Consider the following 109,608-nt stretch of genomic DNA (forward strand, 5'->3'; position numbering starts at 1 on the left):
CGACGAGGAGCCCGTAGAGGAGCAGGATCGCGGTGAGGCCGACGAGGCCGAGCTCCTCGCCGGCGGTGGCGAGGATGAAGTCCGACTTGGCGGCGAAGCCGATGAGGAAGGACTGGCCGTGGCCGAGCCCGGCGCCGAGGAGGCCGCCCGCGCCGAAGGCGAAGAGGGACTGGGCGAGCTGGCCGGGGCCTTCGCCGCGCTCGATGGAGGCAAAAGGATTCAGCCAGTCGTCCACGCGGCTGTGCACGTGCGGCTCGAAGGTCCCGACGGCGTACGCGCCGAGGGCGGCGAGCAGCAGACCGATGGCGATCCAGCCGATCCGGCCGGTGGCGGTGAACAGCATGATCACGAACAACCCGAAGAACAGCAGCGAGGTCCCCAGATCCCGCTCCAGGACCAGCACGCCCACGCTGAGCAGCCAGATCGCGAGGATCGGGCCGAGGACGCGGCCGGGAAGGAGCCGGAGCTTCCAGAAGAGCCGGCGGCCGGTGAGGGCGAGCGCGGTGCGGTTCGCGGCGAGGTACGCGGCGAAGAAGACCGCGAGCAGGATCTTGGCGAACTCCCCCGGCTGGAAGGAGAGCCCGGCGAACCGGATCCAGATGTGCGCGCCGTTGACCGCCGGGAAGAAGACGGGGATCAGCATCAGCGCGAGGGCCGCCGCGACGGACAGGTACGCGTAGCGCTGGAGCACCCGGTGGTCGCGCAGCAGCGCGACGACGAGGACGAAGAGGGCCACGCCCAGCGCGGACCACAGGAGTTGGTCCTCGGCGGTGAGGTGCCCCGGGGTGGTCACGTCGAGGCGCTGGATGAGGACGAGGCCGAGGCCGTTGAGCAGGACGGCGATCGGGAGCAGGAGGGGGTCCGCGTACGGCGCCCGGAGCCGGACGGCGAGGTGGGCGAGGAGGGCGGCCACGCACAGTCCGGCGGCGTAGCGGGCGGCGGGGCCGGGGATGCGGCCGGTGGTCGCGAGGCCGACGTAGAGGTGACCGAGGACGGAGATCAGGACGGCTCCGGCGAGGAGCGTCAGCTCTACGCCGCGCCGCTTGGGGGCGCCGGCGCCCGGGGGCGGGGGCGGGGCGGGCTCCGTCACCTTTGCCGTCAGAGCGGTCATAGAGGGAAACGTAGCAAGCAGGCGGATGATATGTCCGCTTATGTCATAGTGTGCCGAAGAGTCGTCAAAAACGGTCGGAAGTGAGGAGCCGAGGCGCATGGGACCTGTGGAATTCATCGTCCTCGCCTTCCCGGAGGAGCAGCTGCGGGCCCCGGCGGTCGAGGCCGTGATGGGGCTGCGCAAGACGGGGGTGGTCCGGCTGATCGACGGGCTCGTGGCGACGAGGACGGCCTCGGGGGACGTACTGGCGGCCGAGTTCGACGAGTTCGTGGAGCTGCACGGCCTGCTCACGGGCCGGGACGTGGCGCGGCTGATCGGGCCGGAGGACGTGGAGGAGGCGGCGGGACTGCTGGAGCGCGGGAGCTGCGCGCTGCTGCTGGTGGTCGAACACCTGTGGGCCGAGGACGCGGCGATCGCCGTACGGGCGGCGGGCGGCCGGATCGTGGGCTCGGTCCGCATCCCGCCGGACCGGGTTGCGTCGGACCCGCGGGCGGGGGTGGCCTGATGTTCATCCGCCCGATGGGAGTAACGGTCCACGCGGCGAACCGCCCGGCGGGGCACCCGCTGCTGCGGGGCCTGCTGGCGCGGGCCTCGGGTACGACGGCGCACACGGCGGGCGCGGTGGAGCCGGACGCACCGCCGGCCGCGGCGCGTCCGCGGGCCCCGGGCCCGGCCGAGCCGGAGCGGCCGGAGCCGGTGGCGGCGATCCCCGCGATCCCCGCGGGCGCCCGGGCGGAGGACGTACGGGCGGAGGACGTACGGGCGGCCGGACCGGGCCCCTCGGCCGGACTCGTGGTGGAGCTCACCCAACTGGCCGGCCTGGCCCGCGAGGGCCTGCTGACCCCCCAGGAGTTCACGACGGCCAAGGCCCGCCTGCTGCGCGGCTGACGACGGCCGGCCGGGGGCGGCCCCGGGGCGCGGCGGTATCCCGGAAGAGCCGGCCGCCGGGCAGCTCCCCCAGAGGGAAGCCACGGCGAAGACCGGCAGGCCGGGCGGGCACCGGCCCAGGCGGAAGGGACGGCCAGGGGGTGTCTCGCCGATCGGGCCGGATCGGGGAGCGGTGCCTGGTGCGTGCGGCCGCAAGGCCGAGGAGGGAGCCGGCGCGGAGCGTCGGCGACCGACGAGAACGCGGCGAGGGCGGGCACCGCGAGCCCGGCCTGATCGGCAAGACAGATGGCCGGGTCGACGTCTGGGACCGCGTGTCCAACACCACCGCGTGGCAGGCGCTGCTCGGCCCCCGGTTCGGCGCCGCGGACCTGTCGCCCCACGCGGCGCCCGCCCGCGCCACGGATCCGTCGAGGCTGCCCCCGGCCTGCATCGACGTCGGGTCGCCGGAGACCTTCCGGGACGAGGACGTGGGGCGAGCCCCCAGCCGGGTGACCCCGCCCGACCCGCCGACTCTGTTGGGGGATTTGTCATACCGGGCGTGGCAGCATCGGGCGCCTCGGAGGTGATCCCATGTCATATCGGCTGTCCCCTCGGCCGCTTCGCGCCGCCTGCATCGCCGCAGTGCTCCTCGTCGCCGGGCCGGTCCCCGCGGCCGGGGCCGAGCCGGGGCTTCCCGAAGGGGAGTCCGTCGGGGTGTTGCTCAGCCGCCTGCAGGGCCTGTACCAGCGGGCCGAGGAGGCCACCGAGGCGTACAACGCCACCGAGGTGGCACTCAGGGCCGGCCGGGCGGAGGAACGGCTTCGGACCGCGGACCTCGGCAAGGCCCGTACGGCCCTCGACTCCGAGAAGGCCCTCGCCGGGCGGCTGGCCCGGGAGCAGTACCAGGCCGGCCAGGGCCTGTCCCCCTACGCCCGGATGCTGCTCGCCGGGAACCCCCAGGCCGCCCTGGACCAGCGTCGGCTCGCCGCCCGCGAGGGTGCCCGGCGGGCTGCCGTACTGGTCCGGCTCGCCCGGGGCGAGAAGGAGGCCGACGCGCTCGCCCTCCGGGCCCGCAAGGCCCTGGACGCCCGGCAGACCCTGGCCGCGCAGCAGAAGCTCCACCAGGACGAGGTCGCGGCGCAGCTCAAGGAGGTCGAGCGGGTACTCGCCGCCCTGACCCCGGATCAGCTCACCCGGCTCGGCGCGAAGGAGGCCGAGAACACCGCCGCCGCGCAGCGGGACCTCGTCGATTCGGGCCGGCTCCCCGCCCGTACGGGCACCCCCACGGCGGCCGGTGGCGCGGCGCTCACCTACGCGGCGGCCCAGATCGGCAAGCCGTACCTCTGGGGCGCCGAGGGGCCGGGGTCCTTCGACTGCTCCGGGCTGACCTCACAGGCCTGGGCGCACGCCGGCCGCGCCATCCCGCGGACCAGCCAGGAACAGTGGGCCACGCTGCCGAAGGTGCCGCTGGACCAGCTGCGGCCCGGGGACCTGGTGGTCTACTTCCCCAAGGCCACCCACGTGGGCCTGTACGTCGGCGACGGCAAGGTGATCCAGGCGCCGCGGCCCGGGGCCCGGGTCAAGGTCTCGCCGGTCGCCGCGAACCCGCTGCTGGGGGCCGTACGGCCGGACCCGGACGGAACCCCGCTGGCGGATTTCACCCCGCCGGCGCTGCCCGAGGCCCCCGCAGCAGGAGCGGACGACGACGACACCGGCTACTCCGCCGAGGACGCTCCGGCGGCCGAGGCGACCTCCGACAGGTAGTCGGCCGTGTCCTCGGGGTCGTAGAAGTACGCGTCGAAGTCGGCCGGGTTGTCGAAGCCGTTGGCGAACCGATTCGCCACCGGCTGGAGCTGCCCGGCCGCGCCGATGAGGTTCAGTACGTGCTCCGGCGGGACGCCCAGCATCGCGTTCGTCCACTGGGTCACCGGCTTGCCCGTGGTGAACCAGTACTTGTCGAAGGTGGCCTTCATCCACGCTTCGTCGAACGGCTTGTCCCCGTGCATCAGGATCGACGACAGGTACGAGGCCGCGCACTTCGCGGCGGAGTTCGAGCCCTGCCCGGTGATCGGGTCGTTCGCGACGACCACGTCCGCGACGCCCAGCACCAGGCCGCCGCCCGGGAGGCGCCCGATCGGGTTGCGGACGACCGGCGCGTAGCGTCCGGCGAGCGTGGCGCCCGCGTCCGTCAGCTCCACCTCCGTCGCCCGGGCGTACTCCCAGGGCGTGAACTTCTCCATCAGGTCCAGGGTGAGCGCCAGGTGGTCCGACGGGTCCTTGACGCCGTTGAAGGCGTCGACGGGTCCGCCCGGGACGCCCTCCCAGAACAGGATGTCGGCCCGGCCCGAGGTGGTCAGGGTCGGCATGACGAACAGCTCGCCGACGCCCGGGACCAGGTTGCAGCGCACCGCCTCGGTCTCCGGGTGCTCCGGGCGCGGGCCGAGGCCGTGCACGTAGGAGACGGCGAGCGCACGCTGCGGGGCGTCGTAGGGCGAACGCGCCGCGTTCCGCCCGAACATCGAGACCAGCTCGCCCTTGCCGGCGGCGACCAGCACCAGGTCGTACGTACGGGAGAAGAAGTCGAGGTCCGCGACGGAGGCACCGTGGATGACGAGCTGCCCGCCGCGCTGGACGAAGGTGTCGAGCCAGCCGGCCATCTTCACGCGCTGGTCGACGGACTGCGCGTACCCCTTGAGCCGGCCGAGCCAGTCGATGGGGCGGGTGGCGTCGGGGGCGGCGACGGAGACTCCGACGCCCTCGATCTTCGGGGCCTGCTGCTCCCAGAAATTGATCCGGAGGTCGCGCTCGTGCTGCAGCGCCGTGTCGAACATGCACTGCGTGGACATGACCCGCCCGGTGCGGATCTCGTCCGCCGTCCGGTTGGACATGAGGGTGACCTCGTACCCCTTCGACTGGAGTCCGAGGGCGAGCTGGAGCCCGGACTGGCCGGCTCCCACGACAAGTATCTTGCGCATCTCTCACGTTCTCTGTTCGGGGGGCACTATTCGGGCGTGGTGTCGAGGGCGTGGCCCACCAGGGCGAGCAGGGACTCGACCACCGTGTCGCGGCGCCGCGCGTCCATGATCACGACGGGTACGTGGGGCGGGACGCTCAGGGCCTCGCGCACGTCCTCGGGCTCGTACGACTGCGAGCCGTCGAAGTGGTTGACGGCGACGGCGTACGGGAGCCCGCAGGTCTCGAAGTAGTCGAGGGCCGGGAAGCAGTCGCGCAGGCGGCGGGTGTCGGCCAGGACGAGGCCGCCGATGGCGCCGCGCACCAGGTCGTCCCACATGAACCAGAACCGCTCCTGGCCGGGGGTCCCGTACACGTAGAGGACGAGGTCGTCGTCGAGGGTGACACGGCCGAAGTCCATGGCGACGGTGGTGGTGCTCTTGTCCGGGGTGCCGGACAGGTCGTCGGTCGGGGCGCCGGCCTGGGTCATCACCGCCTCGGTGCGCAGCGGGGTGATCTCGGAGACGGAGGAGACGAAGGTGGTCTTGCCGACGCCGAAGCCGCCCGCGACCAGCACCTTGACGGCGACGGGTGCGCGGGAGCGGTCGTACTGCCAGGGCTGGACCGGCTCGTCGTCGTCCGACTGGGGCAGGGGCACCGGGTTGTCAGAGACGGCGAAGACCACTGAGCACCCTTTCCAGCAGCGCGCGCTCGGGACGGCCGGTGCCGTGGCCCGTTCCGTAGACGCGGATCCTGCCCTGGTCCGCGAGGTCGCTGACCAGGACGCGGACCACGCCCAGCGGGAGCTTCAGCAGCGCGGCTATCTCGGCGATCGTGCGCATGCGGCGGCAGACCTCGACGATGGCGGGCAGCTCGGGCATGCGGTCGGGCTTCTGCGGCTCCGACACCTTCGTGTCCAGGGCGGCGACGAACGTCTCGACGAGCAGGACGTGCGCGAAGCGGGTGCGGCCGCCCGTGAGGGAGTACGGGCGGACGCGGGCGGGGCGGCGGTCGGCGCCGCGTATCGGCAGCCGGTCGGAGGCCGTACTCCTCACGGGGTGTTCTCCATCGACTGGCGCAGCTCGCTGCGGACTTCGGGGGTCAGTACGTGGCCGGCGCGGCCGACGAACAGAGCCATGTGGTAGGCGACGACGCTCATGTCGCAGTCGGGGGTGGCGTGCACGCCCAGCAGTGAGCCGTCGCTGATGGCCATGACGAAGACGGAGCCGTGCTCCATCGCCACCATGGTCTGCTTGACCGAGCCGGTTTCCATGAGGGCGGCGGCGCCGGTGGTGAGGCTGCCGAGGCCGCAGACGATGGTGGCGAGGTCGGCGGACGCACCGCGCGGGCCCTTGGCCCGGGGCGTGGTCGCCGGCTCGCCCGTGCCCGCTGCCGGGTCGGAGGACAGGAGCAGCAGCCCGTCCGAGGAGACGACGGCGACGGAGTTGACGCCGGGTACCTCCTCGACCAGGTCGGTCAGCAGCCACTGCAGGTTGCGGGCCTGGGTGCTCAGTCCGTACGTACTGGGCGCGGTCATGTGCGTGCCTCCTGTGCGGTGTCCCCCCGGTCGGTCGTGCTCTGGTCCTGCCTCTGCGTCTGGCCCTGGTCGTGGGCCTGGTCGAGCCCCTGCTCCTGCGCGAGTTCGGCGGCGACCACGCGCCGTCCGTCCTGGGCTCCCTGGTAGAAGCCTCCGAGCCGGCGCCGCAGCTCCTCGGCGTCGACCCGGCGCGGCGGCTCGGGTCGTACGTCGTCCACGCGCTTGGCGGCGACGGTGCGCGGGGTCCGCTTCGGCAGGCCCTTGCCGGTGACGGCTCCTTCGCCCTCGGCCTGGTCGGCAGGGTGGCTGCCCTGTCGGGGGAGCCAGTTGCCCTCGGCCGGGGTGTGGGTGTGGGTCTGCGGGTCGGGCTCCGGCTCGGCGTCCGGTACGACCCGCGCGAGCAGCTGCTCCTCGGGGCTCGGCCCGTCCCCTGCCGGGGGCGCGGCGGTGAACACCTGGTCGGCGGGCGGGAGTCCGGTCGTGGCGGGCGGGTCGACGATCGGCTCCGCCTCGGCGGGCGCCGGGTCCGGGTCCGGGTCCGCCGGGGCCTCGGCCGCCACGGCGGGGGCCGCCAGGGCCTCGGCCAGGGTGATCGGGACCGCCGCGGCAGCGGGCTCCGGGGCCGGCTCCGGCTCCGGGTCCGGCTCCGGGGCGGTGACGACCGGTTCCTCGGCAGCCTCGACGGCGGCCTCGGCAACCGCGTCCGCGTCCGCCTCCGCATCCGCGTCCGCCTCCGGAGCGGCATGCGCACCCCGCCGACGCGCGGGCAGCGTGTTCTCGTTCGCCTCCGCTATCACGCCCGGCAGCCGCAGCGCGGGTCCGCCCGGCGTGGCCAGTGCGTGCACCGGGGAGACCACCGGGGTGGCGGGCAGCAGCGCGGCCGGGACGACCACCAGGGCCTCGGTCCCGCCGTGCCGCGGGGTGCGCAGCTCCGCGGTGACTCCGTGCCGGGCCGCGAGCCGCCCGGCCACGTAGAGGCCGAGGCCGAGGCCGTGTTCCGACTCGGGTTCCTCGTCGTAGGCCTCGGGCGTGGACAGCCGGGTGTTGAGCGCCTCGAGGCGGTCCTCGGTGACTCCGATGCCCTCGTCCACGACGGACAGCACCACGTCACCGGAGTCCTGCAGCCAGCCGGACACCTTCACCTTGACCTCCGGCGGCGAGAACGTGGTCGCGTTCTCCAGCAGCTCGGCCAGCACGTGCGAGATGTCGTCGGCCGCGTGCCCCGCGACCTGGGTGTACGAGGGCAGCGCCGCGAGGTCGACGCGCTCGTAGCGCTCGATCTCGCTGACGGCGGCCCGCATGACGTCGATCAACGGCACCGGCAGGCCCTGCCCGTGACCGTGTTCCTGTCCGGCGAGGACCAGCAGGTTCTCGTTGTGGCGGCGCATGACCGTCGCCAGGTGGTCCAGCTTGAAGAGCGTCGCCAGCCGGTCCGGGTCCTGTTCCCTGGACTCCAGCTCCTCGATGACCGCGAGCTGACGCTCCACCAGGCCGAGGGTCCGCAGCGACAGCGAGACGGAGGTCGTCGACATGATGCGGCGGTGCTCCTCCAGCCCCGCCCGCAGCTTGGTCAGTTCCTCCTCCAGCACGTCCCGGCCGGCGGCCAGCGCCTCGTTGCGGCCGATGATCCGGCGCCGGTCGGCGTCGAGCCCGGCGATCCGGGTGTGCAGGGAGACCGTCTGGTCGCGCACCGCGTTCAGGTGGCGCACGACCTCGGCGAACTCGTCGTTGCGGCCCGTGAACCGAACCGGTTCCACCGAGCCCTCGGGCGTCGCCAGCCGCTGTGCGCCGCGGCGCAGCACCGACAGCGGCCGGGTCAGCGACCGCGCCACGGCGGTCGAGACGCCGACGGCGATCAGGAAGAGCAGGCCCAGCAGCGCGATCACGACCTCGAGCCGGGTCACGTCGTCGTCGCGCAGGGTCGCCAGGGCGGAGGCCCGTTCACCCGCGAGGGTGGCCTCCACGGTCCGCATGCGGTCGATGCGGGCGGTCAGCGCGGTGCCGACGGCGGCGCCGTCGGTCTTGCGGTCGGGCGTGGTCAGGGTGGGCCGGTCGGTGAGCCGCTTGAGGAAGTCGTCGGCGGTCTTGACCTCGGGGCCGGTGACGGTGGCGGCCAGGGTCTGGCGTACGTCGGGCCGCGCGGCCCGCGCGAAGTCGTCGAGGGCGGCCTGTTCCCGTACGCGCGCACGCTGGGCGGCGGTGGTGAGTTCGTCGACCACGGCCGCGTTGGGGGGCTGCTCGCCGCGGGGGACGGCCAGCCCGGCGAGCAGCAGTCCGCGGGTGGCGGAGGCCTGTTCCACGGCCTGGCCGAGCGGGGCGAGCGGACGGGTGGTGGTGAGGGCGGCCCCGGCGCGCGGCGGGGTCAGCTCGGCGAGCAGCTCGCCGGGGGCGCGGAGTTCCGCGATGACTCCGGCGTAGGCCTGGTGGGCGGCGAGGGCGCTGCCCTTGCCGTCGACGGCCTCGCCGCGCACGGTCCGTACCCGGGCGAGGGCGCGGGCGGTCGCCTCGTCGGCCTCGGCCTGGACCTCGGCGAGCTGCCGGTCGGTCCGGGCCACGCGCTCCTGGACGGCCCCCTTGGCCGCGGCGGGGCGGCCCTTGGCGGCGTACTCGACGACGGCGTCGCGCTCGTCGCCGAGGAGGTGCGTGAGGGTGAGGGTCTGCCGGGTCTGTTCCGCGAGGGTGACCAGGCGCTGGGAGTCGTTCAGTTCCGTCGAGGCGGAGACGACGGCGGGCGCGCCTGCCGCGAGGACGGTGAGGCCCGCGACGGCCACGCCTATGACCAGCCTGCGGCGCACGCGGACCTGGCGTCCTGCGGGGGCCGGGCCGTCGTCGGCGGTGCCGTTCTTCCGAGACCGCTTGTTCTGCACCGGTGCTCGCAATCCTGTACGTGTGCTCTTGCTCGTCTACTCGTGTGGCCGAGGTAACGGCCGGTCAACAAGTAAACGCCCCCTGCCCCCTCGTACCGCCTCAGACCTTTGCAGCGTGTTGGGAAGAGAGCCGCACATCGCCCACCCGGCCACTCGAACGAGTGAACATCACGGATGAGTTGCCGACCAACTCGGGCACCCGGTGTCAGAGCTCCTCCGTGGACAGGTGGTTGAAAGATCGATAGGGCCTTTGGCAGGATGCCCGCCCACATCACCCGCCGGCCGCCCCGGCCCTCGCGGCCCGCTCCCGGGCGGTCCGCGTGCGGACTCGCCGACCCTGCCCGATTTGGTACGGACCTACCCGCGCTCCCCGCCCGCCGCACGGCAGAATGCCGGTATGCGCATCGACCTCGCCTCGGCCCCCGGCCACCAGGAACGCCCCAATGAGGACTGGGTGTCGGCCGCGATCCCCGCTTCGGGCGGCGGCGTGCTGGTGGTCCTGGACGGGGTCACCCCGCCGGCCGGCGATGACGGGTGCGTGCACGGAGTGCCCTGGTTCGCGGCACGGCTCGGCGGCCGGTTGACCGAACTGTCCGGATCGCGGCGGGACATGCCGCTCGATCAGGTTCTGGCCGAATCCGTCCGCGCCACGGCCGACGCGCACCGCGACACCTGTGACCTTTCTCACGTCCGGACCCCACAGGCCACGGTCGTCGTGGTCCGCTGGGACGCGCAGTACGTGGAGCACCTCGTGCTCTCGGACTCCGTACTGCTCCTGCAGGCGGCCGGGGGCGAGGTGACGGCGGTGCTCGACGACCGGCTGGACCGGGTCCCGCGGGAGGTCCTGAGCTCGGTGGCCGCGACGGACGCCCTGCGGAACAGGGAGGGCGGCTTCTTCACCGCGGCCGCGGACCCGGCTGTGGCGGCCCGGGCGGTGACGGGGCGCACCCCGCGCGAGCGGGTGCGGGCGGTGGCCGCGCTCACGGACGGGGCGAGCCGGTGGACGGACACGTTCGGGGAGGGCGACTGGGCCGAGTGCCTGGCGGTGCTGCGGAAGGAAGGGGCGCAGGGCCTGATCGACCGGGTGCGCGCGGTCGAGTCCGACCCGGGCCGTCCGCCGGCCCGGTACAAGCGGCACGACGACGCCTCGGCGGTCTACGCGGAGCTCTGAGCGGCTCCTGCCGCCGACTCCACGCGGAGGGGAGGCGGCTACTCCGCGCCCGCGTTCAACTGGTTCAGCAGCCGGGCCAGTTCCGCCACCTCGCCGCGGTCCCAGTCGGCGAGCTTGCGCATGTACTGCTCGCGCCGTGCCCCCCGTACCCGCAGGAACCGCTCCCGGCCCTCCTCCGTGAGGCCGACCAGGGAGGCCCGGCCGTCGGCGGGGTCCGGCTCGCGGGCGACCAGGCCCAGGACCTCCAGGGCGCGCAGCTGCCGGCTCATGGTGGCCTTGCCGACCCCGAAGTAGGCGGCGAGCTCGGTGGCCCGCTGCCGGCCGGCCGCCTCCAGGCGTACGAGGAGCCCGTACGCGGCCGGCTCCAGCTCGGGGTGGAGCTCACGGGCCATCTCGCCCGAGGAGGCGCGGGCCCTCCGGAGGAAGACGGACAGCTCCCGCTCCAGGGCAAGGAACTCCTGGTCTTCACTCCCGTGCACGTCCCGCTCCTTCGATGGTGTGTGGCACCTCGGTGGGTGAGGGGCCAGTATTTCGCAGCGGGTGTGCCGGCGGCCCGGTACCCCGCCGGAGCGGAACACCGGGCCGTGTGCAGTCGTCAGGCTGCGGCGGTGACCGGAACCTGCGCCCGGGCCAGGGCGAGCTCCAGCACCTGGCGGACATCCGTGACCGGGTGCACTTCCAGTCCCTCCAGCACCTCGGCCGGGACGTCGTCCAGGTCGGCCTCGTTGCGCTTCGGGATGATGACTGTGGTCAGCCCGGCCCGGTGAGCGGCCAGCAGCTTCTGCTTCACCCCGCCGATCGGCAGGACGCGCCCGGTCAGCGAGACCTCGCCGGTCATGGCCACGTCCGTGCGCACCTGCCGCCCGGAGAGCAGCGAGGCGAGGGCGGTGGTCATGGTGATGCCCGCGCTCGGTCCGTCCTTGGGCACGGCGCCCGCCGGGAAGTGGATGTGAACGCCCCGGTCCTTCAGGTCGGCGACCGGGAGCTCCAGTTCCGCGCCGTGCGAGCGCAGGAAGCTCAGTGCGATCTGCGCCGACTCCTTCATGACGTCGCCGAGCTGGCCGGTCAGGGTCAGGCCGGCGGCGCCCGTCTCGGGGTCGGCCAGTGAGGCCTCGACGAACAGCACGTCGCCGCCCGCGCCGGTCACGGCGAGGCCGGTGGCCACGCCCGGGACGGCGGTGCGCCGCTCGGCCGGGTCCTGGGCGGACTCCGGCACGTGGTGCGGGCGTCCGATCAGCCCGCGCAGGTCGTCCGGGCCGATGCTGAAGGGCAGCTCCCGCTCCCCCAGCTCGTGCTGCGAGGCCACCTTGCGCAGCAGGCGGGCGAGGGACCGCTCCAGGGTGCGCACGCCGGCCTCGCGGGTGTACTCGCCGGCCAGCCTGCGCAGGGCGTCCTCTTCCAGGACCACCTCGTCGGCGGCGAGCCCGGCGCGCTCCAGCTGGCGCGGCAGGAGGTGGTCGCGGGCGATGACGACCTTCTCGTCCTCGGTGTACCCGTCGAGGCGGACGAGCTCCATCCGGTCGGCCAGGGCCTCGGGGATGGACTCCAGGACGTTGGCGGTGGCCAGGAAGACGACATCGCTGAGGTCGAGCTCCACCTCCAGGTAGTGGTCGCGGAAGGTGTGGTTCTGCGCCGGGTCCAGGACCTCCAGCAGGGCGGCCGCCGGGTCGCCCCGGAAGTCGGAGCCGACCTTGTCGATCTCGTCGAGGAGGACCACCGGGTTCATCGAACCGGCCTCCTTGATGGCGCGGACGATCCGGCCGGGCAGGGCGCCGACGTAGGTCCGGCGGTGGCCGCGGACCTCGGCCTCGTCCCGTACGCCGCCGAGGGCGACACGGACGAACTTGCGGCCCATGGCGTGGGCCACGCTCTCGCCCAGGGAGGTCTTTCCGACCCCCGGAGGCCCGACGAGCGCGAGCACGGCCCCGCCGCGCCGCCCGCCGATGACGCCCATGCCGCGCTCGCCGCGCCGCTTGCGGACGGCGAGGTACTCGGTGATGCGGTCCTTGACGTCGCTGAGGCCCGCGTGCTCGGCGTCGAGCACCGCCCGGGCCCCGCGGATGTCGTACTCGTCCTCGGTGCGCTCGTTCCAGGGCAGTTCCAGCACGGTGTCCAGCCAGGTCCGGATCCAGGACCCCTCCGGGCTCTGGTCGCTGGACCGCTCCAGCTTCTCGACCTCCTTGAGGGCGGCCTCCCGTACCTTCTCGGGGAGGTCGGCGGCCTCGACGCGGGCGCGGTAGTCGTCGGACTCCTCGCCCTCCTTCTCGCCGTTCAGCTCGCGCAGTTCCTTGCGTACGGCCTCCAGCTGGCGGCGGAGCAGGAACTCGCGCTGCTGCTTGTCGACGCCGTCCTGGACGTCCTTGGCGATGGACTCGGCCACGTCCTGCTCGGCGAGGTGGTCGCTGAGTGCCTTGACGGCGAGCTTGAGGCGGGCGACCGGGTCGGCGGTCTCCAGCAGTTCGACCTTCTGCTCGACCGTCAGGAAGGGCGAGTAGCCGGAGTTGTCCGCGAGGGCGGACACCCCTTCGATCTGCTGGACGCGGTCCACGACCTGCCAGGCCCCGCGCTTCTTGAGCCAGCTGGTGGCGAGCGCCTTGTACTCCTTGACGAGCTCGGCGACCGCCCCGGGCAGCGGATCGGGGACCGCCTCGTCCACGGTCTCGCCCTCGACCCAGAGCGCGGCCCCGGGGCCGGTGGTCCCGGCCCCGATACGGACCCGGCCGAGGCCGCGGATGAGCGCTCCGGGGTCCCCGCCGGAGAGCCGGCCGACCTGCTCGACGGTTCCGAGCACACCGGTACCGGCGTACTTGCCGTCGATGCGCGGCACGAGCAGCACCCGGGGCTTGCCGCTGCCGCTCTTTCCGGCGGCGGCCTGCGCCGCCTCGACGGCGGCACGGACCTCGGCGTCGGAGAGGTCCAGCGGAACGACCATTGCGGGCAGCACGACCTCTTCGTCGAGCGGCAGCACGGGCAGGGTGAGTGTGACGGACGTCGAAGCCATGATCTTCCCTCCGGCAGTGAAGTTGAGCTGTGCCGACTCAATGCATGTGCGCCTCCCGATGTTCCCCGGGACCCGTTCGCCCGGGGCGAACGCGTCAGACGGCAGAGATGTGGACGTCGCCCGAAGTGGTCTTCGCCGAGAGGCGGGAGGGCGCCGAGGCCTCGTCGGGGAGGGTGACGTGGCGGCCGCCGGAGGTGGTGGAGACCGCCAGCCGGTAGGAAGCCCGGGGGACCTTCAGGGAGACGTCGCCCGAGGTGGTCTCGGCGGTCACCTCGGACGGGGCCTTCGCGAAGTCCAGGCGGGCGTCGCCGGAGTCCGAGTGGACGTCGGCGCGCGGGCCGGACAGGCCGGTGGCCTCGATGTCGCCGGAGGAGGTACGGATCCTCAGCGGGCCGCCGATCCGGTCGGCCGAGACCGAGCCGGAGTCGGCCTCCAGGTCGGCCCCCGCGACGCCCGTCACCGTGATGCGGCCGCTGCTGTTCTCCAGCTTCACCGTGGCCGTGGCCGGGACCTCCAGGCGGTAGTCGACGTAACAGCTCGCGGAGCAGCCGTCGGTGAAGGTCAGTACGCCGCCGGTCACCTTCTGGCCGGGCGTCGGAGCGGCGCCGTCGCGATAGTGGACGGTCCGGCGGATCGTGACGCCGGGGCCGGTCCCGGGGGTGACCTCGATCGAGCCGGCCCGGGCGCCGGTCACCTCCACCGCCGTGACCGCCTCGGTGACCGTGGCGTCGGCGGTCGCCGTCTTGCGCGCGCCGTCCGAGAAGGCGCCGTCGGGGAGGGAGCAGCCGGCCAGGAGCAGGCCGGTCCCCAGGGCGGCGAGCGTGGTGCGGGCGATCCGGGCCGAGGCCGTGCGAGCCAAGGCGGTGTGAGAGGTCATGGCCCGATTCTCGGGCGGGAGGGGGCCCCGGGCCGATGGTGCCGGTACCCGGGCCCCGGTGGGGTTAACCCCCCTTCGGTCAAGGGCTCTTGGGGACCACCGGCAGCTCCGAGGGCAGGCCCCACTCGCTCCAGGAGCCGTCGTACACCGCGATCTCCCGGTACCCGGCGAGCTCGGCGCCGAGGGCCAGTACGCAGGCGGTCACCCCGGAGCCGCAGCTGAAGTAGAGCCGCTCCCGCTCCCCGGCCAGCGCCCGGAAGGCCGCGCGCAGTTCCCCGGCCGGGCGCATCAGCCCGCCCCGGTCCTGGAGTTCGGCGAACGGCAGGTTGACCGCGCCCGGCATGTGGCCGCCGCGCAGGCCCGGCCGGGGCTCGGGGGCGGTGCCGGCGAAGCGTTCCCGGGTGCGGGCGTCGAGGACGGCCGCGGCCGGGTCGGCCAGGGCCCGTGCGACGGTGGCGCTGTCGACCAGCAGGCCGGGCCGGGGCCGGGCGGTGAAGGAGCCGCGCGGCCCCTCGTACGCCGGGCCGGTGGCCTCGACGGGCAGGCCGGCGGCCGTCCAGGCGGGCAGGCCCCCGTCGAGGACGGCCGCCCGGTCGAAGCCCATGGCGCGCAGCATCCACCAGGCGCGGGCGCTGGAGTAGATGCCGGCGCCGTCGTAGACGACGACGGTGTCCGCGTCGTGGAGGCCGAGGGCCCGCACCGTCTCGGTGAACTCCGGGGCCCCGGGCATGGTGTGCGGGGCGGGCGCGGTGTGATCGGACAGGGCCCCGTCGAGGTCGAAGGGCCGCGCGCCGGGGATCCGGTGGCCGGCGGCACGGTGGGCGCCGACGGAGGCGTCGAAGAGGACCAGTCCGGGCGTGCCCAGCCGCCCGGCGAGCCAGTCGATCCCGACGAGCGGCCCGGGAAGGGGGCCGGGAGCGGGAAGGGGGCCGGGAAGGGGGCCGGGAGGGCCTTCGGGGATCGCGTTTCGGGACGGGGTCATGCGGCACCTCCGGCTGGACGACACGGGTCGGCCCATCTTGCGACGCGGCCCGGTCCGGCCCCGGCGGCGGGGTCGTCAACCACAGGTCCCCGGGCGGGCGTAGACCGCGACGCGGGCGCCGCGCACCTCGGTCATCGAGCACAGGTCGAAGCGCGCGGCCAGCTCCTCGCGCTTGACCACCTCCCGCGGGTACGGGTCCAGCGGCTGGCCGGCCGGGTCCAGCAGGGCGATCACCCGGGGCGAGGCGAGCAGCGCCGCGCGGATCCGGTCCGGGGGCACCTCGGTGCCCTGGAGGCTGCGCGAGGCCGCCGGGCCACGGTCCAGGGCCACGTCGCGCAGCTCCCCGTAGATCCCCGGCGAGGACAGCAGCCACTCGCGCCGGCGCGAGGGCATGAAGACCACCACGTCCCCCGGCCGCGCCCGCTCCCGGACCGCGGCGGCCACCGCGAGCGCGTCGTCCTTGCGGCTCTCCGGCGTCCGCAGCCACACCGACCAGACGCCGAACGCCACCAGGAGCGCGCCCGCCAGCAGCCACGGCCACACCCCGCGGGCCCGCGCGAGCCGGGCCCCCGCCAGCAGGGCGAGCCCGGCCAGCGCGTAGAGCACGTACCGGTCGACGTACCAGGGGTTGAGCAGCGAGATCGCCATCAGCACTCCGGGCGGCAGCAGGACCAGCGGCAGCGCCACCCGTACGAGGTCCCGCGGAGCCCCCCGCGCGAGCAGCAGGGCGGCGGCGCCCACCACCCCGTACGCCGCCCAGTCCTGCCAGCTCGGCCGTCCGAGCCAGCCGAGCTGCTGCTCGGCCTGCAGGGCGCTCACCACGGCCAGCGGCAGCAGCAGGACGGCCACGGTCGCGGCACTCCACCGCCAGCCGCGCGAGCCGCGGGCGGTGAAGGCGTGGGCGAGCAGGGCCAGCGCGGCGAACTCGTGCAGCCAGCAGCCGGCCAGCAGCACCACCGTGTAGGCCGCCCACCGCTCGCGCAGCATCAGGTACGTCGCCCACACCACGGCGGCCGCGACCAGGGCGTACGCGCGCCCCTCCTGGGCGTACATCTGCACGGGCGGGAGTACGGCGTACACGCAGCCCGCGAGCAGGGCGGCCCGCTCCCCCACGAGCCGGTGGGCGACCGCGGCCACCCCGGCGGCCGCGAGGGCGGTGGCGGCGACCGAGGGCAGCCGCAGCGCCCACAGGCCGCCGTCCCAGGCCTGGAACAGCCCGTGCATCAGCAGGTAGTACAGGCCGTGGACGGCGTCGACCCGGCCGAGCAGCTCCACGATCCCGCCGAGCGGCCGGTGGGCCACCTGCCAGGTGACGGACTCGTCGCGCCACATGCTGCCGCCGCGCTCCAGGCCCCACAGGCCGAGGGCGACGGCGAGCAGCGGCGGGAGCAGGCGCCAGGGGGCGATCCGGCTGATGGCGGCCTCCGTGCTGTCGGAACGGGAGTGCGGACTCCATACTCGGGGTTGGACCCGAGTCCCTGCGGAGGTGGGTGTGCGAGCGTTCCGAGCGGTGGCGGCTGCGCTGGTGAGTGCGGTGGTCCTGGCGGGCTGCGGGCCGTCCGGTACCGGGGGCGGCGACGACACGCCCCCGAAGGGCTCCCCGGAGCCGTCCGCGAGCGCAACAGCCGACCCGGGTGCGAGCCCGAGCCCGAGCGGGTCCTCGTCCGCGAGCCCCACGGCCGGCCGGCTCCCGGCCCCCGGCGAGACCCTGGTCCGGGTCACCCGGACCGGCGGCTTCGCCGGGCAGACCCACACCCTGATCGTCAAGGGCGACGGCTCGTGGACCCGGATGGACGTCAAGGCGAAGCCGACGGGCACCGGGAAGCTGTCGGAGGCGCAGCTCAGCGGCCTGCGCACGGCCCTGCGGGAGGCGGACTTCGCCCGGCTGCCCCGGATCGTGACGGGCGGCCCCACGATCTACGACGGCTTCTCCTACGCCTTCGTCCACGACGGCCACGAGGTCGCGGGCGACCAGGGGTCCCTGCCGGAGTCCCTGACCAAGGTGCTGGACGCCCTGCCCCGGTTCACCGGTGACAAGGACACCCCTTAGGGCAGGCCCGTCCCGGTGGCCGAGATCTCCCGCAGCAGCCGGTCCAGGAACCCGCGCAGCCGGGCCGGCATGTCCACGCTTTCGGGTGCCAGTACCCACTGGATCTGGAGGCCGTCCATGACGGCGAGGGTCTCCCGGCCGACGGCCTCGCAGTCGGTGTCCGGGCGCAGTTCCCCGCGGGCGACTCCGGCTTCCAGCAGGGCGACGGTGTAACCGAGCACCCGGGCGTAGCGCTGCGTGAAGTACGCGTGCGCGGGGTGCTCCGGGTTGCCGGACTCGCCGACCAGGGTGTTGAACATCCGGACGAGGCCGGGCCTGCGCGCATTGTCGGCGGCGAGGTCCACGACGGTGGCGAAGTGGGCGGCGACCGACGCCGCGGGTTCGCTGAACAGCCGCTCCACGTCGTGCTGCTCGCTCTGCGCGAGGACCGACAGCAGCAGGTCCTCCTTGCCCCGGAAGTGGTGCAGCAGCCCGCCCTGGGTGATCCCGCAGTCGGCCGCGATACGGGCCAGCGAGGACGCGTTGAAGCCCCACTGGGCGAAGTGCTCGACGGCGGTGTCGAGGATCTTCTGCCGCCGGGCGTCGCCCACCGCGTAGGTCCCCCGGGCCGAGCCCTTCGAGGCCGCCCGCCCCTTGTCCTGTGCCATGCGGACACCCTAAGCCGCAGCCGTTCCCGGCCCCCCGCCCGCAGTGACCCAGGTCACTTTTCAAAAACCTAGCAGGTACATGGTTTTCGGCTCTACCGTGACCGTGCCGATCCGCCCGGTCCGCCGGTCACGCGCCAGGAGCCCGCCATGAACGCAACGCCCGATTACCAGGACGCCTCCCTCCCCGTCGGCCGCCGCGTGGAGGACCTCCTCTCCCGGATGACCCTGGAGGAGAAGGCCGGCCAGCTCTTCCACTCGATGCTGATGATGAACGCGGACGGCACCCCGGTCACCGAGACCGACGGCTCGATGCTCCCCTTCACCACGCCCGAGCTGATCGAGGACCGCTTCCTCACCCACTTCAACCTGCTCGGCACCTACGGGCCCCGCGAGATGGCCCGGTGGCAGAACACCGTCCAGGAGATGGCCGCGGCCACCCGTCTCGGCATCCCGGTCACCCTCTCCACCGACCCGCGCCACACCTTCACCGACAACATCGGCGCATCCTTCAACTCCGGTGCCTTCTCCGCCTGGCCGGAGGCCCTGGGCCTGGCCGCCATCGGCGACCCCGAGCTCGTCCACCGGTTCGCCGACACCGTCCGCCGCGAGTACCTCGCCGTCGGCTTCCGCGTCGCCCTGCACCCGCAGATCGACCTGGCCAGCGAACCCCGCTGGGCCCGCCAGTCCGGCACCTTCGGCTCCGACGCGCAGCTCACGGGCGAGCTCGTGGCGGCGTACGTACGCGGCCTGCAGGGCCCGGCCCTCGGCCCCGGGTCGGTGTCCGCGATGGTCAAGCACTTCCCCGGCGGCGGGCCCCAGAAGGACGGCGAGGACCCGCACTTCGCCCACGGCAAGGAGCAGGTCTATCCGGGCGGGATGCGCGAGCACCACCTGGAGCCGTTCCGGGCGGCGATCGCCGCCGGGTGCGCGCAGATGATGCCGTACTACGGCCAGCCCATGGGGACGGACTGGGAGGAGGTCGGCTTCGGCTTCAACAAGGGCGTGGTCACCGGCCTGCTCCGCGAGGAGCTCGGCTTCGACGGCATCGTCTGCAGCGACTGGGGGCTGCTCAACGACGCCACGATCTTCGGGCAGGTGCACCCGGCGCGCGCCTGGGGCCTGGAGCACCTGAGCGTGGCCGAGCGGACGCTCCGCGCCCTGGAGGCCGGCTGCGACCAGTTCGGCGGCGAGCAGTGCCCGGAGGTCGTCGTGGAGCTGGTCCGCTCGGGCCGCGTCGCGGAGTCCCGGATCGACGAGTCGGTACGCCGCCTGCTGCGGGAAAAGTTCACCCTCGGCCTCTTCGAGGACCCGTACGTGGACCCGGACGCGGCCGCCGAGACGGTGGGCCGGGCCGATTTCACGGCCCTGGGGGCCGCGGCCCAGCGCCGCTCGCTCACCGTCCTCACCAACCCCGACGGCCTGCTCCCCCTCGCCACGCGGCCGAAGCTGTACGTGCGGAACGTGGACGAGGCCGTCGCCGCCGAGTACGGCGAGGTCGTCGCCGACCCGGCCGACGCGGACCTGGCCGTGCTGCGGCTGCGCACCCCGTACGAGCCGCGGGAGAACGTCTTCGAGTCCTTCTTCCACTCGGGTTCGCTGTCCTTCCCCGAGCCCGAACTGGCCGGGATCCTGGACCTCCTGGACCGGGTGCCGACCCTGGTCTGCATCAACCTGGAGCGGGCCGCCGTCATACCGGAGATCGCCGAACGCGCGGCGGCCCTGATCGCCGACTACGGCGCGGCCGACTCCGCCCTGCTGGACGTGGCGTTCGGCCGCGCCGCCCCCGGGGGCCGCCTCCCCTTCGAACTCCCGCGCTCGATGAAGGCCGTCGAGGCCTCCCGCCCCGATGTGCCGAACGACACTCACGACCCGGTCTTCCCGCACGGCCACGGGCTGACCCTCTAGGGGGCACGGACGGCGAGGCACCTGACCGGCCTCGCCCGCCGGGTGCCGGTCCTGCGGGGGGCCGGCACCCGGTACGTTAGATTCCGCTTAGTGAGGTCCAGCACATATGCCATGTCCGAACCCCACGTAGCCGCAGGCCGACGCCTCCTCTACGCTGCACCCCATTCACGCGGGATCTTCAGGGGCGGACATGGAACAGACACACACCACGCATCAGGGCGCCGCGGCGACACCCGGCGCCCAGCGGCGTGTGCTGGTCGTCGAGGACGACCACACCATCGCCGAGGCCATCGCGGCCCGCCTGCGCGCCGAGGGCTTCCAGGTGCAGACCGCGGGGGACGGCCCCTCCGCCGTCGCCGCGGCCGAGAGCTGGCTGCCCGAGCTACTGGTCCTCGACATCATGCTGCCCGGCTTCGACGGTCTGGAGGTCTGCCGCCGGGTCCAGGCCCAGCGGCCCGTACCGGTCCTCATGCTCACCGCGCGTGACGACGAGACCGACCTGCTGGTCGGGCTCGGGGTCGGCGCGGACGACTACATGACCAAACCGTTCTCGATGCGCGAGCTGGCCGCCCGGGTCCACGTACTGCTGCGGCGCGTGGAGCGGGCCACCCTCGCCGCGCACACCCCGCGCGGGGCCACCCTGCGCCTGGGTGATCTGGAGATCGACCACGCGCAGCGCCGGGTGCGGGTGCAGACCGAGGACGTGCACCTGACGCCGACCGAGTTCGACCTGCTGGTGTGCCTGGCCGGGACCCCGCGGGCGGTGCTCTCCCGGGAGCAGCTGCTGGCCGAGGTGTGGGACTGGGCCGACGCGTCCGGGACCCGTACGGTCGACAGCCACATCAAGGCCCTGCGTCGCAAGATCGGCGCGGAGCGGATCCGTACGGTCCACGGCGTCGGGTACGCCCTGGAGACCCCGGCCCAGGCGTGAACGGCCCGGCGGTGAGGCAACGGCAGCGGCAGCGCCCCGCGGGCGGGCTGCGGCCCTTCTCGCCGTTCTCGATCAAAACCAAGCTGGGCACGCTCGTGGTGGTCTCGGTCTTCATCACGACGGGCCTGCTGCTGGTGGCCCTGCGCACCGACACCGAGCTGCGCTTCATCACGGTCTTCTCGGTGATCGCCTCGATGCTGATCACCCAGTTCGTGGCGCACAGCCTGACGGCGCCCCTGGACGACATGACGACCGTGGCCCGGGCGATATCCCACGGCGACTTCACCCGCCGGGTGCGCGGGGCGGGGCGCCGCGACGAGCTGGGCGACCTGGCCTCCACGATCAATCTGATGGCGGACGACCTGGAGGCCGTGGACCGGCACCGCAAGGAGCTCGTCGCCAATGTCTCGCACGAGCTGCGCACGCCGATCGCGGCCCTGCGGGCGGTGCTGGAGAACGTGGTGGACGGGGTCTCGGCCGCCGATCCCGAGACCATGCGCACGATGCTGAAGCAGACCGAGCGGCTCGGCGGGCTCGTGGAGACCCTGCTGGACCTGTCCCGGGTGGACAACGGGGTGGTCCCGCTGCGCGCCCGCCGCTTCGAGGTGTGGCCGTACCTGTCGGGCGTGCTGAAGGAGTCGCGGCTGGCGGCCGCCGGCCGGCCGGGGCTGCTCTCCGGCTCGGGCGGGCACACGCGCAACGACGTGCACCTGCACCTGGACGTCTTCCCGCCCGAGCTGTGGGCGCACGCGGACGCCGAGCGGCTGCACCAGGTGGTGGCAAATCTGATCGACAACGCGGTCAAGCACAGCCCCCCGCACGGCCGGGTCACGGTCCGCGCCCGGGCCGGCGACGCGCCCGGAAGCCTGGCCCTGGAGGTACGGGACGAGGGCCCCGGCATCCCGGAGGCGGAGCGCCACCGGGTCTTCGAGCGGTTCAACCGGGGCAGCGCGCGGGGCGGCGACGGAGGCACCGGACTGGGCCTCGCGATCGCCCGCTGGGCCGTGGAGCTGCACGGAGGGCGGATCGGAGTGGCCGAATCGTCACGCGGCTGCCGCATCCTCGTCACGCTTCCGGGCAGCTCATAGGCGCCGGGTTGACGTAGGGTTCGAGTGGGAAGGACATGATCTCGGCCACACGTGCCCGGGGTCCGTCAGGGGTGCGAAGCCAAGGGGGCCGCAACCTCGGTGCCGCCTACCCGAACCAGGCTGGTTTCCCGCCATTCCACGTCATGAAACCCGCCGTTCGATGTGACCTGCACGACGTAAGTCCCGCCCGGCCTGCATGCAGCGGCCGAGGAGGCGTAGCCTTTATTCCCGCTGTCCATACCTTGTGAAGCGGAAGAGGGCGGTTGCCGCCGTGTCGCCACAGTCCCCCAGTAACTCGAGCACCACGACCGAAGCAGCAGAGGGCGGGAAGAACCCTGCCTCAGGCTTCGGCGCCAATGAGTGGCTCGTCGACGAGATCTATCAGCAGTACCTCCAGGACCCGAATTCGGTCGACCGGGCCTGGTGGGACTTCTTCGCCGACTACAAGCCGGGTGGCGCTGTCGCTCCGGTGAAGTCGGACGGTCCCCAGAAGCCCGCGACGACGGACGGCGCCTCCGCACAGGCCGCCCCCACCGTCGCCGCGGCGCCGCAGGTCACCGACGCCGCCGCCACGGGGGCGGCGCGCGCCGCAGCCCCTGCCCCGACTGCCGCGCCCACGCCTGTGTCAGCCCCTGCCCCTGCTCCTGCCACCCCCTCTGGTGCCCCTGCTGTGACTGTCACCTCCCAGGCCCCGGCCGCCGCACCGGCCGCGCCCGCCCCCTCCTCCGTAGCCCCGCAGAAGGCCGCGCCCGCCACCGAGGCCCCCGCGGGCCCCGAGCTGGTGACGCTCCGCGGCCCGGCGGCTGCCGTCGCGAAGAACATGAACGCCTCCCTCGACGTGCCGACGGCCACCTCCGTCCGCGCCGTCCCGGTGAAGCTGCTGTTCGACAACCGCATCGTCATCAACAACCACCTCAAGCGCGCCCGGGGCGGGAAGATCTCCTTCACGCACCTGATCGGCTACGCGATGGTGCAGGCGATCAAGGCCATGCCGGCCATGAACTACTCCTTCGCGGAGAAGGACGGCAAGCCGACCCTGGTCAAGCCGGAGCACATCAACTTCGGTCTCGCGATCGACCTGGTGAAGCCCAACGGTGACCGCCAGCTCGTCGTCGCCGGCATCAAGAAGGCCGAGACCCTCAACTTCTTCGAGTTCTGGCAGGCCTACGAGGACATCGTCCGCCGCGCCCGTGTCGGCAAGCTGACGATGGACGACTTCACCGGCGTCACCGTCTCGCTGACCAACCCCGGCGGCCTGGGCACCGTGCACTCCGTGCCCCGCCTGATGCCCGGACAGTCGGTCATCATGGGCGTCGGCTCCATGGACTACCCCGCCGAGTTCCAGGGCACCTCCCAGGACACCCTGAACAAGCTGGGCATCTCCAAGGTCATGACCCTGACCTCGACCTACGACCACCGGGTCATCCAGGGCGCGGCCTCCGGCGAGTTCCTGCGCATCGTCGCGAACCTGCTGCTCGGCGAGGACGGCTTCTACGACGCCGTCTTCGAGTCGCTGCGCATCCCGTACGAGCCCGTCCGCTGGAACCGGGACATCGACGCCTCGCACGACGACGACGTCACGAAGGCCGCCCGCGTCTTCGAGCTGATCCACTCCTACCGGGTCCGCGGCCACGTCATGGCCGACACCGACCCGCTGGAGTACAAGCAGCGCAAGCACCCCGACCTCGACATCACCGAGCACGGCCTCACCCTGTGGGACCTTGAGCGCGAGTTCGCGGTCGGCGGGTTCTCCGGCAAGTCGATGATGAAGCTCCGCGACATCCTCGGCGTGCTGCGCGACTCGTACTGCCGCACCACCGGCGTCGAGTTCATGCACATCCAGGACCCGAAGCAGCGCCGCTGGATCCAGGACCGCATCGAGCGCCCGCACACCAAGCCGGAGCGCGAGGAGCAGCTGCGCATCCTGCGCCGGCTGAACGCGGCGGAGGCCTTCGAGACCTTCCTGCAGACGAAGTACGTCGGCCAGAAGCGCTTCTCCCTGGAGGGCGGCGAGTCCGTCATCCCGTTGCTCGACGCCGTCATCGACTCGGCCGCCGAGGCCCGCCTCGAAGAGGTCGTCATCGGCATGGCCCACCGCGGCCGCCTGAACGTCCTGGCGAACATCGTCGGCAAGTCGTACGCGCAGATCTTCCGCGAGTTCGAGGGCAACCTCGACCCGAAGTCCATGCACGGCTCCGGCGACGTCAAGTACCACCTGGGCGCCGAGGGCACCTTCACCGGCCTGGACGGCGAGCAGATCAAGGTCTCGCTCGTCGCGAACCCCTCGCACCTGGAGGCGGTGGACCCGGTCCTGGAGGGTGTCGCCCGCGCCAAGCAGGACGTCATCAACAAGGGCGGTACGGACTTCACCGTCCTGCCGCTGGCCCTGCACGGCGACGCGGCCTTCGCGGGCCAGGGTGTGGTCGCCGAGACGCTGAACATGTCGCAGCTGCGCGGCTACCGCACCGGCGGCACCGTGCACGTGGTCATCAACAACCAGGTCGGCTTCACCGCCGCCCCGGAGTCCTCGCGTTCCTCGATGTACGCGACCGACGTGGCCCGCATGATCGAGGCGCCGATCTTCCACGTGAACGGCGACGACCCGGAGGCCGTGGTCCGCGTCGCGCGCCTCGCCTTCGAGTTCCGCCAGGCGTTCAACAAGGACGTGGTCATCGACCTCATCTGCTACCGCCGCCGCGGCCACAACGAGTCCGACAACCCGGCCTTCACGCAGCCGCTGATGTACGACCTGATCGACAAGAAGCGCTCGGTGCGCAAGCTGTACACCGAGTCCCTCATCGGTCGCGGCGACATCACGCTGGAAGAGGCGGAGCAGGCGCTCCAGGACTTCCAGGGCCAGCTGGAGAAGGTCTTCGCGGAGGTCCGCGAGGCCGCCACGCAGCCCGCCGCCGCCGCGCCCGTGCCGGCCCCGCAGGCCGACTTCCCGGTCGCGATGAACACCGCGATCTCGCAGGACGTCGTCAAGCGGATCGCCGAGTCCCAGGTCACCATCCCCGAGGGCGTCACCGTCCACCCGCGTCTGCTGCCGCAGCTGCAGCGCCGCGCGGCGATGATCGACGAGGGCACCATCGACTGGGGCATGGGCGAGACCCTCGCCTTCGGCTCCCTGCTGATGGAGGGCACCCCGGTCCGGCTGTCCGGCCAGGACTCCCGCCGCGGCACCTTCGGCCAGCGCCACGCGGTCCTCATCGACCGGGAGACGGGCGAGGACTACACGCCCCTCCTCTACCTGTCGGACGACCAGGCCCGCTACAACGTCTACGACTCGCTGCTCTCCGAGTACGCGGCCATGGGCTTCGAGTACGGCTACTCGCTGGCCCGTCCGGACGCGCTGGTCCTCTGGGAGGCCCAGTTCGGTGACTTCGTCAACGGCGCGCAGACCGTCGTCGACGAGTTCATCTCCTCGGCCGAGCAGAAGTGGGGCCAGACCTCCGGCGTCACGCTGCTCCTCCCGCACGGCTACGAGGGCCAGGGCCCGGACCACTCGTCCGCGCGTCCCGAGCGCTTCCTCCAGATGTGCGCGCAGGACAACATGACGGTGGCCATGCCCACCCTCCCCTCCAACTACTTCCACCTCCTGCGGTGGCAGGTCCACAACCCGCACCACAAGCCGCTCATCGTCTTCACCCCGAAGTCGATGCTGCGTCTGAAGGCGGCGGCGTCGAAGGCGGAGGAGTTCACCACCGGTTCGTTCCGTCCGGTCATCGGTGACAGCACGGTGGACGCGAACGCGGTCCGCAAGGTCGTCTTCTGCGCCGGCAAGGTCTACTACGACCTGGAGGCCGAGCGCGAGAAGCGCGGCGTCACGGACACCGCGATCATCCGCATCGAGCGGCTGTACCCGCTGGCGGGCGCGGAAATCCAGGCGGAGATCGCCAAGTTCCCGAACGCGGCGAAGTACATCTGGGCGCAGGAGGAACCGGCGAACCAGGGTGCGTGGCCGTTCATCGCGCTGAACCTGATCGACCACCTCGACCTGGCGGTCGGCGCGGACGTCCCGGCGGGCGAGCGCCTGCGGCGCATCTCGCGCCCGCACGGCTCGTCCCCGGCGGTCGGCTCCGCGAAGCGCCACCAGGCGGAGCAGCAGCTCCTGCTGAACGAGGTCTTCGAGGCCTGATCGCTGCGCTGAGCTCAGCACCACGGAAGGCCCGGCTCCCCCAAGGGGGCCGGGCCTTCCGGCCGTTCGGGGCGGCCGGCCGACTCGGCGAGCTCAGGGGGAAAGCCGTCCGACACCTGCACCCGCGTCGGTACGCTGGCCCTCACCCGGGACGATCGCTACTGGGCCGCATGGGCGGATTGGCTCGACGTTTCCCGGCACACCCTTTCCGCGCTGGTGGGTGCCGTGGTCGTGGACGGCCGGGACAACGCGGACGCGATCCGCCTCCTGCGCCCGGGTATCGACATCTCCGCCGAATACACCGCCCGCGACGCTGCGGGCCGTGGCGAACGGCTCGACGAGAGCGACCTCTACGAGGACGTCCGCCCGGCCCTGACAGCGCTCCGAGCCACCGGCGTACGGGTCATCGTCGCGGGCAACCAGAGCCCCCGGGCCGGTGACCTGCTGCGTGCGCTGGACCTGCCCGCGGACCTCGTCGTCACGTCGGGCGAGTGGGGCCTGTCCAAGCCGGCGCGCGCCTTCTTCGACCAGGTGCTGGCGGTGTCCGGCAGCGCGGCCGCAGAGACCCTGTACGTGGGGGACCACCCGGCCAACGACATCCACCCGGCGCGCGCCGCAGGCCTGCGCACCGCCCACATCCGGCGTGGCCCCTGGGGTCACTGGTGGGCAGACGCCCCCGCGGTCCGGGCCGCCGCGTACTGGTCGATCGACTCCCTCACCGAACTGCCGGACATCGTCCGCCAGTAGGAACAGGTACCGCGGGACGCCCACCCCGGCCGGAGTCAGGAGCCGATGACTCGGCTGGTGAACCCGTCGCGCTTCTCCCGGTGTGAGTTTCCAAGACAGGCACGGCTTACGTTGACGGCCCGGTGGCCGACCTCAGGTTGGCTTGCGCCACACGGAGATGTGCTTCGCGGAGTCCTGGGTGAACGGCGTCCCGTCCCAGTCCGCGACGCGACGTTCCCTTTCGAGCCCAGCGATCCGTGCCATCAGGTCGAGCTCTGCCGGCCAGGCGTAGCGGTGCCGGGAGTTGCCGCGGCGGTAGCGGCCGTCGTCGCCGTCTCGGGTGAAGTGGTGCGAGACGAGAATCTGCTCGACGAGGTCGAAGGTGTCGAAGCCCAGATGCCGCTCAGAGACGTCGAACGGCACCGCGACCTGGCCGGGCGGCAGGAACCGCAGCGGCGGCACGCCCAGCTCGATGACGAATCGGCCGCCGGGCTCCAGATGACGTGCGGCGTTGCGGAAGCACTCGACCTGCTCGTCCTGCTTGAGCAGGTTCGTGATGGTGTTGTAGACGAGATAGACCAGGGTGAACTCGCCGGGGACGACGGTGGTGGCCATGTCCCCGATGACCACCGGGAGCGTGCCCTCGTCGATCTTGCGCCGCAGCACCGCTGCCATGTGCTCGGACAGTTCGATGCCCACGACCGGCACGCCGCGTTCCCGGAGCGGGACGCCCACGCGTCCGGTCCCGATGGCGAACTCCAGTGCCCGGCCGTCTCCGGCGAGCTCGGCGAGGAAGGCGAGGGTCGGTCCCAGAACGGAGGCCGAGGACGCCTCGGTCTCCTCGGCGTCGTAGCGTTCGGCGGTCGCACGGGTCCACAGCTCACTGCTCGTCACGGGCGGCCACTCTGCCGGGTACCGAGGGGCGCTGTCGACGCATTTACCGAGCGATCCAGCACCCCCGGAGTGATCCAACCACCTTGAAAATCATTTCGTTCAGAGTTCTCAGCCCACTGCGAGGAGCCGGCGCCCGTCATGGCTTCGTACGTGGGGCCCGGAACCGTCGAGGGCATCCAGCAGTCGGATCGCGTAGACCTCGGACATCCGCTCAGACACTTCCTCGGGCGTGAGCCACTGAACTGCCGTGGTCTCGTCAGAGACGCGTTCCGCGCCCCCGAGAGCTTGCAACGGAACACCAAGGCCACTACGCCCGCAGCAGTGTTCTTGTACACACCGGTGAGGCCGCCCACCTCGACGTGTATGCCGGTTTCCTCCAGGACCGCACGCCGTCCTCCGGGACCTCCGTCAGCTCCAGCACCCCGCCCGGCAGCTCCCACGTCCCGTTGTCCGCACGCCGGATCGCCAACATCCGGCCGTCATCCCGCACCACCACACCAGCCACCGATACGGAGTGGCGCGGCGTTGACCGGGTCGACGGGACGCTGTTACTCATGCACATGAGCATAGGAGGATGACGGCCGTTCCCCGCTGTCATCGAGGAGCGCCTAGCGAGCTGCCGCGTCCGGGCCGCCAGATCCATCTGACCGCCGCGTGATGGAGCTTCGGCCGCCCCAGACCCGGGATCCGATGCAGATGGGCCCCGCCTCTCGGTCGCGCTCTACGCCCGACCGGGCCGGGGCATCTCCGACCACCCCGTCCCTGACATCGTCCGCCGGTAGGAACAGGTACCGCGGGACGCCCGCCACGGTCGAAGTCAGGAGCCGATCACTCGGCTGGTGAACCCGTCGCGCATGAGGGACTCGTACGCGTCGTACACATCCTGCGGAACGTCCTGGGCGATGGCGTACCCGAGCTTCGGGTACTCGATCACCCGCTGGAGGTCTCCCACGAGCATGTCCAGGACGAGCTTCTCGTCACCGATGCTCTTGAGATAGTCGTCCAACTCAAGTGGCTCCGAAGCACAGAGGACGTCTACCTCGGGCCAGAGCTTGCGCGCGGTGGCGAAAGACCGCCTCTCCATATAGGGCTTGGAGACCAGTAGCACGGTCTTCGGCCTGATGCCCTGCGTGGCCAGGAGGTCGCGAGTGAGGGTGATGTTCTGACCGGTGTTGGCGGCGTTCGGCTCGACGAAGATCGCAGAATCGGGAACCCCGAGTTCGAGCGCGTGCTCGCGAAAGTGGACAGCCTCCCCCCGGGGAAAACGAGCCCGAGTAGTGGGGCTGTTGCCTCCCGTGAACACGAGTACCGGGAACAGGCCGGCCCGGTAGAGATCGACAGAGGCCGCGGCGACCCCGAGGTCGTGACTGCCCAGTCCGATCGCGACATCCACAGGCACCAGGTCATGGCCCATCTGGTGGTAGTCCCAGATCAGTTTGGCCCGCCGCCACTGGTCCTCGGTGATCCTCTGATGGATGTCCATCACGCGATCTTCTCCCTCATGGCCCTGATGCCCTCGATGCTGGCCAGCTGATGACTCAGCCCGAACTGTCCGGCCAGGCCGGCGGCCTTGTCGAGTATGGCCAGCCCATCATCGCGGGTGGCTCGATCGGACAGCAGGATGTGGCCGTGGGCGGTTTCCAGACGGACCCGTTGCATCGGCGAGTCGGTTGTGGCTGCCCTACGAGCAATACCGATGAAGTGCAGGGCGTTGGCGAGATCTCCGGCCCCACGGTGAGCCAGTGCCAGTTTCTGGTGGGCGACCGACCAATCCTCGGGCTCACCAAGGTCCTCGAACTCCCGGGTCGCGGCGAGCATGACGCGGGTGGCATAGGTGTGGCTTCCGTCCTTGCTCAAGGTCGTCCCCACCCACAGCCGGGCCCGGGCTTGGTCGCGGCGAGACAATCTGTCGTCGACGGCTAACGATTCGTACTGCCGGGCTGCGACCTCCAAGCTGCCCGACATCTCTGCAACCACTGCGAGCGACAGATCGATCTGGGCTACGCGGCGAGGGATGTCCAGCTGTCCGAACAGGGACCTCGCCGAGGCATAGGCTCGCTGGGCCGACAGCGGTCCGAGTACAGCGCCCTGGTCCCGCCGCAGATCCCCGAGCAGGGCCGTTGAACGCGCGAAGAGGTACAGGCCCCTGTCATCCAGAGCGGTCGGCTTGAAACGTCCGAGCCATCGGTCGATCAGGCTGTCTGCGAACGTGAAGTCCTGCCGGGAGAGGGCTACCACAGCGCGGTCGAGATCGTCTGCCCACGACTCGTATTCCCAGGCAAGCGGCCCACGGGAAGCAACCCGACGGACGCTGACAGCGGACGGAGCCCGGTCGGCTTCGGACAGAAACGTCTCGAAGCGGAGATGAGCGGCCGCGTTCGCCCGGGCCAGCGCCGTGTCCAAGATCGACTGGGTGTCCTGGCGGGGCTCGGTCGTGGCGAGGAGCTTTTCCCACTTGGAGATGGTGCGGATGCCGACACCAAGATGACACGCAAACGATCGAACACTCATCCGCAACGCAAGCCGCAGGGCGCGGGCCTCCAGCCCGGTCCAACGTTGCACTGTCGCCACGCGTCGCTCCTTTCCTGCCGCCATCGAAGCACGGCCCGGATGCGCACGGGGGCACAAGTGCAACGCGAGTGCAACGGGCGGACATTTCCGCATCCGTGGAGCACGTCCAGGCTGAACGGTGACCAGCCAACGGACCCTCTGGAAGGACACGGACATGGAGGCTATGAGGCCATGTCGAAGCGACACATCGACTCTCGACGCCCATGAAGCCTCGGCTGGCCCACGGCCGAGTCAGGCGCCCGAGCTCAGCCAAGAACTCCGCGACCGCGCTCGCGTCGGCTGGGAGCGGTTCGTCACCTCCCTCCAGGAGCCGTCCGATGACTGAACGGTACGAATACGTCCCCCATCGCCTGCTGCGCCGCCGTGTACGAGATGTCGCGTCCGGCACCGAAGGAGTGCTGATGGCCGTGGTCAACGAGGACGTGTCGGACTCCGTCCACCCGCACTGGATGGAGCTGGCCTACATCCGAGCCGCGTCCGGCCGCGAGTTCACCACCGCAGTCGGCAACGTCGAGTCGACCGAATGATCCACGCCGTCCGACGGCCCGGGCCGCCCAGCCACAGACGGTCGTTCGCCGCCGCGATTGAGGAGCACGCGGCGGTCTGTGCGGCCTGTTCCCAGCCCGAGACGGGGGCCGGACGCCGAGACGTGCGGAGCGCGTAGCGATGTGGCGCGCCTCACCGACCCGGGCTCCGGGCTGGATGGTCCCCGCCTCTCGGTCGTGCCCTACGCCCGACCGGGCCTCGGCATCTCCGACCACCCCGTCCCTGAAAGCTTGGACCGGCTCGTTCTTTTGGGGGCTTCCCGACAGTCTTCGACTTTCCGGGGCGGGACGGTCGGTCAAGGGTGGCCGAAGGCCATCGCGAAGCGACGCGACGAAGGAGCGCCCTTGAGGGACCGACCCGAACCGGAGAGACGATGAGACTGACGGGAAACCCCCATACCCATCCCTGATGCCGCCCGAGCGGCTCCCGCACACCGGACCCGGCCCGACACAGCTCGCCTACGCCCTACCCCGCCCGGCAGGCCATCGGCCCCGCCCCACCCCCGAGGGGGCGGGTGGGCAGCCGCCGACCGCGAGTGGTGGGGCCGAGGGGGTGAAGGCCCCGCCCGCCTAGGCCCCGTACCACCCCCGCCCACCCCTACGGCTGGGGCTCGAAGTCCCAGTACGGTCTGGTCTGTTGCTTCGCCGAGATCGTGTGGACGTGCTGCGCGCCCAGGGTGCGGGTGAGGCCCCTGATGCCCGCCTCCTCGTGCTTCGCCGCCTCCTCGTACTCCCGCACCGACCGGAGGTCCGCCGCCAGGGCGATCTGCGCGCTCAGGGTCATCGGATGGTCCGGGCCCAGCACCTGCTCGGCGGTGCGCAGCGTCGTCCGGCTCAGGTCCAGCGCGTCCTCCAGCCGCCCCGTGATGTTGCGGTGGCCGGTGGCGTTCAGGGCGCAGCCCAGCGTCCAGGGGTGCCGGTCGCCGACTGCGCCCCACATGCCGACCAGCGCCTGCTCCGCGAGGGAGAGGGCTTCCGCGCGCTCGCCCTGGGCCCGCAGGACGAGGCCGAGGTTGCCGACCGTGCCGATGCTGTAGGGGTGGGCGAGGCCGAGCTGGGACTGGTAGCCGCGGACCACGTCCTCGGAGATCCGGCGGGCCTCGCCGATGTCCCCGTACTCCCTGAGGTAGGTGGCGTAGTCGGAGGCGACCATCAGGGTCCACGGGTAGTCCGCCCCGAAGACCCTGGTCGCCCGCTCCCACACGGTCCGCAGCCGCAGGCCCGCGCCGGGGATGTCCCCGGAACGGCGCAGGCACATCCCGAGGTTGTGCTCGGCGCGCAGGGTCTGCGGGTGTTCCAGGCCCAGCACCTGGGTGTTGATCTTCACGCCCTGTTCCTGCCGGGTCTGGGCCTCGTGGTAGCGGCCCATCAGCCGCAGCCCCATGGCGCAGGCGATCCCGGAGGACAGGGTGGAGATGTGATGGGTCCGCAGGACCCGTTCGCGGCGGCGCAGGGTGTCCAGGTCGAGGTCGTAGGCGTCCTGGTAGCGGCCGAGGAGGCGGTAGGTGGCGGCCAGGTTGTTCTGGGCGGCGAGGGTGGTGGAGTCGTCCTCGCCGAGGAGTTCGCGGTAGGCGGCCAGGCAGTGTTCGAAGATCTCGCGGGCCGGTTCGAAGCGGGCGATGCACAGCAGGACCCCGCCGTACGAGCTGGTCGCGCGCAGGGTTTCCAGGTCGCGGTCGCCCCGCTCCCCGGTGAGCCGGTCGGCGCGGGCGCGGGTGAGGGCCTCGGCGCGCCGGAACAGGCCGAGGTTGCGCAGGGCTTCGCCGTACTGGTAGCTGAGTTCGCGGACCTTGGGGTGGTCCTCGCCGAGCAGGGCCCGCCAGATCAGGTCGGTCTGCTCGGAGAGGCGCAGGCAGGTGCGGTACTCCCCGGCGAGGATCAGGTAGCGCAGGCAGTGCAGCAGGAAGTTCTGGATGCGCGGGTTGCTGCTGGTGAGGACGCCGGAGGGGGCCAGGTGCGGGACGAGTTCGGCGTACCGCGGCCACAGCCGGGCGTCGGAGGGCCGGCCGGGGTCGGCGGCGGCGAGGACCTGGCGTACGGCGCGGGCCAGCGGTTCGGCCTCGGCCTCGGAGAGGTTCTCGCGGACGATGCCGTGGACCATGCGGTGCAGCTGTACGGTCTCCAGCCCGCCGCCGCCCTCCTCCACGGCGAGGTCCGAGTACTCCAGGCGCACCACGGAGAACTGGACGAGTTTGTTGAGGGCGGCGTTCCACCGGATCTGGTCGTTGATCAGCCCGGCGAGCTGTTCGGGCACGTCGTCCGCGGGGAATTCGCGCAGCAGGCGCAGGGGCACCGGGCCGGGCGCGAAGAAGACGAACAGCCGCAGGAGGGCGAGGGCGTCGGGGAAGTTCTCGCGGACGTTGTTGAGGAGTATGGCGAGGGCGGTGGGGAAGGGCAGCGGGTAGTCCTCGGAGATCGCCACGGCCTCGCGGGAGTCCATCCGGTGCTGGAGCAGGACGAGGTAGTCGCCCACCGGCAGCGGGGAGTCGGCGAGCCAGCCGGCGGTCTGGTCGAGGGCGAGCGGGTAGTCCTCGAGGGCCTCGGCGAGCTGGTCGGCCTCGTCGGCGGTGAGGCGCAGGGCCCGGCGGCGGATGAAGGTGATGGACTCGGGGCGGGCGTAGAGCGGGACCTCGACCAGGCTGGTGTGCCGGGCGGCCCATTCGCGGTTGCGCGAGGTGATGATCACGTCGCCGCCGCCGGAGGGCAGCAGGTCGATCAGGTCGTCCGGGTTGTCGCAGCCGTCGAAGACCACCAGCCAGCGGCCGTACGGGTGCCCGCGCCGCAGCGCTTCGAGGACGGCCCGGATCTGCTCGCCGTAACTGCCCGCCCCGCGGGGCAGCCCGAGCGCCGGGGCGAGGTCGGCAAGGCGTTCGCGCAGGGTGGGCCGGTCCTCGGCGGGGACCCACCACACCACGTCGTACTCGGAGGCGAAGCGGTAGGCGTACTCGGTGGCGACCTGGGTCTTGCCGACGCCGGACAGCCCGAGCAGGGTGACGGTGGACGCGCCGGGCGGGGCCTCGGTCAGCGCCGCGCGCAGGGTGCCGATGACGTCGTTGCGGCCGGTGAAGCGCGGGTTGCGGCGCGGGACGCGGCCCCAGATTTCCGGCGGGTCGTTGGGGAAGCGCGGGCCCCGGCGGCCGGTCTCGGTGCCGATCCGGTCCGTGGGCAGCTCCAGCCGTCGCAGCACCCGGTATTCGGCCTCGTACGCGTCCAGGCCCCACAGGTCGGTCTTCTCCAGCACGGCGACGGCGCTGGGCAGCGGGGCGTCGGTGAGGCAGACCGCGGCGAACCGGTCGGGGTGGTGGTCGGTGACCGTGCGCAGGGCGGTGTTCCACTCCTCCTCGGTGTGGGTGCCGGCGGAGAAGTAGCGCTCGCTGAGGACGAGGAGGACCCGGCTGCCGGAGCGGGCCAGGTCGTCGAGGGCCTGGCCGACACCGGGGCTGTTCTGCGGATCCCAGCGCTGGAGGGCGACGCGGTGCCCGTGCTCCTCCAGGCGGTGCGCGATCCACACGGCCCAGGGGCGGTTGAACCCCGCGAAGCTGATGACGAATCGCTGCGGCTGCGTCGCAGCTCCCTGGTCCTGCCGAGTACCGGTGGTCATGCGGCCGTCTCCCTGGAATCCGGGCGGTGGACGGGCTTGAAAGGTACCGCAGCGGACGGTCCGTCAGCCTGGTGCGAACGGGGCGAGTTCGGGGTGGGCCTCGCACCAGGCGCGGCGTTCGCGGTCGACGGCACGGCGGGCCGCGGTGTGCTGGTCGCCGGGCGGTGGGAGGTCGTCCATGGCGCGCTCGGCGGCATCCATCGCGTCGGTGAACTCCTTTCCCGCGGTGGTCAGTCGCTCGTGCGCCCGCAGGGTGGGCAGGACCGCCGCGACCTGGGCGCGGATCCGGGCGTGCTGGGCCCAGGCGCCGCGGGCGCCGTAGAGGGCCGCGCGCTGCCAGTATCCGGCGAGGGCCAGGTGGGCGTAGGCGCCGTGCAGCAGGCCCTCCAGCGGGCGGGGGTCGCTGCGCCAGGGGGCCCAGTGGCGGGGCGTGCGATCGGCGGTGTGCAGGGTCAGGACGTCGGCGAGGGCGGTCAGTTTGCCGTGCTGGACCTCGTGGACGAGGGTCGCGGCGAGCGCGGGCGGGGCCTGCGCGCGGGCCAGTACGGAGCCTGCGGCCGCGGGCAGGGTGGCACCGCTGGAGCGGGAGCCGCCGGCCAGCGGTACGACGGAGCGCAGCAGTTGGACGGTTTCCTCCGCGCGGATGGTGTCGTAGCGCTGGAGCAGGGTGAGCGCGCCGGACCACTGGGTGTCCCACCGCTTGTGGCCCTTGGGGGTGAGTCGGCGGGCGGGGCGGACGGGGGCCGGCTGCGCGGGGCCGGGCACCCGGTAGGGGTCGAGGTCGTCGAGGGCGGTCCTGCCGCCGGGCAGCGCGTGCAGGGGCACGGTGGCGGGGTCGTCGGGGTCCCAGGAGCGTTCGGTGAGGGCGAGCGGGCCGGGGCGGTCCGGGCGCAGCAGTCCGAGGGTGGGCAGGACGAGCCGGCCGTGCAGGGGCCGCAGGGTGTGGGTGAAGGCGATCCCGGCGCGCAGGGCGGCGGCGACGGCGAGGGCGCCGAGGTGTCCGAGGTCGGGCGGGGCGCCGTACGGGGCGTGCAGCCGGCGCAGGGTCTCCTCGGCCCACACGCCGGTGGCCGGGTAGTGCAGTACGTCGCGCACGGCGCCCGCGTCGCGGCGTTCGGCCTCCTCCAGCAGGGCCCAGTGGTCGGCGGCCTCCCCGGACCGGCCGCCGGGCGCGGCGTCGAGGACCGCGCGCAGCAGGAGCAGGCGCTTGGAGCGGCGTACGTCGCGGACCAGGCGGGTGCCCTCCATGGAGGGCTCGGTGGAGGCGAGGGCGCGCAGGGTGGGGGTGGAGACGGTGAAGGCGGCGAGGGCGGCGGTCATGAGGCGACCGCCGGGGGGTGCGCGGCGGCGGTGGCCGGGACGCCGGTGGCCAGGACGCCGGTGGCGGTGGCGGTGGCGGGGGCGGTGGCGGTCTGCGCGGCCCGTTGGACGGCGGCGGCGATGTGCCGGATCAGCGCCTGGAGGTCGGCACAGTACACGGACGGCTGGCGGAACCCCTCGCCGGCGCGGTAGCGGTGCGGGTAGTGCCCGCCGCCGCACACCTCGACCAGTTCGCAGCTGCGGCACCGGGCGGCGAGCGCGTCCCGCCCGAGCTGGCGGGCGGCGAGCCCGGGGTGGTCGAGGAGCTGGTCGAAGCTGTGGGTGTCGAGGGTCATCCCGGTCGCGGCGGCGCCCTCGTACGCGGATTTCAGTGAGTCGGCCTGTTCGATGGAGCCGTCGGTCTCGATCACGGCGGTGGCGGCGGGCGTGAGCCCGAGGGTCTCGGTGGCGGCGGGCAGGCCGAGCAACAGGGCGATGATCTCCTCGAAGAGCCGGATCCGGGTGCGCCGTACGCCGTCGTGCCACCAGCGCTCGAAGACGGCGAGGAGCCAGTCGGCGTACGGGGTCCGGCCCGGGTGGTGGCCGGGGGGCGGGGCGCTCCAGTTCGCGAGCGGCAGGAGCAGCCCGATGCTGGGCGGGGCGAAGGCGAGCAGGGACTCGTACGTCTCCACCGGGTCCTGGTCGAGGTCGACGACGCAGAGCACCCCGGCGTAGCTCTGCGGGTGCCGGGCCAGCAGCCGCAGGCCGCGGGCGGCGGCGCCGAAGCCGGGCCGTCCGGCGTGGTCCACGCGCCGGGTGTTGTGCGCGGGCAGTCCTCCGTCGAGGCTGACGCCGACGCGGATCCCGGCGGCGGCCAGGGCGGCGAGGCGGCCGCGGGTGAGCAGGGTGCCGTTGGTCTGGACGGTGGCGGTGACCCGGGTGCGCGGGGCGGCGCCGGCCAGGGCGGCCCGTACGGCGTCGACGGGCGCGGCGAGGGCGGCGGGGGCGGTGAGCAGCGGTTCGCCGCCGTGCAGGACGAGGTCGACCCGGGGCAGGTCGTGGGTGGCGGCGTGCTCGGCGATCCGCTGCGCGGCGCGGGCGGCGGTGGCGGGCGTCATGGCGGGCGGCTGGTCGCGCCAGCCCTGGTCGGCCATCTCGTAGACGTAGCAGTAGGTGCAGGCGAGGTTGCAGCGGCTGCGGGTCTTGAGGACGAACTGCCTGATGGGGTGCGGTCGGTGGCCGGCGGCGCGGGCGGCGGCGACGTCGAGCCGGGTGTAGGGCCAGGGCGCGTGCCGGGCGTGCCGCAGCCGCTGCGCGGCGGCGGGGCCGGGGGGCGCGGTCGCCGGGTCGCGGTGCGCGGGCGGACCGGGGCGCGGGGCCGGGGCCTGGTGGGCGGCCGGGGCCGGGGCCTGGTGCTGGGGCGGGGCCGGGGCCTGGGGCGGGGCCGGGGCCTGGTGGGCGGCCGGGGCCGGCTCCTGGTGCGGGGGCGGGTCCTGGTGGGCGGCCGGGGCCTGGGGCGGGGCCGGGTTCCGGGGTGCGGGCGGGTCGTCGCCGCCGGGTGCGGGCAGCGGGGAGTCGTTGGTGACCGCTCGCCCCATCGCCGCACCTCCCTCCCCCGGCCACCCGCCGGGGACACCCCGGCGGACGGTCCATCCCTGCCCTGGGGACGGTCCCGGCTAACGGCGGAAAGTGGTCAACTCGCTTTCAAGTCGGGGCGGATCAGGCACGGCACGATCAGGCCACGCTGGAATCGAAGGCGTTGAGGATCTCCGCGGGATGGGTCACCCGCTCGACCATGCCCTCGATCACGCGGGCCAGCACGGGATGGTCGATCCCGCGCAGCGCCGCCAGGTCCAGCCCGGAGAGATCCGGCAGCCGCCCCGGACATCCCGGGGTCGCTGCCGCCACTTCCTGCTGCTTCGTCACCATGTGCCGCCGGTCCCCCTGTCGCGTCGCACACCGGATGGTCCACTTCCTTTTCCCGCCGGCCGGACCGTGGAAACGGTGGTCCCCGGTCACGGGCGCGCCCGCGGCGCGGGCGTCAGAGCCCCGCCTCCAGGGCCCGTATCCGCGCGCGGACCGCCTCCGAGCGCCCCGCGGCGCCCTCGTGGATCCGCGTCCACAGCTCCAGCGCCGAGCGGTAGGCGTCCAGGGCCGCACGGGGCCGGGCCAGGCGTTCCAGCACTTCCGCGCGCAACTCCTGTACGCGGGCGGCGAGCTGGACGGCGGTGTCCGCGCGGTCCTCCACGTCGGCCTCCAGGGCGGCCCGCCAGGCCCGCCGGTAGGAGTCCGCCGCCCGGTCGAGGCGGTCCGGCGCACGGGTGTGGGCGTGGATCTCCTGCTGTACGTCGCCGTGCTCCCGCCAGGCGCGGGCCTGTTCCAGTGGGCTGCGGCTGTGCCGGACGGCCAGCTCCAGCAGGTACTCGGCCTCCCGCAGGTCCACGGGGTCGCCCTCGTAGGTGTGCCGCAGCCGGAGCCCGGTGGCCAGCCGCAGCAGCCGGTGCGCCGACCCGGGGTCGGACTGCGGGACCGCGGCCCTGCTCTCGCGCAGGACCCGTACGGCGGCCCCGGTGAACCGGCGCCCGTCGGTGGCCCGGGCCCGGTCCAGGAGTACGTCGCCCCACTCGGGCAGCAGTTCCGCGAAGGCCTCCCCGTCGCGGGGGATCAGCCGCCGGGCCCGGCCGTACGCCTCGGCCGCGGCCTCCAGTGCCGCCGGATCGGCGTCCCGCGCGTACCGCTCGCGGTGCACCCGGGCCAGGCACACCAGGGCGGCCACCCGCAGCTCCGGGTCCACGCCCGACTCCGCCAGGGCCGCGTCCAGCTGCCCGACCGCCTCCTCCAGCCGGCCCGGGAGGTGGCGCAGGGCGTCGGCCAGCTCCACCCGCACCTGCGCGGTGCCCGCTCCGGCCCGGCCGGGGGCGGCCTGCGGGGTGGGCAGGGCCATGGCGAGGCGGGCCGCGGCCTGTTCGGCCAGGGCCGTGCGCTCGGCCGGGTCCGCGGTGCGGGGCAGCAGGGCCAGCAGCACGCGGCCCAGGGCCAGGTGCAGCTCGGCGTACGGGGCCGGGCCGGCGTACGGGGACAGGCCGGCGTCCCCGCCGCTGCCCGGGCCCCTGTCCCCGACCGGGCCGGGGGCCGGGCCCGCCAGGGGTTCGAGGGCCGCGCGGGCCTCGCGGAGCGCGCCCGCCTCGTCCCGCAGCCCGCTCAGCCTGATCAGGGTCTCGGCCCGCCGCACCGCGCAGTCCCGGCTCAGCTCGGGGTCCGCCACGGCTCCCGCCGCCGCGAACTCCATGTCCGCCGCGGCCAGCAGCTCCGCGTCCGGTCCGGCGGCCAGCGCCCGCTCGTACAGCACCCGGCCCAGCACCGCCCCCGCCCGGGGCGTCAGGAGCCCGGTCACGGCCCGCTGCGCCTCGGCGAGGAGCTCCGGGTCCCGCTGGGCCGCCCACAGCCGCAGCAGCGCCCCCGCCAGCTCGGTCTCCGCCTCCTCGGGCGGATCGCCGGGTCCCGCCGGGGCCGCCACCGCCCGGCGGAGCACCGCCACGGCCTCGTACAGCGCCCGCGCGCCGCCCTCCCCGTCGGCGTCCGCGTCCGCAAGCCGGTCCCGGGCGGCGCGCACCGCCGCGGCCCGGGTGGGCACCCGGGCCGCGGCGGGGGCCCGTACCGCCGGGCCCTGCTGCGGCATGCCGGGCAGGTAGCGCCGTACGACTTTGGCCGAAACCTGTGCGAAGGCCTGCGGGAGCCGCCCCTCGGGCATCCGCTCGGCGTCCTCGGGCCCGGGGTCCGCGACGGCCGGCGGGGTCCCGGTCAGCTGGGAGACGGCGAGCGCGGGGAAGTTCCGTACGCCCCGGCCGAAGTGCGCCAGTACGTACTCCGAGCAGTGCTTGAGGACCAGCGCGGCCTCGTCCCGCCCCAGGGGCCCCAGCAGCACGTCCTGCACCCCGGGCACGAACTCGTACCAGTGCCCCGGCCCGCTGCGCCTCAGCAGCCCGCTCAGCAGTACCTCCGCCAGGTCGGAGGGCTCGGAGTCCGGCAGCATCGTGCGCTGCACCAGCCGCATCACGGGCAGCGTCAGCGGCGCCGCCGACAGGTACACGGCGAGCTGTACGGCCCGGGGCGCGGCCGAGGACCGGAACCGCGCCACCAGCTCGCGCGGTGGCCGTACGGCCCGCGGCGGCGGCAGGGGCGCGGCCGGGTGGTCGGCCCGTACCCGGCCCACCTCGGCCGGTACCGGACCGGCGGCGAGCCCGGCCAGGAGCCGGGCCCACGCCCCGAGGGCGGTCGCGCTCGGCGGCAGCACCGGCACCGTCAGCCCGCCCGTGGGCCGCCCGGGCCGCGGAGGCCGGTCCGGCCGGAAGGCGAGCTTCTGCGCGCCGCCCTCCAGCCGGGTGAGCGTGCCCCGTTCGGTGGGCAGCCAGCTGCGCCCCCACAGCCGCTGCGGCAGCGGCTGGACGACCATGCAGGGGGTGCACTCGGCCCACCGGTACAGCAGCCGCTGCGCCGTTCCCTCGCGCCACAGGGGCCCGGCGCAGTCGGAGACGAGCATGGTCAGGGCCCGGCCGGTCGGGTCCCGCAGCTGGTCACCGGAGCGCAGGCCGGAGCCGGGTACGGGGCTGCGGCCGAGCGCCGCCGTGCCGTCGGCGAGGCGGTGCAGGTAGTGCACCTGGACATCGCGGAAGGCCCCCAACCGCTCGCACACGGACCGCAGTTCCTCGAACATGTCCTGCCAGACGGCCATCGACGGGGACGCGTCCATCACCAGTCGTACGGTCGCCTCGCGCCGGCTCTCCGGCCGGAGCACCGGGATGATCAGTCCGAGGGCGCGGGCACTGGCCTCGGCGGTGGCGGGTTCGTCGATCACCAGCCGGGTGGGCGGGCCGGGCGGGCGGTGGCGCTGGAGGGCGCGCAGGGCCCGCTGGATGTCCAGGATGCGGGGCAGCGCGGCGGCTCCGGGGACCCGTACGGGCACGCCGTGCTCCTCGGGCGACTCCCCCGGCCGTTCCCCCTCGGGGCCGTCGGTGCGGGCCGCCCCGGGCGCGTAGAGCCCGACCGGATCGTCGGGCTCCGCGTCCGTGCGTACGGGATCGGCGGGCTCCCCGGCCGGTTCCCCGGCCGCGGTGGGCGGGCCGCCCCCCGGCCCGTGGGCACCGGGGGCGGCCCGTCCCGGCCGGTGGATGTGCCCGGCCAGCCACAGGGCGTCGGCGATTTCCTCGGCGGACGGGTCGAGCCCGGCGGCGCGCAGCAGCGCGGCCAGTTCACGGACGCCGGGTGCTCCGGCGGATGCCACGGCCGATCACCTCGGGCGGTCGAGGCGCTGGATGAGCAGGTCCGCGAGGTCCTCCCGGGTGGGCGGGGCGGCGTAGTGGGTCAGGTACACGGCGTTGAGCAGCTGGTCGGCGGCGACCAGCTCGGACTGGGAGCGGCTGAGGAACTCCCGGATCAGGTCGGCCCCGAGGCGGGCGGCCTCCTCGCCGAGGTGGGCGCGGACCATGGTGGCGAGCCGCTTCTCGCCGGGCTGCCCGAGCCCCAGCTGGATGCAGCGGCGCAGCAGGGCGGCCGGGAAGTCCCGTTCCCCGTTGCTGGTCAGGATGATGAAGGGGAAGGCCCGGCAGCGGACGCGGCCGCCGCGGACGGTCACCTTCGTCCCGTCGTCGGTGAGCACCTGCACCTCGGGCTCGCTGTCGGCGACCCGTTCCAGCTCGGGGAGGGCGAACTCCCCTTCCTCCAGCACGTTCAGCAGGTCGTTCGGGAGGTCGATGTCGCTCTTGTCGAGCTCGTCGATCAACAGCACGCGGGGCCGGTCGGTGGGGAGCAGGGCGGTGCCCAGCGGGCCGAGCCGGATGTACTTGCCGATGCCGGGGGGCGCTGCGGGGCCGGTGGGACCGCCCCACCCACCGCCGCCGGCCGCGATCTGCACGTCCTGCAGCCGGGCGAGGGCGTCGTACCGGTAGAGCCCGTCCTGGAGCACGGTCCGCGACACCACCGGCCAGCGCAGCACCCGCCCCAGCTTCAGTTCGTGGGCGACGGCGTGCGCGAGGGTGGACTTCCCGGTTCCGGGGAAGCCGGTCACGAGCAGCGGCCGCCGCAGGTACAGGGCCGCGTTGATGGCCTCCAGCTCCTCGGGCTCCGGCCGGTGCAGCTCGGCGGCCTGCCGGTGCGCCCCGAGCCGCCGCGCCACGTTGCCGTCGGCGACCCGGGCCGGGCCGCCCGCCTCGACCACGGGCCCGCCGTCGAAGTCCCGCCAGGGCGGCGGGTCGGGCAGGGCGTCGATCCCGTCATGGGGCTCACCCACCCCGCGGTAAATGAGCCACTCGTCATTCATGATGCTCCCTCCCTCGCGTCCGCCACTCGCATCCGCCACTCGCATCCACGGCCGGCACCCCGCCGCTCGCATCCACGGCCGGCACCCCGCCGCTCGCACCCCGCCCCTGGCACCCCGTCGCTCGTATCCGACGCTCGCACCCCGCCGCTCGTATCCGACGCTCGCACCCCGCCCCTGCACCCGGCGCTCGCATCCGCCGGGCCGGGCCGCGTCACAGGTCTCCCTGCAGCGGCTCTTCGTCGGGCAGCGGCCGCGCCGGGTCCTCCCACACCAGCCCCGCCCCGGCCGCCCAGTAGGCGTCGGGGTCCGCCCCGTACGCCCGCCCCCGCAGCGCCTGGAAGCGCAGCGGCAGCACCTCCGCCCGCCCGGCGTCGGCCAGTTCCTCCCGCAGTCCGCGGTGGAAGGGCGCGCACGAGGCCCCCGGGTCCGGCGTGGGCCGCCGGGTCACCACCACCCCGTACCCGGCGTCCCGTACCGCGTACAGCGAGCCGAGCGTGGGCTCCTGGTCCGCCGCCCGGCAGTGCACGGGCACGGTGTTGTCGGGGAGTCCCGTCAGCCACTCGGTGGCGGGGGTGCGCGGGCGCCCGCCGACGCAGTCGGCCCGTTCGTCCGCGATCGGGCCCGCCTGCACCCGGGCCCACCGGGCGCCCGCGTCGGTGCCCTCGCGGTCGGCGGGGTGCTCCCGGGCCCCGCCCGGATCCGGCCCGGCGGGCCGAGGGGGGTTGGCTCCGGCGGGGTGGCGGAGCACCACCGGCCGCTGCACGCCCAGCGGTACGCCGCCCACGACCACCCATGCGTCCACCGCCAGCCCGAACAGCTCCGGGGCCACGGCCACTTCGAGCAGGGCCGCCGCTTCGTGGGTGTCGCAGCGCCGGAAACCCTCGGCGAGCGGGGCCCGTAACACCTCCGGCAGACGCGCCAGGGTGGCCCGTACGCCCGAGTCCACCGGCGTCACCCGCCCCGCGCGTGCGGGGCCGGCCAGCACGGAGACCCGCCAGTCGTAGACGTCCTCCCAGCCGTGCGCCCACACCTCCAGCAGCACCGAGGCCCCGGACGGCAGCCCGCCGGCCCGCCGGGCCGGGCCGTGCACCGCCCGCCCGGCCGAGGCCCGCCGGCGCTGCTCCCGCTCGGCGAGGCCCCGCTCGTGACGCTCGCCGAGCTCGCGCCGCAGCGGCCGCCACAGCCGCTCGGCCGTGGCCCGTACCCAGTGCCACAGCTCCTCGTCGGCGCCCGGCGTGGCCGGCTCCCGGTAGTCGGCCACGCTCACGTCCGTCGCGTACCGGAGCATCGCCGCGGCCTCCGCCGCCCCGCCGGGCGGGTCGTGCAGCAGGCCCAGCCCGTCGCGCCAGCTCAGCGGGGCCGGCGGGAGCGGGTCCGGCTCCTCGCCGCGCGCCGCCTCGACCAGGGCGCGTACGACCTCGGAGGAGCCGGGCGGCGGCAGTTCGGCCAGCAGCCCGTGGAGGGTGGTGCGCTCGCCGGGGGTCAGCCGCCCGCGGCCGGCGTACGGGTCCCCCTCCTCCGGCGGGAGCTCGCCGTGCACGTCCGTCCAGGTCCGGCGGTTGTCGAGGTCGCTGAGGTGCTGGTCGTAGTGGTACAGGTCATGGGCCTGCATGATCCGGCGGTAGAGCCCGACCTGGCCCCGCGCGGCCATCGGGAGGGTGCGCAGCTGCACGACGGAGACGGCGAGCCCGCCGCCGCCCGACTGCCGACGGGCCTTGAGGACGCCGACGACCTCCCCGCGGGCCAGGTCCACGACGGGCCCGCCGGACATGCCGGGCTCGATCTCGTCGTCGTCGCCGAGGCGGATGGCCGCACCGTTCCCGGCGGTGCCGCGCAGCCGGGTGGTGCGGCCGGTGATCTCGGGGGTGCCGAGGTCCTCGGTGCAGCCGAAGTAGGCGACCTCGTCGAAGCGGGGCCTGGAGCGGTCGGTCAGCCAGACGCAGGCGTGCGAGACGGGGGCCAGGACCCTGATCAGCGCCAGGTCGGGCAGGTCCCACAGCGCGTGCCGGCCCGGACGCCGCTCCTCCAGCCGCTCGGGCAGTACGCACTCCACGCGCCCGGTGACCGTCCCGGTGAGGCTCCCCGCCGAGAAGGTGATGCCGACCTCGCGCCCCGTCAGACGCACCGCAGCACCCCCTTCGCCGACCACGTGCGCACACGTCAGGACCCACCCGGGGGCGATGAAGAAGCCGCTCCCCCACGTGGGACCGGTCCGATGACTGCGGGAGTTCTCATACCCGCCCGGAGGGGCGTGAACGCGTACGGTCGCCGCCTGGACGAGGGGCTCGAGGAGCTCGAAGGCGCGCGCGGAACCGGTCGTGCGCCCGTCCGTCATCCGCACCCCCCGCTCGTTGGGCATCCAGGCTAGACCCGGGGGCGGCACGGGCGGGAGGTCTCGCCGCGAAGCGGATTATCCTGGCGGGAAACACCCCCTGCACACCCCCATCACGGCACGGAGCCCGACTTGTACTTCACCGATCGCGGCATCGAGGAGCTGGAGAAGCGGCGCGGCGAGGAGGAGGTCACCTTCGAGTGGCTCGCCGAGCAGCTGCGCACCTTCGTCGACCTGAACCCGGACTTCGAGGTCCCGGTGGAACGCCTGGCCACCTGGCTGGCCCGCCTGGACGACGAGGACGACGACTCGGACGACTGATCCGGCCGGCCCGGGCTGCGGATCAGGACCGGCGGGCTGTACGTACTGGCCGGTTCTGTCCGCCGGCGAGGTCGTCGAGCAGGGCGCGAGCCGCCATGAGGAGCGGGGTCACCTCGCGGATCCGGGCGACCAGGCTCTCCTCCGCGCTGGTGCTCCGCCAGCAGCCCACCGGGTCGTGGTGGACGCCCCACGCGTAGTGGCAGAGGCGGCAGTCGGCCATGGGGCCGCCGTACATGGTCACGATCGGTACCGGCAGCCCGCAGCCGGAGCACCGCACGCGCGCCCGCGCGCACGCGCCGTCGGCGTGGTCCGTCACGTCGCCGCCCCGGCCTCGGCCTCGGCGAGCCGTGCCGCGCCGACGCGGACGAGCAGCCGGACGGCGGCGACGCGGCAGAAGTACGCCCCCGGCCCGGGGGCCGCGGCCCAGTACAGGGACCGGTCGGAACCGGACCGGTCCCGGCCCATGTCGGGCACCCCCAGGTAGGTGCCGTGGCCCAGGCACTCGACCGCGCTCCGGGAGCGCCACCGCTCCGCGGTTCCCGGCTCGACGAGCGCGTAGTGGTTCCGCCCGCGCGCGTCGTGGATGACGGGCCCCTCCAGGGCCAGGGTGAGCGCGAGGTCCACGACACGGTCCTCGATGCTCTGGACAGCGGCGTGGGCGAGGCCGTCGGGGATGCGCACGGCTTCGAAGCGGACCCCGAGCGGCAGTACGGCCACGCCGTGCTCCTGCCACGCGGCGTGCGCCGCCCCGGGCTCACCGAGGCACCGCGCGTACCAGTCGGCCGTTTCCTTCGAGAACACGGCGGCTCCCTACCATCGTCAGCGGGTGATGGTAAGAGCGTAGGAATCGGATCGTGCGGCTCGAAGTGACTCCCGGTACCGGTACTTTGGTGATATTTGGTGGGCTGAAGGGGCGTCATGGGCGCACATGCGGACTTCACCCTGACCCCTGGTCAGGGAACCCGGCAGCGCGGTCGTGGTGGCGTCGTTTCCGGGTACGTTTTCCGGGTGATCCGAGAGCACCTGGATCACACCCAGGAGTCCTTGGCCGAGGCCTTCAGCGTCTCCGTCGACACCGTCGCGGGCTGGGAGTCGGGCCGGCGGCCACTGGGTTCGCTGGCGGTGGGGCAGATGCTCGCGCATCGCCACCGGCTCATGGGCATGGGCGCGAGCCCCGCACTGCTCCTCGCCCTCGAGAAGGCGCTGGAGGCGGACCTACTCCTGACCGGCGCGCTCACCGACGACGGGGCTACGGGTAACAGCCCCCTCGGTACGTGGGTCATGCAGCGCGATCTCGTCGAGGTACTGGTCTGGCCGCTGAACGGAGTGGTCCCCGAGCCGATGCGCGCCCACCGGACCCCGGCCAGGCCACGCCGAGGCCCCGCCCCCAACGGACCTGAACTGTCGGCGGAAGACCGGCGGCTGTTCTTCCGGTGCATGCGCCGGACTGCCGAGGAAGCCCGGAGCGGCGAGTTCCTCCTCCGCCGTCAGGCCCTCTATCTGGCCGGCTACGACGACGCTCCGGACACCTCTGTGTGGCTCGCGGAGCAGCAGCGGGGGGAGCGGTCGCAGGACTGGCTCACCCGCTGGCTGGGCGCCCGTTCCGTTGCCGCCGTCGCGGCCCGCCAGGGCGACCACGACCGCATGCTGCACTTCATCTCCACCACGCTGGACGACGACGCGGGGGAGGTGGCCAACCTGAACTACTGGGCCTACTGGCTCGGCGAGAGCCCGCACCTCCAGCTTTCGGACGACTTCATCGCCGCACCCGGCCCCGGGCCCTGGCACGGCCACAGGCTGTTCCAGCACCTCGTGAGCGGACTCGCGCCCCGTCAGGGCTTCCTGGAGCTGAACGTCCACACCCTGTGGGCTCTGCTCGCCGCGCGCCCCACTCTGCTGCGCCCGGCTTCCGCCACGGGACGCGCACTCCGGGACCGGCTGCCCGTGCTGTTGGATGGCACTGGGCTCTCATCGCGCGCACGGCGGGAGCTGGAAGGCATTCGGTACGCGATCCGCCTCGCCGAGGCATGAAGGAGAGACACAGTGGGTGACGACCTGTCCGCGGTGGCCGGCTTCCTCTACGAAGCGGGGACGCTCAAGCACACGCGCCGCACGGGCTGGTGGATGGCCGGCGTCAACGATCCGGAGAGCGTCGCCGAGCACTCCTGGCGTACGTCCCTCATCGCGTCGATCATCGCGAAACTGGAAGGTGCCGATCCCGCACGGGCGGCGTTCCTCGCCGTCTGGCACGACACCCAGGAGACCCGCACCGGGGATGTGAACCACCTCGGGAAGAAGTACGCGACCAGCGCCGACCCGGTGGCGGTGACGGCCGACCAAGTCGCCGGCATGCCGGAGCCGCTCGCCTCGGCGATTCGCGAACTCGTCGCCGAGTACGAGGCCAAGGACTCGCCGGAGGCCGTCTGCGCCCGCGACGCCGACAAGCTGGAGTGCATGCTCCAGGGCATCGAGTACAAGGCCCAGGGGCACGCCGGCGCTCAGCGGTGGATCGACAACAGCAGGGCCCGCCTCACGACGGAGACCGGACAGCGGCTGGCTGACGAGCTGCTGAGCCAGGATCCCCTCGCCTGGTTGCGGACCGTCCTCGGCGAGCAGGCCTGAGGTCCGGCAGACCCTGACGCACAACGGCCCGGCCGCTTGGAGCGGTCGGGCCGTTGTCGTGTGCGCTCTGGCCGGCAGCGCGGGAAGAGCCTCGGGCGCCCAGGGTCAGGCGGCCTTGGTCTCCCAGAAGATGCGGTCGATCTCGGCGATGAGCTCGAGAGCCTTGGCGCCGGTCGCCGGGTCGTTCGACGCCTTGGCGGCCGAGAGGGCCTTCAGGGTGTCGTTGACCAGGGTGTGGAGCTGCGGGTACTTCTCGAAGTGCGGGGGCTTGAAGTAGTCGCTCCACAGCACCGAGACGTGGTGCTTGGCGAGCTCGGCGCGCTGCTCCTTGATGGTGATGGCGCGCGCGCGGAAGTCGGCGTCTTCGTTGGCCTGGTACTTCTCCTGCACGGCCTTGACGGACTCGGCCTCGATGCGGGCCTGGGCAGGGTCGTACACGCCGCACGGAAGATCGCAGTGGGCGGAGACCTTCGCCTTGGGGGCGAAGAGGCGGGAAAGCATGGAGTTTGTCCTCCTCGTGATCGTCTTCTCAAGGGGGAGATTACTCGCTGAACAACCGGATTTCGCGGGCGCCCCCGTGGGCTTAGGACAAAAGTCCAGGGTCGCGGCCGGACCGGTGAGCGAATGTACGGGCCCGTGCGGCAGCATGCGGGGGTGACGAGGAGGACACGCATGGTGGAGAACGGGCGCCCGCGGAAGCGGTTCGAGGTGGTGGAGGTGACGGGGGCGTCGATGGTGCCGACGCTGCTGCACGGCGACCGGCTGGTGGTCCGGTACGGGGCTGCGGTCCGGCCGGGTGACGTGGTCGTGCTGCGCCATCCCTTCCAGCAGGACCTGCTGGTGGTCAAGCGCGCGGTGGAGCGGCGGCCGGGCGGCAGCTGGTGGGTGCTGGGCGACAACCCGTACAACGAGACCGGCGACAGCACCGTCTACGGGCCGGTGCCCGGGGAGCTGGTGCTGGCGACGGCGGTGCTGCGCTTCCGGCCGCGCGAGGAGGATCAGCGTTCGCTGAGGGCCCGGCTGTCCTGGGCGGCCTCGGCGCTGCGCCCGCTGCTGGCGGACGCCTCTGCCTCCAGTCGCTTGCGGGCGCGGTAGGCGGCCACGTTCGCCCGGGTGGCGCAGCGGTCGGAGCAGTAGCGCCGGGAGCGGTTGGTGGAGGTGTCGAGGTAGGCGTTGCGGCAGGGCGCGGCCTGGCACAGGCCGAGGCGGTCGGGGCCGTGCTCGGTGAGGGCGAAGGCCAGGCCCATGGCCGCCATGGCGGCGTAGCCGGCGGAGGCGTTCGAGGGGTGCTCGGCGAGGTGGATGTGCCAGTCGGGGCGGCCGTCGTCGTCGAGGGTCTCGTGGCCGGAGACCTGGGGGCTGACGGGGAACTCCATGAGCAGGGAGTTCAGCAGGTCGACCGCGAGGACGTGGTCGCCGCCGCCGGCGGCCTCGAAGACGGAGCGCAGGCGGCCGCGGACGTTGCGGAAGCGGGTGACGTCGCCGTCGGTGACGCGGCGGGCCATCTGCAGGCTGGCGCCGAACAGGGCGCGGACGGCGTCCACGGAGGTGAGCGAGTCCTTGTTGCGGGCCGGCTCCTCGGTGTTGACCAGGCGCACGGCGAAGTCCGAGTAATGGGCCAGTTCCACTTGTAGTCCTTACGGCTGCGGATTAGCGTCTCCGGTAACAGCTGAGACGTATTCGAGGGTATTACGTATTGCGTAGGGAGGGGTTCGGGATGACGGACATGACGGGCACGGCGGACACGACCGAAGCGGCGGGCACGACCGACTGGCAGGCCTGGCAGGACAGCTGGGACCGGCAGCAGGAGTGGTACATGCCCGACCGCGAGGAGCGGTTCCGCGTGATGCTGGACATGGTCGAGGCACTCGTGGGACCCGCCCCCCGGCTGCTGGACCTCGCATGCGGTACGGGAAGTATTACGGACCGCGTCCTCAAGCGGTTCCCGGAAGCCACCAGTACGGGGGGCGATCTCGACCCGGTTTTGTTGACCATCGCCGAAGGGCACTTCGCCGGGGACGAGCGGCGACGCGCGAGCGGACAGACGTGAGCCCCGCCCGGCTGCCTCGGGGGCTGACGGGCGGGGCTGCCTACAGGTCCGCGCGCGCCTAGCGAAGCGCCGCGAGTACCCGCTGCCGCAGCGTTTCGTCCGTGATCGTGTCCACGCTGCGCCACGCGTACCCGCTCACCTCTTCCGCCTGAAGCGTGACGGCATGATCACCTTCGAGCCGGAACAGATACCGGAAGTCGAAGTGCTGATGCGCGGGCTCCCCCTTGCTCTCGTTCGCCGGAATGGGGTGCACGTCGATGTGAGTCGGCACCGGGCGGAGGGGTGAGACGCTGAGGGCGAGGCCGGTTTCCTCGATCAGCTCTCGGAGCGCAGCACCCATCAGGCTTGTGTCCTCGGGCTCAAGGTGCCCGCCCTTAGGAACAGTTCAGCTGTCTCAGAGACCCTGCTGTCTCACTGGAGCGACGGGAGCCTCCCCATCCGCGTTCGGCGAATCACGCCCGTGGATGTCTCAGTTTTCAGCCCAAGCGTTATTGGTTCGTGACCATCGACATCGGGGCCGCCAGCGCTTACGCGCCCGACCTGAACCCAGTCGAAGGCGTCTGGGCGCACGTCAAGCGCAGCCTGGCCAACCTCGCCGTCATGGCCCTCGACCGACTCGAAACCCTCGTCCGCAACCGTCTTAAACGGCTTCAATACCGGCCCGACACCCTCGACGGCTTCATAGCAGGCACCGGCCTGACCCTCGACGCCCCGGCATCACCTTGACGAGTCGAAGTCAGTAGCACGGTGATCGGCATGTGGGGCGGGCACGTCATCCAACGGCGCTGGATGCCGCGCGCCGCCGCCGTGCTCGGGCCACCGTCTTCATGACCGGCAGAAGCAGGAACAACACGGCGCCCGCGCCGGTCGAGGCGGCTAGCAAGGTCGCCCCACCGCCCTCCACGTCGGCCGCGGCGGCGACCGTCTGCGGATCGTCCGCCCGGTACCGGACGGTGAGGTGCGCGCCCACGGGGTATTTGCTGCCACTACTGCCTGGGGGCAAGGCCGCCACGACGGTGCGGTCCTGCGCCTCGAAGGCGACCTTGCACTGTCCCAGCGCGCACGTGCCGCGGGTATGCATGGTGGCGTCGGCGCGCACACCGTCGCGGAGCGAGCGCTGATGCTGGGCCTGGGGAATCAGTACCAGGGCCGACAGTGCGCCCAGGAGTAGCGCGAGACCGAGCCACACGAAGACTTCCGTACGGTGCCCGGCGCCTGCACGTACCGTCTCGTCCACCATGTTCCCTACCCCCCGTATGCCCTGCTCACGTACGAGGCAACAGTATCTGGGGCTCCGCGGCGGGGTCACCGGCTGCTGGCGGCACCCATGAGCCGGTCCGGTTGCCGGACATCGGCAGGACGGGTGGCCCGAGCGACCCCGTTGCCACGGTCGTCCATACAGCCAGCACCTCAAGCCCATCAGGCACTTCGCCAAGGTTCACCCTGACAAGCCGAAGTCAGTAAGGAGGCGAACGCGCACGCGGTGAAGCTCGAAGGCGGCGAGGAGATAGTGCCGCAGGTCAAGTTGCTCACCCGGTCCGGCATCCCGGTGATGGCGCACATCGGCTTCACCCCGCAGCAGGAGCACAACCTCAGCGGCTACCGCGTGCAGGGCCGCGGCGAAGGCGCGCAGCGGGTGATCGCCGCGGCGAAGGCGCTGGAAGCCGCCGGGGCGTTCGCGCTGCTGATCGAGATGGTGCCAGGGGAGGTCGCCGCGGAGATCACGAAGACCGTGGCGATTCCCACGGTCGGCATCGGGGCCGGGAAGGACTGCGACGCGCAGGTGCTGGTCTGGCAGGACATGGCCGGGCTGCGCACCGGACGACTTCCTCGCTTCGTGAAGCAGTACTCCGACCTGCACGGAGTACTTCTCAAGACCGCCCAGGAATACGCGGCGGACGTGGCTGCGGGAACCTTCCCGGGACCGGAGCACACCTTCTAGCGGGGCGGCGCCGCTGCCGGCCACGCGCGGGGGTATGGCACCCGCAGCGCATCCGGCGCGACCGGGGTGTGGTCGGCGGCGGCGTGGAGACGTCCGTCGCGAAGCACGACGGCGCCGCTGCGGAGCATCGTGGCGGTCAGCTCGGCGGCGAGCGCCTCGGGTGTGAGCTCCAGGAGCTGTGCCGCATCCGTCAGCCACGCCCGCGCATGCAGGTAGGGCTCGACCTCGTCGGCTGGGATGCCGCCGCGGATCATCAGGGCGAAGGCGAAGATCCTTCGGGCGCCGTACCAGACGGCTCCGTCGGGGTCGTCGACGAGGCGCTGGGCGCGGCGCAGCGCGGTGCTGAACGCGGCCGTGGGGTCGGCGGGTATCGGGCCGTGGGAGGGAAGGAGCACGCGCGGGGCGAGGTCCGCCATCCGCTTGAGGGAGGCGAGCGCGGTGGTGGCCGCGTCGAGCCCGTCGAGGGCGAGGTTCACCCAGCCGACGTCGTAGTCCGACAGACCGTCCCCGACCACGAGGAGCCGCTCCTCCGGCTGCCAAAGCGCCAGATGGCCGGGGGTGTGCCCGGGCGTGCGGACGACCTCCCAGTCGGCGTCGCCGAGCCGGAGGATCTGTCCGTCGTCGAGCGCGAGGCCGACGGTGTACGGGGCGACCGGCTGGTCGAGGTACTCAGCCACGCAGCAGCCCGGGTCCCTGCGGGAGATCGCCTCGGCCTCGGGTGCTCCGGCCGCGATGGCAGCGCCGTACGCCTGGAGGAGGGCGTTGCCGCCGACGTGGTCGGAGTGCCAGTGGGTGTTCACGACCAGGTCAACGGTCCCGGCGTGCGCGCGTGCCCAGGCGGCCGTCTGTTCTGCGTGGCCGACGAACCCGCTGTCGACCAGGGCCGGTTGCCGTCCGTGCAGCAGGAGCGTGTTGGCGTCCGGGAACGGCCGCTGCCGCCAGGTCGCCCAGGACGGTAACGACGGCGCAGGCGGCTGCGGGTTCACTGCTCCGGCCGGTTCACGCGGATCAGCGTCTGCTGCCCATTGGCGACGAGCTTCCGCTCGCCCTCGCCTTGGACTCCGAACACCTCCAACTGGCACACGGTCAGGGTGCGTCCGGACTTCAGGACGGTCCCGATCGCCTCGATGTGGTCACCCGTGGCCGGCGTGAGGAGGTTGATCTTGTACTCGACGGTGAGAACCTCGGTGTTCTCCGGGAACAGCGTGTAGGCGGCGTAGCCGCCGGCGCTGTCCGCGATGGCGCTGGTGGCGCCGGCGTGGAAGTAGCCGTGCTGCTGGGTCACCTCAGGACGGACCGGGAGCACGATGTGCACGCGGCCGGGTGCGATGTGGGTTATCCGTGCACCAAGGTGCGCCATCAGGCCCTGGCGGTCGAAGCTGGCCTGGATGCGCTTCTGCACCTCGGGGCTCGCCTGTTCCTGCTGCGTCTGGTCTTCCACGTGCTCTCCTTCGACGGACATCACGCTCGGTGGCGGGTGGGGCGGTTCGTCAGCCGACCAGGCGTTCCACCAGCAGGAACCCGCCGATGACGATCATCATGGCACCGGAGGCGCGGGTGACGGCCCGGGCGGCCGAAGGCCGGGTTTTCAGCACGGTGCGGGCCAGCACGCCGACGGCGAGGTAGACGAGGGCGCAGGCGGTCATGTGGAGTGTGCCGAGAAGCCCGGTCTGCGCGGCGACGGGCCAGCCGCTCGCGGGGTCGATGAACTGCGGGAACAGCGAGAAGTACAGCAACAGCGCCTTGGGGTTCAGGCCGCTGATCCCGGCTCCCTTGAGCATGATCTGCCCGGACGAGGAAGCCATGGTCTCCGTGGACGCGCCCAGGACCGCCGGCCGGCGCAGGACGCCACAGCCCAGCCACATCAGGTAGGCGGCCCCGGCGACGGTCAGCGCGGTGAGTACGGTCGCCGAGCTTGCCACGATCACCACCAGGCCGGCCACGGCGAGCAGCGTGTATCCCGCGTATCCGGCTATCAGCCCGGCGACCGCCGGGACGACCGACCTGCCTCGCAGGCCCGCCGAGATCGCGTAGGCCCAGTCCGCGCCCGGCGTGAACACCAGCAGCAGATCCACTACCAGGAAAGCCGCCACCGTCGTCGTATCCATGGATCGATCCCTCTCATGCTTCTTTGCTCTGAGAGGGAAGATTAGGTGGAGATCGTCCGAAGGTGTTTCTGTATTTCCCTCGATTATTAGACAAGTGAGGGAGAATCTTCTCCATGGATGCCCTTGATCGGAGAATTCTTACCGAGCTGCAGCTGGACGGCCGTCTGACGGTGACCGAGCTGGCCGCCCGCGTGGGACTGAGCGTCTCGCCGTGCCACCGGCGCCTGCGCGATCTCGAGAAGACGGGCGCGATCCGCGGCTACCGCGCCGTCGTGGACGCGGCCGCCGTCGGCCTGGACTTCGAAGCCCTGGTCTTCGCCACCCTGCGCTGGGAGGACCGCGACACCGTCTCCGCCTTCGAGGAGGCCGTGGCCGCAGTCCCGCACGTGATCCAGGCCCAGCGCCTGTTCGGCGAACCCGACTACCTCCTGCGCGTCGCCACCGCCGACCTGACCGCCTTCCAGCAGCTCTACGACCAGCAGCTGGCTAGGCTGCCGGGAGTCCAGCGCCTGACCTCCACTCTCGTCATGAAGAACGTCGTCCACGACCGCCCGCTGCCCGAGTAGCCATCCCGGCGCACGGGATAGCAGGGCCAGCTATTGCGCACATTCGAGCTGGTGGCCAGGGAATTTCCCAGATCGGTCGCGGTTCGTCGTGCGGCATCGGCTCGGCGGTTCGGGAGATCACTCCATCCGGGGGCCAGCGGCTGGCAGGACAGCGACTCGGCCGTGGCGCTTGCGGTTTACCTGCTCCTTGAAACCGAGGTTCTCGTGGTAGAGGTTGGCGGTCACCGTGGCAAGCCCGTCGAGCTTGCCCTGCAGCTGCGTGGCCCGTTCGGTGATTTCCCGCCGGACGGGCTGCGGCCTTCCCGCCGAATGGGGCGAGTCCGCAGTAGAAGTCGATGCGAGTCCCGTGGACGTTCGGGCTACGTGTGGCAACGGGAGGGACACCGGCACACACTGGAAGCACTTCGGATAACCGACCCCTTCACCGGCCCCTCGTCCATGACCGCCGAGGCGTCATTACGAGGTTGATCGGTGAACTTGATGCGGAAGTTGCTCCGACTCATCACGACTGCCATCACTGAGATCGGCTGGCGTTGGGGCTCAAACGGTTGCCCAGACAACGAAATGCGCCCAGCACCTAACCCACCCAGGGAGCGCCCATGAGCGCCACAGAAGAAAACCCGCTTCACACCCCGGAAGAGAAAATTCAGTGCGAGCTGAAATCGGAGAATTTCACGGCTGTAGCAGCCTTGCGCAGCGATGGCCGGCGGAAGGTTACTGTCACGGGGCGGCTCTCCTGCCCTTCCGCGGGCTTCAAGTTGCGCCTAGAGACCGACAATCCAGGATTCAACCCGAAGCCGAACGTGCTTGTACTTAAAGTAGTCGAGGAGGAGCCGGACGGCGTGGTGGTACCGGTTGTCACCGAAACCGAAGTGTCGCAGGATTCCAGTGACTTCTTGGTTGGACCGGAGAAAGACACCATTGAAATCAGGACTTTGCGCATCTATTTCCCAATTGCGGATGGGTAGGTCAGATCAGAACTGGACGCGGACGGCCCCGAAATCCTCGCGTGGCTGCGTCAGTGACAACTGACTCCAGTGGTAGGTCAGCTCTGACTCCGCTTAGGGGTGTCAGGAGCAAGATCTGAATGTGGGAAGTGACTCCACTTTGGATCTTTGTGAGCGGCCGTTTCGACGGATCTCGGTCGGGGCGGGAAGGAACCTCGCCGTTGAGTCGCGGGGGCCAGCGACAGCATCAGGTACTGAGATCACCTTGTCCGGCGCGAGCCCGACGGACGTTGTCCAGGTGTCGCGCCTGCCGCCGTGTGAGCAACTCGTCGATCGGTTCGAGCACGCGGTCCCATGCGCGTTCAGCTTCCGCCGAGTCGAGGGGGCTTTGCGCATAGTCCTGAGCTGCGTTGATGGCCTGGTCATAGAGGGCAAGGTCTTCTGGAAGCGCGGTTGAACGCTCGCGCCGGAACCACTTGATCAGCCACGGTATGTCTCGAGACCAGTTCGGGTTCGCCAATGATCGCGCCCGCAGGTATCCCAATTGGTCCCACCATCGGCGACTGTGCCACTTCCGCGAGTTTGCTGGCGGCAGGCCGTGAGGTAGGTCCTTCATGGTGGCATCTTGCCTGGTGACGGTGTCATCGGGCGATGGGTTATCCCACGTGCTTCGGTCGCCTGCCCTCATCGATCGGACGGATGTATGCCTCGCCGGTGGCGAGGATCAAGCCGACCCTCGTGACGTGCGGCTTTGCGGCGGTTCCTGAAGTCGGGCGGGTGTCCGGGCCCGAGCTTGTCCCGACCCGACCCCAATGCTGCGTCAACTCGCCGCTGCCGCAGCTTCGGCGCGGGCCCGCGTGACGGCCAGGCGGTAGGAATCGGTTCCGGTCTCGATGATGTTGCCGCCGAACGTGAGCCGGTCCACGATGGCCGCGCAGAGCCGGGGATCGGTGAAGGTCTTGGTCCAGCCTCCAGAGGATCACCTCGACGTGATCGACCTTGGCCGCGGGGTGCAGGCGGACGAACTGGTACCCGTACCGGTTCTTCTGCTTGGGCTGTCCGGCGGAACGGGCACGCTTGGTCTCGCCCGGTTGCGCTTCCGGATGGCACGCAGCTCCATCCGGGCCCCGAAGGACTCCATGGACCAGCGCATCTCGTCGTTGGGGTCGTCCAGGTTCCACGGACCCTCGTGACCGTACGTGATCAGCAGACGGCCGGACTCGTGGACCGTGTAGGCCGTGTTCAGTACGTCCCTCTGGTTACGGCCGATCCGGTCGACGGCTGAGCCGGTGATCCCGTCGTACGGGCCCATCTCGTCCCGCAGCCAGGGGCCGAGCTGCGGCGCGCCATCGGGTCAGCGGCGCCCGAGACTTCCCGGTCGTCGGCCCACGCGATGACGCGGCCCCCCACGGCGGCAACGGCGCTGAGCACCTGGTCCAACTGCTTCTCGGGGCTGTTGGTCGAGTCCTTCAGGCGAGAGAGGCGACGTACCCCCACCAGGCACTTTCCGCATCCGTCGTACTCACTCGTGATCATGCGGTTCATCTTGCGCGATCTCGCTTCCCGCACGCATGTGCGTTGTGCGGGATCTCCCGACGGCCACCGCCCTGCACTGGCTGCCGAGCAAGGAGCAGGCGGCCGTGTACGGGTAGCTCGCCCCGCTGGTGGCCCCGGGCGGGGTGTTCATGAACGCCGACCACATGCCCGACCCGGCCACCCCGCGCATCGACGCCGCCGAGCACGCCCACCGGCACGCCGCCATGGACCGGGCCAAGGCGGCCCGGGGCGGTGGACTGGCGCGAGTGGTGGGCCCTGGCGGCGCCGATCCGGCGCTGGCCGAGCAGGTGAGGCAGCGCTTCGCGATCTACGGCGAGCACGCGGACGGCGACACCCCCTCCGCGGCCTGGCACGCCGAGACCCTGCGCGCCGCGGGCTTCGCGGAGGCCCGTACGGTCTGGCGCTCCCCCTCGGACGCGCTGGTCCTAGGGCTGAAGTAGGAAGAAGCAGAAAGCGGAAGCAAGAGGGAACGCGACGGAGGGGCGGTACGGGAATCCCGTACCGCCCCTCACCGTCCGCCGGTGCGTGGTGGAACTACAGCACCTTGGACAGGAATGCCTTGGTGCGGTCGTGCTGGGGGTTGCCCAGGACCTCGCGGGGGTGGCCCGACTCGACGACGACGCCGCCGTCCATGAAGACGAGGTTGTCGCCGACCTCGCGGGCGAAGCCCATCTCGTGGGTGACCACGATCATGGTCATGCCCGACTCGGCCAGGTCCCGCATGACGTCCAGGACGTCACCCACCAGCTCCGGGTCGAGCGCCGAGGTCGGCTCGTCGAAGAGCATCAGCTTCGGCTCCATGGCCAGCGCGCGAGCGATCGCCACGCGCTGCTGCTGCCCGCCGGAGAGCTGGGTGGGGTAGTTCCCGCCCTTGTCGCCGAGGCCGACGCGGTCCAGGAGCTTGACGGCGCGCTCGCGCGCCACCGCCTTCGACTCGCCCTTGACCATGACCGGGGCTTCCATGACGTTCTCGATGGCCGTCATGTGCGGGAAGAGGTTGAAGCGCTGGAAGACCATGCCGATGTCCCGGCGCTGGGCCGCGACCTCGCTGTCCTTCAGCTCGTAGAGCTTGTCGCCCTTCTGGCGGTAGCCGACGAGGTTCCCGTCGACGTACAGCCGTCCGGCGTTGACCTGCTCCAGGTGGTTGATGCACCGCAGGAAGGTCGACTTGCCGGAGCCGGACGGGCCGACCAGACAGAAGACCTCACGCGGGGCGACCTCCAGGTCGATGCCCTTGAGGATGTGCGCCGCACCGTAGGACTTGTGGACGCCCTCGGCCTTCACCATGGCAGTCGTCATCAGGCCACCGCCTTGCGGTTCGAGAAGCTGGACAGTTTCGCCTTGATCTTCTGCAACGGCGTGGGCGGCAGCGAGCGGAGCGCACCGCGGGCGTAGCGGCGCTCCAGGTAGTACTGGCCGACGCTGAACACGCTGGTCAGGGCGAGGTACCAGATCGACGCGACGAAGAACATCTCCATCACCGCGAACGACGTGGACGCGATGTCCTGGGCCGCGCGCAGCAGGTCGAAGTACTGCACGGCCACGACGAGCGACGAGGTCTTGAGCATGTTGATGAACTCGTTGCCCGACGGCGGCACGATCACCCGCATGGCCTGCGGCAGGACGACACGGCGCATGGTCTGCAGCCGGGTCATGCCGAGCGCGTGCGAGGCCTCGGTCTGGCCCTCGTCGACCGACTGGATGCCGGCCCGGACGATCTCCGCCATGTACGCGCCCTCGTTGAGGCCCAGACCCAGCAGGGCGGCCAGGAAGGGGGTCATGACCTGGGTCATCTCGTCCTTGTAGAACCCGAGGTTCAGGATCGGGAAGATCAGGGCGAGGTTGAACCAGATGAGGAGCTGCACGTACACCGGGGTGCCGCGGAACAGCCAGATGTAGAACCAGGCGATGGTGCTGGTCACCGGGTTCTTCGAGAGGCGCATGACGGCGAAGAGGACACCGAGCACCAGGCCCAGGGCCATCGAGGCGACGCTGATCCAGATCGTGTTGCCGACACCACGCAGGACGGTGGGGTCGAACAGCTTCTCCGGCACGGTCGCCCAGCGCACGTTGCCCTGCGAGAAGGCCATCGCGAGCGCCACGACCAGGCCGATGACGACCACGGCGCTGATCCAGCGACCGTAGTGGCGGACCGGGATGGCGCGGATCGCCTCGGGGGGTACGGCCCCGGCCGACGGGGTTTCCGCCGGGCCCGGGACCTTGTCGAGCTTGTCAGTCACAGTGACTGCCCTTCAGTGTGCTGCGGTGGTACGCGGAGGTCAGGAACCGGCGTTGATCTTGGCCTCGGTCACGGCGCCGGAGCCCGCGTTCCACTTGTCCAGGGCGGCCTTGTACGAGCCGTCCTTGATGACGGCGTCGAGGGCTTCCTTGAGCGCGTCGCGCAGCTCGGTGTTCTTCTTGTCCACCGCGATGCCGAAGAGGCCGGCGTCGGTCGGGTTGGCGATGGCCTCGAAGTCGTTGCCGCCGCCGGCGGTCTGCGCGATGTACGCGGCGACCGGGGAGTCGTTCAGGTCGGCGGCGGCACCGCCGGCCTTCACGCGGGTCTGGGCCTCGGCGTCGGTCGGGAAGGACTCGATCTTGAGCTCGCCCTTGCCGTCCGTCTTGCACTTCTCGGCCTGGGTCTTGGCGGACTCCTCGTACGTGGTGCCGCGCTGCACGGCGACCGTCTTGCCGCACAGGTCGTCGAGGGTCTTGATGCCCTGGGGGTTGCCCTTCTTGACCAGGATGCCGGTCGAGGCGGAGAAGTAGTCGACGAAGTCGACACCGGCACCGGTCTTGGCGCCCTTGTCGTCCAGGCCCTCCTGACGGGCCTTGGTGTCGGTGAGCGAGGACATGACCAGGTCGCTGCGACCCGTCTGCATGCTGCCGATCAGGGTGTCGAAGGTGCCGGACTCGAACTTGAACTGCACGCCGAGCTGCTTGCTCAGGGCCGCCGCCACGTCGGGGTCGACGCCGACGATCTTGCCACCCTCGGTGAACTCCATCGGCGCGTAGGTGGCGTCCGTGCCGACCTTGATCACACCAGCGTCCTGGATCTTCTTCGGGAGCTTGGAGAAGAGCGGCGCGCTGCTGTTGTTCGCCGCGCCCGACGGGGTGCTGGAAGCCTTGTCGGTCTGGTCACCACAGCCGGTGAGGATCAGGGCGCCGGCAACCGCGATCGCGCCGACCGCGGCGATCCGGGACCGTGCGGCGGTCGTACGACGGGTGGTGCTAGCGGTCATGGCTTGGTTCCTCCGGCGCTGGTGGAAAAGCATCGAAAAACGGTCGGGCACGCACCATCGAGTGTCGCGACCTTGTGTGATTACGGCATCTTGCCATTCGGACTGAGACATTCAGGGTGCCCGTCAGGTCAAAATCGCATAACGGGCGGTGGGGGTAGCCCAACAGGACTGCGGGGAAGGGGGTTCGAGGCCGCAGATACTGCTGTGACCTGCTGTTTTCGCCGCAGTTTCTACGGAGCGTCTCGCCTGCCGGACAGCAAGGTTTGGACTTTTCACCAAAAGCCGGGCAGGGGGCCTACAGTTGAGCGGGAATCGACTCGTCTGGGCGAGCGTTCTTCGGGTAGAACAGATCCTTACACCCCTCATCCGGGGCTCAGGGCGCGCGTGCGGCGCGCCCGCGCGTACGAACCTCCCCTTCGCGGAGACGGGCCAACCGTTGACGCGGAGTACGGACGCGGTGCCCGCCCACCCCTTAACCAGGAGTGGCCACCCTCAACGATTCAAAGGACTTAAGGGGTCACACGAAGTGGCAGCGGAAATCTTCAACCCTCGCAGTGACAGCGTCACGGACAACAACCCGGACGCGGTGTTCGCGCTGCACCGGGGCGGCAAGATGGCCATCCAGGCCACAGTGCCGGTCACCAACAAGGATGACCTCTCCCTCGCGTACACGCCCGGCGTGGCGAAGGTGTGCAGTGCCATCGCCGAGCAGCCGGAGCTGGTGAACGAGTACACCTGGAAGTCCAACGTGGTCGCCGTCGTCACCGACGGTACGGCCGTGCTCGGACTCGGTGACATCGGTCCCGAGGCCTCCCTCCCCGTCATGGAGGGCAAGGCCATTCTCTTCAAGCAGTTCGGTGGCGTGGACGCGGTTCCGATCGCGCTCGCCACCAAGGACACGGACGAGATCATCGAGACGGTCATCCGTCTCGCTCCGTCCTTCGGCGGGGTCAACCTGGAGGACATCTCCGCCCCCCGCTGCTTCGAGATCGAGCGGCGCCTCCAGGAGGCGCTGGACATCCCGATCTTCCACGACGACCAGCACGGCACGGCCATCGTGACGCTCGCCGCGCTGCGCAACGCCGCGAAGCTGACGGGTCGCACCCTCGGCGACCTGCGCGCCGTGATCTCGGGTGCGGGCGCGGCCGGTATCGCCATCGCCAAGATCCTGGTGGACGCGGGCATCGGTGACGTCTGCGTCACCGACCGCAAGGGCGTCGTGTCCGCGGACCGCTCCGACCTGACGGACGTCAAGGCGGAGATCGCGGGCCTGACGAACAAGACCGGCCAGACCGGCTCCCTGGAAACCGCGCTGAACGGCGCGGACGTCTTCATCGGCGTCTCCGGCGGTACGGTCCCGGAGGAGGCGGTGGCCTCGATGGCGAAGGACGCCTTCGTCTTCGCCATGGCCAACCCGAACCCGGAGGTCCACCCGGACGTCGCGCACAAGTACGCGGCGGTCGTGGCCACGGGCCGCTCGGACTTCCCGAACCAGATCAACAACGTGCTGGCGTTCCCGGGCATCTTCGCGGGCGCCCTCAAGGTGCGCGCCACCCGGATCACCGAGGGCATGAAGATCGCCGCCGCCGACGCCATCGCCGGTGTCGTGGGTGACGAGCTCGCCGCCGACTACGTGATCCCGTCGCCGTTCGACGAGCGCGTCGCCGAGGCCGTCGCGTCGGCCGTCGCCGCCGCGGCGAAGGCCGACGGCGTGGCCCGCCTGGTCTGACCGCTGATCTGAGCAGTACGCGAGAGGCCCGACCGGATCCACTCCGGCCGGGCCTCTGCCGTTCCCCCGCGCCGCCCGCCCGGCGCAGCCCGGTGCGGCCCGGTGCCGCCCGCCCCGCGGCCCGCTGCGGCCGGTGCGACGAAGACCTCACGGCCACGGTCGCCGGAAGGCTGGAACCCTGCCCTACCGAGCGGTAGCGTCGCGGCATGTTCGCTGCCTACGCCGCCCGAATCGACCGTGACCAGCCGCTGAACGGCCTTGAGCTGGGCGACCGCCCGGCTCCCGAGGCCCGGCCCGGCTGGGTGACCGTGAACGTCAAGGCCGCCTCCCTCAACCACCACGACCTGTGGTCGCTGCGCGGGGTGGGCCTCGGCGAGGAAAGACTCCCGATGATCCTCGGCTGCGACGCCGCCGGGATCGACCAGGACGGCAACGAGGTCGTCCTGCACTCCGTGATCGGCCAGAGCGGCCACGGGGTCGGCCCGGACGAGCCCCGCTCGATCCTGACCGAGCGCTACCAGGGGACCTTCGCCGAGCAGGTGACCGTCCCCGCCTGGAACGTGCTGCGCAAGCCCGCCGAGCTGACCTTCGAGGAGGCCGCCTGCCTGCCGACGGCCTGGCTGACGGCGTACCGGATGCTGTTCACCAACGCCGGGGTCCGCCCGGGCGACTCCGTCCTGGTGCAGGGCGCGGGCGGCGGTGTCGCGACCGCCGCGATCGCCCTCGGCAAGGCGGCCGGCCTGCGGGTCTTCGCGACGAGCCGGGACGAGGCCAAGCGCAAGCGGGCCGTGGAGCTGGGCGCGGTGGAGGCGTACGAGCCGGGCGCGCGGCTGCCCCATCGGGTGGACGCGGTGATCGAGACGGTCGGCGCCGCCACGTGGTCCCACTCGGTGAAGTCCCTGCGCCCGGGCGGCACCCTGGTGATCTCCGGCGCCACGAGCGGCGACCGCCCGGCACACGCCGAGCTGACCCGGATCTTCTTCCTGGAGCTGAAGGTGGTCGGCTCGACCATGGGCTCGAAGGACGAACTGGAGGACCTGCTGGCCTTCTGCGCGAGCACCGGGCTGCGGCCGGTCATCGACGAGGTGCTGCCGCTGGACCGGGCGCGCGAGGGGTTCGAGAAGCTCGCGTCGGGCGATCTCTTCGGCAAGATCGTCCTCACCCCCTGATGTCAACTGGGGTTGACGAACCTCCCGCGTCAACCTACATTGACATGCATGACCGAAGCCACTGATCTCGCCGAGCGGGCCGGTGACCGTGACCCGCGCGTGGGCCTGCGTGCCGTGGCCGCCCTCCGGAGGCTGCTGGAGCAGCTGGAGGCCGTACAGGTACGCAGTGCCCGCGCGCAGGGGTGGTCCTGGCAGGAGATCGCGGCCGAGCTGAGCGTCAGCCGGCAGGCCGTGCACAAGAAATACGGGAGGCTCTGATGTTCGAACGCTTCACCCGCGACGCCCGGTCGACCGTGACCGGGGCGGTGGCCGAGGCCCGGCAGGCCGGGGCCGCCACCGTCACCGAGGAACACCTGCTGCTCTCCCTGCTGGCCCTGGGCGCCCTGGACCCGCTGGGCGTGGACCGCGCGGCGGTGACCGCCGACCTCACGGCGGCCCGCCGCCGGGGTGGGATGTCCAGGGCGGACGAGGAGGCACTGGCCGGTCTGGGGATCGACCTCACCGAGATCGTCTCCCGCATCGAGGAGACCCACGGCGAAGGCGCACTCGCGGCTCCGGCACCCCGCAGGCGGACCCTGGGCGCCTCGCTCCGCTCCGCCCTCGGGCGCGAGGGCGCGGACGACCGCACCGGCAGCTCCCACGTCCCCTTCACCGAGGGTTCGAAGAAGGTGCTGGAGCAGTCCCTGCGCATCGCCCTGGGCCGCAAGGACGGACATATCAGCACCCTGCACCTGCTGCTCGCCCTGCTCTCCCGCCCCGGCACGGTCTCCGAGGTCCTGACGGACCACGGCATCACCTACAGCACGGCCGAGACGGGCCTCGCCGCCTGATCAGCCGCCGGGGTGGAGGGCGCCCCGCAGGCGCACCGCCGCCGCGGCCAGGTGGGCCCGGGCCTCCGCGAGCCGGGCCGGGGTGACCCCGTGGTCGCGCGCCGCGTCGCGCACCTCGTCGCGGAAGCGGTCGAGCAGCCGGTCCAGGTCACGTGCCGGGTCGCCGGCGGGCGTCAGGTCCGCGGCCCAGTCCGCTGCCGCCGCCGCGTCTGCCGCCGCCGTATCTGCCGCCTTGGCCGCCGAGTTGTCCGCCGCCGCACCCGTGGCCGTACGGGGCTCCGCGCCCCCCGCGGCCCCCTCCGGGGGCGTGGCCGGCGTACCGCCGCCGAGCCAGGCGCCGGCCAGGCTGCCCAGGACGCCGCCCGACTTGGCGAACTGCTCCTGCAGCTGGCCCGCGATGCGCTGGACCTCTTCGCGGGCCCGCTCCTGGGCCTCCTTGGCCTGGCGGCGGGCCTGCTGCGCCTCCTCACGGGCGCGGCGGCTCTCGTCCTTCGCCCGGCGAGCCTGTTCCTTCCACTCGGCCCGCGCCTTGCGCAGCTCCTCCTTGGCCGTGTTCCAGGACTCGTCCTCGACCCGGGTCGCCGACGCGGAGGCCGCCGCCCGCATCTCGCGCCGCAGGTCGCCGGCTGCGCCCCGGACCTCGCTGCGGATCTCCGCGGCGAGTTCGGTGACCGAGTCGCGGATCTCCAGCTCCAGGTCGGCGAGTTCACCGCCGCGGTCGGCCAACTCGGCGCGGCCCGCCTCGGTGATGGAGTACACCTTGCGCCCGCCCTCGGTGGCGTGCGTGACCAGCCCCTCGGCCTCCAGCTTCGCCAGCCGCGGGTACACGGTGCCCGCGGAGGGCGCGTAGAGGCCCTGGAAGCGCTCCTCCAGCAGGCGGATCACCTCGTACCCGTGGCGCGGGGCCTCGTCCAGCAGCTTGAGGAGGTAGAGGCGGAGACGGCCGTGGGCGAAGACGGGCGGCATGTCAGAGCACCTTCTTGTCGAGCGCGAGGGGGGCGGCGGGGGTGTCGGCGTCGGCCTGCGGGCGGCGCAGCAGTGCGATCGAGCCCGAGACGGTGGTGGCGCGCAGGGTCCCCGCGCCGGAGCCGAGGGTTCCGGTGATCCGCTTGGCGCCCAGCTGGCCGGAGACCCGCAGGTCCTCGAAGGCGTTGGAGACGCGGCCGGTGGCGGTGTTGGCCTCCACGCGGGCATCGGCGGGGTGCGGAAGGCGGATGGCGACCTGTCCGGAGACGGAGTTCAACGCGATGTCCACGGGGCGGGCGGCCTCCGGGCCGGGGTCCAGGTCGATGAGCATGTCGCCGCTGACCGAGTCGGCCCGTACGCTCACGCCCGCGCCGTCGACCACCGTCAGGCCGCCGGAGACCGAGTGGAAGCCGAGCTCGCCGGTGACGGACTGGGCCTCCACGCTGCCGGACACGGTGTTCGCCTTGACCCGGCCGGACAGGCCGACCAGCGTGGCGTCGCCGGAGACCCCGTGGACGTCGGTGGCTCCGGAGATGCCGGAGACGAAGGAGGCGGCGTCGACCGTGGCCACGTGGACTTCGGTGGCCGCGGGGACGGCGAGGGTGATCGCGGCGCGGCGCTCCCAGGCCTTGCGGCCGGAGGCCGAAGCGGACCAGGCCTTCCAGGGCTTGGACTCGAACCACCTCCTGAGGCCCTGCGAGCCGTTCCAGGGCAGGTCCTCGTAGGAGACCGTCAGCGTGCCGCCGTCCTGCACGACGTACAGCGGCGGCCCGTCGACCTCGGTGACCTCAAGGCGGGCCGGGCCCTCCTCGGCGGCGACCACGTTCACCGTGCCGCTCACGATGCGGACGCGGAGCTCGGTCACCGGCTCGTCGAAGGTGATCTTCTGCGGTTCGGCGACGTGCCGGGTCGACGGTGACGGCGACGGCGACGGCTGGGGCGACTGCTCTGCCATGGTGCTGATCCTCCTCGTGCGTTCACGGACCGGGCTCGACGCACGCAACATATCGCGTCTTCTGTTAACACGATATATCGCGGTCGGGGGAAGTCAAGCGCCCTCTCGAAACGACCGGTGGACTGCTGCTCGGCCGCGCCGAACCCCGTGCCGTCCGACCCCCGGCACACCTGTTGCGCGTACGCCTGCTGCTCGCCCCGGCGGGTGGATGGAGCGTGCGGGAGCGGTCACGTATCTCCCCAGGCTTCGGGATCTGCGCGTCACGTAATTCCCCACCCCGGCGGTCGCGAGTCCCCAAGGGGGCGGCGACCGTGGGCGCCTCCGAGCCTGCAGCCGAAATCCGGTGGACGCGGCAGGGATACTGCCGTCATGGCCGTTACTCAGCAGCTCGCCCGCATCCCCGAGGGGGTATCTCGCCGCATGCCGTCAGTCCGCCGCCGCGTCAGCGGACCGCGATCCCCAGTGGGATCCACCGGCGTATGACGTCCTGGACCTGGACTGGGCACCAGCGCTGCTGGAACGCGTCGGCGAGGTGGCCGGACTCGAAGAGGTCCATCTCGATGCTCTGCGCCGGGCCACCGGCGGCGACACTGCTCTTGACCTGGGCTTCCTCAACACTCACCCACACGCCATAGCCCCCTTCGCGGCCGCCCCCACCGGCCTGGGCGTCTCTGAAGTGGCGCGCGTCTGCGAACTGCTTGGCCAGATCGACATGCCCGTCCTTCTCGCCGCCCTGCCGGCCGACGAGCGTGACGCCGAATCCTTGATCGGCCAGATGGGCGGCCCCATCACCGGCGGTCTGCGGGCGTACCTGCTGGAGCACTTCAACGCCTTGCGCACCTTCTACCTCGACGCAGCCGAGCGCCACCTGCTCGTCGTGCTCTGGTGGGACTGACCCACGACCCACCAGGCGGCCCCACCACGACCACCTGGGGAAGTACGTGACCGTCGGGCTGGGGAATTGCGTGACCGTCCACAGCGTCGTCCCCGACCGGCTGGGGCTCGGCGATCGCGAGGGGCACCGCCCGGCCGGCCGAACCTGTGGGGGGAGGGCGGCCGGACCGGCTTCGCCCTGTCCAGCGGCTTCCGGCGCACCGCCCTGCGCGTGGAACGCGGCCGGGGGCCCGGCCGGCGAGCCCGACGCCCTGCGGGCCCTGCCGGCGCGGCTCGGCCTGGATCCCGTCCTCGACCTTGCGGACCTGGAGCGCCTCACCCACACCGATGACGACCCGCCGCCGACGGGAGGCCCGGCTGCTCTCCCTGGTCGGCCTGCCGACGCGCGCCGGACTGGCCTTCCTGCCCGCCGGGCCGGCCCCGGGCGAGTCGGCCGACCGGCTGCGGGCCGCGGCCCGGGTGGCGCCCGGCGTCGAGACGGTGGAGTGGTCCGGCTGGCGCGACGCGGTACGCGCCGAACTCGACGCGGTGGAGGCGAGCCCGCTGGACCCTCGGGCCAGGCTGCCGGGCGCGGCCCAGGTGGCGGCCGGCGCGGCCGTGCCGGCGCAGGGGGCCGTGTCGCTGGCCTACGACCGGGCCCGCGCGCGGAACTGAGCCGCCGCGGGGACGGCCTACGCCACCTCCAGCAGCGGGCTCGCGTGGTGGTGGAGCCAGGCCCGGTACGGGGGTGTGCGCAGGGCGGCTTCGCGATAGGCCGCGCGCAGGTCCTCGTACACCTCCGCGTGGGCGCCCGGCCGGGTCGCCAGCAGCAGCCGCACGGCGAGGGGGTCCCCCGACAGCGGCCGGATCGCCATGTCCTCGCGCGGCCCGGAGGTCGGCTGGCAGGGGGCGACCGCCTCGCCGGAGATGATCAGCGAGGTCGCCGTGTGGTAGTCGGCGTGCAGCACCGGCGGGTCGAGCCCGGCCCCGGCGAAGACCCTGCGCAGGCCGTCCCACTCGCCGTCGACCGAGGGGTCGACCATCCAGCGGTCGGCGGCCAGGTCCCCTAAGGAGACCACCGCCTGCCCGGCGGCCGGATGATCCCGGGACATCGACACGAACTGCGGCTCCCGCTCCATGAGCACGTGCAGCTGCAGACCGGGCGGCACCCGTAGCGGGCTGCCCTCCACCTCGTGCACGAACGCCACGTCCAGCTGTCCCGCGGCGACCATCCTGAGCAGCGCGTTGGCGGAGACGTCCACCACCAGCGAGGTCTCGGTGTCCGGGAGCCGCCGGTGGATCCGCCGCAGCCATCCCGGCAGCGCGCTGCTGGCGGTGGAGCCGATGCGCAGCCGCGAGGCGTGGGCCAGTTCGCGGGCCTCCGCCACCAGTGCGGCCATCTCGGCGAGCAGGGGGCGGGCCCGGCCCAGCACGGTCCGGCCGAAGGGGGTGGGCCGGCAGCCGGTGCGCTCGCGCAGGAACAGCTCGCCGTCGAGGGCCCGTTCGATGCGGCGCAGCTGGGTCGTCAGGGAGGGCTGGCTCACGCCGAGTTGCCGGGCGGCCTTGTGCAGGCTTCCGGCGTCGGCGATGGCGCACAGGGCGCGCAGGTGCCTGACCTCAAGCTCCATGCCCCGAGGGTAGGCCGGTCCCTACGGACCGCACCAGCCACCTATAGCCCCCCGAATCCCGCCATTCTCACGCTAGTTGGATTGTCGAAATCTTCCCGATAGGCCCGCGCTATCGGTGAGTGACATCATCCGCCGGGCACTTCCGCTCCCGCAGACTCCGGTACCGAACGACCACCCCCCACCGCACCGGACGAGTAGGAGCTCCCCCACATGCGCCACTCCCGTAAGGCCATGCTGGCCACGACCGTCGGCCTCGGCCTCGCCGCCACCCTTGGTGTCGTCCCCACCGCCACCGCCGCACCCGCCCCGGCCGCAAACGCCGCGAGCTTCGCCGCGTACGAGCGTTCGCCGGAGAACGAGGCGGCCAACCGTGCCTTCTTCGAGGCCGTGCAGCGCTCGGTCGCCGAGCAGCGCGCCGCGAACCCCGGCGTCCTGGCCGTGACCGTCACGTACAACACCCGCAGCGCCCCGAGCTTCCGCTCCCAGATAGCCCGCTCCACGCAGATCTGGAACAGCTCGGTGTCCAACGTCAAGCTGCAGGAGGTGTCCTCGGGCGGGAACTTCTCGTACCGCGAGGGCAACGACTCACGTGGCTCGTACGCGAGCACGGACGGGCACGGACGGGGCTACATCTTCCTCGACTACCGGCAGAACCAGCAGTACAACTCCACCCGGGTGACCGCGCACGAGACCGGCCACGTGCTGGGTCTGCCGGACCACTACTCGGGCCCCTGCAGCGAGCTGATGTCGGGCGGCGGCCCGGGCACCTCGTGCACGAACGCCAACCCGAACTCCGCCGAGCGGGCACGGGTGAACCAGCTCTGGGCCAACGGCTTCGCCTCGGGCCTCGGCGCGAAGGATCTCGCCGCCAAGGGCTGAGTCAGCGCCCGTCGGGCTCCTTGAAATCGTGGCAGTCGGGGTTCCGGCAGGGACCCCGGCCCCACACCGGAATGAAGATCCCGAGGGACTTGCGCCGTCTGACCACCGTGTCGACGCGGCGCCCGCACGCCGGGCACGCCTGCTGTTCGTGCCCGGCCTGCGGGGCCACCGTCTCGTGTTCGTGCTGCTGCTCACCGGCCATACCTCCACGGTAGGCCGGTTCCGTGCGTTCGGCGGGTCAGCCGTTGCGGACGGCGTACGAGCTGACGATCTGGCCGCCGCCGAAGGTCTTGACGCCGGTGAGCTCCAGGGGGCGCACCCCGAAGCCGGCCCGCGACATCGGCATGCCGGTGCCGACGGCGAGGGGGTAGGTCTTGACGATGATCTCGTCGATCTCGTCGATCAGCTGGGTGGCGAGGTCCGCTCCGCCGCAGAGCCAGATGCCGAGACCGTCCCGGGCCTTGAGCTCGCGGACCCGTGCCGCCAGGTCCCCGCTGATCAGCTGGACCTGCGGGTCCGGCGGGGTGGTGAGGGAGCGCGAGACGACGTACTGCTCGGGCAGGTGGCCGTAGGGGCTGGTCATGCCCTGCTTGAGGCCCGGCTCGTAGGTGTGGCGCCCCATGATCACCGCGTCGAAGCGCTTGGGCGCGGCGTCGGCGATCCCGAGGTGGGCGCGCCCCTGGGCCGAGATGGTCTCGGGGTATTCGGCCGCGAGGAAGCCGACGAACTCGGCGTCGAGGTGGCTGTAGAAGAACTCGCCGTCGCCGTCCGGGGCACCGATGAACCCGTCGACGGACGTGGCGATGAAGTACGTGAGCTTGCGCAAGCGATTCTCTTCCACTGGACAGTGCCACCGCACCGGGGCACGTCGCATAAAGTACTTCGACTGCAGTGGTTACGCAAGCCCGCGCGAGGATTCGTTTCGCCCCGGCCCAGGGGGTGTCTTGTCGATCGGGCCGGACCGCCGCGAGCCCGGCCCGATCGGCAAGATTCCCTAGCCGCGCGGCTTGCGCCACATCGGCCACATCAGCGGGCCCCCGGGAAGCCGTACCGCCTCCCCCGTGAACTCCCAGCCGAGCCGCTCGTACAGCCCTCGGCTGCGCTCGCTGCTCGCCTCCAGGTACGCCGGCACGCCCTCGCGGTCGCAGCGCTCCAGCACCGGCCCGATCAGCTCGCTGCCCAGCCCCTGCCCCTGCCGGCCCGGGGCCACCGCGATCATCAGCAGGTACTCGTGCTCCTCGGCCGTCGGGTGCACCGCACCGGTGAGGCGGCCGACCAGCTCGCACCGTTCGTTGTCGGGGTCCGCCACGGCCCGCATCCGCGCCGGAACCTCGTCCTCACCCTCCGGGACGCCGGCCGGGATCCGCATCCAGAGCGCGGCCGCCGAGCCGTCCACGGCGTAGTCGATCCGGCCCTCTTCCAGCGCCACGTCCACGAAGACGCCCAGGAACTTCCCGTGCACCGCGGCCCGGTGGTCCGGATCCGGGAAGACCCAGCTGCTCACCGGGTCGCTGCGGAAGGCCTCGTCGAGCAGCCGCGCCACCGCGTCCCGGTCCGACCGATCCGCCTGACGTATCTCCAGTGCCACTGGCCACACCCTTCACTCGCGCGTCAACAACCGCGAGTGATCCTAGAGTTGGCGCAGGAATGCGGTAAGGCCCGTTCCGGCACCATGCGGTACCGGAACGGGCCTCGCCGTCGCGCGGGCTCCGCGCAGCCTTCGCACGGGCTCCCCCGCACTCACTTCGTACGGCGCGTCACGAACTCCGCGAGTGCCAGCAGCCCGCCCGCCGCCGCCAGGTCCGGAACGGCCCGGGACAGCTGCTGCACGGCCCGCCCCATCCGGTCCGCGGCATGGGCCTGCGCCCAGTCGCGCCCGCCGGCCCGGTCCACCGCGTCGGCGGCCCTGCGTACGTCGTCCCCGGCCATGGGGCCCGCGTAGAGCGCGGCCAGCTCCTCCCCCGCCCCGGTGCCCGAGGTGAGGGCGGCCACGACGGGGAGGGACTTCTTGCGGGCGATCAGGTCGGCCCCGGCGGGCTTGCCGGTGTGCCCCGGATCCCCCCAGATGCCGATCAGGTCGTCGATCAGCTGGAAGGCCAGCCCGGCCTCCCGTCCGAACGCGTCCATCGCGTCGACCTCGTCCGGCCCCGCCCCCGCGTACAGGGCGCCCAGCGCGCACGCGCAGCCCAGTAGCGCCCCGGTCTTGGCCGTGGCCATGGACAGGCACTCGTCGAGCGAGACGTGCGGGCGCCGCTCGAAGGCGCAGTCCGCCTGCTGGCCCGCGCACAGCTCGATGATGCAGGCCGCGAGCCGGCCGGAGGCCGCCGCGGCGGCCGGATGCGGGTCCTCCGCGAGCAGCCGCAGCGCGAGCGCCATCATCGCGTCACCCGTGATGATGGCGTCCGGCGTCCCGAAGACGGTCCAGGCCGTGGCCCGGCCGCGCCGCCGGACGTCGTTGTCGATGATGTCGTCGTGCAGCAGCGTGAAGTTGTGCGCCAGCTCCACGGCCGCCGCCGCCCGGACCTCCTCGTCGGGCGGCCCCGCCCCGGGACCGCGCAGGGCCTGGGCCGAGGCCAGCACCAGGGCCGGCCGGATGGCCTTCCCGGCCCCGCCCGCGGCGGGTTTGCCGTCCTCGTCCTCCCAGCCGAAGTGGTACATCGCCACGCGCCGCATCGAACCCGGCAGGCTCTCGACCGCGCGGCGCAGCTGCGGGTCAACCGTTTCTCTCGTCCGTTCCAGGAGGGCCGCGGCCTCCTGGGCCTCGCCGGTCGCGATGGTGTTGACCACGGTCAGCGCCAGCGGCCGATCTCGACGTTCTCCAGCACGCCGAGCGCGTCCGGCACCAGCACCGCGGCCGAGAAGTAGGCGGTGACCAGGTACGAGATGATCGCCTGCTCGCTGATCCCCATGAAGCGGACCGACAGGCTCGGCTCGATCTCGTCCGGGATGCCCGGCTGGTGCAGGCCGATCACGCCCTGCTCGTCCTCGCCGGTGCGCATGCACAGGATGGACGTGGTGCGGGCGTCGCTGATCGGGATCTTGTTGCTCGGGAAGATCGGCACCCCGCGCCAGGCCGGCACCCGGTTGCCGCCGATCTCCACCGACTCGGGGTAGATCCCGCGCTTGTTGCACTCGCGGCCGAAGGCGGCGATCGCCTTGGGGTGCGCCAGGAACAGCTTGGAGCCGCGCCGCATGCTGAGCAGCTGGTCCATGTCGTCGGGGCCGGGTGCGCCGTCGTGCGGCTGGATGCGCTGGTCGTAGTCGGCGTTGTGGAGCAGGCCGAAGTCGCGGTTGTTGAGCATCTCGTGCTCCTGGCGCTCGCGCAGCGCCTCGACCGTGAGCCGCAACTGCTGCTCGGTCTGGTTCATCGGGTGGTTGTAGAGGTCGGCGACGCGGCTGTGCACCCGCAGGACCGTTTGTGCAATGGAGAGTTCGTACTCGCGCGGCCGGGCCTCGTAGTCCACGAAGGTGCCGGGGAGGACGGCCTCGCCCTGGTGGCCGGCGGAGAGCTCGATCGCGGCCTCGCCGTACTTGTTGGTCTGCCGGTCGGGCTGGGTCCGCAGGCTCTCCACGTGCTCGCGCAGCGACTCGACGCGGTCGGCGAGGAGCTGGAAGTCCTGCCGGGTGAGGGCGAGCACGGTGCCGGAGGTGGCGGCACGGGCGGTGTACTCCCAAATCGATTCTTCATCGACGAGGGAGTCGTCGCCGAAGTACGCGCCGTGGGCGACGGTCCGCAGGACGGCGTCCTCCCCGTAGGGGCCGGGGCCGATCTGGTCGATACGGCCGTGGGCGAGCAGGAAGACCCGGTCGGCCGGGCTGCCGAAGGAGGTCAGCTCCTGGCCGGCTTCGAAATCGATCTGCCGGCACCGCTGGGCGAGTTCGCCGAGGACGTCGAGGTCCTCGTAGTCGCGCAGCAGCGGGAGCTCACCGAGCTCGGCCGGGATCACCTGGACCTGGGTGCCGGTCTTGATGAACTCCACGACACCGTTGCCGACCGAGTAGCTGAGCCTGCGGTTGACGCGGTACGTGCCGCCCTGCACCGACACCCACGGCAGCATCTTCAGCAGCCACCGCGAGGTGATCTCCTGCATCTGCGGCGCGGACTTGGTCGTGGTTGCCAAGTTCCGTGCGGCCGTCGTCCCCAGACTGCGCTGCGGTGTCTGGGCCTCGGACTCGGAACCTGCCTGGACCGACATGTCTTTCCCCTTCGATCACTCCATGGATCTGCGGATGCAGCCTTTCAGCACGGAACGTGGTCGGACCATTACACAAAAGGGTGGGACTACTCGGTCCGGGGGTGGGGCACTCTTTGGGGTCAACCCCCGCCCCACGAGCCCCTCAAGCCCCATGGGCACCCATCGATTTCGGCCTCACATGCATCCGGGATGCACATTTCCCTACGGTGACCCCCCGAGGCTGACCCGAGTCACCGACCTGGCGCTGCGCGTCCCGATGCGCCTGACCGTCGAGGAAACGGACCTCCCCACCACCCGTGACGTGGCGGCGACCATCGAGGTCCCCTCCACGCACACGGCCAAAGTGGTCGCCAGGCTGCAGCACCTCGGCCTGGTCGAGGCGCGGCGCGGCCGCGGCGGCGGGCTCGCCCTGACCACCGCCGGGCGCGCCGCGCCGGTCGGCGCGGTGGTGCGCGAACTGGAGGGCGAGGGCGGCGTCGTGGACTGCGAGGGCACCGCCCCCTGCCCGCTGCGCGGCGCCTGCGTCCTGCGCGGCGCCTGCGCCGGGCCCAGGAGGCCTTCTTCGCCGCGCTGGACCCGCTGACGGTGAACGACCTGGTGGCGTCCCCGACCGGACCGCTCCTGCTGGGCCTTTCGAGCAGGGCCCCGACCGGGTCCACCAGCCCTTGATCCACCGGGCCGGATGGCCGATTACCGCTGTCCGCCCCACCCCCGTGACCGATCCCAGCGGGAGTTCGAACAAAAGTCCGCATCCCGGCGGTCCTCCACGGCTCGGCGGTCCGCGCGATCACCGTCAAGCGGGTGCACGGCCCGGCCGCCGACATCCCCCACGAGGTCTTCGGCCCGGCCCTGTGGCTCGCATCTGCCTGCCCTCTGGCCGGATCGGCTCGCTCGGCGTGCGAAAGCACTAGCCGCGGAAGGGTCACCTCCACTAAACCGGAGGGTGACGAGACGGACACAGAGGGTGTCCGTCGCGCACCGCAACGAAGGAGGCGGCCATGGCCGCACCCATGTCCGCGGACCGTTTCATCAACGCGCTGCGGAACGAGGGTCTGACCGTCGTCGAAGTCGGCGCCTGGCGCACCCACAACCGCAACCACAAGGGCCCCTGGGGGCCCGTGCACGGGGTGATGATCCACCACACGGTCACGCGCGGCACCGCGTCCACCGTCGAGCTCTGCCGCGAGGGTCACAGCGCCCTGCCCGGCCCCCTGTGCCACGGCGTGATCGCCAAGGACGGCCGCGTCCACCTCGTGGGCTACGGCCGCGCCAACCACGCCGGCGCCGGCGACTCCGACGTCCTGGCGGCGGTGATCGCGGAGAAGCGGCTCCCGCCGGACAACGAGACGGACACCGACGGCAACCGCCACTTCTACGGCTTCGAGTGCGAGAACCTCGGCGACGGCGAGGACCCCTGGCCGGCGGTCCAGATCGACGCCATCGCCCGCGCCGCGGCGGCCGTCTGCCGGATCCACCGCTGGACGGCCCGTTCGGTGATCGGCCACCGCGAATGGCAGCCCGGCAAGGTCGACCCCAGGGGCTTCACGATGGACTCCCTGCGCAACCGCGTCGGCGAGCGCCTGAAGTAATCGGGCCCCCACCAGGGACAATGGCTTGGTGACCCACCCCGAACTGCAGCCGCGCCCGCCGTCTCCGCTCGTCGAGACGGCGGACGAACGGTTCGCGGCTCACGGCGTACGGCTGCTGCTCAAGCGGGACGACCTCGTCCATCCGGAGCTGCCCGGCAACAAGTGGCGCAAGCTCGCGCCCAATCTCCGGGCCGCCGTGGACGCGGGGCACGACCGCCTCGTCACCTTCGGCGGGGCGTACTCCAACCACCTGCGGGCCACCGCCGCCGCCGGGCGGCTGCTCGGGCTGGGGACCGTCGGCATCGTGCGCGGGGACGAGCTGGCCGGGCGGCCGCTGAACGAGTCCCTCGCCCGGTGCGCCGCCGACGGCATGCGGCTGCACTTCGTACCCCGCTCGGAATACCGCCGCAAGGCCGAGCCGCAGCAGCTGGCACGGCTGCTGGACGTGGCGGGCGCGAGCGGCGCGTACGTGGTCCCCGAGGGCGGCAGCAACGCCCTCGCCCTGCACGGCTGCGCCGAGCTCGGCCGTGAACTGCGCGGCGCCGCCGACGTGGTGGCGGTGGCCTGCGGCACCGGCGGCACCCTGGCGGGCCTGGCGGCCGGTCTGGCCCCCGGGCAGCGGGCTCTCGGGGTTCCGGTGCTGGCGGGCGATTTCCTGGCCGCGGAGATACGTTCCCTCCAGGCGGCCGCCTTCGGGGGCCCGGCCGGCGACTGGACCCTGGCCGAGGGCTTCCACCACGGCGGCTACGCCCGGGTCCCGGACCCGCTGGAGGCCTTCGCCGCCGACTTCGGGTCCCGCCACGGCCTCCCGGTGGAGCGGATCTACGTGGCCAAGCTGCTGTGGGCCCTCGCCGAACTCACCGTGTCCGGGGCCTTCCCGCGCGGCACGACCCTCGCCGCCGTCGTCACGGGGCGGCCGTAGCACCGCGGGCGCCGTGGGCCCCGTCCGCTCAGCCCTCCTCGCGGTAGGCCGCCGCCTCCTCCAGGTCCAGCCTGCGCAGCAGTGCCCGCAGCATCTCGTCGTCGATGCGCCGCCTGTCCCGCAGCGTCACGAAGACCTCCCGCTCGGACTCGATCATCTCCCGTGCGAGCCGCCGGTAGACGTCGTCGGCCGACTCCCCCGTCACCGGGTTGATCTCGCCCAGCCGCTCCCACACCGCGTTGCGCCGGCGCTCCAGCACCGTCCGCAGCCGGTCCGCCAGCGGTGGCGGCAGCGTGCTGTTCTCCGGTTCCGCCAGCAGCTCCGCGAGCCGTTCCTCCGCCGCCCGCGAGGCCTCGCTCTGCGCCTGCGCCTCCGCCAGGGTCTCGGCCTGGACGTCCTTCGGCGGCAGCTTCAGCGCCCGGATGAGCGGCGGCAGCGTCAGTCCCTGCACCACCAGCGTCCCGATGACGGTGGTGAAGGTCAGGAAGAGGATCAGGTTCCGGTGCGGCACCGAGATCGGCACGGAGAAGGCGATGGCCAGCGAGACCACGCCCCGCATCCCGGCCCACCCCACGATCACCGGGGCCTTCCAGTCCGTCTCCGGCTCCCGCGTCCGGATCCGCCGTGACACCCAGCGCGGTACGAAGGTCGCCGGGAACACCCACAGGAACCGGGCCACCACCACCGCGAGGAACACGGCGATCGCGTACCAGGCCGCGTGCAGGCCCTGGTACTCCCCCAGCCCCTTGAGGACCACGGGCAGCTGGAGCCCGATCAGCGCGAAGACCACCGACTCCAGCACGAAGGCGACCACCTTCCACACCGCCTCCTCCTGGAGCCGGGTGGCGAAGTCGACCTGCCAGTTGCGGTGCCCGAGGTACAGGGCGACCACGACCACCGCCAGCACCCCGGAGGCGTGCACCCGTTCGGCGGCCGCGTACGCCACGAAGGGGATCAGCAGCGAGAGGGTGTTCTGGAGCAGGGGCTCCTTCAGCCGGGTGCGCAGCTGGTGGATCGGCACCATCAGCAGCAGGCCCACGCCGATCCCGCCCACCGAGGCCAGCAGGAACTCCGCGATGCCGCCCGCCCAGCCGGCGCTCACCCCGACCGCCGCCGCCAGCGCCACCTTGTAGGCGGTGATCGCGGTGGCGTCGTTGACCAGGGACTCACCCTGCAAGATGGTCGTGATCCGGTTCGGCAGCCGGAGTTTGCGGGCGATCGCGGTCGCGGCCACCGCGTCCGGCGGGGCGATCACCGCGCCCAGCACCAGGGCCACCGGTACGGAGAGCCCCGGCACCAGCAGGTACGCCGCGTACCCGACGGCGAGCGTCGCGAAGAGCACGTAGCCCACCGACAGCATCGCGATGGGCCGGATGTTGGCGCGCAGATCCAGGTACGAGCTGTCCACGGCGGCCGTGTGCAGCAGCGGCGGGAGCAGCAACGGCAGCACGATGTGCGGGTCGAGGGCGTACGCGGGCACCCCCGGGACGTACGCGGCCAGCAGCCCGGCCGCGACCAGCAGCAGCGGCGCGGGCACCGGGGTCCGGCGCGCCAGCCCCGCGACGGCCGCACTGCCGGCGACCAGCGCCACCAGCGGCAATACCTCCATCGAAGATCCACCTCAATCGTCGGCCGCCGGCCCCGAACGCGCACGCTTGACAGAGGAGATCCTCATGACCGACACGGCGGGAACGTATTCTGTACGAGATCAAGCTCCGGTCAAAGCGTGACGCAACGACACTCCGCTGCATCGCGGCTCCGGCCCGTGCGCGCAGTTCCCCCCGAGACTGAGGGCGGGGGTTCCGGTACAAGGAGAATGCGATGAGCGAGTGCACCCACGTTGCCGAACTGCCGCGTCCCGAACCGGTACCGTCCCACCAGACGTGCGACGAGTGCCTGGCACTCGGCAGCCACCCCGTGCAGCTGCGGATGTGCCTGCAGTGCGGGCACGTGGCCTGCTGCGATTCCTCGCCCCACCGGCACGCCACCGCACACCATCGGGAGACCGGCCATCCGGTGATGCGGAGCTTCGAACCGGGTGAGACCTGGCGCTGGTGTTTTGTCGACGGTTCGATCGTCTGAACCGGGGTAGTTCAACCCTCCGCCGGTTCCCCTGATTTGGGCCCCGCAGACCCCTAGCCACTGTGCGTACCCATGGGCTTACCATCAGTCACTGGCTCGCAGGCGGGGTGCTCGAAGCGGGCACCTAGAGGGGTGCCGCGACACGATCGCCCGGATCGCGATAGCGTCACCGGCGAACAGAGCTCGTACCACCTTGGAGGTGAGGGTGTCCCAGATCGCAGGCGAGCCCGGGACTCAGGACTTCGTCGAAGTCCGGCTGCCCGCTGAGGGTGCCTACCTGTCGGTGCTGCGGACGGCCACGGCCGGTCTTGCGGCACGTTTGGACTTCACCCTCGACGAGATCGAGGACCTCCGCATCGCGGTGGACGAGGCCTGCGCGATCCTGCTCCAGCAGGCCGTGCCCGGCTCCGTCCTCAGTTGTGTGTTCCGGCTGATCGACGATTCGCTGGAGGTGACCGTCTCGGCGCCGACCACCGACGGGCGCGCACCGGAGCGTGACACGTTCGCGTGGACGGTCCTGTCGGCGCTGGCCGGCAAGGTCGAGGCCACGGTCGAGGAGAACCGGACGGTGAGCATCAGCCTCTACAAACAACGCGGCGCGGGACCAGGCCCGGCGTGAGCGGCGGGGAGATCCCGGTGCGGGGCGGGGATCGGCCCCGGGTACGGCACGAGGTCGACGGCGGCATCCCGGAGCAGCAGCACGCCCGGCCGCACCCGGCTGACGCGGAAGCGGAAGACGGCTTTTTGGACTCGGCGGAGCGACGGGCGGGCCCTATGAGCGAGAACCAGCAGGAACAACCACAACCATCCCAGCCGACCGAGGCCGCTGCCACGGCCCCGGTACCGGCACCGGTGGTACCGGCAGCGCCGGTGTTCCCGGTGACCCATGCGCTGCCGGATCCGCGCGACCGCAGCGGCGCGCGGGCCCTGTTCATCGAGCTGCGGGCACTGCCCGACGGATCGGTGGAGAAGGCGGAGCTGCGCAACCGGCTGGTACGGATGCACCTGCCGCTGGTGGAACACCTGGCGCGGCGCTTCCGCAACCGCGGTGAGCCGCTGGACGACCTGACCCAGGTCGCCACGATCGGCCTCATCAAGTCGGTGGACCGGTTCGACCCGGACCGCGGGGTGGAGTTCTCCACCTACGCCACGCCCACGGTGGTCGGCGAGATCAAGCGCCACTTCCGGGACAAGGGCTGGGCGGTGCGGGTGCCGCGCCGTCTGCAGGAGCTGCGGCTCTCGCTGACGACGGCCACGGCCGAACTGTCCCAGCAGCACGGCCGCTCCCCGACGGTGCACGAACTGGCCGAGCGGCTGGGGATCTCCGAGGAGGAGGTGCTGGAGGGGCTGGAATCGGCCAATGCCTACAGCACGCTCTCCCTCGACGTCCCGGACACCGACGACGAGTCGCCGGCGGTCGCGGACACCCTGGGCTCGGAGGACGAGGCCCTGGAGGGCGTCGAGTACCGCGAGTCCCTCAAGCCGCTGCTGGAGGGACTGCCCCCGCGGGAGAAGCGGATCTTGCTGCTTCGGTTCTTCGGCAACATGACCCAGTCGCAGATCGCCCAGGAGGTCGGCATCTCCCAGATGCACGTCTCCCGGCTGCTGGCCCGTACCCTGGCCCAGCTCCGCGAGAAACTCCTCGTCGAGGAGTAGGAGTGAGCCGGTCGACCGGTTATCGGGCCTGCTCGCCGGGCCCGATACCGAGAGCCTCGGTCGCCGTCGGGTTCACCAGGAGCGCTACGACGGCCACCGCGGCCACGGCCAGCGCCCCGGCGGCGGCGATCATCGCGCCGCCGGTGCTGTAGAGGGTCCAGGCCACCGGCAGCGCCATCAGCTGGGTGATCAGTGCCGGACCACGGCTCCAGCGGCGGCCCAGGCGCAGCCCGCGGGCCGCGACCAGCGGCAGCGCGGCGAGGGCGAGCAGGGTGATCCCGCCCGTCTCGGCCTGCTGCGGGGAATCGGGGTCGCCCGCGATGCCCACGAACAGCATGGAGAGCCCGAGGCCGGCCAGCGCCACGCCCTCCAGGGCGGTGAGCGCGGCGGCCGCGGTCAGCCGGCGGGGCAGCGCGGCGGACGGGACGCCGGCGGGAGTCTCGACGGGGGCGGGGGTACGCGCAGGCTGCTTCTTACTCACTCCAGCAGGGTAGCGGCGCGCTCCGGACCCCGGAGGGGACGGGCAGTAGGGTCGGCCCGTGAAGGGGTGGGTAGTCTGGCGCTCATGCGTGCACTTCTCGTGGCCAACCCAGCAGCGACGACCACCAGTGCGCGCACGCGCGACGTCCTGACCCATGCCCTGGCCAGCGAGATGAAGCTGGAGGCGGTCACCACCGAGTACCGCGGGCACGCCCGGGACCTGGGGCGCAAGGCGGCCCACGAGGGGCTCGACCTCGTCGTCGCCCTGGGCGGCGACGGCACGGTCAACGAGGTGGTCAACGGGCTCCTGCACAACGGGCCCGATCCGGAGCGGCTGCCGCGGCTCGCGGTGGTCCCCGGCGGCTCCACCAATGTGTTCGCGCGCGCCCTGGGACTGCCCAACGATGCGGTCGAGGCGACCGGCGCCCTGCTGGACGCGTTGCGGGAGCAGCGCGAGCGGACGGTGGGTCTGGGCCTGGCGGCCGGCACCCCGGGCACGGAGGACGAATCGGTCCCGGCCCGCTGGTTCACGTTCTGCGCGGGCTTCGGCTTCGACGCGGGGGTGGTGGGCCGGGTGGAGCAGCAGCGGGAGCGCGGCAAGCGTTCGACGCACGCCCTGTATGTGCGACAGCTGATGCGCCAGTTCTGGGAGGAGCCCAACCGGCGGCACGGCACGGTCACCCTGGAGCGCCCCGGCGCGGACCCGGTGACGGATCTGGTGCTGTCCATAGTGTGCAATACGTCACCGTGGACTTATCTGGGGAATCGTCCGCTTTACGCCTCGCCCGAAGCCTCGTTCGATACTGCGCTTGACGTATTGGCACTGGACCGTTTGTCAACTCCGGCGGTCGCGCGGTACGCGACACAGCTCCTGACCTCCACTCCTGAGCGGGGTCCGCACGGCAAGCACGCGGTGTCTCTGCACGATCTGACCGACTTCACCTTGCATTCGAAGGTTCCGCTTCCCTTCCAGATGGACGGCGATCACCTCGGACTGCGGACCAGCGTTCGGTTCACAGGCGTACGCCGTGCACTGCGTGTGATTGTGTGAGCGGAAGGGCCCCGAGGCCTTTCACTCGAACGTTTACACGCCGGTCCACCCTCACGATGTAGGGCTGTGACCTAGTAGACACCGACGAATCAAAAAAAACTTTCCGGAAGGGGTTGTATCCCCGTCCGAGGTTTGCGAATCTCTTCATGGCGATCGGGACAGCCCGCAACACCGGCACCCACACAGACCGCCAGAACCCCTCCACGAATCTCTGACTGATCACCCGCGTGAAACCGGGCGGTCGACCTTCCCTCACGGGGGGATTCGTGAAAGCGTTCACATTCACAAGCAACCTGTTCGCAATACAAGGAGATGGAGCAGCCATGGACTGGCGTCACAACGCCGTTTGTCGTGAGGAAGACCCGGAACTCTTCTTCCCCATCGGCAACACCGGTCCTGCGCTGCTGCAGATCGAGGAAGCCAAGGCCGTCTGCCGCCGTTGCCCCGTCATGGAGCAGTGCCTGCAGTGGGCGCTCGAGTCCGGTCAGGACTCCGGCGTCTGGGGCGGTCTCAGCGAGGACGAGCGCCGCGCCATGAAGCGCCGCGCCGCTCGCAACCGGGCGCGCAACGCCAGCGCCTGACGACGACTTTCGAGCCTCGACGCGCAGCGCGCAGTAACCGAATAAGCGCTCAGCAACGTGCTCTTGGGCCCCGGACCGATTCCTTCGGTCCGGGGCTCAGTGCTGTTCGGGGTCGGGTGCCGGCCGTCCCGGTGAGGGCCGGGCGTCACTCTGCGTCACACCGCCGCTGCTACTTCTGCGGGCTGGACGGGATGTCGAGGACGACCTTAGTGCCGCGCGGCTCGGCCCGGACCATGTCGAACGTGCCGCCGAGCTCCCCCTCCACGAGGGTCCGTACGATCTGCAGGCCGAGATTGCCGGCCCGCTGGGGGTCGAACCCCTCGGGCAGACCGCTGCCGTCGTCGAGCACGGTGATCAGCAGCCGGCCGTCGGTGCGACCGGTTCCGGTGCGGATCGCGGCCACCTCCACCGTGCCCCGTTCCCCCTGGGTGAAGGCGTGCTCCAGGGCGTTCTGCAGGATCTCGGTCAGCACCATCGACAGCGGGGTGGCGACCTCGGCGTCCAGGATCCCGAACCTGCCGGTGCGCCGGCAGTCGACCTTGCCGGGCGAGATCTCCGAGACCATCGCGATGACGCGGTCGGCGATCTCGTCGAACTCGACCCGCTCGTCCAGGTTCTGAGAGAGCGTCTCGTGCACGATCGCGATCGATCCGACGCGGCGCACGGCCTCGTTGAGCGCCTCGCGGCCCTGCGGCGAATCCATCCGGCGGGACTGGAGCCGCAACAGTGCGGCCACGGTCTGGAGGTTGTTCTTCACCCGGTGGTGGATCTCCCGGATGGTCGCGTCCTTGGTGATCAATTCACGTTCGCGACGCCGCAGTTCCGTGACGTCGCGGCACAGGACCAGGGAGCCGATCCGGGTCCCTTTGGGCTTGAGCGGGATGGCGCGGAGCTGGATGACCCCGCTGGTTCCCTCGACCTCGGTCTCCCGGGGGGCCCATCCGCTGGCGAGCTTGACCAGGGCCTCGTCCACCGGTCCACGGGAGGGGGCCAGTTCGGCCGTGGTGTTGCCCAGGTGCTGGCCGACGAGGTCGGAGGCGAGGCCGAGCCGGTGGTAGGCGGAGAGCGCGTTCGGGGAGGCGTACGTGACCACACCGTCGGCGTCGAGCCGGATCAGGCCGTCCCCGACGCGCGGGGAGGCGTCCATGTCGACCTGCTGGCCGGGGAACGGGAAGGAGCCCGCCGCGATCATCTGGGCCAGGTCGGAGGCGGACTGGAGGTAGGTCAGCTCCAGCCGGCTCGGTGTACGCACAGTGAGCAGGTTGGTGTTGCGGGCGATCACTCCCAGTACCCGCCCCTCGCGGCGGACGGGGATCGACTCGACGCGGACCGGCACCTCCTCCCGCCACTCGGGGTCACCCTCGCGCACGATGCGGCCCTCGTCGAGCGCGGCGTCCAGCAGCGGACGGCGGCCGCGCGGCACCAGGTGGCCGACCATGTCGTCCTGGTACGAGGTGGGGCCGGTGTTCGGGCGCATCTGGGCGACCGAGACGTACCGCGTGCCGTCGAGGGTGGGCACCCAGAGCACGAGGTCGGCGAAGGACAGGTCGGAGAGCAGTTGCCACTCCGAGACCAGCAGGTGGAGCCACTCCAGGTCGGTTTCACCGAGAGCGGTGTGCTGGCGTACGAGGTCGTTCATGGAGGGCACCTTGCGAGCGTACCCCGGGTACGCACCATGACTTTGCCCACGGAGGTACTCAGGAGTATCCAAGCGGGGCGCGAGCCGCGTACTGTTGGAGGAAGTGACGGGTTTCCAGGCCCTGTCATTGGATGGACAGAACAGAATGGTCTAGTCCACAATTGATTTCAGAACCTCCGCCCTCCCCGCACAGGAGGACGGATCGAGGTAAGCCGCGCGCTCTGCCCTGACCGCGCGGGCACCTCCCACCGGCCGTCGGGAACCGCACACCTGTCGGCCGTTAGTACTCCGGGCTACGGTGCCGGGCGGGTCGAGGGTCCCGTCCTGCACCGTGGCCCAGAGGAACATGACTCGGGGAACGTGACCCGGAGGGCGATTACGCCGTCGGCCAGGCCAGCAGGGCCCGCTCCGCCACCGCTTCCAGCTCCTCCCGGCTCGCCCCGTCGCGCGACTGCTGGGACATCCCCTGAAGCACCGCTCCGGTGTACCGGGCCAGCGCCCGCGCGTCCGTTTCCGCGGGCAGCACGCCGGTGGCCATGTCGGCCCGGACCCGGCTCTCGAACATCTCCAGGTTGGCGTTGCGCCGCTCGCGCAGTGCCTGCGCCACCTCGTCCGAGGTGGTGTTGATCGCGGCGCTGATCACCATGCAGCCCGCCGGGTGGGCCGGGTCGGTGTAGACCTCGGCGGCCTCGCGCAGGATGCGCTGGACGGCCGCGCGGGCGGTGGGCTCCTCGGCGAACGCCACGTTCACGAAGTCCCCGTACCGGCCCCCGTACACCACCACGACCTCGTCGAAGAGCTTGCGCTTGTCGCCGAAGGCCGCGTAGAGGCTGGGCGCGCTGATGCCGAGCGAGGCGGTCAGGTCGGAGATGGAGGTCGCCTCGTAGCCGCGCTCCCAGAAGGCGAGCATCGCCTTGTCGAGGGCGGCGTCGCGGTCGAAGGAGCGGGGTCTGCCGCGCTGTCCGGTCACCATGCCCAGATTCTATAGCGGTCACTAGGAAATCTGGTACGTTCCTTTCTGTAGCGAACGCTAACAATTACCGGAGGGGGCGCGTCATGGGCGTGCTAGAGGGAAAGACGGCACTGGTCACCGGCGGCAGCAGGGGCATCGGACGGGCCGTGGCCGAGCGGCTGGCGCGGGACGGGGCGCTCGTCGCGGTGCACTACGGACGCGACGAGGCGGCGGCGAAGGAGACGGTCGCCGCGATCGGGGAGGCCGGCGGACGGGCCTTCGCCATCGGGGCCGAACTCGGCGTTCCGGGCGACGCGCAGGCCCTCTGGGCGGCGTACGCGGCCCATCCCGCACACACCGAGGGGGTCGACATCCTGGTCAACAACGCCGGGACGGCGGCGTTCGGGGGGATCGGGGAGACCGACGAGGAGACGTACGACCGGGCGCACGCGCTCAACGCCAGAGCGCCGTTCTTCGTGATCAAGTACGGGCTGGAGCGGCTGCGGGACGGGGGCCGGATCGTGAACGTGACCGGTACCCCGGACATCGCCCTGCCGGCCATCCTGGCCACGATCACGGCGAAGGGCGCGGTGAACGCACTGACCCGGTCGCTGGCCGCCGAGCTGGCCCCGCGCGGGATCACCGTGAACTCGGTCGGCCCCGGCATCACCGACACGGACCTGAACGCGGACCTCCTCGCGGACGGGGCGACCCGGGCCCACCTGGCCGCCCGCTCCGTCTTCGACCGGGTGGGCACGGTGCAGGAGGTCGCCGACGTGGTGGCCTTCCTGGCCTCGCCCGACTCCCGCTGGGTCACGGGCCAGCACGTGAACGCGACGGGCGGCCTCCAGCTCGCACTGGTCTGAGCGGAGCCGTTCGGGGAGCGCACAGCCATCGCCCCGGCGGGCCGGGCGGGCGGATGCGGATCAGGATGGATAGCGGTGAGACCCCCGCCGGACGCGTCGGGCTCTGCTAGATTGGTCTATACCACATCACCACTCCAGATCGGCAGGCCCCGCGTGGAAGTTGTCATCGTCCCGGACGCCAAGGCAGGCGGCGAGCTCATCGCGGAGGCCATGGCCGCCCTGGTGCGGCGCAAGCCCGACGCCCTGCTCGGCGTGGCGACAGGCTCTACCCCGCTGCCCGTCTACGAGGCCCTCGCCGCCAAGGTCCGGGCCGGGCAGGTCGACGCCTCCAGGGCCCGGATCTGCCAGCTCGACGAGTACGTCGGCCTGCCGGCCGGGCACCCCGAGTCCTACCGCGCGGTCGTGCTCCGCGAGGTCGTCGAGCCCCTGGGCCTGTCCGAGGCCTCCTTCATGGGCCCCGACGGTTCGGCCGAGGACATCGTCGGGGCCTGCGAGGCCTACGACCGGGCCCTGGCCGAGGCCGGCGGCGTGGACCTCCAGCTCCTGGGCATCGGCACGGACGGCCACATCGGCTTCAACGAGCCCTGTTCCTCCCTCGCCTCCCGCACCCGGATCAAGACGCTGACGGAGCAGACCCGCGTGGACAACGCGCGCTTCTTCGACGACGACCTGGAGCAGGTGCCGCACCACGTCATCACCCAGGGCATCGGCACCATCCTCGACGCCCGCCACCTGGTCCTCCTCGCCACCGGCGAGGGCAAGGCCGAGGCCGTCGCCCAGACCGTCGAGGGCCCGCTGTCGGCGCTGGTACCGGCCTCCGCGCTGCAGCTGCACCGGCACGCCACCGTGGTCGTGGACGAGGCCGCCGCCTCGAAGCTGAAGCTGGCCGACTACTTCCGCCACACCTACGCCGACAAGCCCTCCTGGCAAGGGCTGTAGGGCGGCAGAGCCCGCTCCCGGAACATCCGACAGCCCCTGTCCCGGACACCGTCCGGGACAGGGGCTGTCGCCCTGGTCAGGGGTTCTGGGCGGGGTCAGGCCCCCGCGATCACCTCGGCCGCGGCGCGGCCGCAGACGCGCGAGGCGCCGTGCGTGGCGATGTGCAGGGCCCCGCGCGGCTCGGCGCGCGGCAGGCCCATCTCGACCACCACCGTGTCCGGCCGCGCCGCGACCAGCGCGTCGACGGCCTCGGTCATCCAGGGGTGCCGGTGCGCGTCGCGGACCACCACGACGACGGTACGGTCCCCCGCGGCGTCCAGGACGTCCCCGGCGGAGGCGCCCTCGGGGTAGACGCCCGCGCCGGTGCCCGGGAGCAGTTCGGCGAGTTCCGCCGCCACGCCCCACGGGGTCTCGTCCCCCACCGCGATGTTCGCGACGGGCGCGAGCGTGGCGACGTAGGGGGCGGAGAGCGGCTTCGCCGAGCCGGTGACGAGCACGGCGCGGCGGGCGGCGGTCAGCCCGATGCCGGACGCGCGGCTCCCCTCCGGCTGCGCGTCCGGCCGGGCCCGGCGGGTCCATGCGGCCAGCGCGCGGACGCGGGCGGCGGCGTCGGCGAGGCGCTCCTCGGGCAGTGCCCCCTCGCGGACGGCCGCGACCAGTGCGTCGCGCAGCCGCAGGACGGTGGCTTCGTCGGCGAGTCCGCCGCCGACGCAGATGGCGTCGGCGCCGGCCGCGATGGCCAGGACCGAGCCGCGCTCGATCCCGTACGTCCCGGCGATGGCGTTCATCTCCATGCCGTCGGTGACGATGAGGCCCTCGTAGCCGAGCTCCTTGCGCAGCAGACCGGTCAGGATCTGCGGGCTGAGGGTGGCCGGGCGGGTCGGGTCGAGGGCGGGCACCAGGATGTGCGCGCTCATCACCGCCTTGGTGCCGGCCGCGATGGCCGCCTTGAAGGGGACGAGTTCGCGGGCCTGGAGGGTGTCCAAATCCGCGTCGATGCGCGGCAGGGCGTGGTGCGAGTCGACGTTGGTGTCGCCGTGGCCCGGGAAGTGCTTGGTGCACGCGGCCACGCCGGCGGCCTGGAGGCCCTCGACGTAGGCGGCGGTGTGCCGGGCGGCGAGGTGGGTGTCGGCGCCGAAGGACCGTACGCCGATCACCGGGTTGTCCGGGTTGGAGTTGACGTCCGCGGACGGCGCCCAGTTGAGGTTGACCCCGCATTCGGCGAGGCGGCGGCCCAGTTCGCGGGCGACGTCCCGGGTGAGGCCGGTGTCGTCGACGGCGCCGAGGGCCAGGTTTCCGGGGAAGGACGAGCCGCCGCGGACCTCCAGGCGGGTGACGTCGCCGCCCTCCTCGTCGATGGCGACCAGGACGTCGTCGCGCTCGGTACGCAGCTGCGCGGTCAGCGCGGCGAGCTGCTCGGGCGAGGCGATGTTGCGGCCGAACAGGCCGACGGCGGTGAGGCCTTCGCCGACCCTGCGCAGCAGCCAGGCGGGGGCGGTGGTGCCCTCGAAGCCGGGCTGGAGGACGGCGAGGGCGTCGCGGGTGACCGTATCGGTGCGGTGCGCAAGAACAGTCATGGGGCCGTCATCCCTTCACGGCGCCGGCGGTGAGGCCCGCGGCCATCTTGCGCTGGACGATGAGGAAGAGCACCACGATCGGGATGGCCATCATGGTGGAGCCGGCCATCATCGGGGCGAACTCGGTGCCGTGCTTGGTGGTGAAGTTGCCGAGCCAGACGGTGGCGGTCTGGTTCTGCTGGCTCATCAGCATCAGCGCGTACAGGTACTCGTTCCACGCCTGGATGAAGGCGTAGACGGAGGTGGCGACCATGCCCGGGGCCAGCAGCGGGAAGACGACCCGAAGGAAGGCGCCGGTCGGCGTGCAGCCGTCGACCATGGCCGCCTCTTCCAGCTCCTTGGGGATGTTGACGATGAAGCCGCGCAACGTCCACACGGTGAAGGGGAGGACGAAGGTCAGGTACGTGATGATCAGGCCGGTGAGCTTGTCGTACTGACCGAGGTCGTTCAGGAGCAGGAAGACCGGGATGATCATCGCGACGAGCGGGACCATCTGGACGGCGAGGATCCCGACGATCACGACCTTGCGGCCGCGGAAGGCGAAGCGGGAGATGGCCAGGGCGGCCAGCATGCCGACGGCGATGCCGATGACGACCACGACGAGCGAGACGATCAGGCTGCGGCCGACCGGGCCCCAGAAGTCGGCGATGTCCAGTGCGCGGGAGAAGTTGGCCAGCGTGAAGGTGTGCGGGAAGAACTGCGGATCGGGGTTGATCGCTTCCTTGGACGGCTTGAAGGCCGTGTTGAGCATCCAGTAGACCGGGAAGCCCGCGGTGGCGAAGACCAGCAGGCCGAGGAGGTTCCAGCCGAGCTTGGACTTCTTGCGCTGCTTGGGGCCTGCGACGCGCGGGGTCGCGGGGGGCGCAGTGGACGCAGTGGACGCAGTGGTCACGCTCATTCCACCTCTCCGATCTTGAGCATCTGGCGCATGTAGACGGCGACCACTCCGAGCAGCAGCAGGACGGTCACCAGGGCGATCGCGGAGCCGCCCGAGTAGTCGTTGACCACGAAGGCCTGCTGGTACGAGTAGGTGGTCAGCAGCTGGAACTCGGCCTCGGGGTTGCCGTTGCGCATCACGAAGACCTGCGGGAAGACGCCCATGTCCCAGATGACGGAGAGGGTCGTCAGCATGACGAGGATCGGCTTCAGGATGGGGAGGGTGACGTGCCGGAACACGCCGAACGCGCCTGCGCCGTCGAGCCGGGCGGCCTCCTCCAGCTCCTTGGGCACCTGCGTGAGGCCCGCGCTGAGGGTGATGACGACGAAGGGGACCGCGCCCCAGACCACCAGCAGCATGATCACCGCGAGACCCTGGGGGCCGCTGGTGAACCAGTTGTGACCGATCATGTCGACGCCGGGGAGCTTGCTCATCAGGTAGTTGAGGACGCCGTAGTCGGCGTCGAAGAGCCACTTGAAGACGGCGGTGGCGACGATGATGGGCATGCCCCAGCTGGCCACGAGGGCGATGCTGATGAGCGCCTTGACCCAGCCGGAGACCTTCTGCAGCAGCAGCGCGATGAGCATGCCGATCACCATCGTCGCGGCGACCGCGCCGACGGCGAAGATCACCGTACGCAGGACGACGGCCCAGAACTCGCCGTCGCCGAGGATCTTGGCGAAGTTGTCGAAGCCGACGAACTCGGGGTCCTTGAAGCCCCAGAGCTCGGACTTGCCGAAGCTCTGGAAGGACAGGGCCACCAGCCGGTACAGCGGGTACCCCATGACGAGGGCGATGACCAGCAGGCACGGGGCCAGCAGCAGCCAGGGAGTGGCGCCGGGGCCCTTGCGACCGGTCCGGCCCGGTGCGGCGGTGCTGCCCGGCTGCGCTCCGGTGGGAGTCTTCTGCTTCGCCGGCGGCAGGTCGGCGGTGGTTGTCTGTGCGGCACTCATCGCGCGCTCCTCGGGGGTCCCTCTCTTGACGGGCAGCAGGGCCCCGCCGGTCCGGCGGGGCCCTGCCCACTCAGGTCACTTGGTGTTGATGACCTTGTCGATCTCGGCGTCGGCGGCCTTGGCCGCGTCCTCGACCGACTTGTTGCCGGTGCCGATGTCGCGCAGCGTGGTCTGGAGGAGCTTGGCCTTCTCGATCTGGCCCCAGCCGGAGGCCGTCGGGACGAACCAGGAGGACTCGGCAGCGGTGGCCGCGACCTGCGTCTTCGGGTCGGCCTTCAGCGGGCCGAGGTCCGTCTTGTTGTTGGGCAGGTTGCCCTTGGCGATCAGGCCCTTCTGGCCCTGGGCGCCGGTGAAGACGTTGATCCACTCGGCGGCGATGTCCTTGGCCTTGGACTTGGAGGGGATGGCCAGGTCCGAACCGCCCAGGAAGACCGGGAGGTTCTTGCCGCTCGGGCCGGGCTGGACGAAGTTCTCCAGCTTGTCCGTCAGGCCGCCGACCTTGTCGTTCTCCGGGGTGGCGGCGGTGGCGCCCTCCCAGGCGGCGGCGAAGATCGCCGCGGAGTTGCCCTGGCCGAAGACGATCGGACGGTCGGACTCGTCCTTGGTCTTGTCGGCGTGCATGTACTTGTCGAGGAGCTCCTTGTACTGCCCCAGCCCCTTCAGCGACTCGGGGGAGGACAGGTTGCCCTTCCACTTGTCGCCGTCCTTCTTGGCGATGCTGCCGCCGGCCTCGTAGACGAAGGACATCGCGGCGTACCAGTCCGGGGAGGGCTGGTAGAGGGCGCTGAACTTGTCGCCCTTCGCGGCCTGGATCTTGTCGAGTGCGGCGGTGTACTCGGCCCAGGTCTTCGGCGCGGCGGTGACGCCGGCCTCGGCGGCGACGTCCTTGCGCCAGGTGCCCACGCGGCCACCGGCGTAGTAGGGGACGCCGTAGGTCTTGCCGTCGTAGGTCACGGACTCCTTGAGGGCGTCCAGCCAGGCGCCGGAGTTCTCGAACTTCGACGGGTCGACCTCGGCGAAGGCACCGGTCGACATGTAGCCGATCATCTCGGAGTTGCCCATCTCGACAACGTCCGGGGCCTTGTCCGTGGCGAGCACGGCGTCCAGCTTGGCGTTCTTGTCCGGCCAGCCGTAGTACTCGTGCTTGATGGTGAGACCCGGGTGCTTGGCAACGATCGCGTCGTCGGCCGCCTTCACGAGCTCCGGCCAGTTCTTCTGCGCGTCGACCGTCAGCCAGACGGTGAGCTCCTTGGCCTCGGAGGCCTTGTCGCCGCCCTTGCCGTCGGAATCACCGCACGCCGCGAGGCCGATAACCATGCCCGCGACTCCAACCGCCGCGATGAGCTTGCGCTTCACGCCACCCTCCTCAGGGATGCCTGCCTGCACTTCCCTTGCCCGCCGCGGTGACATACGCGAAGTACTGCCGTGGGGCCGGGATCTGATCCATATTGGTTTAGACCAGTAGCTGGAGCTTGGCCTAGACCTTTAGGGGTGTCAAGGGTCTAATGTGCGGGTGCCCGGTCCGTTATCGGACCGACACCTGGGGAGAGAGAAGGCCTGTCCCCCCTTACGTGTCACGATGTGACCCGCACATATCGGAGGAGCCGGTGACGGCAGCGAAACTGGAGTCGGGAAGGCGGGCGGCGATGGCCACCGAAGGGGCGACCACGGAGCCGGAAGGCGGGGCGGCCACTCGCACGGCGCGTGTGCCCAAGTACTACCGACTCAAGCGGCACTTGCTCGACATGACCGAGACACTGCCGCCCGGCACCCCGGTGCCGCCGGAGCGCACGCTCGCGGCCGAGTTCGACACCTCGCGGACCACCGTCCGCCAGGCCCTCCAGGAACTGGTCGTAGAGGGGCGACTGGAACGGATCCAGGGCAAAGGCACCTTCGTCGCCAAGCCCAAGGTCTCCCAGGCGCTGCAACTGACCTCGTACACGGAGGACATGCGGGCGCAGGGACTGGAACCGACCTCCCAGCTCCTCGACATCGGTTACGTGACGGCCGACGACACCCTCGCCGGACTGCTCAAGATCACCACCGGTGGACGGGTGCTGCGCATCGAGCGGCTGCGGCTGGCCAGCGGTGAGCCGATGGCCATCGAGACCACGCACCTGTCGGCCAAGCGCTTCCCCGCGCTGCGCCGCTCGCTCGCCAAGTACACCTCCCTCTACACCGCTCTCGCCGAGGTGTACGACGTGCACCTGGCCGAGGCCGAGGAGACCATCGAGACCTCCCTGGCCACCCCGCGCGAGGCCGGTCTGCTCGGCACCGACGTCGGGCTGCCCATGCTGATGCTCTCCCGGCACTCCCTGGACGCCGACGGCGAACCGGTGGAGTGGGTGCGGTCGGTGTACCGCGGCGACCGGTACAAGTTCGTCGCCAGGCTCAAGCGCCCCGCCGTCTGACCTCGTACGTCCGGCCCCGTCCGGTCCCGCCCGTACGGCCCCGTCTCCCGGATTCCTTCACATACCGGAATACGGACGGGGTCTTACGCTCACCGGGCTATCCCCCGTAGATTCCCTGCGCTTACGCAGATGATCGACGAGGGGACGAGGTCATGCCTGAACCGGAAGCAACAGGGACAGAACGGGACACGGCGAGTCCGGACACCACACCGGGCTCGCCCTCTCCCAAGTCCATCGCCGCGTGGGTGCTCGTCGGACTCGTCGGCGCCATCGGCTGGGGCGTGCTCGCGCTCTCGCGCGGCGAGGAGATCTCCGCCGCCTGGCTGCTCGCCGCCGCACTGGGCTCGTACGCGATCGCCTACCGCTTCTACTCGCGGTTTATCGCGGACCGCGTACTGAAGGTGGACGCCACCCGGGCCACCCCCGCCGAACGCCTTGACAACGGTGTCGACTTCCACCCCACCGATCGCCGGGTGCTCTTCGGCCACCACTTCGCCGCCGTCGCCGGCGCCGGCCCGCTCGTCGGACCCGTGCTCGCCGCGCAGATGGGCTACCTGCCGGGCACCATCTGGATCGTCGCGGGCGTCATCTTCGCCGGTGCCGTCCAGGACATGGTCACGCTGTTCTTCTCCACCCGCCGCGACGGGCGTTCGCTCGGCCAGATGGCCCGGGACGAGATCGGCCCGGTCGGCGGCGCCGCCGCCCTGGTCGCCGTGTTCGCCATCATGATCATCCTGCTGGCGGTCCTGGCCCTGGTCATCGTCAACGCCCTGGCGCACTCGCCCTGGGGCGTCTTCTCCATCGGCATGACCATCCCGATCGCCGTCTTCATGGGCTTCTACCTGCGCGTCCTGCGGCCGGGCCGGGTCACCGAGGTCTCCGTCATCGGCGTCGCGCTGCTGCTGCTCGCCATCGTCGCGGGCGGCTGGGTCGCCGAGTCCTCCTTCGCCGGCACCTTCACCCTGGAGAAGGAGACGCTGGTCATCTGGATGGTGGTGTACGGCTTCCTGGCCTCGGTGCTGCCGGTGTGGATGCTGCTCGCGCCCCGCGACTACCTCTCCACCTTCATGAAGGTCGGCACCATCGCGCTCCTCGCGATCGGCGTGGTCGTCGCGATGCCCACCCTGAAGATGCCCTCGGTCACCGACTTCGCGGCCCGCGGCGACGGACCGGTCTTCGCCGGGTCCATGTTCCCCTTCGTCTTCATCACCATCGCGTGCGGCGCGCTCTCCGGCTTCCACGCCCTGGTCTCCTCGGGAACCACCCCGAAGATGATCCAGAAGGAGACCCAGGTCCGCATGATCGGCTACGGCGCGATGCTGACCGAGTCGTTCGTCGCCGTCATGGCGATCATCGCGGCCTGCATCATCGAGCCCGGCCTCTTCTTCGCCGTCAACTCCCCCGGCGGGGTCATCGGCACCACGGTCGAGTCCGCCTCCCAGGCGGTGACGAACTTCGGCTTCGCCATCTCCCCCGAGGCGCTCGCCCAGGCCGCCAAGGACGTGGAGGAGGCCAGCCTGCTCTCCCGTACCGGCGGCGCACCGACCTTCGCACTCGGAATGTCGGAGATCTTCTCCGCCGTGGCCGGCGGCGCGGGCATGAAGGCGTTCTGGTACCACTTCGCCATCATGTTCGAGGCGCTCTTCATCCTGACGACGCTCGACGCGGGCACCCGCGTGGGCCGGTTCATGCTCCAGGACACCCTCGGCAACGTGCACAAGTCCTTCAAGGACGTCAGCTGGAAGCCCGGCGTGTGGTTCGCGAGCGCGATCGTCGTCGGCGGCTGGGGCTACTTCCTGTGGGTCGGCATCAAGGACCCGCTGGGCGGCATCAACCAGCTCTTCCCGCTCTTCGGCATCGCCAACCAGCTGCTCGCCGCGGTCGCGCTGGCCGTCTGCACCACGCTGCTGATCAAGTCCGGACGGCTCAAATGGGCCTGGGTGACGGGCGTTCCGCTGGTCTGGGACGCCACGGTGACCCTCACCGCGAGCTACCAGAAGATCTTCTCGGAGGACGTGAAGGTCGGCTTCTTCGCCCAGCGCGACAAGTACCAGGCCGGAATCGACGCCGACAAGGTGCTGGCGCCGGCCAAGAACATGGACGACATGCACACCGTGGTCACCAACGCCACGGTCGACGGCGTGCTGTGCGCCTTCTTCGCCGTCCTGATCATCGTGGTCCTCGCGGACGCGGCCCGGACCTGCCTCAAGGCCGTCCGCCACCCGGAGTCGGCGACCCTCTCCGAGGTCCCCTGGACCGAGTCGAAGATCGTCGCCCCCGCCGGGCTCATCGCGACCGCCGAGGAGCGGGCGGAGCTCGCCGCGGCGGGCCCGGATGCGGCCGGCGGACACGTCAAGGAGCCGGTGGCCTGATGAGCCGCCCGGCACGGCTGCGCAGCGCGCTGGCGAAGGCCCGGTTCTACGTACGGGAGTTCTCGGGGGAGGCGGCGTACGACCGGTACGTCGCCCACGCCCGCTCCCACGACCCGGACGCGGAGGTCCTCACCCGCCGCGCCTTCGAACGCGCCCGTACGGACGCCCGCGAGGCGGACCCCCGCGACGGCTTCCGCTGCTGCTGAACCGCACCCCGAAGGGCCCCGCCGAAATGCGGCGGGGCCCTTCCGCGCGGCTCCGGCACACTCGACGGCATGGACATCACGATCAGGCCGGTACAGGCCGCCGAGTACACGGATCTGGGTGAGATCACGGCCCGGGCCTACCTCGCCGACGGGCACCTGGACTTCAACGAGGACGACGCGTACCTGAACGTGCTGCGCGACGTGGCCGGCCGCGCCGCCGCAGCAGAGGTGCTCGTCGCCGTACGGGACGAACGGCTGCTGGGCGGTGTGACCTTCGCCGCCCCGGGCAGCCCGCTCGCCGACATCGCCACGCCCGGCGAGGCCGAGTTCCGGATGCTCGCGGTGGCCCACGAGGCGCGCGGCCAGGGCGCCGGCGAGGCACTGGTGCGGGCGTGCCTCGATCGGGCGCGGGCCATCGAGGGCGTGGGCGCGGTGGTGCTCTCCACCCAGAGCAGCATGGCCGGAGCCCATCGCATCTACGGGCGACTGGGCTTCGTACGGACTCCGGAGCGGGACTGGGCGCCGATCGAGGGCCTGAAACTCCTCACGTACCGGCTCAAGCTGTAGCCACGCCGACACTACATGTGGGGGCTACCGCATAGGGCCGCCCCCACATGTATGCTCATGGCTGCTGTCGCCGCAGGGGAATCCGGTGCGAATCCGGAACTGTCCCGCAACGGTATGAAGTGTCCGGCTACCGGACGCCAAGTCCGAGGACCTGCCGACAGCGCGCCCGGGTCGACCGAACCGGGTGCCGATTCGTCCGGGCCTCGCGGTTGGGCCGGTGGACGCCATGCGGGGTACGCGTTCTCGTCGCGCCCGCATGCGCCCGCCCGCGCCCCGCTCCGCCGATGACCGGGCCGAGCGAGGGAGAGCTTCCGCCGTGACCATCGCGCCTTCCGCACCGCGCGCCGAGTCCACTTCTGGCGACAACACCGAGGGCCCGGGGGCCACGCTGCTGCGTACCCTCACCGGACTGACGGCGGACCTCCCCGACACCGACCCCGGCCGGGTCGCGGCCTCGGCGCTGCGCGGCCGCAGCTCCGCCGCCGACGACGCCGAACTGCGCGGGCTGGCCACGGAGGCCGCCGCCGGTCTGATCTCCGAGGACCCGGCCTACTCCCGGCTCGCCGCCCGCCTGCTGACGCTGGCCGTGCGCGACGAGGCCGCGAGCCAGGGCTCCACCTCCTTCTCGGCCTCCGTCGAGGTCGGCCACCGCGAGGGCCTCATCGCCGACCGCACGGCCGAGTTCGTACGCACCCACGCGAGCCGCCTGGACTCGCTCGTCGAGCTCACCCTCGCCGAGGGCGCCGACGACCGCTTCGGCTTCTTCGGCCTGCGCACCCTGCACAGCCGCTACCTGCTGCGCCACCCGATCACCCGTCAGGTCATCGAGACCCCGCAGTACTTCATGCTGCGCGTGGCCTGCGGTCTCGCCGCGGACGAGAGCGTGCAGGCCGTGGAGGAGGTGGCCTCGCTGTACCGGCTGATGAGCCGCCTGGACTACCTGCCGTCCTCCCCCACGCTCTTCAACTCCGGCACGCGGCACCCGCAGATGTCCTCCTGCTACCTGCTGGACTCCCCGCTGGACGAGCTCGACTCGATCTACGACCGCTACCACCAGGTCGCCCGGCTCTCCAAGCACGCCGGTGGCATCGGCCTGTCGTACTCCCGCATCCGCGCCCGCGGTTCGCTGATCCGCGGCACCAACGGCCACTCCAACGGCATCGTGCCGTTCCTGAAGACCCTCGACGCCTCCGTCGCCGCCGTGAACCAGGGCGGCCGCCGCAAGGGCGCCGCCGCCGTCTACCTGGAAACCTGGCACGCGGACATCGAGGAGTTCCTGGAGCTCCGCGACAACACCGGTGAGGACCAGCGCCGTACGCACAACCTGAACCTCGCGCACTGGGTGCCGGACGAGTTCATGCGCCGTGTGAACGCCGACGCCGACTGGTCGCTGTTCTCCCCGGCCGACGTGCCCGAGCTGGTCGACCTGTGGGGCGACGAGTTCGACGCCGCCTACCGCCAGGCCGAGGCGGCCGGCCTGGCCCGCAAGACCATGCCCGCCCGCGACCTGTACGGCCGGATGATGCGCACCCTCGCGCAGACCGGCCAGGGCTGGATGACCTTCAAGGACGCCTCCAACCGCACGGCGAACCAGACCGCCGAGCCGGGCACCGTCGTGCACTCCTCGAACCTGTGCACCGAGATCATCGAGGTCACCAACGACGGCGAGACGGCCGTCTGCAACCTCGGCTCGGTCAACCTCGGCGCGTTCGTGCTCGACGGCGGGATCGACTGGGAGCGCCTGGACGAGACCGTCCGCACCGCCGTGACCTTCCTCGACCGCGTGGTGGACATCAACTTCTACCCGACCGAGCAGGCCGGCCGTTCCAACGCCCGCTGGCGCCCGGTGGGCCTGGGCGCGATGGGCCTCCAGGACGTCTTCTTCAAGCTGAAGCTGCCCTTCGACTCCCCCGAGGCGAAGGCCCTGTCCACCAAGCTCTCCGAGCGCATCATGCTGGCCGCCTACGAGGCCTCGTGCGACCTCGCCGAGCGCAGCGGCCCGCTGCCGGCCTGGGAGCAGACGCGCACCGCCCGCGGCGTCCTGCACCCCGACCACTACGACGTCGAGCTGAACTGGCCGGAGCGCTGGGACGCGCTGCGCGCCCGCGTCGCGAAGTCCGGCATGCGCAACTCGCTGCTCCTCGCCATCGCCCCGACGGCCACGATCGCCTCGATCGCCGGCGTGTACGAGTGCATCGAGCCGCAGGTCTCCAACCTCTTCAAGCGCGAGACGCTGAGCGGTGAGTTCCTCCAGGTGAACGGCTACCTGGTGGAGGAGCTGAAGCGGCTCGGCGTGTGGGACGCCCAGTCCCGCGAGGCGCTGCGCGAGGCCAGCGGCTCGGTCCAGGGCTTCGGCTGGATCCCGGCCGAGGTCCGCGAGCTGTACCGCACGGCCTGGGAGATCCCGCAGCGCGGTCTGATCGACATGGCGGCGGCCCGTACGCCGTTCCTGGACCAGTCGCAGTCGCTGAACCTGTTCCTGGAGACGCCCACCATCGGCAAGCTGTCGTCGATGTACGCGTACGCCTGGAAGCAGGGCCTGAAGACCACCTACTACCTGCGCTCGCGCCCGGCGACGAAGATCGCCCGCGCCGCGCAGGCGGCCACCCCCGTCGAGCTGCCCCAGGCGGTCGCCGACGCCGAGGCGCTGGCCTGCTCCCTTGAGAACCCCGAGTCCTGCGAGGCCTGCCAGTAATGAGCTCCAACGACCAGAAGAACCTCCTGGACCCGGGCTTCGAGCTCACGCTCCGCCCGATGCGCTACCCGGACTTCTACGAGCGCTACCGGGACGCGATCAAGAACACCTGGACCGTCGAGGAGGTCGACCTCCACTCGGACGTCGCCGACCTGGCGAAGCTGACGCCCTCCGAGCAGCACATGATCGGCCGGCTGGTCGCGTTCTTCGCGACGGGCGACTCGATCGTCTCCAACAACCTGGTGCTGACGCTCTACAAGCACATCAACTCCCCGGAGGCGCGCCTGTACCTGTCGCGCCAGCTGTTCGAGGAGGCCGTGCACGTCCAGTTCTATCTGACGCTGCTCGACACCTACCTGCCCGACCCGGACGACCGTGCGGCCGCCTTCGACGCGGTCGAGGAGATCCCCTCCATCCGCGAGAAGGCGCAGTTCTGCTTCAAGTGGATGGACTCGGTCGAGAAGATCGACCGGCTGGAGACGGCTGCCGACCGGCGGCGCTTCCTGCTGAACCTGATCTGCTTCGCCGCGTGCATCGAGGGCCTGTTCTTCTACGGCGCCTTCGCGTACGTGTACTGGTTCCGCTCGCGCGGTCTGCTGCACGGCCTGGCCACCGGCACCAACTGGGTGTTCCGCGACGAGACCATGCACATGAACTTCGCGTTCGAGGTCGTGGACACCGTCCGCAAGGAAGAGCCGGAGCTCTTCGACGACGCCCTCCAGCAGCAGGTCACCGACATGCTGAAGGAGGCGGTGGAGGCGGAGCTGCAGTTCGGCCGCGACCTGTGCGGTGACGGCCTGCCGGGCATGAACACCGAGTCGATGCGCGAGTACCTGGAGTGCGTCGCGGACCAGCGTCTGGTCCGTCTCGGGTTCCCGCCGGTGTACGGCTCGCAGAACCCGTTCTCCTTCATGGAGCTGCAGGGTGTGCAGGAGCTGACGAACTTCTTCGAGCGGCGTCCGTCGGCCTACCAGGTCGCGGTCGAGGGCACGGTCGACCTGGACGAGGACTTCTAGCGGTTCCAGGGGAGTGACCGGGGAGCCGGGATGCGGGAGGGTCCGTGTCCCGGCTTCTCGCGTTCCCCGGTGGTCAGTGGGCGATGGGGCCCCAGTACCGCCGGGCGGCGGGCCGGACGATGCGCCGGCGCGGGGCGGGCGGGAGGCCGCCCGCGCGCTGGCGGGGGAGCCACACCCGCCGGGTCGCGACGGCCCGCAGCTGGCGGTCGGTGCGCCGGTCGCGCAGGATCCCGTACAGGCTGGGCCCGAGCACGAGGGCGGCGAGGGCGAGGACGGCGAGGTAGTTCACGAAGTTGGTCATAGCTCCACTGTCCGCCTGATCGCCCATGATCAACAGTGGCAGTACTGTCATAGAAGGCCGAATTACTGCCACACTGTGGTCATGCTGACCAACGTGGCCGTGGCCCTCGTCGACGGAGTCGCCCCTTTCGAGCTGGGGATCTTCTGCGAGGTGTTCGGAATCGATCGCAGTGACATGGGCGTACCGGTGTACGACTTCGCCGTGTGCGCGGCGGAGGAGGGGCCGCTGTCGGTGGGCGGTGGTGCCTTCGGGATCACCCCCGCGCACGGGCTGGACCGGCTGGAGGAGGCCGACCTGATCTGTCTGCCCGCCGCCGGCGACGCCGCCCTGCGCATCTACCCCGAGCCCCTGCTCGCGGCCCTGCGCCGGGCCGTGGACCGGGGTGCGCGGGTCCTGAGCGTGTGCAGCGGGGCCTACGTCCTCGGCGCGGCCGGACTGCTCGACGGCCGCCACTGCACCACCCACTGGATGCACGCCGCGGCCCTGGCCCGCCGCTTCCCGCGGGCCGTCGTCGACCCGGACGTGCTCTACGTCGACGAGGGCCCGGTGATCACCGCCGCGGGCACGGCCTCCGGCATCGACGCCTGCCTGCACGTGGTCCGCCAGGAGCACGGAGCCGAGGTGGCCAACATCATCGCGCGCCGGATGGTCGTACCGCCGCACCGGGACGGCGGGCAGGCCCAGTTCATCCAGCGGCCGCTGCCGCGCACGGCCTGCGACACGGTGGGCGAGGTGATCGAGTGGATGGCCCGCCATCTGGACGAGGAGATCACCGTCGAGCAGCTCGCGGAGCGCGCGCACATGTCCCCGCGCACCTTCGCCCGCCGCTTCCTCCAGGAGACCGGCACCACCCCGTACAAGTGGGTGCTGCGCCAGCGGGTCCTGCTCGCGCAGGAGCTGCTGGAGTCGACCGGCGACACGGTGGACGCGATCGCCGGCCGCTGCGGCTTCGGCAACGCGGCCGCCCTGCGCCACCACTTCCTGCGGACCCTGGGCACCACGCCGAACTCCTTCCGGCGCGCCTTCCGGGGCCCGCAGGCGGCTTAGGCGTTCGGGACGGTCTCGTAGCGCGGGGTGCCCTCCTCCATCTGCCGCAGGGCGTCCTTGCGGTCCCGCTTCGAGAGGCGGTCGATGTAGAGGTAGCCGTACAGGTGGTCGGTCTCGTGCTGCAGGCAGCGGGCGAAGTAGCCGGTGCCGCGCACCTTGATCGGGTTGCCCTGCGCGTCCTGGCCCTCGACCTCGGCGTAGTCCGGGCGGGCCAGCGAGGCGTACGCCGTCGGGACCGACAGGCAGCCCTCGTTCGAGTCGTCCAGCACGCGCGCGGCGGCCGGCAGCTCGATCAGCTTCGGGTTGACCACGACACCGGTGTGCCGCTTGCCGTCGTCGTCCGGGCAGTCGTAGACGAAGACCTTGGCGTCCACACCGATCTGGTTCGCGGCCAGGCCCACGCCCTCGGCGGCCTTCTGGCTGGCGAACATGTCGTCGATCAGCTGCGCCAGCTCGTCGCCGAACTCGGTGACGTCCTTGCACTCCCGGTGCAGGACCGGGTTGCCGACCACCGTGATCGGACGGGCCGTGCCGCGCTGACGGTGGGCGAGCTCGCGCGCCTCACAGTCCTCGGTGTCCACGACGTACCCGTCGTTCACGCTCTCGACAACCTCGTTCTCCTGCTGCGACATGTCCGCCGTACGCCTTCCGTAAGTCCCGGTCACCGATGGTCGTGCTGGCCACCGATGTGCCCGTACAGCCTACGGCCCCGGGTCAGCAGACTTCCTCGAGATCCCGCCACTCGCGGGTGCCCGGGCTGTCCGCGACCCAGCCGTCGAGCAGTCCGCGCACCAGACCGGCCGGCGCCGCGATCCCGCATTCGCGCTCGGGGACCCACAGGGAGCCGGAGCCGGCCGTACGGTGCCCCAGCGGTCCGGGGTGCCCCGGCTCGCTGTGGTCGTGCGGATCCAGGTGCTCGCCGTCGCCCTCGTCGCTCGGCATCTCGCTCTCCGAGCAGGTCCGGCACAGCAGCCGCACCGACGAGGACCAGTCCTCGGCGGCGAACCCGGCGTCCGAGGCCAGCTGCTCCAGCGCGTCCCGGTCCGCCTCGGTGGCCGCCTCCAGCAGCACCACCCAGGTCGGCACAGGGGACGGTGCCCACAGCTCGATCTCGTCGAACACGGGGTACGAGGGCCCGGCCGCGGTCACCCGCTCTCCGTGCGGGACCCCGTCGTGGAGCACGACCTCGCCCCAGCGCCGCCCCGAGGAGGGCAGCGGGATCGACAGGACCTCCAGCCGGGCCGGGTCCAGCCTGCGGCCCCAGACCACCTCGGCCTCGCCCTCGGGCGAGAGCCGCACGGCGGCGCTGCCGAGTTCCATCCCGACCGGTTCACCCGCCCCGGCCGCATCGCCGGGCACCCTCAGCCCGTACGCCTGCCAGGCCCGCCGGGCCAGCGGCCAGTCCTGCAGCGCGGTGGCGGCGATCCCCACGTTCCACCAGTCCGGGGCGCCCGTCTCACGGTCCAGCAGGGCCACGGCACGCAGCCCGGCGGACCGCGCCTGCTCCCAGTCGTGCCGGAACTTGTGCAGCAGCGCCAGATTGAACCAGGACTCGGACAGCCAGGGCTCCAGGTCCGCGGCTCTGGTCAGGAGCGCGCCCGCGTCCTCGTACCGCCCGTCGCCGATCAGCGTGAACGCGCGGTCGGTGGCCTGCCGCCACGAGGCGGAGGGCCGATGCCGTACCTTCCCGAAGATCCTCACGATTCCCGCCTGCCTGGGGGCACCTCCCAGCGGTAGCTGGGGGACAACGGTGCAGCCTTGCGGACACTCCTACGGTCCCTCTTACTGGCATCCAACCATGCCCACTCGGACGGCCGCTCATTACCCATGGGTTACCCAGGTGGGACGGGAACAACTCTGCCACGTCCACCCCTGGCCAGAACCCTTGCCAGGCACTCCACGACCTCCGGCTGGTAATCGTGCCCGGTGCCCAGGCGGAGCCGCTCCAGGGCGGCCAGTGAGCCACCCGGGTGACGGCTTCCGCCGACCAGATCGTCGTACGCATTCACCGTACGCACGATCCGGGCCGGCAGGGGCTGCTCCCGGTACGGATCCGCCTGCCGCTCGACCACCACGGCGACCTCGGCGGGCACCCCGGTCTGCCGGGCCACCTCCCCGCCCAGCTCGGCGATCCGGCGGGCCTCGCCGTCCGGCAGCCCGGCCGTGGCCCCGTCCGGTACCGGGTCGACGAGGGAGAGCTGCCCGATGTCGTGCATGAGGGCGGCGTACTCCAGCACCGTGAGCTCCCGCTCCGACAGGCCCAGCTCCCGGCCGACGGCGCAGCTCAGGGCGGCCACGCGGCGGGAGTGGCCCGGCCGGGTGCAGCCGGCGATCTCGGTGGCGCGGGCGAGGGAGGTGATGGTCTGCCGGTAGGTGGTGCGGATCGCGGTGATCCGGTGGAAGGACAGCTGGGTCAGCAGCAGGGGGACGCTGAGGACGGGTATGGCCCACAGGCCGGCGACGGCCGCGCCGAGCGCCATCACGACCCCGGTGGCGCAGATCGCCGGGCCGATGCCGAGCTGGGCGCGCAATTCGTCGCGCAGCAGGGGACCGTACGGCCAGCCGGTCCGGGCCCAGGCCAGGGCGGCGGCGAGCACGGCGTCGCACAGGGCGGTGAGGCCCAGCAGGAAGAGCAGGAAGAGGACGAGGTACGGGCCCTGTCCCAGCCAGTGCCCCAGCCGGCCCGAGTTGTAGAGCGGCTGGAAACAGGCGGCGGCGAAGGCGGCGGTGAGCACCCGGCGGGACAGGTGGTCGAGGGCCGGGCCGCGGCCGCGGGCGATGTGCGGGACGATCCCGGCGAGGGCGGCCGCGACGACGACCGCGACGGTCTGGAGCACCCCGTGGTGGGTGGGCTGCCCGGCGCTCTCGCCGAGCAGGGCGTAGCCGAGGGCTCCGGCGGAGCCGAGCGGTGCGGGACTGCGGTCGAGGGGGCCCCGGCGGTCCCGGCGGGCGAGCTCACCGACGGCGATCAGGGTGCCGAAGGCCAGGGCGGCCCCGGGCTCAGCGACGCCGTTCCACAGGGTGTGGGCGAGCCCGGCGGCGGTGAGCACGGCCGCGGCCCCGCGCACGGTCCACACGGCCGGGGCCCTCATCAGCCCGCCCCGCGGGGCGCGGCCGCGCCCTCGGCCTCCCGGCCGGTCGGCTGCGCCGGTGCGACCGGGCCGGGGCGCCGCTCCGGCAGCCCGGCACCCGCCACCCCGGCGGAAGCAGCAGCCGGGAGCACCTGGAGGTCCTCGTCCGAGGTGACCACCGGGTGCCAGCCGGTCCGGCCGATCGCCTCGATGAGCGCCCGCACCATCGACGGGTCGAACTGCGCCCCCGCACACCGTTCCAGCTCGGCCAGGGCGACCGGCACCGGCCGGGCCCGGCTGTACGAGCGGGTCGAGGTCATCGCGTCGAAGGCGTCGGCCACCGCCACCACCCGGGCCAGGACCGGGATCTCCTCGCCGGCCAGCCCGTACGGGTAGCCGGAGCCGTCGACCCGCTCGTGGTGGTGCAGGATCGCGGACCGGGCCTCCCCCAGGGAGCCGATGCCGCGCACCATCTCGTGCCCGTACTCGGGGTGCAGCTCGATGATCCGGCGCTCCTCGGGGGTGAGCGGTCCGTCCTTGCGCAGCAGCCGGGTGGGGACCCCGAGCTTGCCGACGTCGTGCAGGATCCCGGCGATGCGCACCGTCTCCAGCCGCTCCTCGGTCATGCCCAGCTGGCGGGCGATCATCGCGGAGGCCTGGCCGACCCGTTCGCTGTGGCCGCGCGTGTAGCGGTCCTTGATGTCGACGGCCTGGACGAGGGCGCGGATGGTGGCGCGGTGCGCGGCGCGCTCGCGGTGGTACTGGGCGAAGACCCAGCAGGAGATGTACATCGGCAGCAGGACCAGCAGCGCGGCAGGGAGCCCGTAGGGGCTGCGCCACATGACGGCCATCATCAGGCCGGCCAGCCCGTGGACGCAGTGCGGGGCGAGGGAGCCCGTCGCGAGTCCCCGCCAGGCGGTGGCGGCCGGCCGTCGTTCGGCGACGGCCAGGACGCCGCCGTCGAGGGCGGTGAGCACCAGGCAGAAGGCGAGGGCCGCGACGGCCGCGGGCAGCAGTACGTAGGGGAAGTCGGCCGGCGGCAGGGGAGGCCCGGAGCCGGTGGCGGGCCCGCCACCGAGGGCGGCCGGGCCGCGCAGCAGCCCGTACGCCTGCCCGGCGACCCAGGCGGCGATCGCCTGCTGCGCGCCGTGCCACACGCGGCGCACCTGTACCGGCCGCTGGACGACGGTGCCCGCGAACCCGCCGGGCACCGCGACGAGCGCGGCGGCGGCGGGCGGCAGCAGGAAGACGGCGGCGAGCACGACGGGGAAGAAGGAGCCGATGCCCTCGGGCACCCGGCTGCCCAGCAGCGGGCAGGTCCGGACGAGTTCGCAGCCGAGGTAGAGCACGGCGAGCAGGGCCACGGCCGCCCAGGGCGTACCGGAATCCGTGAAGGCCGGGGTGACGCACGCGACGGCTGCGAGAACGGCGCACAGGATGTATCCGCGCGCCCCCGGCGGAAGTGCCCGCATGGCGCTCTCCTCCCCTGTGCCGTGCACATCGGGTGCTGAATCGAACCAGCACCGATTGGGGAGAATAGGTGGGGCCCGGAGCGAGGCGGGCCACATTTCCGCATTGGGCCATGCGGACGCCCCCGGATTAGCACATTCGGGTGAATGAAGTGCTCTTCCGGGGGCGGCTGTTCAGTCTTCGTACGGTGACCGGCGCGGGTCAGCCGGGAGCCGGGTTGTCGGCGGTGACGTCGTGGTCGGGCACGGCCTGACCGGACCTGATCAGCTCGATCCGGCCCATCACCTTCGACCGCAGGTCGGTCGGCACGTCGTCCGACCCGCAGCAACGCTTCACCAGCTTCTTCACGGCCTGTTCCAGGCCGTACTTCTCCAGGCAGGGATTGCACTCGCCGAAGTGCGTCTCGAACTTCGTGCAGTCACTGTCCGGCATCTCCTGGTCGAGGAACTCGTACAGGTGGTCCAGGACCTCAGAGCACTCTGTCTCGTGCGGCTCTCCGCAGCTCATGAGCCCGAGCCTTTCCGGTCGTTCGACTCTCCCGCGCCCGCGGGAACCAGCCCGCGCTCACGGGCATAGTCCTCCAGCATTCCGCGGAGTTGACGGCGGCCACGGTGCAGTCGGGACATGACCGTACCGATGGGTGTACCCATGATGTCCGCGATCTCCTTGTACGCAAAGCCCTCTACGTCGGCAAGGTAGACCGCGATGCGGAACTCCTCCGGAATGGCCTGCAGGGCTTCCTTCACGTCGGAATCGGGCAGGTGGTCGAGCGCCTGCGACTCGGCGGAACGCAGTCCGGTCGACATGTGCGACTCGGCGCGCGCCAGCTGCCAGTCCTCGATCTCCTCCGCGGCGCTGCGCTGGGGTTCGCGCTGCTTCTTGCGGTAGGAGTTGATGAAGGTGTTGGTCAGAATGCGGTAGAGCCACGCCTTCAGGTTGGTGCCCTCGCGGAACTGGTGGAAGGACGCGTATGCCTTCGCATACGTCTCCTGGACCAGGTCCTCGGCGTCGGCCGGATTGCGCGTCATGCGCAGCGCGGCCGAGTACATCTGGTCGAGGTAGCCGAGGGCGTCCCGTTCGAAGCGCGCATTGCGCTCCAGGGTCGTCTCCTCCGCGTGGCCTTCGTCGGTCCCAGCGACAGGACCCACCTCCTCCGACAGCGTGGCGGCTCCGAAAGCGGATCCGCTCGAATCGGAGAATAGTCGACCTTCCCGGCCCTCCGCCGCCCGAAGCGAGCTGCGCTTGGGCCCGGGCAGCACGGTCCACTCCAAGTCAGCGGCCTGCCGACGGTTCTGGCTGATGACCTGGGTCATGCGCTCCCTCTCCTCCGACGAGTTCCCCTACGTTCCGACATCCGAGACAACAGAAGGGACGGGCGGCGCATTCCCGGGCGACCGGCGGGTTTTCGGCTCCGCCGGGTCACCGCCGGCCGGGCTCACACGGGAAGCCGCGCGAGCCACTCCGCCACCGCTTCGGTGATCGTCACGAGCGCCTCCTCCTGGGTGGTGTCCGCCTTCTTCGGCACCGCGAAGCCGTGGTCCGCGTACGCCACCTCCACGAGCTCGTACGGGTCCTGCGCGCCCGGCGGCGGGAACTCCCCGGGGTGCCCGAAGGGATCCCGGCCGCCCTGGACCACGAGGGTCGGGCGGCCGGCCCCGGTGAGCTCCCCGGCGCGGGACTTCTCCGGCCGGCCCGGCGGGTGCAGCGGGAACGCCAGCGCCAGCACCCCGGCGGCGCCCAGCCCGGCGGCGGTCCGGCAGGCCACCCGGGCCCCGGCGCTGCGACCGCCCGCGACCACCGGCAGGCCGGACTCCGCGAGCGCCGGCCACAGCCCCCGCCACCCCTCGTCCAGCACCCCGGGCGCGGCGGCGACCTTCTTCCCGGCGACCCGCCAGGGCTGCTCGACCAGGGCCACCGCGATCCCGCGTGCGGGCAGGGCGGCGGCCAGGGCCCGCAGGTCCCGGGCCTCGATGCCGCCGCCGGCGCCGTGGCTCACGGCGAGCACGAGCCTCGGCTGCGCCGTCACGGCCTCGTGCCAGGTGATGCGGGCCTCGCCCGCCGGGGTGTCGACGCTCTCGGTACGCGTGGTCATGCGTCCCATCCTGCCGTCCGGCCCGGTCAGAAGAGGGTGGCCTCCTCCGGCGCGGCGAGCTCCGTCAGCAGCTCCGGTCCGTTGTTGCGCACGCTGCTCACGGCCGTGGACACGGGGTAGGCCCGCATCAGTCCGCCGGGCGGGGGCGCCAGCAGCTCCCGCAGGGAGCCCTCGGTGTCGGTGTTCGCGGGGTCCAGCCAGGCGTCCCAGCGGTCCGGGCTCAGCATCAGCGGCATCCGCGGGTGGATCTCGGAGAGCGAGCGCGGGCCCTCGGCGGGGGCGACGCCCAGGGGGCCGGTCTCGGCCTCCGCGGTGATCACCGAGCAGGTGGCCCACCAGGCGAGCGGGTGCTGGTCGGGCAGGGTCCGGTCGCGCCAGAACTCGTAGATCCCGGCCATGGCGAAGACGGAGCCGTCGGAGGGGAGCACGAAGTAGGGCTGTTTGCGGGCCCGCTTCTTCTTCCCCTCCACCTCCAGCTGCCGCTCGTCGTGGGCGGTGACCCACTCGTAGTAGCCGTCGGCGGGGATGATGCAGCGGCGCTGCGCGAAGGGCCGGCGGAAGGAGGGCTTCTCGTGCAGGGTCTCCGACCGGGCGTTGATCATCCGGGCGGCGCCGTCGGGGTTCTGGGCCCAGGAGGGGACCAGCCCCCATTTCAGGACGCGCAGCTGGCGAACCGGACGGGAGTGCGAGGCGTCTTTGAGGGGACGGTCGAGGACGACGTGGACCTCCTTGGTCGGCGCCACGTTGAAATCGGGGGCCAGGACCTCCTCCGGCTCCCATTTCTCGATGCCGAACGCCTCCACAAGGTCCTCGGCCCCACGACTGGCTGCATACCGTCCGCACATGGCTGTCACACTGCCATGCCACCCGTACACCACCGCAAGGAGTCCGCCACCTTATGGACAGCAGCACGACGGCCGGTCTGTGGGACCGGCTCACGGGCATACAGGCCGCGCCCGACCGGTGGCTGGTGATCGCCACGGGTCTGGTCGCACTGGCCGCGGTGGGGCCCCGCCCGCTGTGGCGGCTGTCGCGCAACGCGATCACCATCGCGCACGAGGGCGGGCACGGCCTGCTGGCGCTGCTGACCGGGCGGCGGCTGAGCGGGATACGGCTGCACTCCGACACCAGCGGGGTCACCGTCAGCCGGGGCAAGCCGACCGGGCTCGGGATGATCCTGACCGCCGCCGGCGGGTACACGGCGCCCTCGCTGCTCGGGCTGGGCGGCGCGGCGCTGCTGTCCGCGCACCGGATCACGCTGCTGCTGTGGCTTGCCACCGCCCTGCTGCTGGCGATGCTGGTGATGATCCGGAACGCGTACGGGGCGCTGACGGTCGTCCTGACCGGCGGAGCCTTCCTGCTGGTGTCCTGGCTGACCCCCGCCGAGGTGCAGGCCGGCTTCGCGTACCTGGTGGTGTGGTTCCTGGTGCTCGGCGGGGTCCGGCCGGTCTTCGAGCTGGGGGCCAAGCGCCGGGGCGGCGCGGCACCGGATTCCGACGCCGACCAGCTCGGCCGGCTCACCCACCTGCACCCGGTGGTGTGGCTGCTCTTCTTCCACGTCGTCGCGCTCTGCTCGCTGATCGGCGGCGCCCGCTGGCTGCTCGACCTGTGAGCGCTCCGGCTGCCCGGCCCGTGACCGCTCCCTGAGACGGCACCCCGATCAAGATCTGGGGCCGGGCGGAGCCACTAAAGTGGGGGCCATGACCGAGACCCCCGCGCTCCCTGCCCTCTGGCCCGCTCCGCTCGCCGATGGGACCGTCCACGCCACCGTCACGGTGCCGGGGTCCAAATCGGTCACCAACCGGGCCCTGGTGCTCGCCGCGCTCGCCGCCGAGCCCGGCTGGGTGCGCCGCCCTCTGCGTTCGCGCGACTCCCAGCTGATGTCCGACGCGCTGCGCGCGATGGGCGTCGGCATCGAGGAGACCGTCTCGTCCAGCTCCGCCGGTGACGGCGCGGGCGGCGAGGCCTGGCGGGTCATCCCCGCGGCCCTGCACGGCCCGACGACCGTGGACGTCGGCAACGCGGGCACGGTCATGCGCTTCCTGCCGCCCGTCGCCACCCTCGCCGACGGCGAGATCCGCTTCGACGGCGACCCGCGCTCCTACGAGCGCCCGCTCGGCCAGGTCATCAGCGCCCTGCGCACCCTCGGTGCCCGGATCGACGACGACGGCCGGGGCGCGCTGCCCATGACCGTCCTGGGCGGCGGGGCCCTGGAGGGCGGCACGGTCGAGATCGACGCCAGCAACTCCTCGCAGTTCGTCTCCGCGCTGCTGCTCTCCGCCCCGCGCTTCAACCAGGGCGTCGAGGTCCGGCACGTGGGCGGCAACCTGCCGTCGATGCCGCACATCCGGATGACCGTGGAGATGCTGCGCGCGGCGGGCGCCCAGGTCGACACCCCCGAGGCCGGCGGCGAGAAGGACGTGTGGCGGGTCACTCCCGGCGCGCTGCTGGGCCGCGACATGACCGTGGAGCCCGATCTCTCGAACGCGCAGCCCTTCCTGGCCGCGGCCCTGATCACCGGCGGCACGGTCACCGTCCCGGACTGGCCGCGCCGCACCACGCAGCCCGGTGACGCGCTGCGCCGGATCTTCACCGAGATGGGCGGCTCCTGCGAGCTGACCGACGCGGGCCTGGTCTTCACCGGCACCGGCAAGATCCACGGCATCGACGTGGACCTGAGCGAGGTCGGCGAGCTCACCCCGGGCATCGCGGCGGTGGCGGCCCTGGCCGACTCCGAATCGGTGCTGCGCGGGGTCGCGCACCTGCGGCTGCACGAGACGGACCGGCTGGCCGCGCTCACCCGCGAGATCAACGCGCTGGGCGGCGACGTCACCGAGACGGCCGACGGCCTGCACATCCGGCCGCGCCCGCTGCACGGCGGCACCTTCCACACGTACGACGACCACCGGATGGCCACCGCGGGCGCGGTGATCGGCCTGGCGGTGAAGGACGTACTGATCGAGAACGTGGCGACCACCGCGAAGACCCTGCCGGACTTCCCGCAGATGTGGACGGACATGCTCGCCGGGGACGCCGGTGGGGCCGGGGTTTCCAGGGCCCGCGCGGCAGGTGCGGGAGCGTAGGGCCCGTCATGCGCAGGTACGGCAAGCACACCGACGAGGACGACATCCGCCAGCGCCCCAACCCC

Annotated in this window: 103 protein-coding genes, 9 pseudogenes and 1 riboswitch (2 of these 113 cut by a window edge); of the genes and pseudogenes, 48 read left to right on the forward strand and 64 right to left on the reverse strand. The window is 71.9% G+C overall.

What is annotated here, in order from left to right; genetic code table 11:
• Window positions 1-1,111: the 5' portion of an FtsW/RodA/SpoVE family cell cycle protein gene (locus tag ACGFZK_RS11755; protein ID WP_393848694.1), read on the reverse strand. The gene continues 260 nt to the left of window position 1, outside the view; 1,111 of the gene's 1,371 nt are visible here — the first part of the coding sequence; it begins with the start codon at window positions 1,109-1,111; its stop codon lies off the left edge, out of view.
• Window positions 1,112-1,208: 97 nt separating this feature from the next.
• Between ACGFZK_RS11755 and ACGFZK_RS11760 the strand changes: the two genes are divergently transcribed.
• The 3 genes from ACGFZK_RS11760 to ACGFZK_RS11770 all read left to right on the forward strand — a co-directional run bounded on the left by ACGFZK_RS11760 (window position 1,209) and on the right by ACGFZK_RS11770 (window position 3,742).
• Window positions 1,209-1,616, forward strand: coding sequence for a DUF6325 family protein (locus ACGFZK_RS11760; RefSeq protein WP_393848695.1), 408 nt, complete (start codon window positions 1,209-1,211; stop codon window positions 1,614-1,616).
• Window positions 1,616-1,999, forward strand: coding sequence for a hypothetical protein (locus ACGFZK_RS11765; RefSeq protein WP_393848696.1), 384 nt, complete (start codon window positions 1,616-1,618; stop codon window positions 1,997-1,999). The genes ACGFZK_RS11760 and ACGFZK_RS11765 overlap by 1 nt, the downstream gene beginning before the upstream one ends.
• A gap of 570 nt (window positions 2,000-2,569) precedes the next feature.
• Entirely contained in the window at window positions 2,570-3,742 is a 1,173-nt protein-coding gene (locus ACGFZK_RS11770) for an NlpC/P60 family protein (protein ID WP_393848697.1), read from the forward strand.
• Here ACGFZK_RS11770 and ACGFZK_RS11775 read toward each other — a convergent pair.
• Genes ACGFZK_RS11775 through ACGFZK_RS11795 form a run of 5 tightly spaced genes read right to left on the reverse strand, consistent with a single transcriptional unit; the run spans window position 3,694 to window position 9,334 of the window.
• Window positions 3,694-4,953 (reverse strand): styrene monooxygenase/indole monooxygenase family protein, encoded by a 1,260-nt coding sequence (locus tag ACGFZK_RS11775; protein ID WP_393848698.1) that lies wholly within the window; start codon window positions 4,951-4,953, stop codon window positions 3,694-3,696. The two genes, ACGFZK_RS11770 and ACGFZK_RS11775, sit on opposite strands and share 49 nt — an antisense overlap.
• Window positions 4,954-4,979: 26 nt before the next feature.
• Entirely contained in the window at window positions 4,980-5,615 is a 636-nt protein-coding gene (locus ACGFZK_RS11780) for an ATP/GTP-binding protein (protein ID WP_393848699.1), read from the reverse strand.
• Window positions 5,596-5,985 (reverse strand): DUF742 domain-containing protein, encoded by a 390-nt coding sequence (locus ACGFZK_RS11785; protein ID WP_393848700.1) that lies wholly within the window; start codon window positions 5,983-5,985, stop codon window positions 5,596-5,598. The genes ACGFZK_RS11780 and ACGFZK_RS11785 overlap by 20 nt, the downstream gene beginning before the upstream one ends.
• Window positions 5,982-6,467: a roadblock/LC7 domain-containing protein gene (locus ACGFZK_RS11790; RefSeq protein WP_393848701.1), complete on the reverse strand. Its 486-nt coding sequence runs from the start codon at window positions 6,465-6,467 to the stop codon at window positions 5,982-5,984. Before ACGFZK_RS11790 ends, ACGFZK_RS11785 begins: the two co-directional genes overlap by 4 nt.
• Window positions 6,464-9,334, reverse strand: a complete 2,871-nt coding sequence (locus tag ACGFZK_RS11795) for a nitrate- and nitrite sensing domain-containing protein (RefSeq protein WP_393848702.1) — start codon at window positions 9,332-9,334, stop codon at window positions 6,464-6,466. The genes ACGFZK_RS11790 and ACGFZK_RS11795 overlap by 4 nt, the downstream gene beginning before the upstream one ends.
• Before the next feature lie 397 nt (window positions 9,335-9,731).
• On the opposite strand from ACGFZK_RS11795, the gene ACGFZK_RS11800 reads away from it, so the two are divergent.
• Window positions 9,732-10,505: a protein phosphatase 2C domain-containing protein gene (locus ACGFZK_RS11800; RefSeq protein ID WP_393848703.1), complete on the forward strand. Its 774-nt coding sequence runs from the start codon at window positions 9,732-9,734 to the stop codon at window positions 10,503-10,505.
• Window positions 10,506-10,543: 38 nt separating this feature from the next.
• Here the strand turns inward: ACGFZK_RS11800 and ACGFZK_RS11805 are convergent, their stop codons facing one another.
• From ACGFZK_RS11805 to ACGFZK_RS11825, 5 genes are all read right to left on the reverse strand, one after another.
• Window positions 10,544-10,984, reverse strand: coding sequence for a MarR family winged helix-turn-helix transcriptional regulator (locus tag ACGFZK_RS11805; RefSeq protein WP_030013696.1), 441 nt, complete (start codon window positions 10,982-10,984; stop codon window positions 10,544-10,546).
• Between the two features lie 116 nt (window positions 10,985-11,100).
• Window positions 11,101-13,506, reverse strand: coding sequence for an endopeptidase La (lon, locus tag ACGFZK_RS11810; RefSeq protein WP_393848704.1), 2,406 nt, complete (start codon window positions 13,504-13,506; stop codon window positions 11,101-11,103).
• Between the two features lie 94 nt (window positions 13,507-13,600).
• The gene (locus ACGFZK_RS11815; protein WP_393848705.1) at window positions 13,601-14,383 is read right to left on the reverse strand and encodes a DUF4097 domain-containing protein; all 783 of its coding nucleotides are present in this window, start codon (window positions 14,381-14,383) and stop codon (window positions 13,601-13,603) included.
• Between the two features lie 79 nt (window positions 14,384-14,462).
• The gene (locus tag ACGFZK_RS11820) at window positions 14,463-15,365 is read right to left on the reverse strand and encodes a sulfurtransferase (protein ID WP_393848706.1); all 903 of its coding nucleotides are present in this window, start codon (window positions 15,363-15,365) and stop codon (window positions 14,463-14,465) included.
• Window positions 15,366-15,440: 75 nt separating this feature from the next.
• A complete protein-coding gene (locus ACGFZK_RS11825) occupies window positions 15,441-16,697 on the reverse strand; it encodes a hypothetical protein (protein ID WP_393848707.1) in 1,257 nt (418 codons plus the stop codon).
• Window positions 16,698-16,857: 160 nt separating this feature from the next.
• Here ACGFZK_RS11825 and ACGFZK_RS11830 point away from each other — a divergent pair, with 160 nt between their 5' ends.
• Window positions 16,858-17,415 (forward strand): hypothetical protein, encoded by a 558-nt coding sequence (locus ACGFZK_RS11830; protein ID WP_393848708.1) that lies wholly within the window; start codon window positions 16,858-16,860, stop codon window positions 17,413-17,415.
• On the opposite strand, the gene ACGFZK_RS11835 is transcribed toward ACGFZK_RS11830, so the two are convergent.
• A complete protein-coding gene (locus tag ACGFZK_RS11835; RefSeq protein WP_393848709.1) occupies window positions 17,412-18,062 on the reverse strand; it encodes a TetR family transcriptional regulator in 651 nt (216 codons plus the stop codon). The genes ACGFZK_RS11830 and ACGFZK_RS11835 overlap by 4 nt on opposite strands.
• A 147-nt stretch (window positions 18,063-18,209) precedes the next feature.
• Between ACGFZK_RS11835 and ACGFZK_RS11840 the strand changes: the two genes are divergently transcribed.
• From ACGFZK_RS11840 to ACGFZK_RS11860, 5 genes are all read left to right on the forward strand, one after another.
• The gene (locus ACGFZK_RS11840) at window positions 18,210-19,967 is read left to right on the forward strand and encodes a glycoside hydrolase family 3 protein (protein ID WP_393848710.1); all 1,758 of its coding nucleotides are present in this window, start codon (window positions 18,210-18,212) and stop codon (window positions 19,965-19,967) included.
• 190 nt (window positions 19,968-20,157) lie between these two features.
• Window positions 20,158-20,898 carry a response regulator transcription factor gene (locus ACGFZK_RS11845; RefSeq protein ID WP_393848711.1) on the forward strand — a complete coding sequence of 247 codons (741 nt, stop codon included), beginning with the start codon at window positions 20,158-20,160 and terminating at the stop codon, window positions 20,896-20,898.
• An 11-nt stretch (window positions 20,899-20,909) separates the two neighbouring features.
• The gene (locus tag ACGFZK_RS11850; protein ID WP_393848712.1) at window positions 20,910-21,986 is read left to right on the forward strand and encodes an ATP-binding protein; all 1,077 of its coding nucleotides are present in this window, start codon (window positions 20,910-20,912) and stop codon (window positions 21,984-21,986) included.
• A gap of 271 nt (window positions 21,987-22,257) precedes the next feature.
• Window positions 22,258-26,124, forward strand: a complete 3,867-nt coding sequence (locus ACGFZK_RS11855; RefSeq protein WP_393848713.1) for a multifunctional oxoglutarate decarboxylase/oxoglutarate dehydrogenase thiamine pyrophosphate-binding subunit/dihydrolipoyllysine-residue succinyltransferase subunit — start codon at window positions 22,258-22,260, stop codon at window positions 26,122-26,124.
• Window positions 26,125-26,259: 135 nt separating this feature from the next.
• Window positions 26,260-26,871, forward strand: a complete 612-nt coding sequence (locus ACGFZK_RS11860) for an HAD family hydrolase (RefSeq protein WP_393848939.1) — start codon at window positions 26,260-26,262, stop codon at window positions 26,869-26,871.
• A gap of 132 nt (window positions 26,872-27,003) precedes the next feature.
• Here ACGFZK_RS11860 and ACGFZK_RS11865 read toward each other — a convergent pair whose 3' ends face one another.
• From ACGFZK_RS11865 to ACGFZK_RS11880, 4 genes and pseudogenes are all read right to left on the reverse strand, one after another.
• Window positions 27,004-27,744 (reverse strand): class I SAM-dependent DNA methyltransferase, encoded by a 741-nt coding sequence (locus ACGFZK_RS11865; protein ID WP_393848714.1) that lies wholly within the window; start codon window positions 27,742-27,744, stop codon window positions 27,004-27,006.
• 108 nt (window positions 27,745-27,852) lie between these two features.
• Window positions 27,853-28,312, reverse strand: a pseudogene (locus ACGFZK_RS11870) (NUDIX domain-containing protein).
• Between the two features lie 249 nt (window positions 28,313-28,561).
• A complete protein-coding gene (locus tag ACGFZK_RS11875; protein ID WP_393848715.1) occupies window positions 28,562-29,227 on the reverse strand; it encodes a YdcF family protein in 666 nt (221 codons plus the stop codon).
• Window positions 29,227-30,315 (reverse strand): helix-turn-helix domain-containing protein, encoded by a 1,089-nt coding sequence (locus ACGFZK_RS11880; protein ID WP_393848716.1) that lies wholly within the window; start codon window positions 30,313-30,315, stop codon window positions 29,227-29,229. Before ACGFZK_RS11880 ends, ACGFZK_RS11875 begins: the two co-directional genes overlap by 1 nt.
• 317 nt (window positions 30,316-30,632) lie before the next feature.
• Here ACGFZK_RS11880 and ACGFZK_RS11885 point away from each other — a divergent pair.
• Window positions 30,633-30,903, forward strand: a pseudogene (locus ACGFZK_RS11885) (hypothetical protein).
• A gap of 555 nt (window positions 30,904-31,458) precedes the next feature.
• Here ACGFZK_RS11885 and fxsT read toward each other — a convergent pair.
• The 7 genes from fxsT to ACGFZK_RS11920 form a co-directional block, all read right to left on the reverse strand.
• Window positions 31,459-34,461, reverse strand: coding sequence for an FxSxx-COOH system tetratricopeptide repeat protein (gene fxsT, locus ACGFZK_RS11890; RefSeq protein WP_393848717.1), 3,003 nt, complete (start codon window positions 34,459-34,461; stop codon window positions 31,459-31,461).
• A gap of 63 nt (window positions 34,462-34,524) precedes the next feature.
• Window positions 34,525-35,781 carry an aKG-HExxH-type peptide beta-hydroxylase gene (locus ACGFZK_RS11895; RefSeq protein ID WP_393848718.1) on the reverse strand — a complete coding sequence of 419 codons (1,257 nt, stop codon included), beginning with the start codon at window positions 35,779-35,781 and terminating at the stop codon, window positions 34,525-34,527.
• Window positions 35,778-37,358: an FxsB family cyclophane-forming radical SAM/SPASM peptide maturase gene (locus ACGFZK_RS11900; RefSeq protein ID WP_393848719.1), complete on the reverse strand. Its 1,581-nt coding sequence runs from the start codon at window positions 37,356-37,358 to the stop codon at window positions 35,778-35,780. The genes ACGFZK_RS11895 and ACGFZK_RS11900 overlap by 4 nt, the downstream gene beginning before the upstream one ends.
• Before the next feature lie 136 nt (window positions 37,359-37,494).
• On the reverse strand, window positions 37,495-37,689 hold the full coding sequence (fxsA, locus tag ACGFZK_RS11905; RefSeq protein ID WP_202199748.1) for an FxSxx-COOH cyclophane-containing RiPP peptide: 195 nt from the start codon (window positions 37,687-37,689) through the stop codon (window positions 37,495-37,497).
• Between the two features lie 112 nt (window positions 37,690-37,801).
• A complete protein-coding gene (locus ACGFZK_RS11910) occupies window positions 37,802-41,041 on the reverse strand; it encodes an SAV_2336 N-terminal domain-related protein (RefSeq protein ID WP_393848720.1) in 3,240 nt (1,079 codons plus the stop codon).
• Between the two features lie 6 nt (window positions 41,042-41,047).
• Entirely contained in the window at window positions 41,048-42,076 is a 1,029-nt protein-coding gene (locus ACGFZK_RS11915) for an AAA family ATPase (protein ID WP_393848721.1), read from the reverse strand.
• A 211-nt stretch (window positions 42,077-42,287) separates the two neighbouring features.
• Entirely contained in the window at window positions 42,288-44,435 is a 2,148-nt protein-coding gene (locus ACGFZK_RS11920) for a trypsin-like peptidase domain-containing protein (protein ID WP_393848722.1), read from the reverse strand.
• 105 nt (window positions 44,436-44,540) lie between these two features.
• On the opposite strand from ACGFZK_RS11920, the gene ACGFZK_RS11925 reads away from it, so the two are divergent.
• Entirely contained in the window at window positions 44,541-44,729 is a 189-nt protein-coding gene (locus tag ACGFZK_RS11925) for a DUF6104 family protein (protein ID WP_030658906.1), read from the forward strand.
• 22 nt (window positions 44,730-44,751) lie between these two features.
• Here ACGFZK_RS11925 and ACGFZK_RS11930 read toward each other — a convergent pair whose 3' ends face one another.
• Both ACGFZK_RS11930 and ACGFZK_RS11935 read right to left on the reverse strand, forming a co-directional pair.
• Entirely contained in the window at window positions 44,752-45,045 is a 294-nt protein-coding gene (locus ACGFZK_RS11930) for a hypothetical protein (protein ID WP_393848723.1), read from the reverse strand.
• Window positions 45,042-45,530 carry a hypothetical protein gene (locus tag ACGFZK_RS11935; protein WP_393848724.1) on the reverse strand — a complete coding sequence of 163 codons (489 nt, stop codon included), beginning with the start codon at window positions 45,528-45,530 and terminating at the stop codon, window positions 45,042-45,044. Before ACGFZK_RS11935 ends, ACGFZK_RS11930 begins: the two co-directional genes overlap by 4 nt.
• Window positions 45,531-45,647: 117 nt before the next feature.
• On the opposite strand from ACGFZK_RS11935, the gene ACGFZK_RS11940 reads away from it, so the two are divergent.
• Together ACGFZK_RS11940 and ACGFZK_RS11945 are read left to right on the forward strand one after the other, a co-directional pair.
• Window positions 45,648-46,760: a helix-turn-helix domain-containing protein gene (locus tag ACGFZK_RS11940; protein WP_393848725.1), complete on the forward strand. Its 1,113-nt coding sequence runs from the start codon at window positions 45,648-45,650 to the stop codon at window positions 46,758-46,760.
• A 12-nt stretch (window positions 46,761-46,772) separates the two neighbouring features.
• Window positions 46,773-47,351, forward strand: a complete 579-nt coding sequence (locus tag ACGFZK_RS11945; protein WP_393848726.1) for an HD family hydrolase — start codon at window positions 46,773-46,775, stop codon at window positions 47,349-47,351.
• A gap of 105 nt (window positions 47,352-47,456) precedes the next feature.
• Here ACGFZK_RS11945 and sodN read toward each other — a convergent pair whose 3' ends face one another.
• On the reverse strand, window positions 47,457-47,852 hold the full coding sequence (gene sodN, locus ACGFZK_RS11950) for a superoxide dismutase, Ni (protein WP_030009413.1): 396 nt from the start codon (window positions 47,850-47,852) through the stop codon (window positions 47,457-47,459).
• 171 nt (window positions 47,853-48,023) lie between these two features.
• On the opposite strand from sodN, the gene sodX reads away from it, so the two are divergent.
• On the forward strand, window positions 48,024-48,446 hold the full coding sequence (gene sodX, locus ACGFZK_RS11955; RefSeq protein ID WP_393848727.1) for a nickel-type superoxide dismutase maturation protease: 423 nt from the start codon (window positions 48,024-48,026) through the stop codon (window positions 48,444-48,446).
• On the opposite strand, the gene ACGFZK_RS11960 is transcribed toward sodX, so the two are convergent.
• The gene (locus ACGFZK_RS11960; protein ID WP_393848728.1) at window positions 48,350-48,979 is read right to left on the reverse strand and encodes a CGNR zinc finger domain-containing protein; all 630 of its coding nucleotides are present in this window, start codon (window positions 48,977-48,979) and stop codon (window positions 48,350-48,352) included. The two genes, sodX and ACGFZK_RS11960, sit on opposite strands and share 97 nt — an antisense overlap.
• A gap of 98 nt (window positions 48,980-49,077) precedes the next feature.
• Here ACGFZK_RS11960 and ACGFZK_RS11965 point away from each other — a divergent pair.
• A pseudogene (locus tag ACGFZK_RS11965) lies at window positions 49,078-49,377 on the forward strand (SAM-dependent methyltransferase); the annotation flags it as partial.
• 82 nt (window positions 49,378-49,459) lie between these two features.
• On the opposite strand, the pseudogene ACGFZK_RS11970 reads toward ACGFZK_RS11965, so the two are convergent.
• Window positions 49,460-49,762 (reverse strand): annotated as a pseudogene (locus ACGFZK_RS11970) (NUDIX domain-containing protein); the annotation flags it as partial.
• A gap of 164 nt (window positions 49,763-49,926) precedes the next feature.
• Between ACGFZK_RS11970 and ACGFZK_RS11975 the strand changes: the two are divergent.
• Window positions 49,927-50,127, forward strand: a pseudogene (locus ACGFZK_RS11975) (IS630 family transposase); the annotation flags it as partial.
• Between the two features lie 46 nt (window positions 50,128-50,173).
• Here the strand turns inward: ACGFZK_RS11975 and ACGFZK_RS11980 are convergent.
• Window positions 50,174-50,641, reverse strand: a complete 468-nt coding sequence (locus ACGFZK_RS11980; RefSeq protein ID WP_393848729.1) for a DUF3592 domain-containing protein — start codon at window positions 50,639-50,641, stop codon at window positions 50,174-50,176.
• A 225-nt stretch (window positions 50,642-50,866) separates the two neighbouring features.
• On the opposite strand from ACGFZK_RS11980, the pseudogene ACGFZK_RS11985 reads away from it, so the two are divergent.
• A pseudogene (locus tag ACGFZK_RS11985) lies at window positions 50,867-51,343 on the forward strand (3-methyl-2-oxobutanoate hydroxymethyltransferase); the annotation flags it as partial.
• On the opposite strand, the gene ACGFZK_RS11990 reads toward ACGFZK_RS11985, so the two are convergent.
• The 3 genes from ACGFZK_RS11990 to ACGFZK_RS12000 are packed head-to-tail and all read right to left on the reverse strand — an operon-like array spanning window position 51,340 to window position 53,451.
• Window positions 51,340-52,329, reverse strand: a complete 990-nt coding sequence (locus ACGFZK_RS11990) for an MBL fold metallo-hydrolase (RefSeq protein ID WP_393848730.1) — start codon at window positions 52,327-52,329, stop codon at window positions 51,340-51,342. The pseudogene ACGFZK_RS11985 and the gene ACGFZK_RS11990 sit on opposite strands and share 4 nt — an antisense overlap.
• The gene (locus tag ACGFZK_RS11995) at window positions 52,326-52,784 is read right to left on the reverse strand and encodes a PaaI family thioesterase (protein WP_393848731.1); all 459 of its coding nucleotides are present in this window, start codon (window positions 52,782-52,784) and stop codon (window positions 52,326-52,328) included. Before ACGFZK_RS11995 ends, ACGFZK_RS11990 begins: the two co-directional genes overlap by 4 nt.
• Window positions 52,785-52,833: 49 nt before the next feature.
• Entirely contained in the window at window positions 52,834-53,451 is a 618-nt protein-coding gene (locus ACGFZK_RS12000) for a LysE family translocator (protein WP_393848732.1), read from the reverse strand.
• A gap of 113 nt (window positions 53,452-53,564) precedes the next feature.
• On the opposite strand from ACGFZK_RS12000, the gene ACGFZK_RS12005 reads away from it, so the two are divergent.
• Window positions 53,565-54,017: an Lrp/AsnC family transcriptional regulator gene (locus tag ACGFZK_RS12005; RefSeq protein ID WP_393848733.1), complete on the forward strand. Its 453-nt coding sequence runs from the start codon at window positions 53,565-53,567 to the stop codon at window positions 54,015-54,017.
• A gap of 599 nt (window positions 54,018-54,616) precedes the next feature.
• Window positions 54,617-54,985 (forward strand): hypothetical protein, encoded by a 369-nt coding sequence (locus tag ACGFZK_RS12010; RefSeq protein ID WP_393848734.1) that lies wholly within the window; start codon window positions 54,617-54,619, stop codon window positions 54,983-54,985.
• A 226-nt stretch (window positions 54,986-55,211) separates the two neighbouring features.
• On the opposite strand, the gene ACGFZK_RS12015 is transcribed toward ACGFZK_RS12010, so the two are convergent.
• The 3 genes and pseudogenes from ACGFZK_RS12015 to ACGFZK_RS12025 all read right to left on the reverse strand — a co-directional run bounded on the left by ACGFZK_RS12015 (window position 55,212) and on the right by ACGFZK_RS12025 (window position 56,276).
• On the reverse strand, window positions 55,212-55,580 hold the full coding sequence (locus ACGFZK_RS12015; protein WP_393848735.1) for a hypothetical protein: 369 nt from the start codon (window positions 55,578-55,580) through the stop codon (window positions 55,212-55,214).
• A 204-nt stretch (window positions 55,581-55,784) separates the two neighbouring features.
• Window positions 55,785-55,943, reverse strand: a pseudogene (locus tag ACGFZK_RS12020) (ATP-binding protein); the annotation flags it as partial.
• Window positions 55,944-56,276 (reverse strand): hypothetical protein, encoded by a 333-nt coding sequence (locus tag ACGFZK_RS12025; RefSeq protein WP_393848736.1) that lies wholly within the window; start codon window positions 56,274-56,276, stop codon window positions 55,944-55,946. It lies immediately after the preceding pseudogene.
• 283 nt (window positions 56,277-56,559) lie between these two features.
• Between ACGFZK_RS12025 and ACGFZK_RS12030 the strand changes: the two are divergent.
• A pseudogene (locus tag ACGFZK_RS12030) lies at window positions 56,560-56,961 on the forward strand (SAM-dependent methyltransferase); the annotation flags it as partial.
• A gap of 94 nt (window positions 56,962-57,055) precedes the next feature.
• On the opposite strand, the gene ACGFZK_RS12035 reads toward ACGFZK_RS12030, so the two are convergent.
• From ACGFZK_RS12035 to ACGFZK_RS12045, 3 genes are read right to left on the reverse strand one after another with little or no spacing between them, the layout of a single operon-like run.
• Window positions 57,056-57,820, reverse strand: coding sequence for an amino acid ABC transporter ATP-binding protein (locus ACGFZK_RS12035; protein ID WP_393848737.1), 765 nt, complete (start codon window positions 57,818-57,820; stop codon window positions 57,056-57,058).
• Entirely contained in the window at window positions 57,820-58,761 is a 942-nt protein-coding gene (locus ACGFZK_RS12040; protein ID WP_393848738.1) for an amino acid ABC transporter permease, read from the reverse strand. The genes ACGFZK_RS12035 and ACGFZK_RS12040 overlap by 1 nt, the downstream gene beginning before the upstream one ends.
• Before the next feature lie 39 nt (window positions 58,762-58,800).
• Entirely contained in the window at window positions 58,801-59,763 is a 963-nt protein-coding gene (locus ACGFZK_RS12045; protein ID WP_393848739.1) for an ABC transporter substrate-binding protein, read from the reverse strand.
• A gap of 526 nt (window positions 59,764-60,289) precedes the next feature.
• Between ACGFZK_RS12045 and ACGFZK_RS12050 the strand changes: the two genes are divergently transcribed.
• From ACGFZK_RS12050 to ACGFZK_RS12065, 4 genes are all read left to right on the forward strand, one after another.
• Window positions 60,290-61,492: an NADP-dependent malic enzyme gene (locus tag ACGFZK_RS12050; protein ID WP_393848740.1), complete on the forward strand. Its 1,203-nt coding sequence runs from the start codon at window positions 60,290-60,292 to the stop codon at window positions 61,490-61,492.
• Between the two features lie 206 nt (window positions 61,493-61,698).
• Window positions 61,699-62,661, forward strand: a complete 963-nt coding sequence (locus ACGFZK_RS12055; RefSeq protein ID WP_393848741.1) for a zinc-binding dehydrogenase — start codon at window positions 61,699-61,701, stop codon at window positions 62,659-62,661.
• A gap of 48 nt (window positions 62,662-62,709) precedes the next feature.
• The gene (locus ACGFZK_RS12060; RefSeq protein WP_393848742.1) at window positions 62,710-62,919 is read left to right on the forward strand and encodes a helix-turn-helix domain-containing protein; all 210 of its coding nucleotides are present in this window, start codon (window positions 62,710-62,712) and stop codon (window positions 62,917-62,919) included.
• Complete coding sequence (locus tag ACGFZK_RS12065; RefSeq protein WP_393848743.1) at window positions 62,919-63,491, forward strand: Clp protease N-terminal domain-containing protein; 573 nt, start codon at window positions 62,919-62,921, stop codon at window positions 63,489-63,491. Before ACGFZK_RS12060 ends, ACGFZK_RS12065 begins: the two co-directional genes overlap by 1 nt.
• Here the strand turns inward: ACGFZK_RS12065 and ACGFZK_RS12070 are convergent, their stop codons facing one another.
• The 3 genes from ACGFZK_RS12070 to ACGFZK_RS12080 form a co-directional block, all read right to left on the reverse strand.
• Window positions 63,492-64,457, reverse strand: a complete 966-nt coding sequence (locus ACGFZK_RS12070; protein WP_393848744.1) for a helix-turn-helix transcriptional regulator — start codon at window positions 64,455-64,457, stop codon at window positions 63,492-63,494.
• A gap of 1 nt (window position 64,458) precedes the next feature.
• Window positions 64,459-65,412, reverse strand: coding sequence for a DUF4097 domain-containing protein (locus tag ACGFZK_RS12075; RefSeq protein ID WP_393848745.1), 954 nt, complete (start codon window positions 65,410-65,412; stop codon window positions 64,459-64,461).
• A gap of 442 nt (window positions 65,413-65,854) precedes the next feature.
• A complete protein-coding gene (locus ACGFZK_RS12080; protein ID WP_393848746.1) occupies window positions 65,855-66,034 on the reverse strand; it encodes a hypothetical protein in 180 nt (59 codons plus the stop codon).
• 90 nt (window positions 66,035-66,124) lie between these two features.
• On the opposite strand from ACGFZK_RS12080, the gene ACGFZK_RS12085 reads away from it, so the two are divergent.
• On the forward strand, window positions 66,125-66,307 hold the full coding sequence (locus ACGFZK_RS12085; RefSeq protein WP_393848747.1) for a hypothetical protein: 183 nt from the start codon (window positions 66,125-66,127) through the stop codon (window positions 66,305-66,307).
• Between the two features lie 326 nt (window positions 66,308-66,633).
• Window positions 66,634-66,960 (forward strand): hypothetical protein, encoded by a 327-nt coding sequence (locus ACGFZK_RS12090; protein ID WP_393848748.1) that lies wholly within the window; start codon window positions 66,634-66,636, stop codon window positions 66,958-66,960.
• Window positions 66,961-66,977: 17 nt separating this feature from the next.
• Here ACGFZK_RS12090 and ACGFZK_RS12095 read toward each other — a convergent pair whose 3' ends face one another.
• Window positions 66,978-67,913, reverse strand: coding sequence for a LysR family transcriptional regulator (locus ACGFZK_RS12095; RefSeq protein ID WP_393848749.1), 936 nt, complete (start codon window positions 67,911-67,913; stop codon window positions 66,978-66,980).
• A 210-nt stretch (window positions 67,914-68,123) separates the two neighbouring features.
• On the opposite strand from ACGFZK_RS12095, the gene snpA reads away from it, so the two are divergent.
• Window positions 68,124-68,792, forward strand: a complete 669-nt coding sequence (gene snpA, locus ACGFZK_RS12100) for a snapalysin (RefSeq protein WP_393848750.1) — start codon at window positions 68,124-68,126, stop codon at window positions 68,790-68,792.
• Between the two features lies 1 nt (window position 68,793).
• On the opposite strand, the gene ACGFZK_RS12105 is transcribed toward snpA, so the two are convergent.
• The 5 genes from ACGFZK_RS12105 to ACGFZK_RS12125 form a co-directional block, all read right to left on the reverse strand.
• The gene (locus ACGFZK_RS12105) at window positions 68,794-68,994 is read right to left on the reverse strand and encodes a hypothetical protein (RefSeq protein ID WP_393848751.1); all 201 of its coding nucleotides are present in this window, start codon (window positions 68,992-68,994) and stop codon (window positions 68,794-68,796) included.
• Window positions 68,995-69,030: 36 nt separating this feature from the next.
• Window positions 69,031-69,618 (reverse strand): dihydrofolate reductase family protein, encoded by a 588-nt coding sequence (locus ACGFZK_RS12110; protein ID WP_393848752.1) that lies wholly within the window; start codon window positions 69,616-69,618, stop codon window positions 69,031-69,033.
• Between the two features lie 168 nt (window positions 69,619-69,786).
• On the reverse strand, window positions 69,787-70,380 hold the full coding sequence (locus ACGFZK_RS12115) for a GNAT family N-acetyltransferase (protein WP_393848753.1): 594 nt from the start codon (window positions 70,378-70,380) through the stop codon (window positions 69,787-69,789).
• A gap of 152 nt (window positions 70,381-70,532) precedes the next feature.
• Window positions 70,533-71,585 carry a family 2 encapsulin nanocompartment cargo protein polyprenyl transferase gene (locus tag ACGFZK_RS12120; protein ID WP_393848940.1) on the reverse strand — a complete coding sequence of 351 codons (1,053 nt, stop codon included), beginning with the start codon at window positions 71,583-71,585 and terminating at the stop codon, window positions 70,533-70,535.
• Window positions 71,582-72,988: a family 2B encapsulin nanocompartment shell protein gene (locus tag ACGFZK_RS12125; RefSeq protein WP_393848754.1), complete on the reverse strand. Its 1,407-nt coding sequence runs from the start codon at window positions 72,986-72,988 to the stop codon at window positions 71,582-71,584. Before ACGFZK_RS12125 ends, ACGFZK_RS12120 begins: the two co-directional genes overlap by 4 nt.
• A gap of 178 nt (window positions 72,989-73,166) precedes the next feature.
• Here ACGFZK_RS12125 and ACGFZK_RS12130 point away from each other — a divergent pair.
• From ACGFZK_RS12130 to ACGFZK_RS12140, 3 genes and pseudogenes are all read left to right on the forward strand, one after another.
• Window positions 73,167-73,657 (forward strand): annotated as a pseudogene (locus ACGFZK_RS12130) (RrF2 family transcriptional regulator).
• Window positions 73,658-73,986: 329 nt separating this feature from the next.
• The gene (locus ACGFZK_RS12135; RefSeq protein WP_393848755.1) at window positions 73,987-74,577 is read left to right on the forward strand and encodes an N-acetylmuramoyl-L-alanine amidase; all 591 of its coding nucleotides are present in this window, start codon (window positions 73,987-73,989) and stop codon (window positions 74,575-74,577) included.
• 28 nt (window positions 74,578-74,605) lie between these two features.
• The gene (locus ACGFZK_RS12140; protein ID WP_393848756.1) at window positions 74,606-75,499 is read left to right on the forward strand and encodes a 1-aminocyclopropane-1-carboxylate deaminase/D-cysteine desulfhydrase; all 894 of its coding nucleotides are present in this window, start codon (window positions 74,606-74,608) and stop codon (window positions 75,497-75,499) included.
• 28 nt (window positions 75,500-75,527) lie between these two features.
• Here the strand turns inward: ACGFZK_RS12140 and ACGFZK_RS12145 are convergent, their stop codons facing one another.
• Window positions 75,528-77,108, reverse strand: a complete 1,581-nt coding sequence (locus tag ACGFZK_RS12145; RefSeq protein ID WP_393848757.1) for a Na+/H+ antiporter — start codon at window positions 77,106-77,108, stop codon at window positions 75,528-75,530.
• A 212-nt stretch (window positions 77,109-77,320) separates the two neighbouring features.
• Here ACGFZK_RS12145 and ACGFZK_RS12150 point away from each other — a divergent pair, with 212 nt between their 5' ends.
• The 3 genes from ACGFZK_RS12150 (at window position 77,321) to ACGFZK_RS12160 (ending at window position 79,237) form a co-directional block, all read left to right on the forward strand.
• Entirely contained in the window at window positions 77,321-77,581 is a 261-nt protein-coding gene (locus tag ACGFZK_RS12150; protein ID WP_393848758.1) for a UBP-type zinc finger domain-containing protein, read from the forward strand.
• Between the two features lie 205 nt (window positions 77,582-77,786).
• Window positions 77,787-78,200 carry an anti-sigma regulatory factor gene (locus tag ACGFZK_RS12155; RefSeq protein ID WP_393848759.1) on the forward strand — a complete coding sequence of 138 codons (414 nt, stop codon included), beginning with the start codon at window positions 77,787-77,789 and terminating at the stop codon, window positions 78,198-78,200.
• Window positions 78,197-79,237: an RNA polymerase sigma factor SigF gene (locus ACGFZK_RS12160; protein WP_393848760.1), complete on the forward strand. Its 1,041-nt coding sequence runs from the start codon at window positions 78,197-78,199 to the stop codon at window positions 79,235-79,237. Before ACGFZK_RS12155 ends, ACGFZK_RS12160 begins: the two co-directional genes overlap by 4 nt.
• Before the next feature lie 19 nt (window positions 79,238-79,256).
• Here the strand turns inward: ACGFZK_RS12160 and ACGFZK_RS12165 are convergent, their stop codons facing one another.
• Window positions 79,257-79,718, reverse strand: coding sequence for a hypothetical protein (locus tag ACGFZK_RS12165; RefSeq protein WP_393848761.1), 462 nt, complete (start codon window positions 79,716-79,718; stop codon window positions 79,257-79,259).
• Window positions 79,719-79,802: 84 nt separating this feature from the next.
• Between ACGFZK_RS12165 and ACGFZK_RS12170 the strand changes: the two genes are divergently transcribed.
• Both ACGFZK_RS12170 and ACGFZK_RS12175 read left to right on the forward strand, forming a co-directional pair.
• Window positions 79,803-80,768 carry a diacylglycerol kinase family protein gene (locus ACGFZK_RS12170; RefSeq protein ID WP_030011937.1) on the forward strand — a complete coding sequence of 322 codons (966 nt, stop codon included), beginning with the start codon at window positions 79,803-79,805 and terminating at the stop codon, window positions 80,766-80,768.
• A gap of 323 nt (window positions 80,769-81,091) precedes the next feature.
• Window positions 81,092-81,349, forward strand: coding sequence for a WhiB family transcriptional regulator (locus ACGFZK_RS12175; RefSeq protein ID WP_003953983.1), 258 nt, complete (start codon window positions 81,092-81,094; stop codon window positions 81,347-81,349).
• A 169-nt stretch (window positions 81,350-81,518) separates the two neighbouring features.
• On the opposite strand, the gene ACGFZK_RS12180 is transcribed toward ACGFZK_RS12175, so the two are convergent.
• Both ACGFZK_RS12180 and ACGFZK_RS12185 read right to left on the reverse strand, forming a co-directional pair.
• Window positions 81,519-82,988, reverse strand: coding sequence for a sensor histidine kinase (locus tag ACGFZK_RS12180; RefSeq protein WP_393848762.1), 1,470 nt, complete (start codon window positions 82,986-82,988; stop codon window positions 81,519-81,521).
• 376 nt (window positions 82,989-83,364) lie between these two features.
• Window positions 83,365-83,961, reverse strand: a complete 597-nt coding sequence (locus tag ACGFZK_RS12185; protein WP_393848763.1) for a TetR/AcrR family transcriptional regulator — start codon at window positions 83,959-83,961, stop codon at window positions 83,365-83,367.
• Window positions 83,962-84,044: 83 nt separating this feature from the next.
• On the opposite strand from ACGFZK_RS12185, the gene ACGFZK_RS12190 reads away from it, so the two are divergent.
• Window positions 84,045-84,806, forward strand: a complete 762-nt coding sequence (locus ACGFZK_RS12190) for an SDR family oxidoreductase (RefSeq protein ID WP_393848764.1) — start codon at window positions 84,045-84,047, stop codon at window positions 84,804-84,806.
• 153 nt (window positions 84,807-84,959) lie between these two features.
• A complete protein-coding gene (nagB, locus tag ACGFZK_RS12195) occupies window positions 84,960-85,745 on the forward strand; it encodes a glucosamine-6-phosphate deaminase (protein ID WP_393848765.1) in 786 nt (261 codons plus the stop codon).
• Between the two features lie 95 nt (window positions 85,746-85,840).
• On the opposite strand, the gene ACGFZK_RS12200 is transcribed toward nagB, so the two are convergent.
• From ACGFZK_RS12200 to ACGFZK_RS12215, 4 genes are all read right to left on the reverse strand, one after another.
• Window positions 85,841-87,322: a glycoside hydrolase family 3 protein gene (locus ACGFZK_RS12200; RefSeq protein WP_393848766.1), complete on the reverse strand. Its 1,482-nt coding sequence runs from the start codon at window positions 87,320-87,322 to the stop codon at window positions 85,841-85,843.
• 7 nt (window positions 87,323-87,329) lie between these two features.
• The gene (locus tag ACGFZK_RS12205; RefSeq protein WP_393848767.1) at window positions 87,330-88,220 is read right to left on the reverse strand and encodes a carbohydrate ABC transporter permease; all 891 of its coding nucleotides are present in this window, start codon (window positions 88,218-88,220) and stop codon (window positions 87,330-87,332) included.
• Window positions 88,217-89,212 (reverse strand): carbohydrate ABC transporter permease, encoded by a 996-nt coding sequence (locus ACGFZK_RS12210; RefSeq protein WP_393848768.1) that lies wholly within the window; start codon window positions 89,210-89,212, stop codon window positions 88,217-88,219. Before ACGFZK_RS12210 ends, ACGFZK_RS12205 begins: the two co-directional genes overlap by 4 nt.
• A 75-nt stretch (window positions 89,213-89,287) precedes the next feature.
• Window positions 89,288-90,568 carry an extracellular solute-binding protein gene (locus tag ACGFZK_RS12215; RefSeq protein WP_393848769.1) on the reverse strand — a complete coding sequence of 427 codons (1,281 nt, stop codon included), beginning with the start codon at window positions 90,566-90,568 and terminating at the stop codon, window positions 89,288-89,290.
• A 290-nt stretch (window positions 90,569-90,858) separates the two neighbouring features.
• Here ACGFZK_RS12215 and ACGFZK_RS12220 point away from each other — a divergent pair, with 290 nt between their 5' ends.
• From ACGFZK_RS12220 to ACGFZK_RS12245, 6 genes are all read left to right on the forward strand, one after another.
• Complete coding sequence (locus tag ACGFZK_RS12220) at window positions 90,859-91,623, forward strand: GntR family transcriptional regulator (RefSeq protein ID WP_030016685.1); 765 nt, start codon at window positions 90,859-90,861, stop codon at window positions 91,621-91,623.
• A gap of 152 nt (window positions 91,624-91,775) precedes the next feature.
• Window positions 91,776-93,995 (forward strand): carbon starvation CstA family protein, encoded by a 2,220-nt coding sequence (locus tag ACGFZK_RS12225; RefSeq protein ID WP_393848770.1) that lies wholly within the window; start codon window positions 91,776-91,778, stop codon window positions 93,993-93,995.
• Entirely contained in the window at window positions 93,995-94,201 is a 207-nt protein-coding gene (locus ACGFZK_RS12230; protein WP_393848771.1) for a YbdD/YjiX family protein, read from the forward strand. Before ACGFZK_RS12225 ends, ACGFZK_RS12230 begins: the two co-directional genes overlap by 1 nt.
• 69 nt (window positions 94,202-94,270) lie before the next feature.
• Window positions 94,271-94,768 (forward strand): GNAT family N-acetyltransferase, encoded by a 498-nt coding sequence (locus ACGFZK_RS12235; protein WP_393848772.1) that lies wholly within the window; start codon window positions 94,271-94,273, stop codon window positions 94,766-94,768.
• Window positions 94,769-94,809: 41 nt separating this feature from the next.
• Window positions 94,810-94,942: riboswitch (cobalamin riboswitch) on the forward strand.
• Window positions 94,943-95,084: 142 nt separating this feature from the next.
• Complete coding sequence (locus ACGFZK_RS12240) at window positions 95,085-97,463, forward strand: ribonucleoside-diphosphate reductase subunit alpha (RefSeq protein ID WP_393848773.1); 2,379 nt, start codon at window positions 95,085-95,087, stop codon at window positions 97,461-97,463.
• Window positions 97,463-98,479: a ribonucleotide-diphosphate reductase subunit beta gene (locus ACGFZK_RS12245; protein ID WP_033218634.1), complete on the forward strand. Its 1,017-nt coding sequence runs from the start codon at window positions 97,463-97,465 to the stop codon at window positions 98,477-98,479. The genes ACGFZK_RS12240 and ACGFZK_RS12245 overlap by 1 nt, the downstream gene beginning before the upstream one ends.
• A 73-nt stretch (window positions 98,480-98,552) precedes the next feature.
• On the opposite strand, the gene ACGFZK_RS12250 is transcribed toward ACGFZK_RS12245, so the two are convergent.
• Window positions 98,553-98,780 carry a hypothetical protein gene (locus tag ACGFZK_RS12250; protein ID WP_393848774.1) on the reverse strand — a complete coding sequence of 76 codons (228 nt, stop codon included), beginning with the start codon at window positions 98,778-98,780 and terminating at the stop codon, window positions 98,553-98,555.
• An 81-nt stretch (window positions 98,781-98,861) separates the two neighbouring features.
• Between ACGFZK_RS12250 and ACGFZK_RS12255 the strand changes: the two genes are divergently transcribed.
• Window positions 98,862-99,827 carry a helix-turn-helix domain-containing protein gene (locus tag ACGFZK_RS12255; RefSeq protein WP_393848775.1) on the forward strand — a complete coding sequence of 322 codons (966 nt, stop codon included), beginning with the start codon at window positions 98,862-98,864 and terminating at the stop codon, window positions 99,825-99,827.
• Here the strand turns inward: ACGFZK_RS12255 and def are convergent.
• The 8 genes from def to ACGFZK_RS12295 form a co-directional block, all read right to left on the reverse strand.
• Window positions 99,824-100,459, reverse strand: a complete 636-nt coding sequence (gene def, locus ACGFZK_RS12260) for a peptide deformylase (RefSeq protein WP_393848776.1) — start codon at window positions 100,457-100,459, stop codon at window positions 99,824-99,826. The two genes, ACGFZK_RS12255 and def, sit on opposite strands and share 4 nt — an antisense overlap.
• 82 nt (window positions 100,460-100,541) lie before the next feature.
• Entirely contained in the window at window positions 100,542-101,528 is a 987-nt protein-coding gene (locus ACGFZK_RS12265) for a tetratricopeptide repeat protein (protein WP_393848777.1), read from the reverse strand.
• Window positions 101,529-101,659: 131 nt separating this feature from the next.
• Window positions 101,660-102,919, reverse strand: a complete 1,260-nt coding sequence (locus ACGFZK_RS12270) for an HD-GYP domain-containing protein (RefSeq protein ID WP_393848778.1) — start codon at window positions 102,917-102,919, stop codon at window positions 101,660-101,662.
• Entirely contained in the window at window positions 102,919-104,370 is a 1,452-nt protein-coding gene (locus ACGFZK_RS12275; protein ID WP_393848779.1) for an HD-GYP domain-containing protein, read from the reverse strand. The genes ACGFZK_RS12270 and ACGFZK_RS12275 overlap by 1 nt, the downstream gene beginning before the upstream one ends.
• 199 nt (window positions 104,371-104,569) lie before the next feature.
• Window positions 104,570-104,875 (reverse strand): mycothiol system anti-sigma-R factor, encoded by a 306-nt coding sequence (gene rsrA / locus ACGFZK_RS12280; RefSeq protein ID WP_030012982.1) that lies wholly within the window; start codon window positions 104,873-104,875, stop codon window positions 104,570-104,572.
• Window positions 104,872-105,516, reverse strand: coding sequence for a sigma-70 family RNA polymerase sigma factor (locus ACGFZK_RS12285; protein WP_030385954.1), 645 nt, complete (start codon window positions 105,514-105,516; stop codon window positions 104,872-104,874). The genes rsrA and ACGFZK_RS12285 overlap by 4 nt, the downstream gene beginning before the upstream one ends.
• 287 nt (window positions 105,517-105,803) lie before the next feature.
• The gene (locus ACGFZK_RS12290) at window positions 105,804-106,460 is read right to left on the reverse strand and encodes an alpha/beta family hydrolase (protein WP_393848780.1); all 657 of its coding nucleotides are present in this window, start codon (window positions 106,458-106,460) and stop codon (window positions 105,804-105,806) included.
• A 26-nt stretch (window positions 106,461-106,486) separates the two neighbouring features.
• Complete coding sequence (locus ACGFZK_RS12295) at window positions 106,487-107,305, reverse strand: SOS response-associated peptidase (RefSeq protein ID WP_393848781.1); 819 nt, start codon at window positions 107,303-107,305, stop codon at window positions 106,487-106,489.
• 53 nt (window positions 107,306-107,358) lie between these two features.
• Here ACGFZK_RS12295 and ACGFZK_RS12300 point away from each other — a divergent pair, with 53 nt between their 5' ends.
• The 3 genes from ACGFZK_RS12300 to rsgA all read left to right on the forward strand — a co-directional run.
• Window positions 107,359-108,072 carry a M50 family metallopeptidase gene (locus tag ACGFZK_RS12300; protein WP_393848782.1) on the forward strand — a complete coding sequence of 238 codons (714 nt, stop codon included), beginning with the start codon at window positions 107,359-107,361 and terminating at the stop codon, window positions 108,070-108,072.
• Window positions 108,073-108,160: 88 nt separating this feature from the next.
• Window positions 108,161-109,543, forward strand: a complete 1,383-nt coding sequence (gene aroA / locus ACGFZK_RS12305; RefSeq protein WP_393848783.1) for a 3-phosphoshikimate 1-carboxyvinyltransferase — start codon at window positions 108,161-108,163, stop codon at window positions 109,541-109,543.
• Between the two features lie 8 nt (window positions 109,544-109,551).
• Window positions 109,552-109,608 carry the beginning of a ribosome small subunit-dependent GTPase A gene (gene rsgA / locus ACGFZK_RS12310; protein ID WP_393848784.1) on the forward strand. Its footprint extends 954 nt past the window's final position, so 57 of the gene's 1,011 nt are visible here — the first part of the coding sequence; it begins with the start codon at window positions 109,552-109,554; the stop codon falls past the right edge of the window.

Origin of the sequence: Streptomyces sp. NPDC048257 (assembly GCF_043201855.1) — a bacterium.
Lineage (GTDB): Bacteria > Actinomycetota > Actinomycetes > Streptomycetales > Streptomycetaceae > Streptomyces.

What these genes read in the sequence shown, in the direction of transcription:
- ACGFZK_RS11760 (WP_393848695.1), top strand. Translation starts at nt 1,209, where the DNA reads ATGGGACCTGTGGAATTCATCGTCCTCGCCTTCCCGGAGGAGCAGCTG.
- ACGFZK_RS11765 (WP_393848696.1), top strand. Translation starts at nt 1,616, where the DNA reads ATGTTCATCCGCCCGATGGGAGTAACGGTCCACGCGGCGAACCGCCCG.
- ACGFZK_RS11770 (WP_393848697.1), top strand. Translation starts at nt 2,570, where the DNA reads ATGTCATATCGGCTGTCCCCTCGGCCGCTTCGCGCCGCCTGCATCGCC.
- ACGFZK_RS11775 (WP_393848698.1), bottom strand. Translation starts at nt 4,953, where the DNA reads ATGCGCAAGATACTTGTCGTGGGAGCCGGCCAGTCCGGGCTCCAGCTC.
- ACGFZK_RS11790 (WP_393848701.1), bottom strand. Translation starts at nt 6,467, where the DNA reads ATGACCGCGCCCAGTACGTACGGACTGAGCACCCAGGCCCGCAACCTG.
- ACGFZK_RS11800 (WP_393848703.1), top strand. Translation starts at nt 9,732, where the DNA reads ATGCGCATCGACCTCGCCTCGGCCCCCGGCCACCAGGAACGCCCCAAT.
- lon (WP_393848704.1), bottom strand. Translation starts at nt 13,506, where the DNA reads ATGGCTTCGACGTCCGTCACACTCACCCTGCCCGTGCTGCCGCTCGAC.
- ACGFZK_RS11815 (WP_393848705.1), bottom strand. Translation starts at nt 14,383, where the DNA reads ATGACCTCTCACACCGCCTTGGCTCGCACGGCCTCGGCCCGGATCGCC.
- ACGFZK_RS11820 (WP_393848706.1), bottom strand. Translation starts at nt 15,365, where the DNA reads ATGACCCCGTCCCGAAACGCGATCCCCGAAGGCCCTCCCGGCCCCCTT.
- ACGFZK_RS11825 (WP_393848707.1), bottom strand. Translation starts at nt 16,697, where the DNA reads ATGTGGCGCGACGAGTCCGTCACCTGGCAGGTGGCCCACCGGCCGCTC.
- ACGFZK_RS11835 (WP_393848709.1), bottom strand. Translation starts at nt 18,062, where the DNA reads ATGGCACAGGACAAGGGGCGGGCGGCCTCGAAGGGCTCGGCCCGGGGG.
- ACGFZK_RS11840 (WP_393848710.1), top strand. Translation starts at nt 18,210, where the DNA reads ATGAACGCAACGCCCGATTACCAGGACGCCTCCCTCCCCGTCGGCCGC.
- ACGFZK_RS11845 (WP_393848711.1), top strand. Translation starts at nt 20,158, where the DNA reads ATGGAACAGACACACACCACGCATCAGGGCGCCGCGGCGACACCCGGC.
- ACGFZK_RS11875 (WP_393848715.1), bottom strand. Translation starts at nt 29,227, where the DNA reads ATGGACATCCATCAGAGGATCACCGAGGACCAGTGGCGGCGGGCCAAA.
- fxsT (WP_393848717.1), bottom strand. Translation starts at nt 34,461, where the DNA reads ATGACCACCGGTACTCGGCAGGACCAGGGAGCTGCGACGCAGCCGCAG.
- ACGFZK_RS11895 (WP_393848718.1), bottom strand. Translation starts at nt 35,781, where the DNA reads ATGACCGCCGCCCTCGCCGCCTTCACCGTCTCCACCCCCACCCTGCGC.
- ACGFZK_RS11900 (WP_393848719.1), bottom strand. Translation starts at nt 37,358, where the DNA reads ATGGGGCGAGCGGTCACCAACGACTCCCCGCTGCCCGCACCCGGCGGC.
- fxsA (WP_202199748.1), bottom strand. Translation starts at nt 37,689, where the DNA reads ATGGTGACGAAGCAGCAGGAAGTGGCGGCAGCGACCCCGGGATGTCCG.
- ACGFZK_RS11915 (WP_393848721.1), bottom strand. Translation starts at nt 42,076, where the DNA reads ATGAATGACGAGTGGCTCATTTACCGCGGGGTGGGTGAGCCCCATGAC.
- ACGFZK_RS11920 (WP_393848722.1), bottom strand. Translation starts at nt 44,435, where the DNA reads ATGCCCAACGAGCGGGGGGTGCGGATGACGGACGGGCGCACGACCGGT.
- ACGFZK_RS11940 (WP_393848725.1), top strand. Translation starts at nt 45,648, where the DNA reads ATGGGCGCACATGCGGACTTCACCCTGACCCCTGGTCAGGGAACCCGG.
- sodN (WP_030009413.1), bottom strand. Translation starts at nt 47,852, where the DNA reads ATGCTTTCCCGCCTCTTCGCCCCCAAGGCGAAGGTCTCCGCCCACTGC.
- sodX (WP_393848727.1), top strand. Translation starts at nt 48,024, where the DNA reads ATGGTGGAGAACGGGCGCCCGCGGAAGCGGTTCGAGGTGGTGGAGGTG.
- ACGFZK_RS11980 (WP_393848729.1), bottom strand. Translation starts at nt 50,641, where the DNA reads ATGGTGGACGAGACGGTACGTGCAGGCGCCGGGCACCGTACGGAAGTC.
- ACGFZK_RS12000 (WP_393848732.1), bottom strand. Translation starts at nt 53,451, where the DNA reads ATGGATACGACGACGGTGGCGGCTTTCCTGGTAGTGGATCTGCTGCTG.
- ACGFZK_RS12005 (WP_393848733.1), top strand. Translation starts at nt 53,565, where the DNA reads ATGGATGCCCTTGATCGGAGAATTCTTACCGAGCTGCAGCTGGACGGC.
- ACGFZK_RS12010 (WP_393848734.1), top strand. Translation starts at nt 54,617, where the DNA reads ATGAGCGCCACAGAAGAAAACCCGCTTCACACCCCGGAAGAGAAAATT.
- ACGFZK_RS12015 (WP_393848735.1), bottom strand. Translation starts at nt 55,580, where the DNA reads ATGAAGGACCTACCTCACGGCCTGCCGCCAGCAAACTCGCGGAAGTGG.
- ACGFZK_RS12025 (WP_393848736.1), bottom strand. Translation starts at nt 56,276, where the DNA reads ATGGGCCCGTACGACGGGATCACCGGCTCAGCCGTCGACCGGATCGGC.
- ACGFZK_RS12035 (WP_393848737.1), bottom strand. Translation starts at nt 57,820, where the DNA reads ATGACGACTGCCATGGTGAAGGCCGAGGGCGTCCACAAGTCCTACGGT.
- ACGFZK_RS12045 (WP_393848739.1), bottom strand. Translation starts at nt 59,763, where the DNA reads ATGACCGCTAGCACCACCCGTCGTACGACCGCCGCACGGTCCCGGATC.
- ACGFZK_RS12055 (WP_393848741.1), top strand. Translation starts at nt 61,699, where the DNA reads ATGTTCGCTGCCTACGCCGCCCGAATCGACCGTGACCAGCCGCTGAAC.
- ACGFZK_RS12060 (WP_393848742.1), top strand. Translation starts at nt 62,710, where the DNA reads ATGACCGAAGCCACTGATCTCGCCGAGCGGGCCGGTGACCGTGACCCG.
- ACGFZK_RS12065 (WP_393848743.1), top strand. Translation starts at nt 62,919, where the DNA reads ATGTTCGAACGCTTCACCCGCGACGCCCGGTCGACCGTGACCGGGGCG.
- ACGFZK_RS12070 (WP_393848744.1), bottom strand. Translation starts at nt 64,457, where the DNA reads ATGCCGCCCGTCTTCGCCCACGGCCGTCTCCGCCTCTACCTCCTCAAG.
- ACGFZK_RS12075 (WP_393848745.1), bottom strand. Translation starts at nt 65,412, where the DNA reads ATGGCAGAGCAGTCGCCCCAGCCGTCGCCGTCGCCGTCACCGTCGACC.
- ACGFZK_RS12085 (WP_393848747.1), top strand. Translation starts at nt 66,125, where the DNA reads ATGCCCGTCCTTCTCGCCGCCCTGCCGGCCGACGAGCGTGACGCCGAA.
- ACGFZK_RS12090 (WP_393848748.1), top strand. Translation starts at nt 66,634, where the DNA reads ATGACGACCCGCCGCCGACGGGAGGCCCGGCTGCTCTCCCTGGTCGGC.
- ACGFZK_RS12095 (WP_393848749.1), bottom strand. Translation starts at nt 67,913, where the DNA reads ATGGAGCTTGAGGTCAGGCACCTGCGCGCCCTGTGCGCCATCGCCGAC.
- snpA (WP_393848750.1), top strand. Translation starts at nt 68,124, where the DNA reads ATGCGCCACTCCCGTAAGGCCATGCTGGCCACGACCGTCGGCCTCGGC.
- ACGFZK_RS12105 (WP_393848751.1), bottom strand. Translation starts at nt 68,994, where the DNA reads ATGGCCGGTGAGCAGCAGCACGAACACGAGACGGTGGCCCCGCAGGCC.
- ACGFZK_RS12125 (WP_393848754.1), bottom strand. Translation starts at nt 72,988, where the DNA reads ATGTCGGTCCAGGCAGGTTCCGAGTCCGAGGCCCAGACACCGCAGCGC.
- ACGFZK_RS12135 (WP_393848755.1), top strand. Translation starts at nt 73,987, where the DNA reads ATGGCCGCACCCATGTCCGCGGACCGTTTCATCAACGCGCTGCGGAAC.
- ACGFZK_RS12145 (WP_393848757.1), bottom strand. Translation starts at nt 77,108, where the DNA reads ATGGAGGTATTGCCGCTGGTGGCGCTGGTCGCCGGCAGTGCGGCCGTC.
- ACGFZK_RS12150 (WP_393848758.1), top strand. Translation starts at nt 77,321, where the DNA reads ATGAGCGAGTGCACCCACGTTGCCGAACTGCCGCGTCCCGAACCGGTA.
- ACGFZK_RS12170 (WP_030011937.1), top strand. Translation starts at nt 79,803, where the DNA reads ATGCGTGCACTTCTCGTGGCCAACCCAGCAGCGACGACCACCAGTGCG.
- ACGFZK_RS12175 (WP_003953983.1), top strand. Translation starts at nt 81,092, where the DNA reads ATGGACTGGCGTCACAACGCCGTTTGTCGTGAGGAAGACCCGGAACTC.
- ACGFZK_RS12180 (WP_393848762.1), bottom strand. Translation starts at nt 82,988, where the DNA reads ATGAACGACCTCGTACGCCAGCACACCGCTCTCGGTGAAACCGACCTG.
- ACGFZK_RS12185 (WP_393848763.1), bottom strand. Translation starts at nt 83,961, where the DNA reads ATGGTGACCGGACAGCGCGGCAGACCCCGCTCCTTCGACCGCGACGCC.
- ACGFZK_RS12190 (WP_393848764.1), top strand. Translation starts at nt 84,045, where the DNA reads ATGGGCGTGCTAGAGGGAAAGACGGCACTGGTCACCGGCGGCAGCAGG.
- ACGFZK_RS12200 (WP_393848766.1), bottom strand. Translation starts at nt 87,322, where the DNA reads ATGACTGTTCTTGCGCACCGCACCGATACGGTCACCCGCGACGCCCTC.
- ACGFZK_RS12205 (WP_393848767.1), bottom strand. Translation starts at nt 88,220, where the DNA reads ATGAGCGTGACCACTGCGTCCACTGCGTCCACTGCGCCCCCCGCGACC.
- ACGFZK_RS12210 (WP_393848768.1), bottom strand. Translation starts at nt 89,212, where the DNA reads ATGAGTGCCGCACAGACAACCACCGCCGACCTGCCGCCGGCGAAGCAG.
- ACGFZK_RS12220 (WP_030016685.1), top strand. Translation starts at nt 90,859, where the DNA reads ATGGCCACCGAAGGGGCGACCACGGAGCCGGAAGGCGGGGCGGCCACT.
- ACGFZK_RS12225 (WP_393848770.1), top strand. Translation starts at nt 91,776, where the DNA reads ATGCCTGAACCGGAAGCAACAGGGACAGAACGGGACACGGCGAGTCCG.
- ACGFZK_RS12230 (WP_393848771.1), top strand. Translation starts at nt 93,995, where the DNA reads ATGAGCCGCCCGGCACGGCTGCGCAGCGCGCTGGCGAAGGCCCGGTTC.
- ACGFZK_RS12235 (WP_393848772.1), top strand. Translation starts at nt 94,271, where the DNA reads ATGGACATCACGATCAGGCCGGTACAGGCCGCCGAGTACACGGATCTG.
- ACGFZK_RS12245 (WP_033218634.1), top strand. Translation starts at nt 97,463, where the DNA reads ATGAGCTCCAACGACCAGAAGAACCTCCTGGACCCGGGCTTCGAGCTC.
- ACGFZK_RS12250 (WP_393848774.1), bottom strand. Translation starts at nt 98,780, where the DNA reads ATGACCAACTTCGTGAACTACCTCGCCGTCCTCGCCCTCGCCGCCCTC.
- ACGFZK_RS12255 (WP_393848775.1), top strand. Translation starts at nt 98,862, where the DNA reads ATGCTGACCAACGTGGCCGTGGCCCTCGTCGACGGAGTCGCCCCTTTC.
- def (WP_393848776.1), bottom strand. Translation starts at nt 100,459, where the DNA reads ATGTCGCAGCAGGAGAACGAGGTTGTCGAGAGCGTGAACGACGGGTAC.
- ACGFZK_RS12270 (WP_393848778.1), bottom strand. Translation starts at nt 102,919, where the DNA reads ATGAGGGCCCCGGCCGTGTGGACCGTGCGCGGGGCCGCGGCCGTGCTC.
- ACGFZK_RS12275 (WP_393848779.1), bottom strand. Translation starts at nt 104,370, where the DNA reads ATGCGGGCACTTCCGCCGGGGGCGCGCGGATACATCCTGTGCGCCGTT.
- rsrA (WP_030012982.1), bottom strand. Translation starts at nt 104,875, where the DNA reads ATGAGCTGCGGAGAGCCGCACGAGACAGAGTGCTCTGAGGTCCTGGAC.
- ACGFZK_RS12290 (WP_393848780.1), bottom strand. Translation starts at nt 106,460, where the DNA reads ATGACCACGCGTACCGAGAGCGTCGACACCCCGGCGGGCGAGGCCCGC.
- ACGFZK_RS12295 (WP_393848781.1), bottom strand. Translation starts at nt 107,305, where the DNA reads ATGTGCGGACGGTATGCAGCCAGTCGTGGGGCCGAGGACCTTGTGGAG.
- ACGFZK_RS12300 (WP_393848782.1), top strand. Translation starts at nt 107,359, where the DNA reads ATGGACAGCAGCACGACGGCCGGTCTGTGGGACCGGCTCACGGGCATA.
- aroA (WP_393848783.1), top strand. Translation starts at nt 108,161, where the DNA reads ATGACCGAGACCCCCGCGCTCCCTGCCCTCTGGCCCGCTCCGCTCGCC.